Source organism: Methylorubrum subtropicum, from assembly GCF_038442325.1.
Lineage (GTDB): Bacteria > Pseudomonadota > Alphaproteobacteria > Rhizobiales > Beijerinckiaceae > Methylobacterium > Methylobacterium subtropicum.
This window is the reverse complement of sequence record NZ_JBBXMW010000005.1, coordinates 167,801-279,672: the sequence shown is the minus strand read 5'-3', so window position 1 is coordinate 279,672 and position 111,872 is coordinate 167,801. Positions and strand designations below refer to the sequence as shown.

Sequence of the window (111,872 nt, the reverse complement as noted above, 5' to 3'; positions counted from 1 at the left end):
GGTGCCGACCTCGTTGTAGTTGGCGCTGGCCTTGGTGCCGCCGGCATAGCCCGAGACCGCCTGCTTCACGCCCTTCACGTGCTGGAACACGCCCTGCACGCCCCAGAAGCAGCCGCCCGCGAGCGTCGCGGTGCGAAGGCCGGCGCCCTCCTGCGCCCGCTCGGCGGCGTCGGGCAGGCGCCGCCCGACCTCTTCCGCCGAGACCGGGGCGAGCGGCAGCGCGGTGGCGGCCAGAAGACCGAGCCCCGCGAGGCCGCCGAGCCAGAGCGCCTTCGCGGAACGCGGATGGCGAGGGGTGTCCTGTGTCATAGCGCGGCTCCCTTTTGGTCGGCGGCGGGCTCGAAGCGCAGGGCCACGCCGTTCATGCAGTAGCGCAGGCCGGTCGGGCGCGGCCCGTCCTCGAAGACGTGGCCGAGATGCCCGCCGCAGCGGCGGCAATGCACCTCGGTGCGGCGCATGCCGTAGGCGGTGTCGACCTGCGTGCCGACCGCGTCCGGCAGCGGCCGGTAGAAACTCGGCCAGCCGGTGCCGCTCTCGAACTTGGTCTCGGACGAGAAAAGCGGCAGGTCGCAGCCGGCGCAGGAGAAGCGGCCGGCGCGCTTCTCCTTGTCGAGCGGGCTGGTGCCGGCCCGCTCGGTGCCGTGCTGGCGCAGCACGTTGTAGGCGGCGGGGCTCAAAGCGCTGCGCCACTCGGCCTCGGTCTTGGTCACCTCGAACGTCTTAGCCGTCTCGGCCAACGCCGGTCCGGCGAGGCGGGCGGCGGCGAAGAGCCCGAGGAACGAGGCGCCGGCACGTAGGGTCTCACGGCGGTTCATGATGAAGCCTCCGGAAAGGATCGCCCGGAACGAAAACCGTTCGCGCGGGCGAGGCATTGCATCGTGCGCAATCGATAGCATGATTCTCTCTCCGGCGCTGCCCCGACGAAGAGCCGCATGCGAGGCATGGGCTTCGACAGGTCAAGCTTTCTCTCGCTCGCGTTGACGCTCGCCCGGCCGGGCATTACCTCCGATGGAAGCCCGACCGAGGGCTGCCCCGTGACGGGCGCCGCGGGCCGGGCCCCCGAAATCTTGCGGGATGCCGAAGGACGGGCGGCGCCTCCGGCGGGCCGGCTCCGGGCTTAAGCATCGGCCCGAAAGGTGGGAACCGGCTTTCGGAAAAAGCCGATGCTCTATGAGGCATCCGGGACGCGTGATGGATTCCACCCTCACCCATATCGAGCCGGGCGGCGACACAGTGCTCCGCGAGGACGCGCGCCGCGAGGTCTCGCAGGCGATGGACCCGCGCAGCCCGGTGATGCGCTTCTCGGCGCAAGAGCCGCTGGCGATGGATTCCGGCGCCCGGCTCGGGCCGTTCCAGATCGCCTACCAGACCGCGGGCACGCTCAACGCGGATCGCTCCAACGCGGTGCTGATCTGCCACGCGCTCACCGGCGACCAGCACTTCGCCCACCCGCATCCGGTCACGGCCAAGCCCGGCTGGTGGGAGACGCTGGTGGGGCCGGGCAAGCCGGTCGATACGAATCGCTACTTCGTCGTCTGCTCCAACGTCATCGGCTCCTGCATGGGCTCGACCGGCCCGGCCTCGCTCGATCCGGCCACGGGGCGTCCCTACGGGCTCGATTTCCCGCTGGTGACGATCCGCGACATGGTGCGCGCCCAGGCGATGCTGCTCGACCGGCTGGGTATTTCCGATCTGTTCCTGTGCATCGGCGGCTCGATGGGCGGGATGCAGGTGCTGCAATGGGCCTCGCTCTTCCCCGAGCGGGTCTTCGCCGCGATGCCGATCGCCACGGGCCCGCGCCACTCGGCGCAGAACATCGCCTTCCACGAGGTCGGGCGCCAAGCCATCATGGCCGACCCGGCCTGGAGCGAGGGGCGCTACCTCGAGGCCGGCACCCGGCCGTCCAAGGGGCTCGGCGTCGCCCGGATGGGCGCACACATCACCTACCTGTCGGAGCCGGCTTTGCACCGCAAGTTCGGCCGTCGCCTGCAGAACCGGGCCGCGCCGACCTTCTCCTTCAACGCCGACTTCCAGATCGAGAGCTACCTGCGCCATCAGGGCCTCTCCTTCGTCGAGCGGTTCGACGCCAACGCCTATCTCTACCTCACCCGGGCGATGGACTATTTCGACCTCGCCGAGGACCATGGCGGCGTGCTGGCGGAAGCCTTCCGCGGCTCCAAGACCCGCTTCTGCGTGATGTCCTTCACCTCCGACTGGTTGTTTCCGACGTCCGATTCCCGCGCCATCGTCCACGCGCTGAACGCGGTCGCCGCGCCTGTCGCCTTCGTCGAGGTCGAGAGCGACAAGGGCCACGACGCCTTCCTGCTCGACGAGCCGGCGATGTTCTCCGCGGCCCGCGGCTTCATCGACGCGGCGGCGCGGGCGCGCGGCCTGTGAGCGGGCCCGCCGTGGAGACGGAACGCTTCACCGACGCCGCCTCCGACACCCCGTGGGAGGCCGCCGAGGGCCTGCCGCGCGAGGCGGGCGCGCGCATCGACCACCTCGTCGTGCTCGGCCTCGTGCCGCCCGGCGCGCGCGTGCTCGACATCGGCTGCGGCGACGGCTCGCTCCTGGCGCTGCTGCGCGACCGCCGCGGGGTCGACGGCCGCGGCATCGAGCTGTCGCGCGAGGGCGTCAACGCCTGTCTCAGTCGCGGCCTGCCGGTGATCCAGGGCGACGCCGACACCGATCTCGCCAACTATCCCGACGACGCCTTCGACGTCGTGATCCTGTCCCAGACCATTCAGGCGACGCGCAACCCGCGGATCGTGCTGGAGCACCTGTTGCGTATCGGGCGGCAGGTGGTGATCTCGTTTCCGAATTTCGGCCATTGGCGGGTGCGGGCCGAACTCGCCTTCCGCGGCCGGATGCCGGTGACCGAGACCATGCCGGAGGCGTGGTACGAGACCGCCAACATCCACCACTGCACCATCCGCGACTTCGTCGGCCTGTGCCGCCTCGTCGGTGCCCGCATCGAGAAGGCGACCGCGCTCGACGTCCGCGGTCGCCCGATGCGCTTCTCGATGCCGTGGTGGTTCTGGAACCTGATCGGCGCGCAGGGGGTGTTTTTGCTGAGGCGCGGTCGCCCGAAATCCTGAGATTCCAAAGGGATCATCCCTTTGGCGGGGTACGGGGCGGAGCCCCGACCAGAGCCGCTTGCGAACACCGCACGATCCTCGGCATCCTCGGGCCACCGATGTCGAAGCCGAGCGGTGCCTGATTCCGAAACCTCGTCGAAACCGCCGGATGCCCGCCGTGCTCTCATCCGGAACGAGCGGGCGAAGCTCAGCGCGACCTACGTGAACGGTCTCGCCATCGCCACCTTCGCGGTCGGCGGCTTGGCGCCGTTGATCGCTTTGCTGTCCGCCGGCACGCCGGCCTCGGCGGGGGCCGGCCTGATCTACGGATTGGCCGGCTTTTGCTGGATCATCAGCGGAGCCCTACATCTCCTCGCACGAGGCATCCTTCGGGAGTTGACGCCATGACGACCCTTGAGACGGTCGGCCCCTTCCTGTTCCCGCTCGCGGCCCTGGTCCTCGGGCTCGGGGTCTTCTGGGTCTCGACGCGCAAGGCTCACTGAACGGCGTCATCGCCGCGGGCTCCGGATTCTCGAGCAGCCGCTACCCACACGCGATCTGGTCGCACCGGCGCATCGCCGCGATCATCCGGGCCAGCGACTTCACGCCGGGATGGCCGAGCACGCTGGTGTTGCCGAGCACGTAGGACGGGGTCGCGGTGAGCCCGAGATTGGCCGCGACGTTCATGTGGGCGCGCAAAGCCTGGCGCACCTCCTCGCTGTCGGCGATTTCTTCGAGTTCGGCGCGGGGCACGCCGGTCTTGGCGCCGACATCGAGGGCCTTGAGGCCGTCGATCTGGCCCTTGGTGGCGAGCAGCTGGCCGTAGAAGGCGAAGGCCGCGGCCGAGCCGAGCTTGCGCTGGACCGCGAGCGAAACCTTGGCCGCCTGCGCCGACATCGGCGATAGGATCGGGTTGTGGACGAGGCCGATGCGTAAACGCGCGTCGCTGCCGGAGAGCGCGGTGACGTCGGCGGCGGCCTTGCGGCACCAGGGGCAGTTGTAGTCGAAGAACTCGTACAGCGTGACCTCGGCGTCGCGCGGGCCGACATAGGTGACGCCGCGCAGTTCCGGGATCTGGCCGGTGATCTCGCCCGGCAGCCGCATGTTGGCGACCGGGCGGCCCTCGTCGTTCTCGACCTTGAAGAACTGGCCATAGCTCTGCGCGGCGGCGGGGCCCGCGACGGCGAGGCCGAGCGACGTGGCGAGGAAGCGGCGGCGGGAGAGGGACATCGACACGGAACCGGAAAGCTTGGGACGGCGGGCAGGATAGGGGTAAGAATGGTTTAAGTTCGGCTGCGGCCGCGCCGCCCGCCGCACCGGTTCTTGTCCCGGACCGTCCCCTGGTCCAGATTTCGACCGAGCATGAAGCGGAGCGGGCGATGCAGGTCCCGTGACGGAGGCCGAGGGGCAGTCGACCGAACTGGTGCGGCCAGGACCCCTCTACGGCGAGGACGGGCTGCCGAGGTGATCGACCGTTAGGCGAGCACCTGCAGGCCGTGCTTTTGGACCACCGTCAGAAGCTTCAGGGCCATCCGGCTGGGACGCTTGGCACCCGTCTCCCACTTCTCGACCGTGCTCTCGCTGGTGTTGAGATAGCGCGCGAACACCGGCTGGCTGACGTTGTTGGCCTCGCGAATCTGCTTGATCTGAGCGGGCTCGATCCTGTCCGGCACGGACAAGTGGCGCGCATCGAAGTCGCGCATGGTGGCCTTGTCCAGCGCTCCGACCTTGTGGAGCATGGCTGCCGAGCTGTGGATCGCCTCGGACACGTCGCTCCTGTATTTAGGCTTCGTCGCCACGGCAGATCTCCATCAGGTCTTTTTCCGATACGAGCCTGTCGATTTGCGGCTCGTTCGTGAGAGCCTCTTGATCAATTCATCCTACCAAATCCCCTCATCCTGAGGTGCCGTGAAGCGGCCTCGAAGGAGGGCTCCAGATCACGCGCGATCCCTGGAGCCCTCCTTCGAGGCTGCGCTTCGCTCCGCACCTCAGGATGAGGGTGAGGAGGGGAGATACCCGATTCCTCACGCCGCCTCCGCGGTCGCCGCCCGCTCCTTCGCCAGCTTGGTCACGCCGAGCTGATCGACCTTGCCGGTGCCGAGCATCGGCAGAGCATCCAGCACCACCACTTCCGCCGGCACCGCGATCTCGGGGGCACCGCGGCTCTTGGCGAATGTCTGGTAGGCGGCGCGGGTGGCGCCCTTCACTTCCGTGAACAGGATCAGGCGCTCGCCCTTGCGGGCATCCGCCACGGCGGCGACCGCGCTCGGGGCGTCGGGCCAGAGTTCGGCGGCGAGCGCCTCGACGCCGGCCAGCGACACCATCTCGCCCGCGATCTTGGCGAAGCGCTTGGCCCGGCCCTTGATCGTCACGAAGCCGTCCGCGTCGATGGCCACGATGTCGCCGGTGTCGTGCCAGCCCTCCACGGGGGCCTCCAGCACGCCGGGTTTTTCGGCGCGGAGATACCCAAGCATGATGTTGGGGCCGCGCACCGAGAGGCGTCCGCCCTCGTCGATGCCGGGCACCGGCTCGAGCCGCGACTCGATGCCGGGCAGGAGCCGACCGACCGTGCCGAAGCGGTTGAACATCGGCGTGTTGAGCGCCAGCACCGGCCCGCACTCGGTGACGCCGTAGCCCTCCAGGATGCGCAGGCCGAACTTTTCCGCCCAGGTCTTGCGGGTGGTCTGCTTCACCGGCTCGGCCCCGGCCACGACGTAGCGGAGGCTCCGCAGGTCGTAGGAATGGGCCATCTTGGCGTAGCCGGTGAGGAAGGTGTCGGTGCCGAACAGGACGGTGGCGTTCGTGCCGTAGATGAGTTCGGGCACGATCCGGTAATGCAGCGGGGACGGATAGAGGTAGACCGGCACGCCGGAGACCAGCGGCAGCACCAGCCCCGCCGTCAGCCCGAAGGCGTGGAACACGGGCAGCACGTTGAACACCTTGTCGCGCGGCCCGAAATCGATGCGGGCGGCGACCTGGGCGGTGTTGGCGAGCATCGCCCGGTTGGCCAGCACCACGCCCTTCGGCGCCCCTTCCGAGCCCGACGTGAACAGGATCGCGGCCGGGTCGCTGCCCTTTCGGATGACGAGGGGGCGGCGGGGACTCAAGAAGCCCTTGAGCTTGTCCCCCGTCCCGACGCTGCCGCGCACCTCCTCCAGATAGATGAGGCGCACCGAATCCTCGATGCCGTCGATCAGGGCGCCGAGGCGGCCCTTCTCGATGAAGGCGCGGGAGGTGAGGATGGTGTCGACCTCCGCCGCCTTGCAGGCCGAGAGCACCGCCGCGGGTCCGGCGGAGAAGTTGATCATCGCCGGGACGCGACCCGCGCTGGCCAGCGCGAAGAAGGTGACGGCCGCGCCGTTGGCGTTCGGCAGCATCAGCCCGACGGGCTTTTTGTCATCGGGCAGGAGCGCCTGGAGCTTCCGGCCGAGGATGTTGGCGCCCATCACGAGACGGGCGTAGCTCATGGTGCCGGAGACCGGGTCTTCGAGCGCCGTGCGCCGCCAGCCATGAGTCCGCCCGGCCTCGATCAGGGCTTCGAACACGCCGCGCTCGATGTCGGCGGTCTCGAACACGAGGTCCGACATGATGTCGTAGAGCGCGGCGCCCGCGGCGCGGCGGCGGTTCTTGCCCTTGAGCGCCGGATCGACGGTGAGCCGCACCGGCGGCATGATCGTCACGGTGATCTTGGGCCACCATGCGCGCCGCACCTGATCGCGCTTCAACCGCGAGAAGATCGTGCGCTCGGGCCCGTCGATCTTCACCGGCACCACCATGGCGCCGGACTTGTCGGCGATGAGCCCGGCGCCGTCATAGACCTTCATCAGGCTCCCCGTGACGGTGAGCCGGCCCTCGGGGAAGATGATCAGCGTCTCGCCGGATTTCACCGCGTTGATCAGCGTGCGGGTGGCGAGCGGGCGGGTCGGGTCGAGGGGCATCGCCTTGGCGACGCTGAGGAACGGCTTCACCCACCAGCGCTGCGCGATGCCGTGGTCGATGGCGAAGACCGGGTCCTGATCGAGCAGCGAGAGGGCCAGCGGCGCGTCGAGGAACGAGACGTGGTTGAGGGCGACGATGGCGTTCGGCCCCGCTTTCTCCACGTTCTCCAGCCCCTTCACCTCCAGGCGGTAGACCGCGCGGAACAGGATGGAGAGCGCGTCGCGCAGCGGGTTCGTCGGCAGGGTCTTCAAGATGACGATGCCGACGATCAGGTTCAGCACCGCCACCAGCGCCAGGAGCTGCGCCATCGACAGGCCCGCGGCCTGGAGCGCGGCGAGCGCCAGCGTCCCGCCGACCATGAAGGCAGCGGTGAGCACGTTGACCGCGCCGATGACGCGGGCGCGCTTGGCCTTCTCGGTCCAGGCCTGCACGGCGGCAAACGACGGCACGACGTAGAGCCCGCCCGCGGTGGCGAGCCCGGCGAAGTCGAGGGCGATGCGCAGGCCCGACGGGCTGGTGATGAAGTCCCACGCGCCGACCGGCTCGACCCCGTGCGGCGGCACGTGCGAGACCGCCCAGGCGAGATCGAGCCCGAACAGGCCCATCAGCACCGCGCCGACCGGCGTCGGCAGCAGCACGATCCGGCCGCTGGCGAGCCACGAGGCCAGCCCCGAGCCGACCGCGATGCCGACGGAGAAGATCGCGAGCAGCGTGGTCGCCACGATCTCGGTGCCGTTCAGCGTCTGGCGCACGAGGGTGGGCAGCAGCGAGAGCACGACGACGCCCACCAGCCAGAACCAGCTCACGATCACCGAGCCGCGCCACAGCCGCGTGTCGGCCCACAGATCCTTCAGGAGGTCGGCGGTGGAGCGGGCGATGTTGGGATCGACCTTGAGGTCGGGCGCGCCCTCGCCGGTCTTCGGGATCGCGCGCGCGGCGAGCCAGCACAGCACCGCCATGCCCATCAGGCCGGCGCCGAGGCCGAGCGCGTGGCCGCCCATCGCCATGGCGAGCCCCGCCGTGATGGTGCCGAGCAGGATCGCGAGGAAGGTCGCGGCCTCGACCAGCGCGTTGCCCGCGGTCAGCTCCTCGCGCTTCAGGTGGTCGGGCAGGATGCCGTACTTGATCGGCCCGAACAGCGCCGCGATGATCCCGAACAGGCCGAGCGCGCCGAACAGCAGCGGCACCGAGTGCAGCCAGAAGCCCAGCACCGAGAGCAGCGCCGCGAAGATTTCCGCGAATTTCAGCCGCTTGGCCAGCAGCGCCTTGTCGTAGCGGTCGGCGAGCTGCCCGCCGAGCCCCGACAGGATGAAGAACGGCCCGACGAACACCGCGCTCGCCAGCGTCACCAGCACGCTGCCCTGCTCCCCACTCTCGGCGTTCACCTGGAACAGGATCAGCAGCGCGAGCGCGTTCTTGAGGAAGTTGTCGTTGAACGCGGAGAAGAACTGGCACCAGAACAGCGGCGCGAAGCGACGCGTCGTCATCAGCGTGCGGAACATCGTGGTCTCCCGGGCTCCCGGCATGACTGCCCGCCGATGGGCGCAGCGTCAAATCCTGCCTTTGCACGGTGTTCAAATTATCCGTGGGGCATTGGCTCGCAAGGTTGATTTTGAACGTCGTGCAATCTATCGCCGCGGAGCGTGCGAGCCCGCACGTTTCTTTTTCGGTTCTCCCACCCATCCCCCTCATCCTGAGGTGCGGAGCGAAGCGCAGCCTCGAAGGAGGGCTCCAGGGATCGCGCGTGATCTGGAGCCCTCCTTCGAGGCCGCTTCACGGCACCTCAGGATGAGGGGAGGGGTGGGAGAGGCCCTGGATGGAGCCGCCCCGACCACGATGCACGACCCTTCGGCGACGCCGCCGCGTAAAAAGAAAACCGCTCGCAGCAGCGGGCCGCGGGGGGAGCACGACCGCAACGGTTTCGTCGCGCTGGTGGCCGGCGCCGCCGAGAGCCTCGTGCGCCACGAAGGCTTCCGCGCGCTGGGGATGCGGCGGCTGGCGGGTGCCATCGGCTACGCGCCGAACTCGATCTACAACGCGGTCGGCGACCTCGATCAGGTGGTGCTGCGGGTCAACGCCCGCACGCTGGAGCGCCTGCACGGGGCGCTCGCCGCCGCGACCGATCCCGGCCGAGCGCCGCGGGACAACGCGCTGGCGCTGGCGGACGCCTATCTCGTGTTCGTGGCCGCCGACCCGCGGGTGTGGAGCCTGCTGTTCGAGCATCTGGCCGCCCCCGACCAGCCGTTTCCCGACTGGTACGCGGCGGCGCTGGCCCGCCCGGTCGGGCTCGTCGATGAAGCGCTGGCGCCGCTGATCGCGGATGCGGGCGAGCGCCGCCGGGCGGTGGCGGCGTTGTGGGCGGCGCTGCACGGGCTCGCCTCGCTCTCGACCTCGGGCAAGCTCGCGGTGCTGACGCCGGACGCGCCGCGGGACTTGGCGCGGCTGCTGGTGGGGCGGTTTTTGGGATAGGCGCGACGGCAAAAAGAACCCTCCCCCCTCTGCGGGGGAGGGTGCCCGCGGAGCGGGCGGGAGAGGGGAGCGACGGTGCCGCTTGGCCGCGTTCGACGGTGAATTCTCCGGAAACCGGGCTCCCCTCACCCGACCCCCTTCGGGGGCCACCCTCTCCCGCAGAGGGGAGAGGGATGCACCGTGGCGGTCTTCAGTGGGGCTGAACACAGGTATAGAGCCCGCAACAAGGCCGCCCGCACGGACTCTTTCAATGACCCCTCCCCCCGTCCCGACCCTTCACCACTTCGAATCCGTCGCCGAGCGCTACGACCTCATCCTCTGCGACGTCTGGGGCGTGCTGCATGACGGGCGCCGCGCCCATGTCGCGGCGGGCGAGGCGCTGATCCGATTTCGCGCATTGCCGGGGCGGCGCGTGATCCTCGTCTCGAACGCGCCGCGCCCCTGGCCCGGCGTCCAAACGATCCTCGACGGCTACGGCGTGCCGCGGGAGGCCTACGACGCGATCCTGACCTCCGGCGACCTGACCCGGCGGCTGATCGCCGAGCATCCGGGCGAGCGGGTGCATCACCTGGGCCCCGAGCGCGACGCGCCGATCTTCGAGGGGCTCGACCTGACGCTGGTGCCGGGCGAGGACGCGCAGCGCGTCGTCTGCACCGGCCTGTTCGACGACGACACCGAGACGGCGGACGACTACCGCGAGACCCTGGCGGACTTCCGCGCCCGCAACGTGCCGATGATCTGCGCCAACCCCGATCTCGTGGTCGAGCGCGACAAGAAACTGATCCCCTGCGCCGGCCTGATCGCCCAGGCCTACGAGGCCATCGGCGGCGCGGTGGTCTATGCGGGCAAGCCGTACCGGCCGGTCTACGAGACGGCGCTCAAGATGGCGGGCGAACTCGCCGGCGGCCCGGCGCCCGAGATCGCCCGCACGGTCGCGGTGGGCGATGCGATCCGCACCGACATCGCAGGCGCCGCCGCCTACGGCATCCCCTCGATCCTGGTGGCCCGCGGCATCCATGCGGAGGAGTTGGGCGTCACCGCCGACCACCATAGCCTCGGCGACATCGCCGGGTGGCTCAGCCGCCAGCCGGTGCGGCCGGACGCGGTGATCGAGCGGCTGGTCTGGTAGGGCAGCCATTATCCCTGCGCAGTCAAAAGCCTGTCCCATGATCGGTCCACAGGTCGCCAACAGGGCGGGCGGTTGCTATGGGGGCCGGGATCCAAGCGGGACCCGAAACCCATGACGAGACCGGAGGCAGGCGGACCCAGCGGGGCGGAGGCCGTGCGGCACGAGCGGCTGCGGGCGCATTTCGCGGCCTGCGGCTACGTGCCGGCCTCGCCGCCGGTGCTGCAGCCGGTGGAGCCGTTCCTCGAACTCTCAGGCGAGGACATCCGCCGCCGCATCTTCGTGACGCAGGATTCCGGCGGGGCCGAACTCTGCCTGCGGCCGGAATTCACGATTCCCGTGTGTCGCCTGCACCAGGCGACGCGGCCCGGCGAGGCCGCCGATTACAGCTATCTCGGCCCGGTCTTCCGGATCGCGGCGGGCGAGCCCGACGAGTTCGTGCAGGGCGGCATCGAGTCGATCGGGCGCACCGACACGCCGGCGGCCGACGCCGAGGTGATCGGGCTGGCGTTTGAGGGCCTCGACCTGCTCGGGCGCACGGACACGGCCGTGCGGCTCGGCGACATGGGCCTGACCCACGCCTTCCTCGACGCGCTGGCCGTGCCGCCGGTCGCCAAGCGCCGGACCCTGCGGGCCATCGCCGCCGGCCGGCCGCTGGCGGACGTGGCCAACAATCCCCAGACCGAGGACCCGCATGCGGGCCTGCTCGCCGCGATCCAGGGCCAGGATGCCGGCGCCGTGCGCGGCTTCGTCGAGGACGTGCTGTCGATCGCGGGCATCTCGCAGGTCGGCGGGCGCAGCGCGGGCGCCATCGCCGAGCGCTTCCTGGCGCGTGCCGCCGCGCAGGCGCAGGGCGGGGCCGGACTGAACCCGGGCAACCGCGACCTGATCGAGCGCTACTGCGCGATCACCGGCGATCCCGACGCGGCTGCGGCCTCGGTGCGGGCGCTCGCCCAGGAGGCGGGCCTTCGGCATGAAGGGCTCGACGCCGCGCTCGCCCTGTTCGAGGAGCGCACCGGCTTCATGGCGGCGCGCGGACTCCCCATCGAGCGATTCCGCTTCTCCGGGGGTTTCGCCCGCAATCTCGATTACTACACCGGCTTCATCTTCGAGGTGACGGCTCAAGAGGGCGGCCCGACGCTGGTGGGCGGCGGGCGCTACGACGGCCTGTTGCAGCAACTCGGCAGCCCCGTGCCGCTGCCCGCGGTCGGCTGCGCCTTCTGGCTGTCCCGGTGCGCTGAGGGAGTTCCGGCATGAGCGATCAGCCCCTGGTGCTGGCCGTGCCCTCCAAGGGCCGGCTGCAGGAGAACGCCAGCGCGTTCTTCTCCCGCGCGGGCCTCCGGCTCGTGCAGAAGGCGGGCGGGCGCGAGTATCGCGGGACGCTGGCCGGCGTGCCCGGCGTCGAGGTGCGCTACCTCTCGGCCTCCGAGATCGCCGGGCAACTGGCCAGTGGTGCTGCCCATCTCGGCGTCACCGGCGAGGACCTGATCCGCGAGACGCTGCCCGATCCGTCGTCGAGCGTCGAGCTGCTGACCCCGCTCGGCTTCGGCCATGCCAGCGTGGTCGTGGCGGTGCCCCAGGCCTGGATCGATGTGCGCGCCATGAGCGACCTCGACGAGGTGGCGAGCGAAATGCGCCTGCGCCAGGGCAAGCGGCTGCGCATCGCCACCAAGTACGTGAACCTGACCCGCCGCTTCTTCGCGGATGCCGGCATCGCCGATTACCGCATCGTCGAGAGCCTGGGCGCCACCGAGGGCGCGCCGGCCGCGGGCTCCGCGGAGATCATCGTCGACATCACCACCACCGGCACCACGCTGGCGGCGAATGCGCTGAAAATCCTCGACGACGGGGTGATGCTGCGCTCCGAGGCCAACCTCGTCGCCTCGCTGAAGGCCCATTGGGGCGAGACCGCGCGGGTGGCGCTGCGCACGGTGCTCGGCCGCATCGCCGCGGAAGAGCGCGCCCGCACCACCCGCGAGGTGCGCGCGGGCTTGCCCGAATCCGGCGCCATCGATCTCGCCTCCCTCGCGGCGCTCCACGAGGCCGAGTTGCCCTACGGCGCGCCGCGCGGCCCCGACGGCGAGATTGTTTTGCGCTGCCCGGCCGACGCCGTGTTCGACCTCTCCGACGCCCTGGTCCAGGCCGGCGCGCGGGCGGTGACCGTGCGGCGGATCGACTACGCCTTCGCGGCGGAGAACCCGCTGGCGGAGCGGCTGATGGCGCGTCTCTGACGGCTTCTTCTTCCTACCCACCCCCCTCATCCTGAGGTGCCGCAGCGAAGCGGAGGCCTCGAAGGAGGGCTCCAGCGAAACGCGCGATACGCTGGAGCCCTCCTTCGAGGCTCAGCCTTCGGCCGAGCACCTCAGGATGAGGGGGTTGGGTGGGAGGGCGCCGTGCGTCGGCGCTACTGCCCACCCTGCTTGGCGAACTCCGACAGCACACTCCGCAGAAGCTTCAGCCGGCTCTCGTAGGCCGCGGTCAGGCAGGCCACGTCGGCGCCGCAGGCGCGGCGGTCGGTGAGCCAGGTCTCCTGATCCTCCTGCATCTTGGTGCGGTTGCCCATCGGCAGCAGGTCTTTGAGGATGTCGAAGCGCACGCCCATCTCGACGTCGAGGTCGTTGAGGGCGCGGGTGTCGCAGACCGCGCGCTCGTCCGGGGTCTCGGCCTTGGCGCAGGGGAAGCTCGCGGCGCAGGCTGGGCCGGCCATGAGGCTCAGCGTCAGGGCGAGGATCGGTGCGCGCATCGAAGAACTCCCGGTGGCGAACGGCCACGCTCGGGGCGTCAACACGCGAACGGCCCGGCGGTGCCGCCGGGTGGGACGATTCGAGCCAGGAAGCCCTTCACGACCACGGCTTCACGATCGCCAGGATGACGATGCCGATCATCAGCACCGTCGGCACCTCGTTGATGATCCGGTAGAAGCGCTGGCTGCGGGTGTTGCGGTCGGCGGCGAAATCCTTGACCGCGCGGGCGAGGAAGCCGTGAGCGCCGCTCATGGCGATCACCAGGGCGAACTTCGCCTGCAGCCAGGGCGAGGCGTAGTAGCCGCTGGTCCAGGCGAGCCACAGGCCGAGCCCCCAGGTGACGATCAGGGCCGGCGTCATGATCGCCTTGAGCAGTCGCCGCTCCATCACCTTGAAGGTCTCGGACTGCACCCGCGAGCCCGCCGGCAGGCCGGCGTGATAGACGAACAGCCGCGGCAGGTAGAGCATCGCGGCCATCCAGGCGATCACCGCCACGACGTGGAAGGCCTTGATCCAGAGGTACAGGTTTTCAGACACCGGGTGAGGGACTCCGCGATGTGGGGGACGTCGCGCGCAGGCGCGGCAGAAGCTGTTGGGTGAGAAGCGGCGCGAGCGGCATCGCCGGATCGTCTGCCGTGTCATCCAGGGCGAGCCAGCCGATCTCTTCGATCTCGGCGCCGCAGACCGGGTTCAGGCCGGGCGGCGCCGCCTGCCGGTAGACGACCGCCTCGACGACATGGTCGGGCTCGTTGGCGGCCTCCGCCTCGAACCGGCCGAGGCCGACGGCGGTCTGCGGATCGAAGGTCAGACCCAACTCCTCCCGCAATTCGCGAGCGAGGCAGGCCGCATCGCTCTCATCGCCCTCGAACTTGCCGCCGGGTAGCATGAAACGGGTGCTGCCGCGCTTGCGCACCACCAGCAGCGCCGCGCCGTCCCGATCCTCCCGCACCAGAGCCAGGGCGGCGACGCGGATGCGGCTCACCGGCCCGTCCTGAGCCGGGCGAGCATCCGCTCGACATGGGCGACCGGCGTCTGCGGGGTGATGCCGTGGCCGAGGTTGAAGATGTGCGGCAGGCCCGCGGTCGCCGCCAGGATCGCGTCCACCTCGGCGTCGAGCTTTTCTCCGCCCTCGATCAGCGTCTCGGGATGCAGGTTGCCCTGCGTCACGGTGGTGGCGGGCACGCGCTGGCGAAGCGCCGCGAGATCCACGCCCCAATCGACGCCGACGGCGTCGGCCCCGGTCTCCGGCACGACGCGGGCGTGGCCGTCGAGGCCGGAGCCGCGGGCGAACACGATGATCTTGGCGTTCGGCACCTGCGCCCGGATGCCTGAGACCATGCGGGCGATGGGCCCGAGCGAGAACCGCTTGAGGGCATCCCCGTCGGCGGAATCAGGCAGCACGCCGGCATGCGACTCGAAGATCTGCACCGCATCGACCCCGGCGCGGAACTGGCGCACGAGGTACTCGGTCTGGACCGTGACCAGCCGGTCCAGCAACGCGTCGAGCAGCGCCGGATCGGAGGCGGCGAGCGCGCGGGCCGGGGCGAGGTCGGGCGTGCCGCGCCCGCCGATCATGTAGCTCGCCACCGTCCACGGCGCGCCGCAGAAGCCGAGCAGCGTGGTCTCGTGCGGCAGGGCCCCCCGGATGCGCTCCACCGCCTCGAAAACCGGCGCCAGATGCGAAAAGATCGCGGGGTCGCCGGCCTCGCGCAGGCGCTCGAACTGGGCGCGGTCCTCCAGCGCGTCGAGGCGCGGCCCCTCGCCCTCGACGAAGCGCACGTCCTGGCCGAGCGCGTGGGGCACCACGAGGATGTCGGAGAACAGGATCGAGGCCTCGAAGCCGAAGCGGCGGATCGGCTGGAGCGTCACCTCGGTGGCGAAGGCCGGGTTGTAGCAGAGGTCGAGGAAGGAGCCGGCCTCCGCCCGCGTCGCCCGGTATTCCGGGAGGTAGCGGCCCGCTTGGCGCATCATCCAGGCCGGCGGCGGCGAGATCGCCTCGCCCCCGAGCACGCGCAGCACCGGCCTGTCCATCGTCGCGTCCGCCATGCCGTCTCCCGCCCCGCTCGGTCGCCTTGGGTTCGGTGCCGGAGAGATCGCGCCTCGTCCGTCCCCAACCCGGCCCCTCTTAAAGAAAGAGAGATTCTAGAATCTCTGTTTTTTCTCTTGGACGTTGGATCGTGGGGCCGCAAGCGCGTCCACAGGCCCTCCCCACAGCCGCGGCGTTAATCGGCTCTTAACGGATTGGGTCTAATCTCTCGGATAGGCCAAGCTTGCCATGGGCTTGCGAGCCCACGTGCGCCCAACCGCGGCCGACGGTCCCGGATTCTCCCACTTGCCCGATTCCGGCAAGGGGCGCGGGACGCCGTGTTGAGGGCGGAGTCGACAAGATCGGCACCGCCGCCGCGCCGACCCGCTCGGGGGCCGGTTTATCCCCATCCATCGACTCCCGCCGGGCGGGCTGGGGATGACGGGGTCTTTTGATACCCGCAAATCCCTTAAATCGCTGATGTTTTCCGCGGCGTTCCTCGTCCCGGCGCCCCCTCTCCGTCCTTCCGGGGCCGCGAAGCGGAACCCGGAACCCGCCCGTGATGCACGGCGTCGCGGCCGGTCGTGGATCACGGGTTCCGCTGCGCGGCCCCGGGATGACGGCGGTGGGGGATCGTCAGGCTTCGGACCCGCGGGAAGAAGCCCCTTCGCAGCGGCCCGGCTTCCCTGCGGGCGCGCGCGCCTCTAAGCATCGGCGAGGCGGGCGGCGTTCGCGCGGCCCGGATGCGTCATCGAAAGCCGATCTCTCACGATGAGCCGCAGCTACTTCCATCTCCACCTCGTCTCGGATTCCACCGGCGAGACCCTGATCAATGTCGGGCGCGCAGCCGCCGTGCAGTACGAGGGCATCTCGGCGATCGAGCACGTCTACCCGCTGGTGCGCTCCGCGCCGCAGCTCGAACGGGTGATCTCCGAGATCAAGGCCGCGCCCGGCCTCGTGCTCTACACGCTGGTCGGCCACGAGCTGACCGAGCGCCTGGAGGAGGCCTGCCGCGAGACCGGCTCGCCGACGCTCAACGTGCTCCAGCCGGTGCACGCGCTCTTACGCTCCTATCTCGGCGCGACCTCGACCGAGCGGCCCGGCGCCCAGCACATGCTCAACGCTGAGTACTTCAAGCGCATCGACGCGATGAACTTCACGCTGGCCCACGACGACGGCAACCTGCCCGACGACCTCGACGAGGCCGACGTGGTGCTGGTCGGCGTCAGCCGCACCTCGAAGACGCCGACCTCGATCTATCTGGCCAACCGCGGCCTCAAGACCGCCAACCTCCCGCTGGTGCCGTCGATGCCGCTGCCGCCGAGCTTCGACCGGGTGCGCAAGGCGCTGATCGTCGGCCTGATCGCCAGCCCCGAGCGCATCGTCCAGATCCGCCAGAACCGCCTGCTCAGCCTCAAGGCCGACGACAATTCCTCTTACGTGGACCGTGACGCCGTCACCGACGAGATCACCGCCTCGCGCCGGCTCTGCGCCAAGTACCGCTGGCCGACCATCGACGTGACCCGCCGCTCGATCGAGGAGACGGCCGCCGCGATCCTCGACCTCTACCGCGAACACCGCCTGAAATTCATCGCGACCTGATGCCGGTCCCCGACGAGACCGGCTTCGCGGCGGCCGAGCTGAGCGACACGGTCGCCGCCGGCCGTGGGCGCCGGACCGAGCTGAGCCCGTCCTTCCGCGACTGGATTCGCCCGCCGGACCTGATGGTCGGCGCGGTCCACCCGGAGCTGATGCGGGTCTATTTCGAGCAGACCATCGTGCTCGGCACCACCCTCTACACCCTGCCCGACGCCGAGGTGGTGGCCGAGGGCGTGATCTTCCTCGATCGTGTGGCGCAGTACTGCAACCAGCTCAACACCTTCGCGGTCAGCCAGGAGGCCGGCTACCGGGCCCAGGCCGCCCGGCGCGGCGCCTTGCGGCTGGTGGAGATCGCCGAGCCGGTCGTGCTGCTCGCCGGGCTCGGGCATCAGATGTACGGCCACTGGCTGGTCGATTTCCTGCCCAAACTCTTCCTGCTCGACCGGGCCGGCCACGACATCGCCCGCCTGCGCTACCTCCTGCCGACCGACACGCCGGACTTCGCGAAAGTCTGGTTCCGGCTGCTCGGGATCGGCGACGACCGGATCGTCGCCTACGACGGCGCGCGCGACCGCCTCGCCTGCCGCGAACTCCTGGTGCCGACCGCCCTGCGCTTTGCCGGCCGCGCCTCGCCGCTGATGCGCGAGGCCCGCCGCTTCCTCCTGCGCCGGGCGTTTCCGCCGCCGCGCTGGCGCCTCGGTCGCCGCCGGACGCCGCCCGGCACCCGCCGCCTGCTGATCTCCCGCTCCGACAACGCCGACACCCGCAACCGCCGCACGCTGCGCGAGCGGGCCGAGCTGGAGGCCCGCGCCCACGCTCGCGGCTACGAGATCGTGCGGCCGGAGCGCCTGAGCGTGCCGGAGCAGGTCGCGCTGTTCCGTTCCGCGGCCACGATCGTCGGCGAGTACGGCTCGGGGCTGCACGGCTCGCTGTTCGCGCCCTCGGGCGCGACCGTCGTGTCCCTGCGCGACAACGGCCTCGAACTCGGCTTCCTGCAAAGCTCGCTCGACCACGTGCTCGGCCACGCCAGCGGCTACGTGTTCGGCACCGCCCGCGACGCGCAGGGGTTCTTCTCGGTGCCCCCGCCGGATATCGATCTCGCCTTCGATTGGATCGATGCGCGCGGGCTGAGGTGAGAAGGCCAAGCCATCGCTCGAAGAGCGATGGCACCGTATTCCGGGCGCGAAGAGCGCCCCGCGCAGCGGCCTCGGCTTGTGCCGAGGCGTCTAGCGGAGCGAACAGCCTAAGGCCGCGGACGCGGCCGCCGGCGCTTGAGGCCAGAAACAAGGAAAGATCTTTTGTGACTGCTTCTCCCTGGCGTCCGGCCGAGCCCCTGATCCTCGCCTCCGGCAGCCGCACCCGGCGCGACCTCCTGGCGAGCGCGGGCCTGCCGGTCGAGGCTGTTCCGGCCGAGATCGACGAGCGGGCGGTGGAAGCCGAGGCGGGGGGCCTGCCACCCGCCGCGCTCGCGCTCCATCTCGCCCGCGCCAAGGCGCGGGACGTCGCGGCGCGCCATCCCGGCCGGGTCGTGGTGGGCGCCGATCAGGTGCTCGAATGCAACGGCGCGGTCCTGCACAAGCCCGCCGACCGCGCCGCGGCGGCGGGCCATCTCGCCCGGCTCCAGGGCCGGACCCACGCGCTGCATTCCGCCGTCGCGCTGGTGCGCGGCGACGACGAAGACGGCTTCGTCGAGACCGCGCGGCTGACGATGCGGCCCCTCGATGCGGGGCAAATCGAGGCCTATCTCGGGCTGGCGGGCGCGGCCGTCACCACCTCGGTCGGCGCCTATCAGCTCGAAGCGCTCGGCATCCATCTGTTCGCGCGGATCGAGGGCGACCATTCGACCATCCTCGGCCTGCCGCTGCTGCCGCTGCTCGCACGGCTGCGGGCGATGGGCCTGCTGACGTTCTGAGGACGGGAGCCGGCATGCACGGGCCTTCGCACGATCACGGCGACCATGCCGGCCACGATCACGATCACGATCACGACCACGGTCCTGGCCACACCCACGCCCATGTCCCAAAAGATTTCGGGCGGGCTTTTGCCGTCGGCATCGCGCTGAATGTCGGCTTCGTCGTGCTCGAGGCGGCCTACGGGTTCCTGTCGAACTCGATGGCGCTGGTGGCGGATGCCGGCCACAACCTGTCCGACGTGCTCGGGCTCGCCGCCGCGTGGCTCGCGGCGGTGCTGGTGAAGCGCGCCCCCACCGCCCGCTTCACCTACGGCCTGCGCGGCTCCTCGATCCTCGCCGCCCTGTTCAACGCGGTGATGCTCTTGGTCGCCACCGGCGCGATCATCGCCGAGGCGATCCAGCGCTTCCTCGAACCCGCAGCCGTGGCCGGCACCACCGTCATGGTGGTGGCCGGCATCGGCATCCTCATCAACGGCTTCACCGCGTGGCTGTTCGCGTCGGGGGGCAAGCACGACATCAACATCCGCGGCGCCTACCTGCACATGGCCGCGGACGCCGCGGTCTCCCTCGGCGTGGTGCTGGCGGGCCTCGCGATCCTGGCCACCGGCTACGACTGGATCGACCCGGTGGTGAGTCTGGTCATCGCCGCCCTCATCATCGTCTCGACCTGGGGCCTCTTGACCGAGAGCCTGCGCATGGCGCTCGCCGCCGTGCCGCCGCGGATCGACCCGCTCGCGGTGCGGGCGTGTCTCGCCGGGCGCCCCGGTGTGGTGAGCCTGCACGATCTCCACATCTGGCCGATGAGCACCACCGAAGTGGCGCTCACCGCCCATCTCGTCGTGGCGGAAGCCCCCGTGGGCGATTTCCTCAAGGAGACCGCCGACGTGTTGCGCGGCCTGTTCGGCATCCACCACACGACCCTCCAGATCGAACTCCAGGGCCGCACCGCCTGCACCCTGGCCGAGGATTGCAGCGCATGACCCGGAAAGCCTTCGTCGTCGGGCATCCGATCACCCATTCCCGCTCGCCGCTGATCCACGGCCACTGGCTCGCCGAACACGGGATCGACGGCCGCTACGAGCGCGTCAGTGTGGCGCCCGAGGACTTCGAAGAATTCTTCCGCGGCCTGCCCGCATCGGGATTCGCCGGCGGCAACGTCACGATCCCGCACAAGGAGGCGGCGTTCCGGCTCGCCGATTCGCTGACCGAGCGGGCGAAAAAGATCGGCGCGGTGAACACGCTGGTCGTCGAGGGGGGCCGCGTCGTCGGCGACAACACCGACGGGATCGGCTTCATCGCCCATCTCGATCGCAGCCTCGGCGCGGACTGGCCGGAGCGCACCGGGCGACAGGCCGTGGTGCTGGGCGCGGGTGGGGCGGCCCGCGCCGTCGTCGCCGGGCTGATCGAGCGGGGGCTCAACGTCCAGATCGCCAATCGCAGCCCGGAGCGGGCGCAGGCGCTCGCCGCCCTCGATCCGGAGCACGCGCGCGCGCTGCCCTGGGACGACCTGCCCGCCGCGCTCCCCGAGACGGGACTCCTGGTCAACACCACCGCCCTCGGCATGGCCGGCCATCCGCCGCTCGCCATCGACCTCGCGCCGCTGCCGGCACGCGCCGCGGTCTGCGACATCGTCTACGTCCCGCTGGAGACGCCGCTGCTCGCCGCCGCGCGCGCGCGTGGCCTCGCGGCGGTCGACGGGCTCGGCATGCTGCTGCATCAGGCGGTGCCGGGTTTCGAGAAGTGGTTCGAGGTACGCCCCGAAGTGACGCCGGCCTTGCGCGAAAGAATCGTCGCGGATCTCGTGTCGAAATGAGCGACCTCGAGAAAAAACCGTTCGTGCTCGGCCTCACCGGCTCGATCGGCATGGGCAAGTCGGCCACCGCCGCGATGTTCTCCGCCCGCGGCGTGCCGGTCCACGATTCGGATGCGGCGGTCCACACCCTCTACGGGCCGGGCGGCGCGGCGGCGCAGGCCATCGGCCGAGCCTTTCCCGGCACGCTGACGCCGGAGGGCGGCGTCGATCGCCCGGCGCTGCGGGAAGCGGTCCTCGGCGACGCGGAGAAACTGCGGCGGTTGGAGGCCATCGTCCATCCCCTCGTCGGCGCCGAGGCCCGCACCTTCCTGGCCCGCCATGCCGACGCGCCCCTCGTCGTCCTCGACATCCCGCTGCTGTTCGAGACCGGCGGTCAGGCCCGCTGCGACGCGGTGCTCGTCGTCACCGCCCCGCCCGAGGTGCAGCGCGCCCGCGTGCTGGCCCGCCCCGGCATGACGGAAGCCGCCTTCGACGCGATCCGCGCCAAGCAGATGCCGGATGCCGAGAAGCGCGCGCGGGCCGACCATGTGATCGACACGAGCCGGGGCTTTGCCGCGGCCGAGGCCGAGGTGGAGGCGTTGGTCGCGGGCTTGAGCGCGGCCGGTTCGGCCCCAGCGCAATGAGCGTCGACCCGACCCTCGAAAAGCTGCGCCGCGGCGACCTCGCCGGCGCCCGTACCCTGCGGCTGACGGGCCCGCTCGATGCCGTGCCGGACGAGGTGTTCGGCCTCGCCGACAGCCTCGAACGGCTCGATCTCAGCGGCTGCGGGCTCACCACACTGCCCGACGATTTCGGGCGGCTGCGACGGCTGCGAGTGCTGTTCTGCTCGGGCAACCGCTTCGAGCGATTGCCGCCGGTGCTCGGCGATTGCCCGGAACTGGCTCAGGTCGGTTTTCGCGGCACCGGCCTGCGCGAGGTGCCGGGCGAGGCGCTGCCGCCGCGCCTGCGCTGGCTCACGCTCACCGACAACCGGATCGGACAGCTGCCCGACGCGCTGGGCGAGCGGCCGGAACTGCAGAAGCTGATGCTCGCCGGCAACGCGCTGACTGCGCTGCCGACCACGCTTCAAGGCGCGAAAAATCTCGAACTGGTGCGGCTCTCCGCCAACGCCTTCCCATCGCTGCCGGCTTGGCTCGCCGAGTTGCCGCGGCTCGCCTGGATCGCCTGGGCCGGCAATCTTTTTGAAGGTGGGCCGGCACCGGCCCGTGCGCCCGATGTGCCGTGGGAGCAGCTGGAGCCCGGCGCCCTGCTCGGCGAAGGCGCCTCCGGCCGCATCGTGTCCGCACTCTGGCATCCGCCGACCGGCCCGGCTCAAGCCGTCGCCCTCAAGCTGTTCAAGGGCACGATGACGAGCGACGGCCTGCCCGAGCGCGAGATGGCCGCCTGCCTCGCCGCCGGCCGCCATCCGAACCTGACCGGAGCCCTGGGGCAGGTCGTCGATCATCCCGACGGCGCGCAGGGGCTGCTGATGCCGCTGCTGCCGTCGGACTGGCGCGTGCTCGCCGGCCCGCCGAGCCTGGAGAGTTGCAGCCGCGACATCTACGATCCGGCCCTCCGCCTGGGCCCCGCGGTGGCCCTGCGCATCGCCCGCGACGTGGCGGCGGGCGCCGCCCATCTCCACGCCCGCGGCCTCCTGCACGGCGACCTCTACGCCCACAACACGCTGTGGGACGGCGATGCGGGCGCCGCGGTGCTGAGCGATTTCGGCGCCGCCTCGCGGCTGCCGCCCGGCCCGCAGGGCGCGGCGTGGCAGCGCATCGAGACCCGCGCCTTCGGCCTGCTGCTCGGCGAACTTCTGGATCGCTGTGCGAGCGAGCCGGAAGGGATCGCCCGGTTGCGGGACTTGGAGCGGGCCTGCGTTCAGGCCGATGTCGCGGCGCGGCCGCTGATGGCCGAGATGGCGCAGGCCTTATCCGACCGACCCTGATCCGGCCTCGCTACCGCCCATGATCTTCTCGAAACGGAACCCTTCGTCGCCGCCCGGAAAGTCTTCGGGGCCGGGCCGATGCGGGTCCGGATGGTGCGCGTTGAAGAATGCGACGATCTTGAAGCCGCACTTGTTGACGTAGAAGTGGATGTTCCGCTTCTCGAAATACGGCGTGTGCGTGTGCCAGACGCGCGTCTCGGGATAGCGCCGCTCGATGGCGCACCAAGCCTTGTGCCCGAGGCCGCGGCCATGCTCAGCGGGCGACAGGAAGAAGAGATCGAGGGAGTTGTGGTGCGTCTCGCGGTCGATCGTGAGGACGGTGCCTCCGACCGTCCGGCCTTCGTGCAGGATGCGCAAGACCACGACGTCGGGCCCGGCCATCGAACCGTCGAGATCCTCGTCGGATGGGATCGGGCCGTCCGGCAGCGATCCGAATTCCTCGACGACGGCGACCGCAAAGGCCTCTTGGAGCTCTCTCTTGAAGGTCGGCAGGTCGTCGGCTTTGGCGATGGCGAGGGTGATCGGATCGTTCTCCATCCCCCGCGTCTAGCCTGCCTCGTCGGCGACAGCCAGGAAGGCGGGGGAGGCTCGGGCCTGTGCTCCTGCGCGTGGCCGGTTAACCGATCCTTCGCCCTGCGGTAGGAGGTTCAGGCGAGAAGCCTGCCGCTGCCGAGTGCGAAAAAAATGCTGATCGAGATCGTCCTCGACACCGAGACCACCGGCACCGACGCCAAGGGCGGAGACCGGCTTATCGAGATCGGCTGCGTTAAGCTGATCAATCACGTCCAGACCGGCGAGACCTTCCACCGGCTCGTCAACCCGCAGCGGGCGGTGTCCGAGGGGGCGTTCGCGGTCCACGGCATCTCGGACGCGATGCTCGCCGACAAGCCGGTCTTCGCCGACATCGTCGATGAGTTCGTGCGCTTCTGCGGCGATGCCCGGCTGGTGATCCACAACGCGCCGTTCGACGTCGGCTTCCTCAACATGGAGTTCGGGCGCCTCGGCCCCGCCGCCCCGAAGGCGATCGTGCTGGAGGAGGTGGTCGACACCCTCCTGATGGCGCGGCGCAAGCATCCGGGCGCGGCCAACAACCTCGATGCCCTGTGCAACCGCTACGGCATCGACACCACGCGCCGGGTCAAGCACGGGGCGCTGCTCGACGCGCAGATCCTGGCGGAAGTCTATGTCGAGCTGCTCGGCGGCAAGCAGACGAGTCTGGGCCTCAGCGTCGCCGAACCGGCGGAGGCGACCGCGCTGCTGGCGACCGTCGATTCCGGTCCGGTCGGCCCGCGGCCGATGCGCTCGCGTCTGTCGGAGGCCGAGCGCGCGCGGCATGCCGCCTTCATCGCGGGGTTGGGAACCAACGCGGTCTGGCGCGACTACCTCGGGGAGCCCGAGACGGCCTGATCGTTCATTCCGGTTTGTTGCGCTGCAAAAAATATCATCTTGCGGCGCAGTATAAACATCCCCATACCATCCCTGTGGATGGCGCCGGGATGGGCGGGATGATGGAAGCACTCGGGGACGTGGGACAGGCGGCACCGATCCGGATCGCGACGCGACCGGCCGACAGCGAGAAGATCACGGTCAATCTCGGCTACGTCGATCTCGGCCATGTCGATCTGCTCGTGTCCGAGGGCGCCTACGCCAACCGCAGCGACTTCATCCGCACGGCGGTGCGCAACCAGATCGAGCGCCATGCCGACATCACCCGCCAGTCGGTCGCCCGCAAGGCGGTCGAGATGGGCCTGCGGCATTACGGCCGGGCCGAGCTGGAAGAGGCGCGGGCCGCCGGCACCACCCTCGACATCCGCGTGCTCGGCCTCGCGGTGATCGCCGCCGACGTCTGCCCCGACCTCGCGCGGGCCACGATCAGTTCCCTCGAAGTGCTCGGAAGCCTCCAGGCGAGTCCGGCCGTCAAGCGGGCGCTCGCCGATCGCCTGCGCTGAATCTCCCCCTCAACCCCTCGTGACCCCCGGCGCGTGCGCGCGCCCGTCGCCGACCCGGAAAGCGAGACTGCCATGACCGATCATTCCTCCACCCTGATGGCCGACATGGCCGAGGCGACCCGGCTGACCCGCGCCGGACGCCTGACGGAAGCCACCGCGCTGATACAGCGCAGCCTCGGTGCCGCCGGCATGGCCCCCGCGGGCCCCGCGCCCGCCGCCCCGAACGCGCCCCGGCTCGAAGGCCCGACCGGTGCCGACACCCACGAGGCCGTGATGCCCGAGCGGCTGCGTGAGGGCCTCGACCAGGTGATGCGCAACCTGCGCAACCTCGCCCCCGGCCTGAAGGGTTTCGGCGGCGAGGCGCACGAGCCGGAGCACCGTCCCTCCGAGGGCGGCGGCCAGTTCGTCGAGCGCAGCTTCTCCAACGCGGCGGGCGCGCGGGACTACAAGCTGTTCGTCCCGAGCCCGCGACCGGGCCTGCGCCCGCTCGTGATCATGCTGCACGGCTGCTCGCAATCGCCCGACGACTTCGCTGCCGGCACCCGCATGAACGAACTCGGCGAGGAGCAGGGCTTCTTCGTCGCCTATCCGCGCCAGTCGGGCCGGGCCAACGCCCAGCGCTGCTGGAACTGGTTCGAGCCGTCCGAGCAGGGCCGCGAGATGGGCGAGACCGGCATCATTGCGGGGCTTGCCCGGGCGCTCGCCACCGAGCACCCGATCGACCGCACCCGCATCTACATCGCCGGGCTCTCGGCGGGGGGTGCTGCGGCGGCCAACATCGCCCGCGCCTACCCCGACCTGTTCGCCGCGGTCGGCGTGCATTCGGGCCTCGCGGCGGGCTGCGCCCGCGACCTGCCCTCCGCGCTCTCGGCGATGCGGGTCGGCGCGCCGGGCTCCGAGGCGCCCGGCGGCGCGTCGGGCTTCGGCGCCGGCTCGGTCACGCAAGGCCTGCGGGTGCCCACCATCGTGATCCACGGCGAGGGCGATGGCACGGTGAGCCCGCGCAACGCCGACGCGATCCTGGCCCAGGCCGGCATCGGCAGCCTGACGCCGAAGACCGAGCGCGGCAGCAGCGCCGGCCATTCCTACCACCGCACCCGCTACGCCGACGAGGCCGGCCGGGTGCAGGTCGAGGCGTGGTCGATCCAGGGGGCCGGCCACGCCTGGGCCGGCGGCAGCCCGGCGGGCAGCTACACCGACCCGCACGGCCCGGACGCCTCGCGGGCGATGCTCGACTTCTTCCTCAGCCACAGCCTCCCGAGCCGCCGCGACTGATTTTCTTGTTACGGCCGCGCCTCGAGCGCGGCCGCCGTGGCGAGCGCTGCCCGCCACGCCGCCCAATCCGCCGGTTCGAGCCCGACGGTCTTGGGCAGCACCAGCGCGGCGGCGAGATCGCCGCCGACGACGCTCAGGCCCCGGTACTGCGCGAAGTTGGCGAACTCGGCCGACAGCCCGGCCGGATCGGGCTTGATACTCGCCACCGCCAGCAACTCCAGCGGCACGGTGAGGCCGCAGCGCAGGGCCTTCGACAGCGCCTCCTTCAGGCACCACAGCCGCATCTGCCGCTCCGCCTCCGGCCCGTCGAGACAGGCGGCGAGACGCCGCTCGGCCTCTGGGCTCTGGCTGACCAGCAGCGGCACGGCGTCCGCGCGCACCCGCTCCACGTCGATCCCCATCGGGCAGCCTTCGGGAAACGCCACCGCCAGCGCCACCGGCCCGGCATGGGACAGGCTGATGCCGAGATTGCGCACCCCCTCGCCGAACACCACCGGCTGCTCCAGCACGCCGGGCCGGACGGCCAACGCGCGCGGGTCGATCCCGGGATGGAGCCCGGCCAGCGCGTGCTTCGCCGCATAGCGCCCGACCAGCAGCCCGTGGCGACGGCGCGCATGCAGCCGGTCGGTGACGAGCGCGGCCTCGTCGGGATGCAGGAATCTTTTGTGGTTTGCGTCGAGCCAGTCGAGCGGGGCGGCGGCCAGTGCGAGGCTCGCGTGCAGGGGCTCGCCCCGGCCGGTGAGGGTGAGGGGCAGGGTGTGGATGAAGGGGGGCGAGGGTTCGGCGGATGGTCCGGTCATGAGGGCTGGCGGTTCATGGCACTGCGCTCCGCGTCGGCTTCCGCTTTACCCGCGCGGCTTCGGCTGCTTCCCCCTCTCCCCGCACGCGGGGAGAGGGTCGCGACGACCCTGTCGTCGTCGCGACGAGCGGTAGCGGGGGTGAGGGGGCGGAGCCGGAGAATCCTCTTCCGTCGAGGCCCCCTCACCTTCGGCTGCCGCCTCGCTTCATGCCCCGACGAGGGGACATGAAGCCCTCTCCCCGCGTGCGGGGAGAGGGGATGCGCGGCGTTCGTACGCTCAATTCAGAAACCCATCTCACACCGCCCGGTCATACCGGAAGGCATGGGCCACCCGCGGCATGCCGATCTTTTCGTAGTACGCCTCGACCCCCGGCGCCGCGGTGAGCAGCACGCTCGCCTCCGGCCCCGCCGCCCGGCGCGTCTCCTCGATCAGACGCTGGCCGATGCCGAGGCCCTGAGCGTCGCGGGCCACCGCGAGGTCCGAGAGGTAGGCGCAGAACGAAAAATCCGTGAGCGTGCGGGCGACACCCACGAGGCGCCCGTCGCGGCGGGCGGTGACGATCAGGTCGGAGCCGGCCAGCATCCGACCCAGCCGTTCGAGGTATTCGACCGGGCGGCGCGGGGCGAGGCCGGAGGCGACGAGCACCTCCTGGAACTCCTCCGCGCCGAGACCGGGCTCCAGCGCGTAGACGACCGCCCCGCCCGTCATGGTCGGCTCAGGCCTCGCCGGCTTCGGCGAAGCGGCCGTGGCAGTGCTTGTACTTCTTGCCCGAGCCGCAAGGGCAGGACTCGTTGCGGCCGACCTTGCCCCAAGTCGAGGCGTCGGTGGGGTCGCGCTCCAGCACGGCGGCGTCGGACGAGAGGTCGCGCGCGGCGTAGCCGTAGGCGGGGCCCGCCCCGCCGTCGCTGCCGGTGCCGTCATAGGCCATCTCGTTGCGGCCGGTGACGGGGTCGCGGTGCTCCTCGAACATCGGCGGCAACTGCCCGCCACCGAAGCCCGCCTGCTCGAACGACGCGCCGGGCTGCCCTTCCGGCTCCTGATACAGGATCTCGACGCGGGCGAGCTGCGCCGTCACCTGCTCGCGGAGCGCCGTGACGAGGCCGTTGAAGAGTTCGAAGGCTTCCGACTTGTACTCGTTGAGCGGGTCGCGCTGGGCGAAGCCGCGCCAGCCGATGACTTGGCGCAGGTGGTCCAGCGTCACGAGGTGCTCGCGCCACAGGTGGTCGAGGGTCTGCAGCACCACCTGCTTCTCGATATAGGCCATCACGTCCGGCGTGTTCTTCTCGACGCGCTCCTCGTAGGCGGCGTCGGACGCCTTCTTCAGGCGCTCGCGGATCTCCTCGTCGGCGATGCCCTCCTCCTGGGCCCATTCCTCGACGGCCAAGTCGAGGTTGAGCAGGTCGAGGGTGCGCGCCTTCAGGCCGGCCACGTCCCACTGCTCGGCATAGGCGTTCTCGGGGATGTGGGTGGCCACCACGTCGTCGATCACGCCGTGGCGCATCTCGTCCACGGTCTCGCGCACGCTGTCCTGGCCCATCAGGTCGCGGCGCTGCTCGAACACGACCTTGCGCTGGTCGTTCATGACGTTGTCGTACTTGAGCACGTTCTTGCGCATGTCGAAGTTGCGCGCCTCGACCTTCTGCTGCGCCTTCTCGATCGCCTTGTTGATCCAGGGGTGGATGATCGCCTCGCCCTGCTCAAGGCCGAGCCGGGTCAGCATCCCGTCCATCCGGTCGGACCCGAAGATGCGCATCAGGTCGTCCTTGAGGGACAGGTAGAACTTCGAGCGGCCGGGATCGCCCTGGCGGCCGGAGCGACCGCGCAACTGGTTGTCGATGCGCCGCGATTCGTGGCGCTCGGTGCCGATGATGTAGAGGCCGCCGGGCAGCGCCTTCTTGCGGCCGGCCTCCGGATCGGCCGGCTCGCCGGACGCCAGCACCTTGTCGCGGTTCTGCGCGATCTCGGCCTTCAGCGCCTCGATCGCCGCCTCGCGCTCCGGCCCCTCGGCGAGCCCACCGAGTTCCTTCTCGATGCGCATTTCGAGGTTGCCGCCGAGTTTGATGTCGGTGCCGCGGCCGGCCATGTTGGTCGCGATGGTGATCGCGCCCGGCACGCCGGCCTCGGCCACGATGTAGGCCTCCTGCTCGTGGAAGCGGGCGTTGAGCACGGCGAAGCGCTTGGTCACCCGGCCCTCGCGGGCGGCGGCGTAGACGTCGGTCAGCGCGTTCGGGTCGGAATAGTCGAGCGCCTTGTAGCCGTGCTGGCGCAGCATGTCGGCCAGCACCTCGGACTTCTCGATCGAGCCGGTGCCGACCAGGATCGGCTGGAGCCGCTGGTGCGCCTTGTCGATCTCCTTGATGATCGCCTCGAACTTCTCCTCGACGGTGCGGTAGACCTCATCGTCCTCGTCGACGCGCTCGATCTCCTTGTTGGTCGGGATCTCGACCACGTCGAGCTTGTAGATCTCGGCGAACTCGTCCGCTTCGGTCGCGGCCGTGCCGGTCATGCCGGCGAGCTTCTTGTAGAGGCGGAAGTAGTTCTGGAAGGTGATCGAGGCGAGCGTCTGGTTCTCGGGCTGGATCGTCACCCGCTCCTTGGCCTCCAGCGCCTGATGCAGACCTTCCGAGTAGCGCCGGCCCTGCATCATGCGGCCGGTGAACTCGTCGATGATCACCACCTCGTCGTTCTTGACGATGTAGTCCTTGTCGAGGGTGAACAGGGTGTGGGCGCGAAGCGCCTGGTTCACGTGGTGGACCAGCGTGACGTTGTGGGCGTCGTAGAGGTCGCCCTCCTTGAGGACGCCGGCCTCGCGCAGGGCCTCCTCGATGAACTCGTTGCCGGCTTCCGTCAGCGAGACCTGACGCTGCTTCTCGTCGAGGTCGTAATGCTCCGGCACCAGCCGCGGCATGATCGCATCGACCGCGACGTAGAGTTCCGAGCGGTCGTCCACCGGGCCGGAGATGATCAGCGGCGTGCGCGCCTCGTCGATCAGGATCGAATCGACCTCGTCGACGATGGCGAAGTGGTGCCCGCGCTGCGCCATCTGCGACAGCTCGTACTTCATGTTGTCGCGAAGGTAGTCGAAGCCGAACTCGTTGTTGGTGCCGTAAGTGATGTCGCAGGCATAGGATTCCTTGCGCTGCGTGTCGTCCAGCCCGTGGACGATGATGCCGACCGACAGGCCGAGGAAGCGGTAGACCCGGCCCATCCACTCGGCGTCGCGCGAGGCGAGGTAGTCGTTGACGGTGACGACGTGGACGCCCTTGCCCTCCAGCGCGTTGAGGTAGACCGGCAGCGTGGCCACCAGCGTCTTGCCCTCGCCGGTCTTCATCTCCGCGATGCCGGATTCGTGCATCACCATGCCGCCGATCATCTGGACGTCGAAGTGGCGCTGGCCGAGCACGCGCTTGGCCGCCTCGCGCACCGTGGCGAAGGCCGGCACCAGCAGGTCGTCGAGGCGCGTGCCGGCGGCGAGCTGGTCGCGGAAGGCCTGCGTGCGGGCGCGCAACTGCTCGTCGGACAGCGCGGCGAGTTCGGGCTCCAGGGCGTTGATCGCGGCGACGCGCGGGCGAAATCCCTTCACTCGACGGTCGTTGGACGAGCCGAAAATCTTCTTGAGGGCACCGAGCATCGTGAACCTGCGGTCCTGGAAAAAGTCGCGCGGCGGCATTCGGTCGGGAACGCCGCCGGCCTCGCGTTGGGCGGGCTTATAGAGACAAATAGGGCGTCCTGCATCCAGGCGCATCGGCAAGCGCATCGGTCATTGATGCGGCGAGGCCGAAGAGTCTTCGCCGGACCCCCGAACGGCGCAGTTCGAAGTCACGAGACCGCGCGCGGGTGTCCGGCCACGCTTGCCTTTGATCCGCGGAGGTTCCACCTCTGGCGCGCCGCGGCAGCCGCCGCGTCTGGAAATATCCGCGCCCTCCGCGAAGACCGGCCTCAAGCAATGCCGGCCCGCGGCGGCCTCGCCCGAGGACGAGCCTCTTCAAGATGACGATCCCGACCCTTCTCCGGCGCGCCAGCGCCGCCGCCCTGATCCTGGCGCTGCCGTCGCTGGCGCTCGCGCAAGGCTCGGCCCCCGGATCGTCACCGGCTCCGGCCGCCGCTCCGTCCGCGTCCCCTGCCCCCGGCCCCGACACGGTGGTCGCCAAGGTGAACGGCCAGCCGATCACCGGCGCCGACCTCGCGCTCGCCGCCGAGGACCCGGCCCTGTCGCTGCCGGGCGTGGACGAGGCGGCCAAGCAGAACCTGCTCGTGGATTACATGGTCGATCTCAAGGTCGGCGCGCAGGCCGCCGAGGCCGCCAAGGTCGGCGACTCGCCGGAGTTCAAGCGCAAGCTCGCCTACTTCCGCGACAAGCTGCTCCTCGACGATTACCTCGAGCGCGAGACCAAGAAGTCGGTCACGCCGGAAGCCGCCAAGGGGCTGTACGACCAGACCGTGAAGTCGATGAAGCCCGAGGAGGAGGTGCGGGCCCGCCACATCCTGGTCGAGAACGAGGACGAGGCGAAGAAGATCGCCGCCCGCGTGAAGGGCGGCGAGGATTTCGCCAAGATCGCGGCGGAGGTCTCCAAGGACCCCGGCTCCAAGACCGAGGGCGGCGATCTCGGCTTCTTCACCAAGGACCGGATGGTGAAGCCGTTCGCCGACGCGGCGTTCAAGCTCGCGCCCGGTCAGGTGTCCGATCCGGTCAAGACGCAGTTCGGCTGGCACGTGCTGCGCGTCGAGGAGAAGCGCACCAAGCCGGTGCCGAGCTTCGACGAGATGAAGGAGCAGATCGACCAGTACCTGACCCGCAAGGCGCAGCAGGACACGATCATCAAGCTGCGTGAGGCGGCCAAGGTCGAGCGCACCGGCGCGGTGCCTGAGACCCCGGCGGCGGGCGAGCCGAAGAAGCCGTAAGCGGGTTGAGCGCTTCCCCTCCCCCTTGCGGGGAGGGGTCAGGGGTGGGGGTGGTTCAGGATCGAGCGCCCCGGTGCCTTCTGCCCGACCCCCACCTCCTACCTCCTCCCCGCAAGGGGGAGGAGAGGCGGCCGGTTCTGCGACCGCTTAAGAGATCAGAACGTATAACCGATCTTCCCGCCGAAATTCGTCAAACCGCGGTTCTCGCCGCAGAGGCCGGCGTTCGACATATGCTCGACGGTGGCCATCACGCTCCATTGCGGGGTGATGCGGAAGCCGAGCGCGGCGGCCTCGCGGAAGAGCGGCGAGCAGCCCAGCGAGTTGAAGCCGTAGGGCGTGCCGGATTTCGGGCCGGTATAGCCGTTGTGGGCGGCGCCGCCGAAGAAGCCTTCGAGGAAGACGCGGCGGCCGAACGTCTCGGGGAACAGGTCGATCGACCACGTGCCGCCGAGATAGGCGTAGCTGGTGCGCCCGCCGGTGTTGTAGCTGCCGCCCACCGTCGGGCGCGGCACGAAGGCCTGCCAGAACGGATCGAGGCTGACGACCGGCTTGGCGAACAGGATTTCGCCGTTGACGTTGGCGGTGCTGAAGCCCGGCGCCTTGCCCTCGGCGCTGCCCGGATCCTGCACCGAGCCGCCGATGCGGATCTCGGAGACGAAGCTGTAGGGCTGGACCGGAGCGACGTAGGGCATCGGCGCGGGGGCCCGGACGCCGAGGTCGGCCGCGTGCGCGGCGGAGGCGGCCAGCGCGCCGGCCACGATCAGGGCCGTCGTCCGAGCGAGAGATGAGGTCATCGGCGGTGCATCCGTGTGAACCGCCCTGGAATACCACGCGGCCCCGGAGCCATCCCGCGGATTCATCCACCGGTCACGCTTTTGCCGGGGCGGTGGGGCGTGGGTGCCACACTTTCCCGTGCGGCGGTGCGTCCGCCCATGGCCTCGCGCAGGACGCGTCGTCACGGTTTTGCTGTGCCGCGCATTCTTTCGACGAACCGGCATCCACTTCGTCGGAATGCGCTCAGGCGGAGCGCCACCACACCACGCCCATGATCACGACGATGGCCACGAATTGCAGCAGCACGCGCAGGCGCATGAGCTTCTGCGAGAGGTTGGCGCTGCCGCCGCGCATCATGTTGACGAGGCCGAACAGGAGGACGGCGGCCACCGCGAGGCAGGCGAGGAGAACGAGTTGGTTCGAGGACATTGTTCGTTCCGATAGGAGCCCGCGCGCACCGTGCGGGCCCGGAGTGATGATCGCGCCCGCCGGTCAGTTCCGGCGCAGCAGGCGCTCGAAATAGTCGAGTTCCTCCTGCGGACGCGAGGGGTCGCCGAGCTTGCGCCGCAGCTCCTCCATGATCCGGCGGGCGCGCTGCACCGCCGATTCGTCGGCGCCCGGCACCCGCACCCGGCCGTCGGAGGTGTCGCGCCCGCGGGTCGGGCGGCCGAGGGGGTCGTCGTCGCCGCCGCCGGGGCGGCCCTGCTGGGCCTGCTGCTGGCCCTCGCCTTCCCCCTGGCCTTCGCCCTCGGCCATCTGCTGCATCTGCTTCTGCATGCCCTCGGCGCCGCGCTTCAGCCCGTCGAGCGCTCGGCCCTGCGCGTCCACCGCGTCGCCGTTGCGGCCTTGACCCAGCGCGTCCTCGGCCTCCTTCATGGCGTCCTCGGCGTCGGCCAGCCCCTGCTCGCCCTGAAGGCCCTGCTGCTTCATCCGCTCCTTGAGGTCCTGGAGCTGCTCGCGCAGGCCCTGCTGGCGCTGGCCGGGGCTCTGGCCCTTCTGCCCCTTCTGACCCTGGCCCTGCTGCCCCTGCTCGCCTTGCTGGTTCTGGCCCTGCTGCTGCTGGCCTTGCTGACCCTGGGGCTGGCCGCCCTGCTGCTGTTGCTGGCCCTGCCGCGGGCGCTGGCCGGGGCGGGGGCGCTGCTGCTCGCCCTGCTGACCGTCCTTGTAGGTCTCGTCGCGCAGCTCCTGCTGGTCGCGCGACATCTGGTCGAGCTCGTCGAGCTGCCGGTTCATCTCGGCTTGGCCCTCGCCGGGCCGCTGCCCCTGGTTCTCGGCGCTCTGAAGGTTTTCCAGCGTGTTGCGCAGCTGTTCGAGCAGGCGCTGGGCTTCCGCGGTGTCGCCGCGCTGCATCGCGTCCTGCATGTCCTTCAGCATCTTTTCCAGATCGTCGGGGGTGACGGTCTTGGCGCCCTTCTGCTGCTGCTGGCGCTCGGATTGCTGCTGGCGCTCTCGCGGATTCTGCCGCTGGCGCTCGGCGAACTCCTTCATGAACTTGTCGAGCGCCGACTTCAGATCCTCGGTGAGCTTCTTGATCTCCTCGTCGGGGGCGCCGCGCTCGATCGCCTCCTTCAGCCGGTCCTGCGCCGCGCGCAGCGCCTTCTCGGCATCCGACAGGTCGCCGTCCTCGATCTTGAGGGCCATCTCCCACAGGAGGTCGGCGACACCGATCAGGTCGTCGTCGGACTTCGCCGCCCGCAGGCGGTTCGACGCGGTGGTGAGCCCGAGGAAGATCGACGGCTCCGGCGTGAACTTTTCCGGGGCGATCAGCAGCGCGTCGAGCGCGGTCTGGACGCGCCTGCGCTCGTCGTCCGGCGCGGTGACGAGGCGGCGGCGCTCTTCCACCAGAGACCGGGCCAGCGCCTTGGTGAAGGGACGGGCCGGCAGCGTCGTCTCGGCCGCTTGCGTGCGGCCCTCCTGCCCGGCCTCGTCGCGCACGACGAGCGTCAGCCGCACGCGGGCGCCGGACCAGGGATTGTCGGTGAGATCGACCAGCGACTTGGTGTCGTGCTCGCCCGTGGCGTCGGCGGGCAGGGCCAGGGCGAGCTTGGGCACCGGCACCAGCGAGCGGCCAGGCTTCAGCGGCTCGACCAGCCCTTCGGCCGAGGCGATGCCGTAATCGTCCTTGGCCCGGTAGGTCAGCGAGAAGGTGCCGCGCCCGTTCACCTCCAGCGTGCCGATCTGCTGCACCTCGGGCGGCAGGTCGGGGATGGTCTCGATCACGAGGCGCTGCGGCTCCGAGCCGGAGGCCGAGATGCCGAGTTCGGCCGTGCCGCCGACGAGGCGGAACCGCTCCTCGCGCAGCGACGCGCGGGCATCCGCCCCAGAGGAAGCACCTTGCGCCAGGACAGGGCGCGGGGCCGGCTTGCGGTCTCCGGCCTCGTCCTTGGCCACCGGCACCAGGGCGGCGTTCGGCGTCAGCGCCGCCTCGCCCTGGCCGGCGATGCGCACGATCAGGGTCGAGTTCACCGGCGCGCGCAGACGCTGCACCGCGTCCTTGCCGCCGGCCATGGTGACGATCAGCGGCGGCACGCGGGTGTAGATCGGCGGATCGATCCAGCCGTCCACGCGGAAGCTCGGGGCCGCAGCCGGGGGCTCGCGCCAGTCGAAGGCGGCGGCGACGCGCCCGCGCCATTCGGGACCGGCGACGAACAGGGCGGCGAGCGCGGCGACCAGCGCGCCGGCCCGCAGCGCGCGGGGATCGTGGCGCGGCATGTCCGGCCGCGGTCGCCCGACCCGCAGCCGGGCGACGGTCGCGGCCGCCCGCTTCTGGTGCAGCGCCCACAGCGCGCGGGTCGCCGGATCGGCCCCGCCGACGGCGAGCGTGTCCTCGATGGTAGAGGCCGGATCGTGGGCGAGCCCGGTCTCGCGGGCGGCCTCGCGGTCGATCCGGGTCAGCGCCTCGCGCCGGCTCGGCCGGGCGACGCGCAGGACGGGGACGAGGGCGGCCAGCGCCAGCAAGGTGAACAGGCTCAAGCCCACCATGCGCCACAACGGCGGCAGGTCGAGCCACAGGCCGAGCCAGGAGGCGGTGAGGAACAGCAAGGCGACGCCGAGCGGGCGCCACAGCACCGGCCAGACCCGCTCCCACAGCCCCGCGGCCCGCGCGCCCGCCACGAGCCGGTCGAGGCGCCGCCGCGCGTCGCCGGGCTGCGGCCCGGCCTCAGGGCTCGTCCGTTGCGCCTCGCTCATCGTGATCGGTCGCGGCTCCCGCACATCCAGTCGGAAGCTAGCATGGTGCCGGCCCGGCACCATCGGGTCAAATCCGCCCAGCCGCGCTTAGCGCCGACGCTGCCGCGACTCCCCTCCCCCCTCCGCGGGGGAGGGTGGCCCCCGAAGGGGGTCGGGAGAGGGGAGCCCGGCTTCCGGAGATGGCTGGTCGAGGGCGGCCGAGCGGCACCGTCGCGCTGCCCCTCTCCCGCCTGCTCCGCAGGCACCCTCCCCCGCGGAGGGGGGAGGGTTTTTCAGGCGAGCCACTCCGGCACTTTGTCGAGCCGGATCAGCTCGTCATAACTCGGCCGCGGGCGCACCACCGCGGCGCGGTCCCCGGTCACCAGCACCTCCGGCACGAGGCGGCGGCTGTTGTAGGTGCCGGCCTGGACGGCGCCGTAGGCGCCCGCGCTCATCACCGCGATCAGGTCGCCGGCCGCGACCGCGGGCATCTCGCGGGCGAGCGCGAGATAGTCGCCGGTCTCGCAGACCGGGCCGACCACGTCCGCGGTGATGCGCGGGGCATCCGGCGTGGGCTCGACGACGGGGCGGAGCGCGTGAAAGGCCTCGTAGAGGGTCGGGCGGATCAGGTCGTTCATCGCGGCGTCGACGATGACGAAGGTCTTGGCCTCGGTCGGCTTCACGTAGACCACGCGGGTGACGAGGATGCCGGCATTGCCCGCGATCATCCGGCCGATCTCGAAGACCGGGCGCAGACCCAAGGGGCGGAAATGCGGGCGCAGGATCGCGGCGAACGCCGCCGGGTCCGGCGGGGGCGCGTTGTCGTCGCGGTAGGGGATGCCGAGCCCGCCGCCGAAATCGACGTGGTGGAGCTTGTGCCCATCGGCGAGGAGCGCGGCGGCGAGTTCGCAGAGCCGGCGGGCGGCGCTCTCGAACGGGGCGAGATCGGTGATCTGGCTGCCGATATGCGTGTCGACGCCGACGAGATCGAGCCCCGGCATCGCTGCTGCGCGGGCATAGACCTCGCGGGCGCGGGTGATCGGGATGCCGAACTTGTTCTCGGACTTGCCGGTCGAGATCTTGGCATGCGTCAGCGCGTCCACGTCCGGGTTCACCCGGATCGAGACCGGGGCGCGCTCGCCCCGCGAGGCGGCGACCTCGGAGAGCGCCGCCAGTTCCGGCTCGCTCTCGACGTTGAAGCAGAGGATGCCGGCCTCCAGAGCGGCGGCCATCTCGTCCTGCGTCTTGCCGACGCCGGAGAAGACGATGCGGCTGCCCGGCACGCCGGCTGCGAGCGCGCGGCGCAGTTCGCCCTCGGAGACGATGTCCATGCCGGCGCCCCGGCGGGCCAGCGTCGTCAGCACCGCCTGGTTCGAGTTCGCCTTCATGGCGAAGCACACCAGCGCGTCGTCGCCGGCGAACGCCTCGGCGAAGACGCGGTAATGCCGCTCCAGCGTGGCGGTGCTGTAGCAGTAGAACGGCGTGCCGACCTCTCCTGCCAGCGCGGTCAGGTCGACGTCCTCCGCGTGGAGGCGCCCGTCGCGGTATTGGAAATGATGCATGGCAGGCTCAAAGGGGCGCTCGGCGCGTCGTCCGCGTCTTTAGCCCCCGGAGGCGCCGCCCGGAAGCGAATGCTTACAGGATCGCGTCGAGGATGAACGGCTCCTTCGGGATCCGGTAGCCGCGCTTGCCGCCGCGGTTGGTCGTGACCGGCACGCCGTCGCCGCCGGGCGGGATCGCCGCGGGGCTCAACTCGTCGCCGGCCTGGACCGCGTCGGGATCGGGCGCGGCAACCCGGTCGCCGACGCCGACGGCGGTGGTCGGCAGGCCGCGGGGTGAGGCGGGCACGCCCGGCCGGGCGACGACGGGTGCGGTCTCGACCGAGGCGGTGCCCGGCGGCTGCAACCCGCCGCGGCGTCCGCAGGCGGTGCAGGCGAGCGCGACGAGGCCGATCGCGATCAGGGCGGGCAGGCGGGAGGGCATCGGCGTTTCCGGCCAAGAGTCTGGCGAGGGGTCCGGCGCCAGCTTAGCCGTTGGCGGCCCGCCGCGCGAGCCTGTCGCGGCCACAGGGGGCGCGGAGTTCGTGGTGATGGGGGCGTGCTGCTCGCTTTCCACCCCTCCGCCGTCATTCCGGGGCCGCGCAGCGGAACCCGGAAACTACGACTGGCCGCGACGGTTCGACTTCGGCCGGGCATCCCGCATCACGGGTGGATTCCGGGTTCGCTTCGCGCCCCGGAATGACGGGGGGAGAGTAATGAGCGAGCGCCTCCGCGCCTCACCCCTTCTTGCGCGAATTCGCATCCTTCGGCGGGGTGTAGGCGTCGATGGCGCGGCGGCAGTTTTCGGAGAGCTTGGTCCAGTTGGTCTTGAAGCACTGGTCGGTGGCCGGATCGTCCGGGTCGAGGTTGCCGCAATAGCTCAGGTAGTCGCCGGTGCAGTACTTCTTCAGGGTCTCGTTGCCGCGCTTCGTCTGCTGCGCCTGCGCCGGCGCGATCAGGAGGGCGGCGGCGCCCGACAGCACGAGGGCGAGAGACGTCAGCTTCAGGGCCATGATGTTCGCTCGATCGCGGTTCAAGGAGGGATGCCGGGCGCGATGAGCCTGCCGCTTGTCCGAAACAAGGCGGACACGCGACCATCGCGAGATGGTTTTTCCTGTTACGGATTCGGAAACTGGCCCGCAAGGCATCGGGTTCGGACGGGGGTGCCACCGTCGCAGGCAGGTGTTGCGGCGCACGGTTCGGCTCGTTAGCGCTCCGCCATGGCCGAGGCCGGGAAGGCGCCGACGTTCGGCAGGCGGTCGCGGCGGGCGAGCGCTTCGGCGACCTCGCCGATGCGGCGGCGCAGTTCGGCGGTGTCGTCGGTGCCGCGGGCGGCGAGCGCGGTGCGGGCCGCCTCCAGTTCCGCGCGCAAAGCCGCGGCCTCCGCCGAGGCGGCGACGGCCTGCGGGTCGAGCATCCGGCGGGTGTGCTTGAGGCTGTCGAGGACGGCGCGGTGGGCCTCCTCCAGGGCGTGCAGGGTGGCGAGACCGGCCTCGCCCTCTTCGCGCGAGACCGACAGGTCCTTGTCGAGGCCGGCGATCTTTTCCTGGGCGCGGGCGAACTCGGCCTCGCTGCGCAGGCGCGCGGCGACCGCGGTCTCGGCCTCCATGGTGCGGGCGCCGAGCGCCGCCATCTCGGCGTGGCGCTTGGCGGCCTCGGCCTCGACCCGGCGCTCCAGCCGGCGCTGCGCCACCGCGAACTCGGCCCGCAGATGGTCGCGCTCGGCGGCGACCTCGGCGGTGCTGACGGGCAGCGTCGCCTCGATGCGGCGCCGGGCCAGCCGGGTCGCGCGGGCGTTGATGGTCGGCAGGGCGATCAGGGCGCACAGGCTCGCCAGCAGGAAGCCGAGCCCGAAGATCATCACGGTCTCGATCACGCGGGGCGCCCTCGTGCGGCCTTCGACCAGCTAGTCTGGTCGCCGGTCTTTTGCCCGGCTTACTGCTGCCGAAGCAAGCGTCTCGCCTCAGAACGGGTTCCAAGTGGGGCGACTCGTGAACTTCAGATACCCGACATTGATGCCCAGCCGCGCCCCGACGCCGGAGCGGATCGGCACCACCACGACCCCGCCGTCGGTGACCGCGGTCATGCCGAAGCCGCCGATGAAGTAGGCCGAGCCGTCCACCCCGCCGAAGCGGCGGTAGAGCCCGGCGACGGCGGGCAGGTTGTAGACCAGCATCATGGTCCGCGCCCCGTCGCCGCCGACATCGAAGCCGAGCGTCGGCCCCTGCCAGTAGATGCGGCGCTGGCCGGCATTGCGGGTGTAGAGCGTGCCCTCGCCGTAGCGCAGGCCGCCGACGATGGCACCCGAGGCCTCCTGCCCCAGGATGTAGCCGTTGGGCTCGCCCCAGCGCCGGGTCGCCTCCTCGATGGTGAGCGCCAGCCCCCGCGACACGCTGCCGAAGAAGCGGTGGCCGTTCTCGACGATCTCCGCGGCGCGGAAGGATTCGGGACGGGCCATGTCGTCGACGGCGCCCGCGGGCGCGGCGGCGGCGATCAGGCCGGCTGCGAGTCCGAGAAGCGCGGCGCGGCGGGTGGCACGGCATTCGTGCGGCATGGTCGGTCTCCCTCGGCGTCGCCGACCCCCGGTGCCGTGCATCCGGGACGCGACGCGGGCGCGTCCCGCCGGACGGGTCCGGCGAGGAAACGCGCAACGACGCTCCGATCAAGTCAAGTTTGAGTTAACGAGGGGTTAAGGGGAAGGGACGGCCTCGCCGGCCCGGCGCCGGTCGAAATAGGTGACGGCGGCTTCCTGCGGCAGGTCGATCTCGTCGTGGTAGCGGGCCGCGCCGAGGGCGGCGAAGGGGCCGTTGCGGTAGAAGCGGCCGTAATGCCCGTAGGTGACGGTGCCGCCGTCGGGCCCGACGACGCGCCCGCCCGCCATGGTCAGCACGTGGTCGCCCGCCGCCGTGTCCCACTCCATGGTGGGGGCGCAACGCACGTAGACGTCGGCCTCGCCCGCGGCGATCAGGCAGAACTTCACCGCCGAGGAGGTGACGCGGCGCTCGCCCACGGCGAGCCGCTCCAGGCAGGCGTCGGTGGCGCTGTCGCCGTGCAGGCGGCTCACCAGGGCGACGGGGCCTTCCGCGGGCGCCTCGCGCACCGCGACCGGCCGGAAGGCGCCCGCGCGGCCCTGGACGATCGCCGCCTCCTGCGCGGTGGTGCCCGCGGCCCAGACCCGGCCGAGGCCCGGCGCGGCGAGCGCGGCGGCGACCGGACGGTCGCCCTGCACGAGGCAGATGTTGACGCAGTACTGGTCGTGGCCGGCCAGGAAGTCGCGGGTGCCGTCGAGGGGATCGACGAGGAAGAACAGCGGCGCGGGCGGCGCCGTGCAGGAAGTCTCCTCGGCGATCACCGGGATGCCGGGAAAGCCGGCCTGGAGCGCAGCGACGATCAGCTCCTCCGAGCGGGCGTCGGCGAGGCTCGCGGGCGAGCCGTCGGGCTTGACCACGTGCGGGCAATCGCCGCCGTGATAGCCCCGCAGGATGCGCCCGGCCTCGCAGGCGATGCCGGCCAGCCGCCGCGCCACGGGATCGCGCAGGGCCTCCGGCACGGGGCCGGATGGAGGGAGCGCGGGGAGCGGGTCGGGGGCGGTCATCGCGGGGTCATGAGCGGTGGCGGGCGGGGAATCGAGCGCGGAGGTGATGAGAAGCATGCGAGGGGGAGGCAAATATCACGCCCCGGCCTGACTCGTTGCTGAACGATTCTTCATGAACGATCCCTCGCCCGCGTTCTTGCGAGGCTCTTGCGATACGACTTAGGAAAAATATGGACGGAATCCTGCTTGGCCTCGGGCGCCGCCCTCCGACCTCTACGCCTTTCCAAAGCCGCCTTCCATGACTATCGGTGCCCGGATGCCCGTGTCGGTCGCAACGCCGGATCGGGCGACGACATCGGACCAGACCTCGCGGCTTGCCCGCGACATCCGGCAACGGAGCGTGCCATGAGCGGCCCCAGCACCAGCCTCACCCTCGACAGCCTCGACCTCTCGGCGCTCCTGTGCTCGCGCGTCTGCCACGACGTGATCAGCCCGATCGGCGCCATCGTGAACGGGCTGGAGGTGCTGGAGGACGACAACGACCCGTCGATGCGCGAATTCGCCCTCGACCTGATCCGCAAGAGCGCCAAGACCGCCTCGGCCCGCATCCAGTTCGCCCGCATCGCCTTCGGGGCGGCGGGCTCGGCGGGCGCCTCGATCGATCTGGCCGACGCCGAGAAGGTCGCGCGCGCCATGTTCGCCGATGAGAAGACCCAGCTCTCGTGGAGCGCGCCGCAGGCGCTGTTTCCGAAGAACAAGGTCAAGCTGCTCCTCAACCTCGTCGTCATCGCCTCGACGGCGATCCCGCGGGGCGGCCACATCGACGTGAAGGTGACGGGCTCGGGCGACGCGCCGACCTTCACGCTCCGCTCCAAGGGCAGCCACGCCCGCATCCCGAACCATGTCGAGGCGCTGATCGCCGGCACGCCGGAGGGCGGCACGGTCGATGCCCACGGCATCCTGCCGTTCTATGCCGGCCTCGTGGCGCGCGCCGCCGCCATGGACGTGCGCTTCGTGATCGAGGGCGACGAGGTGACCGTCACGGCCACGCCGACCGAGGCCAATGTCGGCCTGCCCGGCGCCCCGGCCCCGAGCCTCGAGGCCGACCGCCCCTCCGACAGCGCCCCGCCGTCGGATACCCAACTGGCCTAAGCCAGACTCGGCGGAAATCTCTAACCGGTTATCTGAGCTTTCCGCCTCTCCCGAAACCCTTCACTAACTTTCCGAGGCGAGAGTGCTCGTCGCACGTCCTTTCGTGCGCGTTTGACGAGTACCTGCCATGGACGATCTGCTTCGCGAGTTCCTGGTCGAGAGCGCCGAGCATCTGGACACGGTCGATGCGGAGCTGGTCCGTTTCGAGCAGGACCCGAACAACCAGCAGATTCTGCGCAACATCTTCCGCTTGGTGCACACCATCAAGGGCACCTGCGGCTTCCTCGGCCTGCCGCGGCTGGAAGCGCTGGCGCATGCCGCCGAGACCCTGATGGGCCGCTTCCGCGACGGCTACCCGGTCAGCGGCGCTTCCGTGACCCTGATCCTGGCCACCCTCGACCGGCTCAAGGCGATCCTGGGCGATCTCGAAGCCACCGGCGCCGAGCCCGCGGGCTCCGACGACGACCTGATCGGTGCGCTGGAAAAGATGGCCTCCGACGACGCGCCCGCCGCCGCCCCGGCCCCTGCCCCCGCGCCCGCCGCGATCGTGCTGCCGCCGCCGGTCGAGCGCGAGCTGAAGCCCGGCGAGGTCTCGCTGGACGAGCTGGAGCGCGCCTTCATGGAAGCGCCCGGCCCCGACGATTTCTTCGCGCCCGAGCCCGCCCCGGCGGTCGCCGAGGAGCCTGCCTTCGAGATGCCGGCCGAAGAGGCGCCGGAGCCCGCCGCCCCGCGTGCCGCCGCCGCATCGTCGGCCGCGCCCGCCTCCGAAGGTGGTGAGGGCCCCATCGCCAAGGTGCAGACGATCCGGGTGAACGTCGACACCATCGAGCACCTGATGACCATGGTCTCGGAACTGGTGCTGACCCGCAACCAGCTCCTCGAGATCGCCCGCCGCCACGAGGATTCGGGCTACAAGGTGCCGCTGCAGCGGCTCTCCCACGTCACCGCCGAGCTGCAGGAAGGCGTGATGAAGACGCGCATGCAGCCGATCGGCAACGCGTGGCAGAAGCTGCCCCGCGTCGTGCGCGACCTCTCGGCCGAACTCGGCAAGGGCATCGAACTGGTGATGTCCGGCGCCGAGACCGAACTCGACCGTCAGGTGCTCGACGTCATCAAGGACCCGCTCACCCACATGGTGCGCAACTCGGCCGACCACGGCATCGAGTCCACCAACGAGCGCGTCAAGGCCGGCAAGCCCGCCCGCGGCACGATCCGCCTCTCGGCCTATCACGAGGGCGGCACGATCACGATCGAGATCGCCGACGACGGCAAGGGCCTGGATCTCGCCGCGATCCGCAAGAAGGCGGTCGAGCGCGGCCTCGCCCCGGCCGCCGAGATCGAGAAGATGACCGACGCGCAGGTCGCGAAGTTCATCTTCCACGCCGGCTTCTCGACCGCCAAGGCTGTCACCTCGGTCTCCGGCCGCGGCGTCGGCATGGACGTGGTCAAGACCAATATCGAGACCATCGGCGGCGTCGTCGACATCGCGACCGAACTCGGCCGCGGCACCACCTTCACCATCAAGATCCCGCTGACGCTCGCCATCGTCTCGGCGCTCATCGTCAAGGCCGGCGCCCAGCGCTACGCGGTGCCGCAGATCGCGGTGCTCGAACTGGTGCGGGTCGATGCCAAGGGCGCCAAGGAAGGCGCCAACGCCATCGAGCGCATCAACGGCGCGCCGGTGCTGCGCCTGCGGGAGCGCCTCCTGCCCATCGTCACCCTGGAGGGGCTGATGCGCGGTCAGGCCACCGTCGAGGAGGGCGAGGTCGTCGAATCCGGCTTCGTCGTCGTCGCCCAGGTCGGTCGCCAGCGCTTCGGCGTGCTCGTGGACGAGGTCTTCCACACGGAAGAGATCGTCGTGAAGCCGATGTCCTCGAAGCTCCGCCACATCCCGCTGTTTGCCGGCAACACCATCCTCGGCGACGGCGCCGTGGTGCTGATCGTCGATCCCAACGGCGTGGCCAAGCTCGTCGGCCAGAGCGCGCAGTCCGGCGCGGTCGCCGAATCGGAGGCCGAGGAGGTCGAGGCGGGCGATGCCAAGGCGACGCTGCTGGTGTTCAAGGGCGGTGCAGGCGGCTTCAAGGCCGTTCCCCTCTCGCTGGTCACGCGCCTGGAGGAGATCGACGCGGCCAAGATCGAGTGGCTGGGTGGGCGTCCGCTCATCCAGTACCGCGGCCGCCTGATGCCGCTGGTGCCCGCCGACCCGACCATCGCGCTGCGCACCGAGGGCAGCCAAGCGCTCGTCGTGTTCTCCGACGGCGACCGGGCGATGGGCCTCGTCGTGGACGAGATCGTGGACATCGTCGAGGAGCGCCTCGACATCGAGATCGCCGCCGACCGCTCCGACCTCATCGGCTCGGCGGTGCTGCGGGGCCGGGCCACCGACATCATCAACATCGCCCACTTCCTGCCGCTCGCCTACGACGACTGGGCGCGCGGCCCCCGCAAGGCCGCCGTCAAGGCGCCCTCGCTCCTGCTCGTGGACGACTCGGCCTTCTTCCGCGACATGCTCACCCCCGTGCTCAAGGCGGCGGGCTACAGCGTGAGCGCGGCGGCGAGCGCCGACGAGGCCCTCAAGGCGCTGCTCTCCAATCCGGGCATCGACCTCGTGGTCAGCGACCTCGACATGCCCGGCCGCAGCGGCTTCGACCTCGTCGGCGCCATGCGCAAGGCCGGCGGGCGGCTCGCCGAGATGCCGGTCGTGGCGCTGACCGGCACGGTGGGCCCCGAGGCGATCGAGCAGGCCCGCAAGCTCGCCATCAGCGACCTCGTGGCGAAGTTCGACCGCTCCGGCCTGCTCGCCGCCCTCGCGGAGATCGGCGAGCCCGGCCTCGCCCGCGCCGCCTGATCCTGCCCTGACGTAGAGAGTCGCTCCCATGCAGGCCGCCAACGCCAACGCCGCCCCCGCCGACACCACCGACTACGTCACGGTGTTCGTCGGGGAGACCATGTTCGGTCTCACCATCGACCGGGTGCACGACGTGTTCGTGCCCGCCGGCATCACCCCGGTGCCGCTGGCCCCGAAGGAGATCGTCGGCCTCTTGAACCTGCGCGGGCGCGTCGTCACCGCCCTGTGTCTGCGCCGCCGCCTCAGCCTGCCCGACCGCGCCAGCGGCGCTGCGCAGATGGCGATCGGCCTGGAGCAGGCGGGCGAGACCTTCGCCCTCATCGTCGACGGCGTCGGCGAGGTGCTGAAGCTCGGCGCCGAGACCCACGAGCCGGTGCCGATCAACCTCGATCCGCGCTGGCGCGACCTCTCGCTGGGCGTCCACCGCCTCGACGGTCGCCTGCTCGTCATCCTCGACGTCGATGCCTTGCTCGCCTTCGGCGATGCGGGCCGCGACGCCAAGGTCGCCTGAGGGGACGCGCGATGAGAACCGGCCTCGTCGTCGATGATTCCGCGGTGATCCGGAAGGTCGCCCGCCGCATCCTGGAAACCCTCGACTTCAGCGTCCGCGACGCCGAGGACGGGGAGAAGGCGCTCGCGATGTGCGCCGAGGCGATGCCCTCGGTGATCGTGCTCGACTGGAACATGCCGAACATGGACGGCTACGAGGTTCTGCGGAACCTGCGCCAGTCCCCCGGCGGCGACCGGCCCAAGGTGCTGTTCTGCACCACCGAGAACGATGTCGGCGCCATCGCGCGCGCCCTGCGGGCCGGCGCCGACGAGTACATCATGAAGCCCTTCGACCGGGAGATCATGATGGCCAAGCTCGATCAGGTCGGCTTCTCGGTGCGCTTGGCCCCGCACGCCTGATCCGGCGCTCGCGCGACCCTCGCGCGGCGCCCCTTCCGAGCGGCCCGGGGAGGCCGCAGGACCCCTCTCCCCCCATCCTCCTGCGGAGGCACGAAACCCATGGCGGCGACACAGGCCCTCGCACCGACCGCGGCCCCACGCCCCGCCGTGAAGGTCCTCGTCGCCGACGATTCCGCCGTGGTGCGCGGGCTGGTCTCGCGCTGGCTGGGCGAGGCCGGCCACGAGGTCGTCGCCACCGCCCCCAACGGCCGCGCCGCCGTCGATGCGCTGGCGCGCTGCGCCCCCGACGTGGTGCTCCTCGACATCGAGATGCCGGAACTCGACGGCATCCAGGCCCTGCCGCTGATCCTGGCCCGCCAGCCCGGCGTGCAGGTGGTGATGATGTCGACCTTGACCCAGCGCAACGCCGACGTGTCGCTGCGCTGCCTGTCGCTCGGCGCCGTCGATTACATCCCCAAGCCCGAGAGCAACCGCGGCGTCACCACCTCCGACGGCTTCCGCGCCGACCTGCTGGAGCGCATCCGCGTGTTCGGCGCCGCCCGCGCCCGCCGCCGCCCGGTGCCGACCGCGGTTGAGACGTCGGCCACCGCCCCGACCGCGGCGCCCGCGCCGGTCTCGCGCCTGTCCGGCACCGTGACGCTGCGCCCGCGCCCGCGCACCGTCACCGCCCCGCGGGTGCTGCTGGTCGGCTCCTCCACCGGCGGCCCCAAGGCGGTCGGCGAGGTGCTGGAGAAGATCGGCGCGGCGACGCTGCGGCGGCTTCCGGTTCTGATCGTCCAGCACATGCCGCCGGTCTTCACCGCGGTCTTCGCCGAGCATCTCGGCGCGAAGGTCGGCCTGCCGGCCGCCGAGGGCAAGGCCGACGAGCGGCTGCAGCCCGGCCGCATCTACGTCGCGCCGGGCGGGCGCCACATGCGGCTGTCGGGCTCCCCCGCCGACCCGGTGATCCGCCTCGACGACGGGCCGCCGGTCAACTTCTGCCGCCCGGCGGTGGACGTGCTGTTCCTCGACGCCGCCGCGATCTACGGCGCCGCCACGCTCAGCGTGATCCTCACCGGCATGGGCTCGGACGGCACCGCGGGCGCGCGCGCGCTCGTCGAGGCGGGGGGACAGCTCATCGCCCAGGACGAGGCCACCAGCACGGTCTGGGGCATGCCCGGCAGCGTCGCCAAGGCGGGCCTGTGCCACGCCGTCCTGCCGCTGCCCGACATCGGCGCGGCGCTGCGCTCCGCCATCGGCGGGGGCGCGGCATGACCGAGGCCGATTTCGTCTTCCTGCGCGACTACCTGAAGAAACGCTCCGGCCTCGCGCTGGGGCCCGAGAAGCGCTACCTCGTCGAGAGCCGGCTCACGCCGGTCTGCCGCCGCTTCGAACTCGCCACCCTGTCCGACCTCGTCGGCACCCTACGCCTGTCGCGCGAGGGCCCGCTGGAGCGGGCCGTGGTCGAGGCGATGACGACGAACGAGACGTTCTTCTTCCGCGACCGCGCCCCGTTCGACCTGTTCCGCGACGTGCTCCTGCCCCGCGCCCTCGCGGCCCGCGCCGCGACGCGCCGCCTGCGCATCTGGTCGGCCGCGGCGTCCACCGGCCAGGAACCCTATTCGCTCGCCATGCTGATCCACGAGGCGGCGGCCCAACTCGCCGGCTGGCAGGTCGAGATCGTCGGCACCGATCTCTCGACCGAGGTGCTGGAGAAGGCGCGCCTCGGCCTCTACAGCCATTTCGAGGTGCAGCGCGGGTTGCCGGTCCAGCTTCTCGTCAAGCACTTCACGCAGGTGGGCGAGCAGTGGCGCATCAGCCCAGCCATCGCCAACATGGTGAGCTACCGCCCGCTCAACCTGCTGCACCCGTTCGAGCATCTCGGCCAGTTCGACATCGTCTATTGCCGCAACGTGCTGATCTACTTCGACGCGCCGACCAAGGCCGACGTGCTGGAGCGCATCGCCAAGGCGCTCGCGCCCGACGGCGCCGTGCTGCTGGGCGCCGCCGAGACGGTGATCGGGCTGACCGAAGCGCTGGTGCCGGACGGCCAGCATAGGGGCCTCTACCGCCAGGGCGCGGTCCACCGCGCCGCCCCGCCGACGCGGCTCGCGGCGGGGTTTTGAGGGGGCTCCCTCTCCTCCCCCTTGCGGGGAGGAGCCGGAGGTGGGGGTGGTGCAGGAGGCACCGCAACGCCTTATCCTGAACTACCCCCACCCCTGACCCCTCCCCACCCAGATCGGGCTTGCCCGATCTGGGTGAGAAAGATGCAGATCTCGGGCAAGCCCGAGATCTGTGGGGAGGGGAAGGCGCCACTCACCCGAAATGCCGCGCCAGCACCTCGCGCACGGCCTCGACCATCCGCTCCACCGGCACCGAGACCTGAGCGGGCCGCGCGGCCTTCCACTCGGCGTTGCTGGCGATGGCGGCGGCGGCCTGGGCGCCCTGGATCAGGTCCTTGATCTGGACCTCGCCGGCCTCGCGCTCGTTCGAGCCCTGGATCACCACGGCGGGCGCGCGGCGGCGGTCGGCGTACTTCATCTGCGCCTTCATGCCGGCGGCGCCGAGATAGAGTTCGGCCCGGATGTTCTCGGCGCGCAGGCGCGCCACCAGCGCCTGATACTCGGCGACGTTCTCGCGATCCAGCACCAGCACGACCACCGGGCCGGGCTTGGCCGCGCCGTCGACCAGCGGGCTCTTCGTCAGTCGCAGCGCCGAGAACAGCCGCGACACGCCGATGGAGAAGCCGGTGGCCGGCACCGGCTCGCTGCGGAAGCGGCCGACCAGCCCGTCGTAGCGCCCGCCGCCCGCGACCGAGCCGAACCGCACGGTCTGGCCGTCCTCGTTGGTGACGGGGAACGTCAGTTCGGCCTCGTAGACCGGGCCGGTGTAGTATTCGAGGCCGCGCACCACGGACGGGTCGGCCCGCACGCGGTCGTGGCCGTAGCCCGCCGCCTCGCACAGCCGCATGATGGCGTGCAGCTCGGCGATGCCCTCGCGGCCGGTCTCGGACTCGCCGACCACCGCGTGCCACGAGCCGAAGAACTTTTCCCAGAACGCCATGCGGTCGGCGCCCTCGTGCGGGCTCGCCTCGAAGCCGACATAGGCCAGGATGCGCTCGATGGCCTCATCGCTGAGCCCCGCGCCCTTGGTGAAGTCGCCGCTCTCGTCCTTGCGGCCGGGGCCGAGCAGCTGGCGCACGCCGTCCGCGCCGAGGCGATCGAGCTTGTCGATGGCGCGCAGCACCGTGAGCCGCTGGCCGGCCTTGTCGGGGCCGGCGAGGCCGATGGCCTCCATCACGCCGTCCAGAACCTTGCGGTTGTTGACCTTGACCACGTACTGGCCGCCGAGGCCGAGCCGGTCGAGGGTGTCGGCCATCAGCATGCAGGTCTCGGCGTCGGCGGCGACCGACGCCGCGCCGACGATGTCGGCATCGAACTGCATGAACTGGCGGAAGCGGCCCGGCCCCGGCTTCTCGTTGCGGAAGACGTAGCCGGCCCGGTAGCTGCGGTACGGCTTGGGGATCGCATCGAAGTTCTCGGCGACGTACCGGGCGAGCGGCGCGGTGAGGTCGTATCGCAGGGAGAGCCACTGCTCGTCGTCGTCCTGGAATGAGAAGACGCCCTCGTTCGGCCGGTCGAGATCGGGCAGGAACTTGCCCAGCGCCTCGGTGTACTCGACGAAGGGGGTCTCCAGCGCCTCGAAGCCGTAGAGCTCGAACGTCTGCCGGATCGTCTCCAGCATCCGGCCCTGCGCCAGCAGGTCGGCCTCGGTGCGGTCGGGAAAGCCGCGCGGCAGGCGGGGTTTCAGGGTCTCGGCCTTGGCCATGTCGTCGCCGATCGCGATGTCTTCGGGGAATTGAGGCCCGGCTCTATCGCAGGCGGCGGCGGCGCGGCAAGCCGAGGGCGCAGGACGGTGGAGCGACGGTCGGGGCTCGATGCTCTTCGCCGTCATTCCGGGGCCGCGAAGCGGAACCCGGAATCCAAGACTGGACACGACGCCTCGTTGGGCCGCGCATCACGGGTGGATTCCGGGTTCGCCTGCGGCGCCCCGGAATGACGGTGGGGAATCAGAACAGCCGGCTGCCGTCCGGCACCGGCCGGTCGGACTGGCACAGCACCACGGCGCCGGCCTCGTCGGCAAAGCCCAGCGTCAGCACCTCGGACAGGAACTTTCCGATCTGGCGGGGCGGGAAATTCACCACCGCGGCGACCTGCCGACCGACCAGCGTCTCCGGCGCGTAGTGCTCGGTGATCTGCGCCGAGGAGCGCTTGCAGCCGATGACCGGGCCGAAATCGATCACGAGCTTGAGGGCCGGCTTGCGCGCCTCCGGAAACGGCTCGGCGGAGACGACGGTGCCGAGGCGGATGTCGACGGCCAGGAACGCGTCGAAACCGATTTTTTGCGATTCCGGCGCCTGCGGATCGTGGCGGACGTGCATGTCAGGCGAGCAGGCGGTGCGCGAGAAGGGCGGCCAATCCTAACACGGCGAGCGGCATCTGGAACGGGCGCAGCCGCTCGAAGAACAGGGGCGCCTCCCCGCGCCGCGCGGCGATCGGATCGAGCACGGCGATGGTCGTGTAGCCGAGCATCAGCAGGACGAGGGCGGCCACGACAAAGCCGAGGGCGAAGGCGACCAGCGCGCCGAAGCCTAAGAGAAACAGCCCGAGCATCGTGACGATCTGCGTCGCCCGCGCCCCGCCCTCGGTGCGGAAGCTGACGCCGCGGCGCACGCCCGACAGAAAGGTCAGGATCGCGCAGCCCCACAGCAGCGTGAGCCCGAACACGGCCTCGCTCGCCTTCGGCGGCAGCAGCCAGACCAGGGCGGCGCCGCCGACGAACGGCAGCATCGGCCCGTAGCCGAACACCACGCTGAGCCAGGGCACGGCGCGGGGCTCGTAGGCGTGAATCGTGCGGCCGTCGCTGCGCTGGTCCATCGATCTCGTCGCCGAAAATGTCAGGCCTGAAACCGATCGCTTGAGCGCCTGTTCCGGGCCAAAAAGCCTCAGGCCGGTCGCTCGGCGGTGCGGGCTTTCCGGCGCTCCAGCTTCCGGGCGTGGCGGCGCTGCGACCGGCTCTCCTCGGTGGTGGCGGCGAGCCACCAGACCAGGGCGAGCGCGGCCACGCCCGCGGCCCCGAGCGCGAGAAAACTGCCGGTCCAGCCGAGCCAGCCCTGCATCAGCCCGCCGTACCACGCCGACAGCGCCCCGCCCGCGCCCTGCACCGCGTTGACGCAGCCGAGCACGGTCTGGGTCCGGCCCGTGCCCCAGGTGAGGTCGGCCACCACCACCGGCACCGCGACGCCGATGATCCCCGAGGCCACGCCGTCGAGCACCTCGGCCAGGATCAGCCAGTACGGGTCGTCGACGAAGGCCGAGATCGCCGCGCGCACCGGCAGGGCGAGGCAGGCGGCCAGCAGGAGCTGGCGGCGTCCGCGCCGGTCGGCGAGCGAGCCGGCGACCAGCGCCACCGGCACCATCACGAGCTGGGCGACCATGACGTAGCGGGCGGTCCAGGCGACCGGGTCGGCGGTGGTGTGGACGAGCTTCTGCCCGAGCAGGCTCAGCATGCCGCCGTTGCCGAGCTGGAACAGGGCGAGCGCCACCGCGAGCACGAGGACCCGCGTGTCGGAGAAGATCTGGCGGTAGGGCGAGCGGTCGGGCGCCGTCTCGTCCTCCTCCTTCCAGCCGAAGGAGCGGCGGCAGTTCCAGGCGTTAGCCGGCATGGCGAGCGTCGCGGCGATCGCCGCCGCCGCCATGGCGCCGAGCACCCAGAACGCGATCTCCGGCCCGAACCGGGCGGTGCCGAGCGTGATGATGCCGGCGGCGAGCAGGATGCCGAGATGGTTGAAGGCCTGGTTGCGGCCCTGCTGGCGCGGAAACGCCTCCTTGCCGACGACGCCGAGCGTCAGCGCGGTGACCGCCAGGAGCAGCAGGGTGCCGCCCGCCGCCGCCAGGAACTGCGCCGCCAGCACCGGCACGAAGCTGTGGGCCGGCATCAGGAGCAGCGTGCCGGCCAGGATCGCCGCGCAGGACAGCACGACGAGGAGCCGTGGCCGCTCGACCCGATCGACGAGCGCCCCGAACGGCCCGCTCAGCAGAAGCGCACCGCCGCCGACGAGGGTGGTGACGAGGCCGATCTCGGACGGGCTCCACTGGCGCTGCTGCGCCAGCCACGTGCCGAGGAACGGCCCCAGCCCTCCCTGGATGTCGCCGATGAAGACGTTGATCAGGGCGAGGTGGGTCGTGGGCGCCATCGGGTCCTTCGGTCGAGCCTCGAGGACGCTCCTTTCGGACGCGTCCGCGCTCGGCCATAACCCCGCAGAGCCGCGGTTTTCTCATTTGTCAGTGCCGCCGGCCGGCCTTCCCGGACAAGCGCGGCCGTAAGCTCCTGCCGCCGAAGCCGTTTCAGTGGCTGCGGCGTGACGCCTCAGCGCGGCTTGAGCCAGCCGCCGAAGCCGTCGGCATAGTCGGCGGCGGCGCGGTCGTAGAGGTCGTCGGCGCCCATGGCCTGGGCGAGGCCGTCGCCGATGACGCCGTAGACGCCGTTGCCGGCATATTTGGTGCCCGTGGCGCCGCGATAGGTCGTCAGCAGGGCGCCCGAGCGGGCGTCGATCACGTCGATGTCGGCGCGGACCGAGGGGGTGCCGCCGACGATGACGCGTTTGACGGCCGACGGGATCGAGACCTCCTTGATCGTCGCGACGAGGCGCACCGGGCGGGTGCCGGCGGGGCGCTCGGCGATCACGCGCTCGAGCTTCGCCTTGAGGCGGGCGGCGGCGAGGTTGCGCAGATGGGCGCGCGCCTCCGGGGTGGCGACCAGGGCCGGATCGGTGCGGGAGAGCTTGCGCTCGCTCAGGTACTCGTCTTCCGCCGAGGTCCAGTCGATCCGCGTCTCGGGCGGGACCACGACCTCCAGGCTGGTGAATTTCAGGTCGGCCGTGTCCTGCGGCGACAGGATGTTGGGCGCGATGGTGGCGCAGGCGGAGAGGCCCACAGTGAGGAGCAGCGCGGCGAGCGAGAGGCGGAACATGGTCGGACGGCTCGAAACCCCTGCCGGAGCGGCAGCGAATTTTCGCCTATCACAACCCCTCCGGGCGAAGTGCGGCCCGCCGGCCACAGGTCCGGCCCGTCGTTAACATAGGAAAGGGCCCCGGTGCTTATGCGTCGAGGCCCTTCTCAACCTGAGGTTTATCCGTCGCTTACGAGGCGAGCGGGGCGCCCTGGCCCTGCGCGGCCTGGGCCTCTTCCATCTTCTGGCGGTAGAGGCCGACGAAGTCGATCGGGTCGATGTAGAGCGGCGGGAAGCCGCCGTTGCGCACGGCCTCGGCGACGATCTGGCGCGCGAACGGGAACAGCAGGCGCGGGCACTCGATCATCACCGCCGGGTGCAGCTGCTCCTGCGGGATGTTGCGCATCCGGAAGACGCCGCCGTACTTCAGCTCGAACTTGAACAGCACCTCGTTCTTGATCTTGGCGTCGCCTTCCAGCGACAGCTCGACCTCGAAGTCGGCCTCGGCGAGCTGCGAGGCGTTGACGTTGACCTGGATGTTGATCTGCGGCCCGCCGTCCTGCGGCTGCAGCGAGCGCGGCGCGTTCGGGTTCTCGAACGAGAGATCCTTGGTGTACTGCGCCAGCGCGTTGATCGCGGGGGTGAGGTCGCCGTCCTGGGCGCCGTTGCCGTTGGGTGCCGCGGTGTCGGCCATGACGAATTTCCTCCTCGCGTCGTTGCTGCGCGGCTTTGTGGGCCGGCGCGCCCGTAGTCCGGCGCGGGCAGCGCGCTAACATGCCACCCCGCCGCGAACAAGCCGGGGGTAACCATGACGTCGGCCATGCCCTGCGGGCGATTGCCCCGCCGACGCGCCTGGAATCGCGCGCGGCCTCACCCATATCACGTAGGACTCACGGAGTTCTCGACGCCGGAGACATTCGCCTTCAAGATGCCAAGCTTCCGGCTCGCTCCTTGCTCCGGGCTCGGCTAAGAGCTTCGAAAGCCTTTTCGCGAGACGTGCCCCTGACCGCAGGAACGGCGCCGGCCGGCCCCGCCGGAGCACGGATCGCGCGGGGTCCCCCTCCGGCAGCCCTCGGGTGTCAGCCTCACGCGTGCGACGGGCACGATTCGGATCGGTGATGCAGGATTCCTTCGACGCAACCACCCTGATTTTCCTGGCGCTCGCCGTCTTCGTCATCTGGCGGCTGCGCTCGGTCCTGGGCCAGAAGACCGGGACGGAGCGCTCGCCCTTCCGCCCGGTGGAGCGCAACCGCACCGACGCGCCCGGCGCGCGCCAGGACGGCGACAACGTGGTGCGCCTGCCCGGGGCCGACCGCGCCCAGCCCGCCCCGACGCAGGCGGCCGCCCCGCGCGACTGGCGCGGCATCGCCGAGCCGGGCTCGGCGGTCGCCCGCGGCCTGGAGCAGATCGTGCAGGTCGAGCCGGCCTTCGAGCCGCGCGCCTTCCTGGAGGGCGCCAAGAGCGCCTACGAGGCGATCGTCACCGCCTTCGCCACGGGCGACCGCAAGACCCTGCGGATGCTGCTGTCGAAGGAGGTCTGCGAGGGCTTCGAGCGGGCGATCTCCGAGCGCGAGAAGCGCCGCGAGACCGCCGAGACCACCTTCATCTCGATCGACAAGGCCGAGATCGTCGCCGTCGATGTCCGCAACCGCGTCGCGCAGGTCACCGTGCGCTTCCTGTCGAACCTCATCACCGCCACCCGCGATGCCGAGGGCAAGGTGATCGACGGCAATGCCGAGACCGGCGTCGAGGTGCCCGACGTGTGGACCTTCGCCCGCACGCTCGGCTCGCGCGATCCGAACTGGCAGCTCGTCGCCACCGACGCGGGCGGCTGACTTTTTTGTAGGTCATGCCGTTCCGACGCGTTCTCCTTCCGGCCGCAGCGGTCCTCGCCGCTGCGGCCGTTTCCGTCTGCTCCGCCTCCGCGGAGGCGCCCTCGCGCGTCGGCGACGGCGTGCTGGAGCCGGTGGCGCTCGGCAATCTGACCGGCTGGGGCGCGGACGACGCGGCCGCCGCCCTCGACGCCTTCCGCCGCACCTGCGCCGCGCCGGGGCCGAACCCGCCCCAGGCTGCGGGCGTCACCGGCAACCCCGCCGACCTCGCCGCCGCCTGCGCCGCGGCAGCCGAGGTGAAGCCGGGTGAGGCAAAAAAATTCTTCGAGGGGCGGTTCTCGGCCTATCGGATCGTGCGCCCGGCGAACGGGCCTGAGCCCGAGCGGCGGCTCGGCTTCCTCACCGGCTATTTCGAGCCCGAACTCGTCGGCGCACCCGAGCCCGGCCCCGGCTACACCGCCCCCGTGCTGGCCCGGCCCGACGACCTCGTGACACTGGCGCCGGGCGAGACCGCGCTGGGGTTGGACCCGATCTACAAGGCGGGCCGCCGCAATGCGACGGGGCTGGAGCCCTATCCCGACCGCGCCGCGATTGAGGACGGCGCCGTCGCGGCCCATACGCGGCCGGTTCTGTGGCTGCGCGACGCGGTCGATCTGTTCGTGCTTCAGGTGCAGGGGTCGGGCCGCGCGCGGCTGCCGGACGGGCGCTCGGTGCGGGTGCTCTACGACGGCAAGAACGGCCAGCCCTACACCTCGATCGGCAAGCTCCTGGTGGCGGAAGGCCACCTGCCGCTCAACGGGCTGAGCCTGGAGCGCTGGACCACGTGGCTGCGGGCCAACCCCGACCACGCCCGCCGGCTGATGCGGATGAACCAATCCTACGTCTTCTTCCGGGTCGAGCCGGTGGAGGATGCCCGCCTCGGGCCCCCCGGCGCCGCGGGCGCCCCCTTGAGCCCCGGCCGCAGCATGGCGGTGGACGGCAACCTGTGGCGCTACGGCCTGCCGTTCTTCCTCGAAGGCAAGCTGCCGGGCCAGCCCGGACGCGGGCACCTCGTCATCGCCGCCGACACCGGCTCGGCCATCCTCGGCCCGGCGCGGGGCGACCTCTATGTCGGCACCGGCGCCAAGGCGGGCGTCGCCGCGGGCGATCTGCACGACCGGATGGGTTTTGTTGTTTTGCTGCCCAAACCGGCCGGGGAGTCCCGGCCGTGAGGCCGCCGCGGCGGCGCGCGCTCTCCCGCGAGGAGGCGTATCTGTGGGGCGAGATCGCCAAGCTGATCACGCCCCTGCGCGGCCGGGCACGGCCGAAGAAGCCCGCGCCCGAGGCCGAGCCGGCGGTGCCCGTTTCGGCCAAGCCGAGTCCTGCGAAGCCGAACCTTCCCAAGCCGGCGTCGCCGAAGCCGGCCAAACCCAATCCCGCCGTCACGGCGCCGCCGACCCTGCGGCCCTCCGCCAAGACGGCCCTGCCGACGCACAAGCGGCCGGTGAAGCTCGGCGACCTCGCGGGCGCCACCGCCGCCCTCTCCCCGCCCGCCCGTCCCCCCGCCGCCCCGGCCCCGCCGGGGCTGGAGCGCAAGGAGCGGCGCGGCCTGGAGCGCGGGACGCTCGCGATCGAGGCGCGGATCGACCTGCACGGGCTCTATCAGGCGGAGGCGCACGCGGCGCTCGTCGGCTTCCTGATGCGGGCGCGCGCGGCCGGCCACGCCCGCGTCCTCGTCGTCACCGGCAAGGGCGGCGAGGGTTTTTCCGATTCCGGCTTCTCCGAACGCGGCGTCCTGCGCCGGAGCGTGCCCCACTGGCTGCGCGGCCCCGAACTGCGCAGTCTCGTCCTCGGCTTCGAGGAGGCGGCGCGCCACCACGGCGGCGCGGGCGCGCTCTACGTCCGCCTGCGGCGGCGGTAAGGTGATGGATGCCTCAACCGTCATTCCGGGGCTCGCCGAAGGCGAGAACCCGGAATCCACGACTGGCCTCGTTGCTTTGTGTCGTGTCGCATCACGGGTGGATTCCGGGTTCCGCTGCGCGGCCCCGGAATGACGGGGGAGGGTTTTCCGTCTCACGGCATCTCGTGTTCGACCGACTCTCCACTTGAGCCCATCCCCGAAACGCGATAAGCACGATCGCTTTCCGATTGCAGCCGTGTCGCATCCCTGGGGCTTTTCCAAGCCGAGAGGAACCGATGCGTGGGCCGGACCGCTGCGCTCGCAGCCTTGCCGGACCTGGGGCGTCTCCCCGGCGCCCGGCCCTTTCGTCCCGACCGGCCAATCCTTCCCGCCTTCGTTGGTTGCATCCCCCCACATGACGTCACAGAACGACGCCCTCGCCCCCGTCGATACGCCGTCCGAGGACGGCCCCGTGGCCACGGAGGCCGCGATCCGGCGCGAGGTGCGGCTCCAGGATCTCAAATCCAAGTCGCCGACCGAACTCATCGCCTTTGCCGAGGAGGTCGAGGTCGAGAACGCCTCGACCATGCGCAAGCAGGAGCTGATGTTCGCGATCCTCAAGCAACTCGCGGCCAACGAGACCGAGATCATCGGCGCCGGCACCGTCGAGGTGCTGCAGGACGGGTTCGGCTTCCTGCGCTCGAACGACTCGAACTACCTGCCGGGCCCGGACGACATCTACATCTCGCCGACTCAAATCCGCCGCTTCGGCCTGCGCACCGGCGACACGGTGGAAGGCCCGATCCGCGGCCCCAAGGACGGCGAGCGCTATTTCGCCCTGATCAAGGTCAACACGATCAACTTCGAGAACCCGGAGAAGATCAAGCACAAGGTCCACTTCGACAACCTGACGCCGCTGTTCCCCACCAAGCGGTTCAAGCTCGAGCTGGACAACCCGACCAAGAAGGACTTCTCGCCCCGGATCATCGACATCGTCTCGCCGATCGGCAAGGGCCAGCGCGCGCTGATCGTCGCGCCGCCGCGCACCGGCAAGACCGTGCTGATGCAGAACATCGCGCAGTCGATCACCCTCAACCACCCGGAATGCTACCTCATCGTGCTGCTCATCGACGAGCGCCCGGAGGAGGTGACCGACATGATCCGTTCGGTGAAGGGCGAGGTCATCGCCTCGACCTTCGACGAGCCGGCCACCCGCCACGTGCAGGTCGCCGAGATGGTGATCGAGAAGGCCAAGCGCCTCGTCGAGCACGGCCGCGACGTGGTGATCCTGCTGGATTCCATCACGCGCCTGGGCCGGGCCTACAACACCGTCGTGCCGTCCTCGGGCAAGGTGCTGACCGGCGGCGTCGATGCCAACGCGCTGCAGCGGCCCAAGCGCTTCTTCGGCGCGGCCCGCAACATCGAGGAGGGCGGCTCGCTCTCGATCATCGCCACCGCGCTCATCGACACCGGCTCGCGCATGGACGAGGTGATCTTCGAGGAGTTCAAGGGCACCGGCAACTCCGAGATCATCCTCGACCGCAAGGTCTCGGACAAGCGCATCTTCCCGGCCATCGACATCACCCGCTCCGGCACCCGCAAGGAGGAGCTGCTGGTGCCGCCGGACTCGCTCAAGAAGACCTATGTGCTCCGCCGCATCCTCAACCCGATGGGCGTCACAGACGCGATCGAGTTCCTCATGGACAAGCTGCGCCAGACCAAGAGCAACAGCGACTTCTTCGACTCGATGAACACCTGAGGCGCTCGCTGCTCCGCATGAGCAAGGATCGCAAGCGAAGAGGGCCGAGAGCGGCGGCGAATGCCGCTCTCGGCCTCGACGCGTTCGAACGGATCAGTGCTGTCGAGGGTGTTCGGCTGACGGACGAAATGCGGCGCGACCTCCTCGCCTTCGAGCGGGAACAGATCGGTGCGCAGGAACGGACGCGGTTCATCGCCGAGAAATATGGCTGCGAGCCGTCCTGCTGAGACTGGCAACATCCTGCATCAATTGTGAAATTCGCCTCGACCCTCGAACAAACGCCCCACCCCGACGTTGGCCCGCATCGACCCACCCGCGGTCACCGGGGAGACGGCGCATGGCCTCCGACAACGTATCCGATCTCATCGTCGAGACGCTCCAGCTCGCGGGCGTGCGGCGGATCTACGGGCTCGTCGGCGACAGCCTGAACGGGATCACCGAGGCGATCCGGGCCCGCGACGTGATCGAGTGGGTCCATGTCCGCCACGAGGAGGTCGCGGCCTTCGCCGCCGCGGGCGAGGCGCAGGTGACCGGTGAACTCGCGGTCTGCGCCGGCTCCTGCGGGCCGGGCAACCTCCATCTCATCAACGGCCTCTACGACGCCCATCGCACCCGCACCCCGGTGCTGGCGATCGCCGCGCACATCCCCTCCTCCGAGATCGGCCTGAACTACTTCCAGGCGACGCGCCCCGAGGAGCTGTTCCGCGATTGCAGCCATTTCTGCGAGCTGGTCTCCGATCCGGCGCAGCTGCCCAACGTCCTGGAGACCGCGATCCGCGCGGCGGTGGGCCAGCGCGGCGTCGCCGTCGTCGTCATCCCGGGCACCGTGGCGCTGAAGCCCGCGCCCGAGCGGACGCTGGCGGCGGCCTCGACGCTGCGGCCGCGCGCGCCCATCGTGGTCCCGCAGCCTGACGACCTCGACCGCCTCGCCGAGCTTCTCAACGGGTCCAAGAAGATCACGCTGCTGTGCGGGCGCGGCTGCGCCGGGGCGCATGCCCCGCTGATGCAGCTGGCCGAGCGGCTGAAGAGCCCCATCGTCCACGCGCTCGGCGGCAAGGAGCATGTCGAGCACGACAACCCCTACGATGTCGGCATGACCGGGCTGATCGGCTTCTCCTCGGGCTACGCCGCGATGGAGGCCTGCGAGACCCTGCTGATGCTCGGCACCGACTTCCCCTACCGCCAGTTCTACCCCGAGCACGCCCGCATCGCCCAGGTCGATATCCGCCCGGAGAATCTCGGGCGGCGCTGCCGGCTCGAACTCGGCCTCGTCGGTGACGTAACGGCGACCATTGAAGCGCTGCTGCCGCGGCTCACCGGCAACGAGAGCCGCCGCCATCTCGACGCCAGCCTCAAGCACTACGCCAAGGCCCGCGAGGGGCTGGACGATCTCGCCACCGGCAAGCCCGGCCGCCGGCCGATCCACCCGCAATACCTCACGAAACTCCTCAGCGAGGCGGCCACCGACGACGCCGTGTTCACGGCCGATGTCGGCACGCCCACGGTCTGGGCGGCGCGCTACCTGCACATGACCGCGGGGCGGCGCCTGATCGGCTCCTGGGCACACGGCTCGATGGCCAACGCCCTGCCGCACGCCATCGGCATCCAGGCGGCGAGCCCCGGCCGGCAGGTGATCTCGCTCTCGGGCGACGGCGGCTTCGCCATGCTGATGGGCGACATCCTCACCCTCACCCAGGAAAAGCTGCCGGTGAAGGTGGTGATCTTCAACAACGGCACGCTGGGCTTCGTCGAGCTGGAGATGAAGGCCGCAGGCTATCTCGAGACCGGCGTGGAGCTGCAGAACCCCGACTTCTCCGCCATGGCCCGCGCCGTCGGCATCCATGCCCGCCGCGTCGAGGACCCCGGCGATCTGGAGGGCGCGATCCGCGACGTGCTCTCGCATCCCGGCCCCGCGCTGCTCGACGTGGTGACGAACCGCCAGGAACTCGCCATGCCGCCGAAACTCCAGGCCGAGCAGGTGAAGGGCTTCAGCCTCTACGCCCTCCAGGCGGTGATGAGCGGGCGGGGGGATTCGATCCTCGATCTGGCGAAGACCAACCTCATCCGCTGAGGGGCGGTCAAACGGCGTCGATCATTTCGATTCGCAACCGCTTGCCGACCGCGCGGGCGGCCCGCGCGATGGTCGTCAGGTGGACGTTGGGGTTGTCGGGATCGAGCAGGCGGTCGAGCTGCGAGCGGCTGGTGCCCAGCCGCTCCGCCAGGGCCTTCTTGCTGACCCCCTCCGCCTTCATCGCCTCCGCCAAGTGCCACGCGATCACCCGCTTGAGGGCCGCGGCCTCTGTCTCTTCGAGCAGTCCTTCCTCCTCCAAGAAGTCGTCGAAGGACGATCCGCTGTGGTCGAACGGCGTCTGCGTCATGACAGGCCTTGCTCGTGCTTGCGCTTGTTGGTTCTGGCGAGCCGCAGATCCTCGGCCGGCGTGGCCTGGGATTTCTTGATGAAGGCGTGCAGCAGAACCATCCGCTGCCGCGCATCGATGTAGAACAGCACCCGGGCGATCCGACCGTTCGAAATCCGGGATCGGACTTCGTGCAAGCCCTCGCCCATCGGGCGACAGGTCGGCATTCCGATCGGCCAGCCGTACTCGGTCAGCTTGATGTCCTCCCCGATCCGGCGGCGATCCGCTTGGTCGAGTGCCTTGAGCCAATCCCGCACCGGTTCGTTGCCGGCCTCGGTCCGAAAGAAGATGGCCGGGACGCGCTTCAGGGACATTCAAGCCTCCCGACCCATAGCACGCGTACCGCACAAGGTACAGTTCTGCCGTTCCGGTGCATCCTGTTTCAGACGCGCGAAGACCCCAAAACCTCATCCTCCTGCGGGACGGGAGCCACCCGAAGCACCGTCCCCTCCACGCCCGTCACCCGCACCGGCGTACCCGCGGGCAGGTCGGGCCCGGCGACGCGCCAGAGCGTGTCGTCGAGGCGGGCGCGGCCCTCGCCCGCGGCGATGTCCTGCTCCAGCCGGAACGTGCGGCCGATCAGGCGGTGGGCGCCGAGGTTCAGGGTCGGCGCCCGCTGCCGGTTGAGGCGGTTGGCCAGTACCACGGCGGCGACGGAGAGCGCGGAGAACAGCACGAGCTGCCCCTGCCAGGGCAGGCCGAGGGCGGACTCGATCAGCCCCGTGAGTCCGGCGGCGAGGCCGAGCCAGACGAGGAAGACGCCCGGCAGCACGAGTTCGCCGCCCACGAGCACGAGCCCGGCGATGATCCAGGCCCAGGCGGGCGAGAGCGCGTCGAACACGGGGATCAGGCCTGCGGCGGCGTGGCGGGCACGCGCGGCGGCAGGCCGCCGCGGCCCGTCGCGGCGCTGCCCGGATCGCCGAAGACCGAGCGGGTGATCTCGGCGATGCCGCCGAGCGTGCCGGCGAGCGCCGACGCCTCGATCGGCACGACGACGACACGCTGGTTCGGCGCGGTGGCGATGGCGCGGATCGCCTCGACGTATTTTTCCGCCACCAGAAAGTTCGCCGCCGCGAGGTCGCCTTGAGCGATGGCCTCGCTCACCATGGCGGTGGCCTTCGCTTCGGCCTCGGCGCCGCGCTCGCGTGCCTCGGCATCGCGGAAGGCGGCCTCGCGGCGGCCTTCCGCTTCGAGAATCGCCGATTGCTTGCGCCCTTCCGCGCGTAAAATCTCGGCCTGGCGCTGGCCCTCGGCCTCCAGTACCGAGGCGCGCTTCTCGCGCTCGGCCTTCATCTGCCGGGCCATGGCGCCCGCGAGGTCGGCGGGCGGCAGGATGTCCTTGATCTCGACGCGGTTCATCTTGACGCCCCAGGGGGCGGCGGCCGCATCGAGCACCCGCAGCAGCCGCTCGTTGATCTCGTCGCGGTGGGACAGGAGCTGGTCGAGGTCCATCGAGCCGACCACGGTGCGGATGTTGGTCATGGTCAGGGTCAGCAGCGCCATCTGCAGGTTCGAGACCTCGTAGGAGGCGCGCGCAGCGTCGAGCACCTGATAGAACACCACCGCGTCGATCCGCACGCCCGCGTTGTCGCGGGTGAAGGCCTCCTGGCTCGGCACCTCGACGACCTGCTCCATGATGTTCACCCGCCGGCCGATCCGCTCGACGTAGGGGATGATCAGGCCGAGGCCGGATTCGAGCGAACGGTCGTAGCGCCCGAACCGCTCGACGGTGTGGACGTGCCCCTGCGGGATCGTGCGGATGCCGATGGCGAGCGTCACCACCACGAGCAGCGCGAGGACGACGGCGAAGGCGCTCAGGCCGAGCGAGATGGTCATGGGAGCCATGCTGTTTCGCTGCGCGAATCGTGCGCCGCTGACAGTTTAGCCGATCGCCCGGCCTCGCGGGCGGCGCCTCACTTCTTCCACACCCCCAGCCGTTCGGTGCGGGCGTGGTCCTCGGCGGCGACGAGTTCGGGCGTGGCCTCCGACGAGGCGCGGCCGCCGCCGTTGAACAGCACGACTTCCGACAGGTCGCGCCCCTCGACGGTGCAGACATGCGCGCTGCTGCCGGCCGCGGGCAGGCAGGTGACGGAGCGGCCGCGCAGGTACTTCGACAGCTCGTCGGCCTGCCCGCCGCGCACCCACTCGACCCCGAACAGGCGCACGAGCTTGCCGCCGACCCGCAGGGTCGCGGTGTCGATCACCTCCGCCGGGCCCTCGACGGCGTTGGGGTTGCGCCGCGGCTCAGGGGGACGCTGGTCGGTCTCGGGCGGGGGCGTGTCGGCGTTGCCCTGCGCGGCCGGAGGCGTGGCCTCGGGCGCGGCCGGCTCGGCTTGGGGCGCGGTGTTGCGCGCCTCCTGCCGCTCGGTCCGGGTTTCGCCCTCGTCCCGTCCGGTGAGCGCGAGGCCGGCCACCAGCGCCGCGCCGGCCAGCGCGCCGAGGCCCATGAGCACCACCGGGCGGCGGCTGCCCGCTGCGAGCCCGTCCTCGACCACGTCGCGCAGCCGCGAGGCCGCCGCGCCGGAGCGGGCCGAGACGGTCCGCAGGCCGCCGCCCAGGCTGGTGCCGGCGCTCGCGAACCGCGCGCCGAGGGCCGGTTGCGGCGCGGTCGGCCCGTCGAGGGTGCCCGGCGTCGCCGCCGCGGCGGGCGCCGGGCGCGGCTTGGCGCGCAGACGCTCGGCGAGGCGGTGGCGCCAGCCCTCCACGGTCTCGCTCGCGGCGCTGGCGAGCGCCCGGCTGCGCTCGGCCGAGGTGGTGGCGAGCGAGCGCGCCAGGGCGGATTGCGTCTCGACGAAGCGGGCGCCCGCCGCCCGCACGTCGGCGATGGGGTCGCGGGCGGGCTCCGGCGGCGCCTGCGGCGGGAGCGCGGGCAGCATCAGGGCCGCGTGCCGCTCGGCCAACTCGTCGATGAGGTCGTGGATCGTGAGCGGTGTGCCGGTCCCGTCCTCGCCGTGCCGCCGCACGGCGCCGGTGCGGTCGATGACGCGGTAGCCGGGCAGGCCCTCGGCGGCCTCGACGAAGCCCTCGGCGATCAGCGCCAGCGTGCGCCGCGCCACCGGCCGCACCCGGCGGCGGTCGAGTTCGGCCAGGATGAGCCCGCGGATGCGCAGATCGTCCTCGGAGACCGGCACTTCGGGGGCGGACGGCGCCTCCGCTCCGCCCTTCACCGCGGCCTTTGCCGATCCTTTCACGCGTGGGTCACTCCGTCTCGCGGGCCGTGGCCCCGGCCTCGCGCCTCCTCCTAGCACAACAGGGCGGGGTAAGCGGAATGGCCGGTTCAGGCCCCGCCCCGCCCGCCGATGGAGGCGCTGAGGGCGCCGCGGCGCAGCACGCGGCTCGATTCCTCGACGATGATCGGGCGGCCACTCGCGAAACTCACGGTCAGCATCAGCTCGGCCACGCCCTGCGAGCGGGCGCCGCGGCCGGGGCTTCCGGCGCTGAACGCGTGGACGGTGCGCACCAGGCAGCTCTGGGTCGCCGCGTTGCAGGAGACCTTCGGCTCGCCCTGCGGCTCGTAGCGCCGCTCGGGCCAGCGCCGGGAAAAGCGCCGCTTCTCCGCCATCAACGCAGCGAGCGACATGGTACGACCGTGGAAGCGAACGGTCGAGCCGTAGAAGCGCGGGGCCGCCGCCGCCATGCCGTCGCCGGGGCTCGACACGCTGTCGAGATAGGCCTCGCTCAGGCGCTGCGCCGTGCCGGCCCATTCGGAGAAGCGCGGATCGGGCTCGGACCGTGCCATGGAGGGCGCCTCCCGCGGCGGCACCGAGAAGACCGGCGGCGCCACGCGGGCCGAGCGCTGCGACCGCATCTCGGCCTCGCGCGCCGCTTGGCGCCGGGCCTGCCGCTCCTCGCCCGCGCGGCGGGTGCCGCGGGCCGCGCGCGACGCGTCCACCGTGGCCGAGCGCGTCTCGCGCCGCGCCGGAGCCGCGGCCTCGGGCTGCGCCGCGGGGGCCGGCTCGGCGGGTTTCACGGCGGGCTTGGCCGCGGGCGCGTCGGCCGCCTTGGCCGGCGGATCGACCCATCCGGCCCCCTGCTGGGCGACCGCCGGCAGCGACAGGGCGAGGAGCGCGAGGGCGGTCGTGGCGAGGAGAGGGCGCATGGCATCACCGATCGGTCGGGCGCGACCGGGGAGAACGCGCAGGCTCGGGCGGACGGTTCCCTCCGATCCGGCCTCGGGACGCGATGGCGGGAGGGCGTGTCCGAAAGGTGACAGCGGGTTGGACGGCCGATCATGTTGACGAGCCGCCCCGCTCCCTATCTGTTACATGTAACGAGCTACGGAACCGACCATGACCACACCGACCCGCGAGCGCGTCCGACAGCATCGTGCCGCCCTGCGAGCCGCCGGGTTGAGGCCTGTCCAAATCTGGGTGCCCGATACGCGCCGTCCCGGCTTTGCCGAAGAGTGTCGTCGCCAATCGCAGGTGGTCGCAGCCGCGGACGCCGCCGATCCCGATCTGCACGCCTTCATGGATGCCGCGCTCGCCGACCTCGATGACGAGAGCGAGGTGTGAAGCGCGGCGATCTCGTTCCGGTCTCCGTGTCCGGCGATTACGGGAAGCCCCGCCCAGCCCTCGTGATACAGGCAGACCAGTTCGGAGAAACCGATTCCGTCACCATCCTGCTCCTGTCGGGCACGCTGGTGGACGCGCCGCTGGTCCGCATTACCGTGCGGCCGACGCCGGGCAACGGCCTGCGCAAGCCCTCCCAGGTCATGATCGACAAGGCCATGACGCTGCGACGCGACAAGGTCGGTGCGCCGTTCGGCCGGCTTGATGCGGACACCATGCTCGCCGTGTCGCGCTCGCTGTCCGTCTTCCTCGGGATCGTCTGAGACCAGGAAATAGCCCCGCCTCTTGCCCTCGCCCCCAAAGCCCCCACCTTCAGCGCGAGCTTAACCCCGCGACCATGCCCTCCGGCATCGCGGGTGTTCCAGAGACGGGTCCGGGCCCCTCTGGCGGCCGAGGCGTCGGCCGCGATGTCGGACCCGACCCGCGACCCGAGCGCTGACGCGGCGCCCCTGCGTGCGAGGATTCCTTGCCGGCCGCGCCCTTCCTGTGCCCCCCTCCCCTCCCCCGCGTGCCGGGAGGTCCGCTTTGAGCCGGGCGGACGGAAGTCCCCGCCGCGCCCTCCTCCTCGTCAACGGCAAGGCCCGCAGCGGCGGGACGGACCTCGACGCGATCCGCACCATCCTGCGCGAGGGCGGGCTCGACCTCATCGAGCCGGAATCCAACCGCGACTGCCACGAGACCATCACGCGCCACGCGTCCTCGGTCGATCTGGTGGTGCTCGGCGGCGGCGACGGCACCATGAACGCGGCAGCGCCCGCCCTGGTCGAGACCGGCCTGCCCTTCGGCATCCTGCCGCTCGGCACCGCCAACGACCTCGCCCGCTCGCTCGGCCTGCCGCTTGAGGCGGAGGCGGCCGCGCAGATCATCCCGACGGCACCCGAGAAGGCGATCGATCTCGGCTGGGTCAACGGGCACTACTACTTCAACGTGGCGAGCATCGGCTTCTCGGCCGATCTGGCGGGCGAATTGACCGCGGAGGCCAAGAAGAAGTGGGGTACGGTGGGCTACGCCATCGCGGCGTTCCGGCTCCTGCGGCGCGCCCGCCCCTTCACCGTGACGATCGAGCACGACGGCACGACGGAGAAGGTCACGACGATCCAGGCCTCGGTCGGCAACGGGCGCCATTACGGCGGCGGCATGACCGTGCAGGAGGACGCCACCGTCGATGACGGCAAGCTCGATTTCTACAGCCTGGAGGTCGATCACTGGTGGCGGCTGGTCGCCCTGCTGCCCGCGCTCCGCCGCGGCACCCACGGGCAGGCCGAGGACGTGCGCGCCTTCGAGACGACCGAACTCAAGCTCACCACCCGCAAGCCGCGCGCCGTGAACACCGACGGCGAGCTGACCACGTGGACCCCGGCCCACTTCAAGGTGATGCCGAAGGCGGTACGCGTGCTCGCCCCGCCGATCGACACCGGCGCCAACCGCTTCCCCCTGCCCTTCAAGCTCTGACTTCGGACTTCTTCGCTCGTGGACAGCCTGCTCCAACTCGCCAGCGACCCGACCGCCTGGGCCGCGCTCGCCACCCTCGTGGTGATGGAGGTGGTGCTCGGCATCGACAACCTGATCTTCATCTCGATCATCACCAACAAGCTGCCGGCCGCCCAGCAGGCCAAGGCGCGGCGCATCGGCATCGGGCTGGCGCTCATCCTGCGGCTGGCGCTGCTCGGCACGGTCGCGTGGATCGTCCACCTGACCGAGCCGGTCTTCACATTGTTCGGCAAGGCGTTTTCCTGGCGCGACCTCATCCTGATCGCGGGCGGCCTGTTCCTCTTGTGGAAGGCCACCAAGGAGATTCACCACGTCGTCGATCCGAACCCGGAGGAAAAGGTCGGGGGCGGGGCCGGGCTCGGCTTCTCCGCGGCGATCGGCCAGATCCTCGTGCTCGACCTCGTGTTCTCGATCGATTCGATCATCACCGCGGTGGGCATGACCGAGCACGTGCCGATCATGGTCATCGCCGTCGTCACCGCGGTCACCGTGATGCTGATCGCCGCCGACCCGCTCTCGCGCTTCATCGCGGCCAACCCCACGGTGGTGATGCTGGCGCTCGGCTTCCTCATCATGATCGGCATGACGCTGATCGCGGAAGGGTTCGGGGCGCACGTGCCGAAAGGCTACATCTACACCGCCATGGCGTTCTCGGCGGGCGTGGAGGGCCTCAACATGCTGGCCCGGCGGCGGCGGAAGAAGCGCACCGGGGCGGCCTGACGGGGCGGCGCTCAGCTACCCTTCTCGCCCCGCAGCAGCGGGCAGATGCCGGCGCATTTCGGAAAACCGGGGAGCGCGTGGCGCAGGCAGCAGACCCGGCGGCGGGGCGCGTCGAGGCCGGCGAGCGCGTCGGCGCGCATCAGGGTGAGCGCCGCGCAGGCCTCCTGCGGCCAGCGCAGCGCCAGCAGCGCTTCCCGCACCGCGCCGGCCCGCTCCGGGGTCTCGCGGGCGAGCGTCGACAGCGTCCAGAACAGGTGCCCGCCCGCATTCTCCCACAGGAGCCGCACCGACAGCCCAGTCTCGGCCCGCAGGCAGCGCACCGCCGGGGCGACGCATTCGGTGAGCAGGCGATCGACCTGGGCCGGCAGTGCGGCCGGGAACGGCAGTTCGGGCGCGAGATGGAAGGCGTCGGGCAGGCCGGTTCCGGTGGCGAGGCTGAACCGCTCCGGCGGCAGCGCCAGCCCGAGCCGGGCGCCCGCGGCCAGCCCCGGCGCGATCAGCCCGGCGAACAGGTAGGCGCTCCACAGCGAGGCCACCGCCCGCCGCTCGCCGCCGGGATGCGCGTCGGCGAAGGTGGCGAGCGCATCCGACAGCCCACCGCAGGCGGCCTGCTCGGCGAGCGTCAGCGCGGCCGGATCGGAATCGAGCCGCAGCCGGCCGGCGAAGGGGGCGAAGGCTCCCTTCAGGGCGGTGTCGATATTGTTCTGGGTCGGAAGGGTCGAGGGGGTCAGAGGGAGGCGGGTCCACGCCGGCTGCCGTAGCGCCCGTGCTTCGGGCGGGCGCGCCTTAGCAGAATCCTGCGTCTGCGTCCCGTTTCAGAGCATCGGCCCGAGAACGGTGGCCGCCGGCTTTCGGACAAGCCGATGCGGCACAAGAATTTATAGCAGCGGCTGGCGGGCGGCGGCGTCCTCGCGGGCGCAGATCGCCGGATCGGGCTTGGGGCCGCCCGCGCTGAGTGCCCGCTTCAGGTCGGCCCTGGCCCGTTCGAGATCGGCGCGGAAGCCCGCATCGGCCAGCAGCACCGCGACGAGCGCCGAGGCGCCGGTGCGGGCCGCCACCACGTCGCTCAGCCAGTGGACGCCGCAGACCACCCGGCTCTCGCCGTAGAGCCGGCTGCGCACGAGGAGCGGCGTCGCCTTCTCAGGGATGAGGTTGGCCATGATCAGCCCGTAGGCCCAGCCCTGGCTCGCGTGGCCCGAAGGGTAGCTGTAGCTGTCGGCGAGTTCGGGCGAGCGCACCACGCAGATCGGCGCCTCGTTGCCGACGAAGGGGCGCAGGCGGCGGTAGCGGCGCTTGGCCTCGCGGGTGGCGCGCGCGATGTCGAGGCGGGCCCGGTCGAGCAGGCGCATCAGGTCGGGCACGCGGGTCTGGTCGAGCCGCTGGCCCAGCACGCAGGCGTAGTCTTCGAGAAGCGCCGCGCCGCCCTCGGCGACGTCGTCGGTGGCGAGCGCCCAGCGCGGCGTGCCCTGGTAGGCCCGCGTCGCGTTGAAGGCCGCCCGGTCGGCGGCCTCGGCCACCGAATGGCCGCCCGGCGGCGGCGGCAGGATCGCGACAAGGCTCGGCGCCGTCTCCTCGGTGAGATAGGCCTTCGGGCCGGGCGCGGACGGGTTCAGCTTGTCCTTGTCGAGCGAGGGCGCGGACTTTTCCGGCGGGGGGGCCGGTTGCGGCAGGGTTTGGGTCTGCGCGGCCAGGGGGGGGGCCAGCAGGACGGTCAGCAGGGCGGCGAGACGGACCGGCGGGCGGAGCATCGGACGAGGCACTCTCGGGAGTCGGATACTGGAGAAATCCGAAGCTCTCTATGATGGACGTGCGACAGCCATGTCACAGTCCTGCCATATGCCATCGGATGACAGCCTTTCTCGGGTGTCTCCATTGAACCGAGGGTTCAGGCGCGGATCGCGGCGGCCACCTCTTGCGAAAACTCCTCGTGCGGGCTGAGCGCGCCCGGCACCGTGCGGGCCTCGACGCCGCCGGCCACGATCAGCGCGTCCATCTCGGCCCCCGAGCGGCGCGGCGCCCGCTCCGGCCGCAGCACCCGCACCGGCGGCAGGTCGGGGCCGAACAGGCCCAAAAAATCCTCGCGCGTGGCGACCGGATCGAGCCCGCCGGTGACGAAGGCGGCGGTGCCGAAGCGCCCGTTGGTCTGGCGGGTGATGCGGTGCTTGGCCCGGATCACCTCCGGCGTCACGTGGGCGGCATCCGCGTAGACGTGGGCGCGCATCATCCGGCCGATGATCGGCGGGCTGATGTTGATGCGGTAGAGCGCTTCACCCACCAACGGCATCTCGACCGCGCGGCGGATGCGCCCGAACCAGCGGGCGCGCGCCGGCCCCATCGCGGTCGGCAGCGGCCCGCGCCAGGTCGGCGCCACCAGCACCAGCCGCCCGAACGCCTTTGGATGGCGCCGCGCGGCGGCCGCCAGATAGGGCGCGGCATGCCCCGCCGCGACCGCCACGGCGTAGGGGCCGGGGGCGGCGGCGAGCAGCGCGTCGAGGAAGGCGTGACAGGTCGCGGGCTCCAGCGGCACGCGGGCCCGCGCATGGGCGCCGAAGCCCGGCCAGTCGGGCACGAGGCAGCGATGGTCCGCGGCGAGTTCGCGGGCGAGCGGCCGCATCTCCTCCCGCGCCGAGATCGAGGACAGCGCCGGCAGCAGCAGCACGGCCGGCCCCTTGCCGATCTCCAGGCAGGGCGTCGGGACGGGATGGCCCGCGACGGTGAGGTCGAGGATGCGGGTGGTCAGAGCTTTTTCCATTCGACCGCTTCGCGTTGCCCTCTCACGCCGTCATTGCGAGCGATACGAAGCTGTGCCGCATCGGCTTTTTCCGAAAACCGGTGACCACTTTTCGGGCCGATGCTCGGGCGAAGCAATCCAGCGGCGCGACATCTCCGGAAAGTGCGGAGCGCTGGATTGCTTCGGCTCCGCCTCGCAATGACGGCGTAGCCGGCCCTCTCAGGTCCGCAGCAGCTCGTTGATGCCGGTCTTGGCGCGGGTGCCGGCGTCGACGCGCTTGACGATGACGGCGCAGTAGAGGCCGGGGCCCGGGGTACCGTCGGGGAGCGGCTTGCCCGGTGTCGTGCCGGACACCACCACGGAATACGGGGGGACGCGGCCGTAAAAGGTTTCGCCGGTGGTGCGGTCGATGATGCGGGTCGAGGCGCCGATATAGACGCCCATCGACAGCACCGAGCCCTCGCCGACGATAACGCCCTCGGCCACCTCGGCGCGGGCGCCGACGAAGCAGTTGTCCTCGATGATGACCGGGTTGGCCTGGAGCGGCTCCAGCACGCCCGCGATGCCGGCCCCGCCCGAGATGTGGCAGTTCTTGCCCACCTGGGCGCAGGAGCCGATGGTCACCCAGGTGTCGACCATGGTGCCCTCGCCGACATGGGCGCCGAGGTTGATGAAGCTCGGCATCAAGACCGCGCCGGGCGCAATGTAGGAGCCGCGGCGCACGAAGCAGCCCGGCACGGCGCGGAAGCCCGCGGCGCGGAACTCGGCCTCACCCCAGCCGGAGAATTTCGAGGGCACCTTGTCCCACCACGGCGACGAGCCGGGGCCGCCCTCGATCGGCACCATGTCGTTGAGGCGGAAGGACAAGAGCACCGCCTTCTTGAGCCACTGGTTCACCTGCCAGGACTCGCCGGCCTTCTCGGCGACGCGGGCCTTGCCGGAATCGAGCAGGTTCAGCGCCTCCTCCACCGCCTCGCGCACCGCGCCGCCGGTGGCGGTCGAGACGTTGGCGCGATCCTCCCAGGCGGCTTCGATGGTTTTTTCGAGATCCGAATGAGAGGCAGCTTGGGACATCGTCGGGTTCCGGTGGTTCGCGGCGCGAAGGATCGGGCGTGCTTACAAAAGCCGCCTCGTTCTGTCACCGCCCACGCGGCGCAAGCGCCTTCAACCGCTCGCCCACCTGAGAAAATCCCTGGATCAGCTCGCGCAACTCCCCGGCGATGCCATCGTGGACGATGCCGGCGACCTCGGGGAATTCGCGCAGCACGCGGCTCATCACGGAGGGCGTCAGGCGCATCACCTCCGCGGGTTCGACGGCGCGGGCGTCGGCCGGGCGCTCGACTTGTCGGAACAGGGCGTTGCGCCCGATCAGTCCGGAGCGGCCGACCGTGACCGGCGGCTCGCCCGCGCGGCGGGACTCGACCGCGACGAGGCCGGACATCACCACGTAGCCGCCGTCGGAGGGCTCGCCGCGGGAAAACAGCCGCTCGCCCGCCTCCAGCTGGCGCCGGTCTCCGGCGAAGCTCAGCAGGCGCAGGGCGTCGCGCTCGAACAGCTCGAACACCGGGGCGGCGGCCAGGATCGCGATGTCGTCGTCGAGCCCCAACGCCTGTCCCGCCCTTCGGACCGTTTCCTCACGCTCCGGTGAAGCTTAACCGATGCTGGGCGCGCGCGAAATGCCGCTCCCAAGCCCCTTTGCGACCCCGTTTGCAGGAGGCACGGCCGTATCACCGGGCGCGAAGAGCGCCCCGCGGAGCGGGCCTCGGCGACGCCGAGGCGTCTAGCGGAGCGAGCAGCCTAAGCCCGCGGATGCGGGCGCCGGCGCTTGAGGCCAAACTTAAGGCAGCAGCTTATACCCACCACCCTCCGTCACCAGGATCGCCGCGGTGGCCGGGTTCGGCTCGATCTTCTGGCGGAGGCGATAGATGTGGGTCTCGAGGGTGTGGGTGGTGACGTGGGCGTTGTAGCCCCACACCTCGGCCAGCAGCGTGTCGCGGCCCACCACCTCGCGGCCGGCGCGGTAGAGGTAGCGCAGGATCGCGGTCTCCTTCTCGGTGAGCTTCAGCTTCGAGCCGCGCTCGCCGACCAAGAGCTTCGCGCCGGGGCGGAAGGTGTAGGGGCCGATGCGGAACACCGCGTCCTCGCTGGCCTCGTGCTGGCGCAGCTGCACGCGGATGCGGGCGAGGAGCACCGCGAACTTGAACGGCTTGACCACGTAGTCGTTGGCGCCCGCCTCCAGGCCCTCGACCATGTCGTCGTCGGATTCCTGGGCGGTCAGCACGATGATCGGGCCGCGGTAGCCGTTGCGGCGCATGATCCGCACGGCCTCGCGCCCGTCCATGTCGGGCAGGCCGACATCCATCACGACGAGGTCGATGCGCTCGTCGGCGACGCGGGCCATCGCGGCGGTGGCGTTGGCCTCGCCGATGACGGAGAATTCGTCGTAGGCGTCGATCTGTTCCGTCAATGCCTCGCGCAGGGCGTCGTCGTCATCGCAGACGAGGAGGCAGTAAGGGTTGGACATCGACGACGTGACTTTCGGCAAGCTCATCCGGTAACCGAGCCCTCGGCTCAGGCAGGCGACGAAGGGTGATTCATGACGGGAGACCAGCCGGAGCGCATTTGCCCTTTGGTCTACCGTGGGCAACGCGCGTGCAGCCTCGCCCCAAGAGGAATTTAGTTCGTTTCCGTCCCCGGAAAATCCGGCACGCGGGCTTATGCAGCATTTTCGCCATTTTCGACGATCTGTTTTGCGCGGCAGCGCACAATCCGGCACCAACGGACGTAGTTCGTTGGAACCAAAGACGCGGTCCGCTGAGACCAAATCGGTACGATGACGGGATGAACCGGAGATGAAGCGAGCCCGACCGGATACGGGCGGAATGCCGCGCCCGGCGGCTCTGGCGTGGCTGCGGGTGCATCCGCTGCCCGGCGCGCCGACGCTCGGGCGGCTCGTGGCGGGGACGGCGGTGATCCCCTGCGCGCTCGGGCGCTCGGGCATCCGCGCGGTCAAGCGCGAGGGCGACGGCGCCTCGCCCCGCGGGGTGTTTCGCCTGCGCGGCGGCTTCTATCGGCCGGACCGGTTTTCCGTGCGGCCGGCCACGCCCCTGCCGCTTCGGGCGATCCGGCCGGACGACGGCTGGTGCGACGCCAAGGCCGACCGGCGCTACAACCGCCCGATCCGTCTGCCGAGCCCGACCAGCGCCGAGGCGATGTGGCGCGACGACGGCCTCTACGACCTCGTGCTCGATCTCGACCACAACCGCGGCCCGATCCGCCCCGGCGCGGGCTCGGCCATCTTCATGCACATCGCCCGCGAAGGGTTTCGGCCGACGGAGGGCTGCGTCGCGCTGCGGCCCGCGGACCTGCGCCGGCTTCTGCGGCGACTCGGGCCGAACACGCGGATCGTCATCGGGCCGCTGCCGGCGCGCCCGAAGCGGGCGAGGGGCTCGTAAGCAGCGCGCGCATTCGCATTCGCGGGCGAATCCAGTTATACGAGAAAAATTCCAGAGTCTTAAGGTCACTTCCATGGCGACGGCGTCGTTCGACACCGCCGGGCGCGCGGCGCGCCCCGTTTCCCCGATCGAGAAGGCCCCGGAGGTCACGGCGCTCGCGACCCTGCCCGGCCGCAAGCGCTCGCTCGTCGGCCTGACGCGGGCCGACCTGAAACAGGCGCTGCTCGATATCGGCGTCGCGGAGCGCGAGACGCGGATGCGCGTCTCCCAGCTCTGGCACTGGATCTACGTGCGCGGCGCCCGCGAATTTTCGGAAATGACCAATGTCGGCAAGGGGCTGAAGGCGCAGCTCGCCGAGCGCTTCACGCTGGAGCGGCCCGAAATCGTGAGCGAGCAGGTCTCGCGCGACGGCACCCGCAAGTGGCTCCTGCGCATGGCGCCGACCGGCGCGCACGACCACAACCGCGGCGCCGAGATCGAGTGCGTCTACATCCCCGGCGACGACCGCGGCACGCTCTGCGTCTCGTCCCAGGTCGGCTGCACGCTGACCTGCTCGTTCTGCCACACCGGCACGCAGCGCCTTGTGCGCAACCTCTCGACGGCCGAGATCGTGTCGCAGCTCGTGGTCGCCCGCGACGCGCTCGGCGACTTCGCCGGGCAGATGCCGAGCAAGGACGGCGGCGGCGAGGTCGGGCGCCTCGTCACCAACATCGTCTTCATGGGCATGGGCGAGCCGCTCTACAATCTGGATGCGGTGATCGACGCCGTCTCGGTGATGTCGGACCAGGAGGGCTTGGCCCTGTCGCGCCGCCGCATCACGGTCTCGACTTCCGGCATCGTGCCGCAGATCGAGCGGCTGGGGCTGGAAGCCAACGCCATGCTGGCGATCTCGCTGCACGCCGTGCGGGACGACCTGCGCGACGAGCTGGTGCCGCTGAACCGCAAGTACCCGATCGCGCAGCTGTTAGAGGTCTGCCGCAACTATCCGGGCGTCAGCAACGCGCGGCGCATCACCTTCGAGTACGTGATGCTGAAGGGCGTGAACGATTCGGACGCCGATGCGCGGGCCCTGGTGCGGCTGCTCAAGGGGATTCCTGCCAAGATCAACCTGATCCCGTTCAACCCCTGGCCCGGCTCGAAATACGAATGCTCGGACTGGGAGCGGATCGACCGCTTCTCCGAGATCGTCTTCAACGCCGGCTACGCCTCGCCGGTGCGCACCCCCCGCGGCCGCGACATCCTGGCGGCCTGCGGCCAGCTCAAGAGCGAGACCGAGAAGATGCGGGCGCGGGCCCGGATGCTGATGGAAGAGGGGCTGGGGGCGGAGGGGTTTTACGCGGGCGGGGAGGACTAGGCACCTCTCCTCCCCCTTGCGGGGAGGAGATGGAGGTGGGGGTGGTGCCGGATGAAGCTCGGCGGTGCCTTCTGCACCACCCCCACCCCTGACCCCTCCCCGCAAGGGGGAGGGGAAGGCCCCCCTGAAAGAATCAGAAGCCGCGGTTGGCGATCGAGGGGAGCGAGGGCTGCGTGTAGGCGCGGTTCACGTCCTTGCGGTCCATCGTGCCGTTGGTGTCGTTCGAGCGGCGGTAATTGCCGGTGTCGAAGGACTGCGACAGGCCCGAGCCACGGGAATCGGTGCTGTTGCAGCCGGCGAGGCCGCAGGCCAGGGCGGCGGCGAGGACGAGGAGCGTGGGGCGCATCGGGGTGTTTCCTGAAGGGACCGGGGCGTCGCCGCCCCGGTCGGTCCGTCGGCTTGCCCCCGCGGGACCCCGCCCGGCAAGGCCAAAGTGCCGGCGCGGGCACGATCCCGCGACGGGTGTGCCTATTCGGCGGCGGCCTTGAGGTAGCGGCTGGGATCGTAGTTGAGGATCGGCCCGAGCCAGCGCTCGACTTCCGCCGTATCCATGCCCTTGCGCAGGGCATAATCCTCGACCTGATCGCGCTCGACCTTGGCGACACCGAAGTAATGTGCCTGCGGGTGCGCCAGATAGAGCCCCGACACGGAAGAACCCGGCCACATGGCGTAGGATTCGGTGAGCTTCACGCCGATGCGGCGCTCCGCCCCGAGCAGGTCGAACAAGGTGACCTTCTCGGTGTGGTCGGGCTGGGCCGGATAGCCGGGCGCGGGCCGGATGCCGTCGTACTTCTCGTGCACCAGCTCGTCGATGGCGAAGGCCTCGTCGGGGGCGTAGCCCCAGAACTCCTTGCGGACGCGCTCGTGCATGCGCTCGGCGAAGGCCTCGGCGATGCGGTCGGCGAGCGCCTTGACGAGGATCGAGCGGTAATCGTCGTTGGCCCGCTCGAAGCGCTCGGCGATCCGCACCTCCTCCAACCCCGCCGTCACCACGAAGGCGCCGACATAGTCGGCGATGCCGGTGTCGGACGGTGCCACGAAGTCGGAGATCGAGGTGTTGGGCCGCCCGTCGCGCTTCGACAGCTGCTGGCGCAGCCCATGGAAGGTCGCGAGCTTCTCGCCGCGGCTCTCGCCCGTGTAGAGCACGATGTCGTCGCCGACGCTGTTGGCCGGCCAGAAGCCGATCACCGCCTTCGGGTTGAACCAGCGCTCGTCCACGATCTGCTTGAGCATGGCCCGCGCGTCCTCGAACAGGGCACGCGCGGCCGGGCCCTGCTCGGGATCGTCGAGGATCGCCGGGTAGCGGCCCTTGAACTCGTAGGTCTGCAGGAACGGCGTCCAGTCGATATAGGGGACGAGGTCGGCCACCTCGTAAGAGCCGTAGACGCGGGTGCCGGTGAAGCTGGGCTTCTTCGGCGCATAGCCCGACCAGTCGATCTTGAAGGCGTTGGCCCGCGCCTTGGCCAGCGGCAGGCGCTGCTTGTCGGCCTCCGAACGGGCATGGGCGTCGGCGACCTTGGCGTATTCCGCCCGCACCTTCTCGACCGTGGGCCCACGGCTCTCCTTGGAGATCAGGCTCGACACCACGCCCACCGCGCGGCTCGCGTCGGTGACGTAGACCGCCTGGCCCTTGGCGTAGGCCGGGTGAATCTTCACCGCGGTGTGGACGCGGCTCGTGGTGGCGCCGCCGATCAGCAGCGGCACGTCGAGCCCCTCGCGCTCCATCTCGGCGGCGACATGCACCATCTCGTCGAGCGAGGGGGTGATGAGGCCCGACAGCCCGACGATGTCGACGTTCTCGCGCTTGGCGGTCTCAAGGATCTTGGCGGCCGGCACCATCACGCCGAGATCGATGATCTCGTAGTTGTTGCAGGCCAGAACCACGCCGACGATGTTCTTGCCGATGTCGTGGACGTCGCCCTTCACGGTCGCCATCAGCACCTTGCCGGCCGCCTGTCGCTGGCCGGTGCCGCCGTTGGCGCGCTTCTCCTCCTCCATGAAGGGTTCGAGATAGGCCACCGCCTGCTTCATCACGCGGGCCGACTTCACGACTTGGGGCAGGAACATCTTGCCCGATCCGAACAGGTCGCCGACCACGTTCATGCCGGCCATCAGCGGGCCTTCGATGACGTGGAGCGGACGCTCGGCGTTCTTCCGGGCCTCTTCCGTGTCGGCGACGATGTACTCGGTGATGCCGTTGACCAGCGCGTGCTCGATGCGCTTCTCGACGCTGGCCTCGCGCCAGGACAGGTCGGCGGTCTTGGCTTGCGCCGAGGCGCCGGTCTTGAAGCGCTCGGCGGCCTCCAGCAGGCGCTCGGTCGAGTCGTCGCGGCGGTTGAGGACCACGTCCTCGCAGAGTTCGCGGAGTTCGGCCGGAATCTCGTCGTAGACCGCGAGCTGGCCGGCATTGACGATGCCCATGTCCATGCCGGCGTTGATGCAGTGGTACAGGAACACCGCGTGCATCGCCTCACGCACCGGCTCGTTGCCGCGGAAGGCGAAGGACAGGTTCGAGACGCCGCCGGAGATGTGGGCGTGGGGGAGCGTCTCGCGGATGGTGCGGGTCGCCTCGATGAAGGCGACGCCGTAGGGGTTGTGCTCCTCGATGCCGGTGGCCACCGCGAAGATGTTGGGGTCGAAGATGATATCTTCGGGCGGGAAGCCGACCTGCTCAGTGAGGATGGTGTAGGCCTTGGTGCAGATTTCGACCTTGCGCTCGTACGAGTCCGCCTGACCCTGCTCGTCGAAGGCCATGACGACCACCGCCGCGCCGTAGGAGCGGCACACACGCGCGGCCTCGATGAACTTGTCCTCGCCCTCCTTCATGGAGATCGAGTTCACGATCGGCTTGCCCTGGATGCATTTCAGGCCGGCCTCGATCACCTCGAATTTCGAGGAATCGACCATCACCGGCACGCGGGCGATGTCGGGCTCGGCGGCGACGAGGTTGAGGAACTCGACCATCGCCTTCTGCGAGTCGAGCAGGCCCTCGTCCATGTTGACGTCGATGACCTGGGCGCCGGCCGCAACCTGATCGCGGGCGACATCGAGCGCGGCGGCGTAGTCGCCGTTGGTGATGAGCTTGCGGAATTTGGCCGAGCCGGTGACGTTGGTGCGCTCGCCGACGTTCACGAAGGGGATTTCCTTCGTGAGCACGAACGGCTCCAGGCCCGACAGACGCATCAGCCGCGGGATTTCCGGGATTTCGCGGGGCTTCTTGTCGGCGACCGCTTCCGCGATGGCGCGGATGTGGTCCGGCGTGGTGCCGCAGCAGCCGCCGACCATGTTGACGAGGCCGGACTCGGCGAACTCGCCGACGAGCTTGCCCATGGCCTCCGGGCTCTCGTCGTAGAGGCCGAATTCGTTGGGCAGGCCGGCATTCGGATAGGCGCAGACGAGGGTGTCACAGATGCGGCTGAGTTCGGCGATGTGGCCGCGCATCTCCTTGGCGCCGAGCGCGCAGTTCAGGCCGAAGGTCAGCGGCGAGGAATGGCGCAGGGAGTTCCAGAACGCGCCGGGCGTCTGGCCCGACAGGGTGCGGCCCGACAGGTCGGTGATGGTGCCGGAAATCTGGATCGGCAGCCGGATGCCGGTCTCGTCGAACACCTGCCACGCGGCGGCGATGGCGGCCTTGGCGTTGAGCGTGTCGAAGATCGTCTCGATCAGGATGAGTTCGGCACCGCCGTCGATGAGGCCGCGGACCTGCTCGACATAGGCCTGCTTCACTTGGTCGAAGGTGACGGCGCGGTAGCCCGGATTGTTCACGTCCGGCGAGATCGACAGGGTGCGGTTGGTCGGGCCGATGGCGCCCGCGACGAACCGGCGGCGCCCGTCCTGCTTCTCGGCCAGCGCGGCGGCCTCGCGGGCCAGCCGCGCGCCTTCCGCGTTCAACTCGTGGATGATCGATTCCATGCCGTAATCGGCCTGGGCGATCGTGGTGCCGGAGAAGGTGTTGGTCTCGCAGACGTCGGCGCCCGCGAGGAAGTAGTCGAGGTGGATCTGCCGGATCGCGTCGGGTTGGGTCAGGATCAGGAGGTCGTTGTTGCCCTTCTGATCGTGGCCGTGGTCCTTGAACCGCTCGCCGCGAAAGTCCTCCTCGGTGAACTTCAGGCGCTGGATCACCGTGCCCATCGCCCCGTCGAGGACGAGGATTTTTTGCGCCGCCCGCTCGCGGAGCGCGCGCTCGATCTCGGTGCCGTCGACGGGGGGGAAGGTGGTCATGTCGGACGATCCTGGGGGTTTCCGAAGGCGATGGCCGAAAGCGTCGGTGTCATCAACCCACCTCATCCTGAGGTGCCGGAGCGAAGCGGAGGGCTTTGAGGGAGCCCTCCAGAAATCACGCGATCCCTGGAGCCCTCCTTCGAGGCTGAGCTGACGCTCAGCACCTTAGGATGAGGGTCAGGGGTGGAGAAGCGGGCGTTACGCCGCCTTCGCCGCCGGCTTGGCCGGCGCCTGCGAGCGCAGGCCGAGCAGGTGGCAGATGGCGTAGACGAGGTCCGAGCGGTTCATCGAGTAGAAGTGGAAGTCCTCCACGCCCTGATCGACGAGGTCGAGCACCTGTTCGGCGGCGACGGCCGCCGCCACCAGACGGCGGGTCTCGACGTCGTTCTCCAGGCCCTCGAACCGGGCGGCGAGCCAGTAGGGCACCGAGGCGCCGGTGCGGCGGGCGAAGTTCGCCGCCTGCTTGAAGTTCTGCACCGGCAGGATGCCGGGGATGATCGGGATGTCGATCCCGGCGGCGCGCACCTTGTCGAGGTAGCGCAGGTAGATCTCGTTATCGAAGAAGAACTGCGTGATCGCCTGGTCGGCGCCGGCATCGACCTTGGCCTTCAGCGCGTCGATGTCGGCATCGAGCGAGGCGGCCTCGGGGTGCTTCTCCGGATAGGCCGAGACCGAGACCTTGAAGTCGCCGATGCGCTTGATGCCGGCCACGAGATCGGAGGTCTGGGCGTAGCCGCCGGGGTGGGGCCGGTAGGTGTAGCCGACGCCCTCGGCCGGATCGCCGCGCAGCGCCACGATGTGGCGCACGCCCGCATCCCAGTAGGACTGCACCACCGCGTCGATCTCCTCCCGCGTGGCGTTCACGCAGGTGAGGTGGGCGGCGGGCTTCAGACCCGTCTCGCGCACCATGCGGGCGACGGTGTTGTGGGTGCGCTCGCGGGTCGAGCCGCCCGCCCCGTAGGTCACCGAGACGAATTTCGGCTGCAGCGGCGCCAGACGCTCGATCGAGGACCAGAGGATCTTTTCCATCTCCTCGGTCTTGGGCGGAAAGAACTCGATCGAGACGCGGATCGGGCGGAAGCCGTCGCGGCTGGCGCGGTGCTGGGAAGCGCTGGGCATCGGAATCGTCCCCTTCGTGTCGGTGTCGTCTTGTTGTTCGATGATGTCCGGGTCGTGTCGGCTTGAGCGTGTCGTCTCAGGCTCTCATGCGCAGGCTTTCATGCGACTGCCCGTTCGTCCTGTTCGTCCGCGGCGTCGTGAGCGAGCCAGAGGGTGACGGTGAGCGGGTGCTCGGTGCCGTCGTCGGGGGCCAGATTCCGGCTCTCGACCCGGCCGAGCCCTGCCTGCACGAGCCAGCCCGTCACCTGCTCGGCCGCGAAGCCCAGGCGGCGATGGGCCTGGGTCTCGCGCAGGTGCTCCAGGGAGTGGGGCGCGAAATCGACCACGAGCAGGCGCCCGCCCGGCGCCACGAGGCGCACCGCCTCGCGGAGCGCGCGCACCGGATCGTCGAGGTAGTGCAGCACCTGATGCAGCACCACGAGGTCGAAGCCGGCCCGGCCGAAGGGCGGCGCGTGCAGGTCGCCCTGGCGCAGATCGACCCGCGACAGGCCGGCCCGCTCGAGGTTTGCGCGGGCGACCGACAGCATGGCGTGGCTCGAATCGAGCCCGGTGGCGCGCCCCGCGCGCGGCGCCAGCAGGGCCAGCATCTTGCCGGTGCCGGTGCCGAGATCGACCACGTGGCGGATCGGGCGATCCCCCAGCGCGTCGAGTACGGCGGCCTCGACGGTGGCCTCGGGCACGTGGAGCGAGCGCAGCCGGTCCCATTTGGGAGCCAGCCGGGCGAAGAAGGTCTGCGCAGCCTCCGCCCGCTGCGCCCGCACCGAATCGAGCCGGGCGCGGTCCTCCGAGAGCGGCGGCTCCTCGCGGTGGAGCGCGGCGATCAGCGGCTCGACGAAGCCGACCGCCGCCTCGCGCAGACGGAAGAACGCCCAGGCGCCCTCGCGGTGGCGCTCGATCAAGCCGGATTCGACCAGAAGCTTGAGATGGCGCGAGATGCGCGGCTGCGATTGGCCCAAAATGTCGGTGAGGTCGGAGACCGACAGCTCGCCCTCGGCCAGCAGCGCGAGGATGCGCAGCCGCGTCTCCTCGGCGGCGGCACGCAACACGGCAAGCGCCTCGGCGAAGGGCACCGACGCCGCGGGGGAGGCCGTCCTGTGGCTGCTCTCGCTAGACATAAAGATATCTTTATGTGCGTAGCGGCGAGGGCGCAAGCGAAATCGCGTTACGGGGCGGGGCGGCTTGTTACGGTTTGAGCGGCGCGACGGTTCGATATCCCTCACCCGTCATTCCGGGGCCGCGGAGCGGAACCCGGAATCCACCCGTGATGCGGGAGGCCCGGCCGAAGTCGAACCGTCGCGGCCAGTCGTGGATTCCGGGTTCGCTTCGCGCCCCGGAATGACGGTGGGAGGGGAGGAAGAGGGGCGGTCTACTGATACGCCTTCTTCAGATCGAGCGTGCAGCGCACCCCCACCTCGCCGTACCCCTCGTCGAGCCACGCCTTGGCCGCGGCGCGGCCCTTGTCGCGCAGGCGCTCGATCATGCGCCAGCGGGCGTCGAGGCGGGAGGAGGCGGCGTAGTCGTCCAAGAGGTCGGTGCCGTCGATGCGGTGGAGGAAGACCGGCGCCAGCCCCTCGACCGATTGCCCGTTCTCCTCGATCAGGCCGTGCACGAAGTCGATGGCGCGCAGTTCCCGCATCAGGTTGGCGTTGAAGGTGATCTCGTTGAGGCGGTTCTGAATGTCCTGCGCGGTGCGCGGGGTCTCGCGGCGCTCGACCGGGTTGATCTGGATCAGCAGGATGTCGCGGGTGCGGGTCTCGTGCAGCGGGTAGAGCGCCGGATTGCCGAGATAGCCGCCGTCCCAGTAGGGCACGCCGTCGATCTCCACCGCCTGGAACACGGTGGGTAGGCAGGCCGAGGCCAGGAGATGGTCCGCGGTCAGGCGTTCGCGCTCGAACACCGCGAGCTTGCCGGTCCAGACGTTGGTGGCCGAGACGAAGACGTTGGCGGTCTGCGCCTTCCGCAGGCGCTCGAAATCGACCACGCGCTCCAGCGCGCCGCGCAACGGGTTGATGTTGAGGGGGTTGGCCGCATACGGCCCGGGATTGAGCACCTTCAGCCACGCCTCGACGAAGGGGTTGCCCTTCCAGACGTGGAACAGCCCGTCGATCCAGCTCTGCTTGACCGGGTTGAGGTCGGCGTCCAGGCTCGCCTCGCGCCAGAACGCTTCGAGGGCGGCGCGGGCGCCATCCGGCCCGCCCGCGAGCCAGCCGTCCACGAGGACGACGGCGTTCATGGCGCCCGCGCTCGCGCCGGTCACGGCCTCGAAGGCGACGCGCCCGTCCTCGATCAGCGCGTCGAGCACGCCCCAGGTGAAGGCGCCGTGCGAGCCGCCGCCCTGGAGCGCCAAGGCCACCGCCTTCTCGGCCCGCGGCCCGGCCAGCCCGCGGAAGCCTTCGCCCGGCTGGGTGGTGTGGGCGATCGGGCTCGGGATCGCGGTCACGGGATTGTGAGCGTCGTCGCCGGGCGTGTCGGCGCTCGTCTCGGGGCTGATCCTGTCCATCGTGCCTCGCGGGAATTGTTGCAGCGCGTTGTTAGATGGTGCAAAGCAGCATCCGGTTCCGTGCGGTGCTTTGACCGCAGGTGCCCGGTGCATGACAGGTGAACGCGCGGACCACGCGGCGGCATCCTTGCATTCGCGGTGCCCGCGCTCGACATCCCGCTCCGGATACGACATGGAAGCGGCCTCGATCCGAGGCGCGCTCTCGCACCCGTTCGCGCGGGCGGGGGCATCAGGTCGCGGAGCGCGACGGATTCGGCTAGGATCGCGTTCGCGCGACGCCCCAAGGCCGACACGCGCGGACAACCGACGACCCGCGAAGGCACGATGGAAGTCATGGAAGCTCCCGACGCCCTGGCAAACCCGATCGAGTCCCCGAGCCCGAACATGCGCGGGCCGGAGATCGCGGGGCCCGCCCCGCGCCACCGCACCGTCGGCGTGCAGATCGGCGAGGGCGAGGGCGCGGTCACCGTCGGCGGCGGCGCGCCGATCGTCGTGCAGTCGATGACCAACACCGACACCGCCGACATCGACGCCACCGTGGCCCAGGTCTCGCAGCTGGCGCGGGCCGGCTCGGAGCTGGTGCGCATCACCGTGGACCGCGACGAGGCGGCGGCGGCCGTGCCGAAGATCCGCGAGCGCCTCGACCGGATCGGCTGCCACGTGCCGCTGGTCGGCGACTTCCACTATATCGGCCACAAGCTCCTGTCCGACCATCCGGCCTGCGCCGAGGCGCTGGCCAAGTACCGGATCAATCCGGGCAATGTCGGCTTCAAGGAGAAGAAGGACACCCAGTTCTCGACCATCGTCGAGCAGGCGATCAAGTACGGCAAGACGGTGCGCATCGGCGCGAACTGGGGCTCGCTCGACGAGGCCCTGCTGACGCACCTGATGGACGAGAACGCCCGTTCGCCCCAGCCGATCGACGCCCGCGCGGTGATGCGCGAGGCGATGGTGCAGTCGGCGCTGACCTCCGCCGACCGCGCGGTCGAACTCGGCCTGCCGAAGGACCGCATCATCCTCTCGGCCAAGGTCTCGGCGGTGCAGGACCTGATCGCGGTCTACCGCGAGGTCGCCCGCCGCTCCGACTACGCGATCCATCTCGGCCTGACCGAGGCCGGCATGGGCTCGAAGGGCATCGTGGCGGCCTCGGCCGCCATCGGCGTGCTGCTGCAGGAGGGCATCGGCGACACGATCCGCTACTCGCTGACGCCCGAGCCCGGCGGCGACCGCACCGTGGAGGTGAAGGCCGCGCAGGAACTCCTGCAGACCATGGGCTTCCGGACCTTCGTGCCGCTGGTGGCCGCCTGCCCCGGCTGCGGCCGCACCACCTCGACCACGTTCCAAGAGCTGGCCCGCGACATCCAGAACTGGATCACCACCTCCATGCCGGAGTGGAAGAAGACCTATCCGGGCGTCGAGAGCCTGAACGTCGCGGTGATGGGCTGCATCGTCAACGGGCCGGGCGAGTCGAAGCATGCCGATATCGGCATCTCGCTGCCGGGCACCGGCGAGACCCCGAGCGCGCCGGTCTTCATCGACGGCAAGAAGGCGATGACGCTGCGCGGCGCCACGCTCGCCAAGGACTTCGAGGGCATCGTCGTCGATTACATCGAGCGCCGCTTCGGCCAGGGCAAGCGCGACGCCGCCGAGTGAGGCGTAGCCCTCTTCCGTAGAGACTGCCGAGCCCCGGCGCCGTATCCGGGGCTCAGGCTTCCGTGCTAACGCTGGTCCGACCTGAGCGCCCGGCGAGGCCGCGATGTCCGGCCCGACCTTTGCGACCCCGAGACCCGCGACGCCCCCGGTGCGCCCCTCCCCCGCGAGGGCGCCCCTCGCGGCGGGCCGGCGCCCGTTCGGGCGACCGACGCAACTCCTTCACGCGATTCCGGCAGAACCCTGCCGACGACGCGCCTCTGCGAACCCCACGGCCCGATGACCCAGCCTGCCAGCCCGAGCCTGCCGGCCGATCCCCGCCCGGCCTCCGCCCAGGCCACGCCTCCGGCGTCCAGTGCCGGCGGCCCCGCGCCCGGCGAGGGCGGCCCCGTCGCGACCTCTGCCGGCGCCATGGACGCCTCCGCGGACGGGGGGCACGGGCACGGCCGCACCGGCTTCTGGGCGCTCACCGTCGGCTCGGTCGGCGTCGTCTACGGCGATATCGGCACGAGCCCGCTCTACGCCTTCCGCGAAGCGCTCGCCCCCTCCCGCGTCGACGGCATCCTGCTGCCCGAGGAGGTGATCGGCACTACCTCGCTCATCATCTGGGCGCTGCTCCTGATCGTGACGATCAAGTACGTCGCGATCCTGCTGCGCATGGACAACAACGGCGAGGGCGGCATCCTCTCGCTGATGGCCAAGGCCCGTCAGGCGCTCGGCGGCTCCAAGCTCGTGTTCATCCTGGGCCTGCTCGGGGCCTCGCTGTTCTACGGCGATTCGGTCATCACGCCGGCGATCTCCGTGCTGTCTGCGGTGGAGGGCCTCAAGCTCGTCACGCCCGCCTTCGACGACTACGTGCTGCCGATCACGGTGGCGATCATCGTCGGCCTGTTCGCGGTCCAGAGCCACGGCACCGCCCGCGTCGCGACCTTCTTCGGGCCGATCATGGTGATCTGGTTCCTGGCGCTGGGGGCGGCGGCGCTCCCCTACATCGTCGGCAATCCCGGCGTGCTCGCCGCCTTCAATCCCTGGTACGCGCTGCATTACCTGCTCGGCCACGGCACCGGCGCGCTCGTCGCGCTCGGCGCGGTGTTCCTGGCGGTGACGGGGGCGGAGGCTTTGTTCGCCGATCTCGGCCATTTCGGGCGCCGGCCGATCCAGGTGGCGTGGCTGTTCCTCGTCGCGCCCTGCCTCGTGCTGAACTATCTCGGCCAGACCGCCCTGGTGCTGGCCAAACCCGACACCACCGATCCGTTCTACCAGCTCGTGCCCGAATGGGGCCTGATCCCCATGGTGCTGCTCGCCACCATCGCCACGGTGACGGCGAGCCAGGCGGTCATCACCGGCGCGTTCTCGCTGTCGCGGCAGGCGATCCAGCTCGGCATGCTGCCGCGCATGGAGATCCGCCACACCTCCGAGGCGCATTCGGGCCAGATCTACCTGCCGCGGATCAACATGCTGCTGGCGCTCGGCGTCGTGATCCTGGCGGTGACGTTCCGCTCGTCCTCGGCGCTGGCCTCGGCCTACGGCATCGCCGTGACCGGCACGATGCTGCTGACGGCTTCCATGGCCTACGTGGTGCTGTGGAAGGTGGCACGCTTCAAGCCCGTGGTCGCGGGCCTCGTGATGGCGCCGTTTATCGTCCTCGAGTTCCTGTTCATGCTCTCGAACCTGCTCAAGGTGCACGAGGGCGGCTACGTCCCGCTGATGCTGGCCGGCGGCCTGATGCTGATGATGTGGACCTGGGTGCGGGGCGTGGCGATCCTCGTCAACAAGACCCGCAAGACCGACGTGCCGCTGGTCGAACTCGTCGGCATGCTGGAGAAGAGCAGCTCGTATCAGCGGGTGAAGGGCACGGCGGTGTTCCTGACGAGCGATCCCGACATCGCCCCGGCGGCGCTGCTGCACAACATGAAGCACAACAAGGTGATCCACGAGAAGAACGTGGTGCTCACCGTCGAGACCATGGACCGGCCGCGCGCGCCGGAATCGGAGCGGGTGCGGATCGATCCGGTGGGGCCGGGCTTCTACCGGGTGGTGATGCGGTTCGGCTTCATGGAGACGCCCAACATCCCCCGCACGCTGTCCTTGCTGAAGCGCGAGGGTTTCAAGTTCGACATCATGTCGACCTCGTTCTTCCTCTCGCGCCGCTCGATCCGCCCGGCGGCCCATTCGGGCATGCCGCTATGGCAGGACCGGATTTTCATCACCCTGGCCAAGAACGCGAACGACGCCACCGACTTCTTCCAGATCCCGACCGGCCGCGTGGTCGAAGTTGGCACCCAGGTGACGGTGTAACGGGTTCCCAAAGGGCAAGCCCTTTGGCGGGGCGCCGGGGCGGAGCCCCGGCCACAACCTGACACCCCGTGCCGCACACCGCGACACGGGGCGCGCGCATTTCTGTGACCCCCCCGCTACAGCCCCCCGGCTTTCCGTGAATTGCGCCCCCGCCCGCCTTGCCCCGCGGGCCGGGGCTGGTACGGCTGTGCTTACGAAAAGCCTGTAATAACAGCAGTTTAGCATAATTCCAAACTGTCGGTCCGGTGGCGCGAGAGGCTCGCGACCGCCCGGTTCGGCCGTTTCGGACAGATGGGGCGCACAGGGTGATGCGGTCGGTTCACACGCGGGTCGGCAGACACGGATTGCGGCGGGCGGCCCTGGCGGGCGCCTCGCTCATCGCCCTCACGGTCGGGGCGCTCGCCCAGCAGAGCACGCGCCTCGACGAGATTTCGGTGGCGGGCGAAGGCGGCAACGGAGGCGCCACGGCCGGGCGCGTCCAGCCGGGTCCGACTGGCCCCGCCGCCGCCTCGCGGCGCGAAGACCCGCTCGGCCCGGTGAACGGCTACGTCGCGACCCGTTCGGTCAGCGCGACCAAAACCAACACCCCGCTGCTCGAAACCCCACAATCGGTCACCGTGATCGGGCGCAAGCAGATCGAGGCGCAGGGTGCGCAGACGCTGACTCAGGCGACGCAGTACACCGCCGGCATCTATTCCGGCACCTTCGGCCCCGATCAGCGCCAGGATTACTTCACCCTGCGCGGGTTCGTCGCCAGCGACTACGGCATCTACAAAGACGGCCTGCAGATGCTGAACTACGGTTTCGGCACGATGAAGATCGAGACCTACGGTCTCGAGCGCATCGAAGTCATCCGTGGGCCGTCCGCGACCCTGTTCGGTGCCGGCAATCCCGGCGGCATGGTCAACCAGATCACCAAGCGCCCGACCACGACCGCGTTCGGCGAGGTCGAGGTCGGCGGCGGGTCGTTCGGGCAGGTCTACGGGGCGTTCGACGTCGGTGGCCCGGCCGACGAGTCCGGACACTTGTTCTATCGCCTCACCGGCATCGGCCGGATGGGCGGCACGCAGGTCGATGGCGCGGATGCGGATCGGGCCTATATCGCGCCGGCCTTCACGTGGCGCCCGGATGCCGGCACCTCGCTGACCGTGCTGACGAGCTACCAGCGCGATTCGAGCGCGGTGACGGCGAACTTCCTGCCTTATCTCGGAACCGTTCGTCCCAACGTGAGCGGCTTGCGCATCGATCGCTCCCTCAACGTCGGCGACCCGCGCATCAACACGTTCCAGCGCGAGCAGGCCTATGCCGGCTACGAGTTCGAGCACGCCATCGACGCGACGTGGACCGTCCGTCAGAACCTTCGCTACTCGTTCAGCGACGCCATCCAGAACTCGTATATCGGCCAGATCGGTTATACCGATGCCGATCAAAGGCCCCTGCTCGGGACGCAGACCCAGCTCGGCCGCTATCAGTTCAACTTCAGCGACAAGGTCAACCTGTTCCAAGTCGACAACCAGGCGGAGGCGCGCTTCTCCGACGGCCTGTTCCTGCACGACGTGCTGTTCGGGGTCGATTACAAGAACTACACGCTGCACGACAACCAGGGCTCGATCTTCCCCGGCCCGAGCCTCAACCTGCTGAACCCGGTCTACGGCATCATCACCGGGCGTCCCCTGCCGTATCAGGTCAACGTCAACCGCTTCGATCAACTCGGCCTCTACGTTCAGGACCAGATCAAGCTGACCGATCGCCTGACCCTGGTCGGCGGCCTGCGGCAGGATTTCGCCCAGAGCGACGTGGATACGAAGCTCAATCCCCTGGGAAGCACTTCGCGCAAGGATCAGGCGCTCACGGGCCGGATCGCGCTGCTCTACAATTTCGATCCCGGCATCGCGCCTTACGTGTCCTACTCCACCTCGTTCCAGCCTCAGATCGGGCTCGACGCCCTAACGCTTCAGTCGCTCAAGCCCGACCGGGGCGAGCAGGTCGAGGTCGGCGTGAAGGTGGAGCCGCTCGGGGAGAACTACTCGTTCACCTTTGCCGCGTTCGACCTCGTGCGCGACAACGCGCCGTTCCCGGTCGTGGCAGACATACCGCCCTTCTTCGGCTCGACTCAGCTCGGGACGGTCCGCTCGCGCGGCCTGGAGGCGCAGTTCGCCGCCAACCTCTTCGACGGCCTCAACGTCGTCGCGGCCTTCACCCACTACGATCTCGAATACATCAAGGTGAACGATCCGCGCCTCATTCAGCTGTTGGGCAAGACACCGACCAACGTGCCCGAGACGCTCGCATCGATTTTCGCCGACTACACCATTCCGACCGGGGATCTGCGGGGCTTCGGCTTCGGCGGCGGCGTGCGCTACGTCGGACGCTCGTTCGCCAATCAGCTCAATTCCCTACAGGTGCCGGAATACGTCCTGTTCGACGCGACGGTGCATTACAACTGGGGCAACAACTGGCGGGCTGCCATCACGGCCGCCAATATCGGCGACCGGCGCTTCGTCAGCTCGTGCCAGTCGGCCAACTCGTGCTTCTACGGTGAGGCTCGCCGCGTCATCGCGAGCGTGAACTACCGGTGGTGAACCGCCGCAGGGCCCGTGCGCGGGCCCTGGCCGGGCTTTGACGCGGCCGCGGGCCGGACTATCTCGGGGCTCTCCGACTTTAAGCGGATCGTGAGAATCCGCGGCCTCCGAGGAACGTCGATGACCGCCCGCCTTCTGCTCGCCGCCGCCCTCGTCGGCGGCCTTCTCGCTCCGGCCGCCGCGCAGGAGCCCGCCACGCCGCCCAAGCCGACCCCGCCCGCGGAGAGCGCCGCGCCGAAGGCCGAGGCGCCGGAGGCCGGGCAGCCGCGCTCGATCCGCAACGCGCCGAGCCCGCGGGCGCTGGAATTCGCCGCCTACATCTTCTCCGCCGTCAACGTCTGCGGCTACGTCCTCAACACGGCCGAGTTCGAGACGCTGCTCGCCAAGCAGAACACGCGACCCGAGGACGTCAGCCCGCGCGGGCCGTTCGGCAACCGGGTGATGGGCATCTTCACGCTGATGTCGAACCAGATGAACCTCAACCGCGAGCAGGCCTGCCTCGCGGTGGCCGGCGAGTACGGCCCCGAGGGCACGGTCACCAAGAACGTGCTGCTGCCGCCGGGCACCACCCCGCCGGAGAAGAAGGCGCAGTAAGCGCGACCCAGCCCCGCGGGAGCCGGCGCATGACCGGCTCTCGCGCGGGCGCGAAATGCTGTAGAGGGACGGCCATTCTCTTCGCCGCCCCGTGCTGCCATGTCCGCTTCCCCGTCCGCCCTTCGCCCCCTTCCCCGTCCGGGCGTGCTCGCCATCGAGGCCTACGTGCCCGGCAAGAGCGCCGCGCCGGGCGTGGCGAAGATTCACAAGCTGTCCTCGAACGAGACGCCGCTGGGGCCCAGCCCCCGCGCCGTCGAGGCGCTGCAGGCGGAGGCCGGCACGCTGGCGCTCTATCCCGACGGCACCTCGGCGCGCCTGCGCGGGGCCATCGGCGCGCGCTACGGGCTCGATCCGGCCCGGATCGTCTGCGGCGCGGGCTCGGACGAGCTGCTGACGCTCCTGGCGCTCGCCTTCGTCGGCCCCGGCGACGAGGGCATCTTCTGCGAGCACGGCTTCCTCGTCTACCGCATCGCCATCCTGACGGCGGGCGGCACCCCGGTCGTGGCGCCGGAGACCGATCTCACGGCCAACGTCGACGCGATCCTGGCCGCGGTCACGCCGCGCACCCGCATCGTCTATCTGGCCAACCCCAACAACCCGACCGGCACCTACCTGCCCTTCGACGAGGTGCGTCGCCTCCACGCCGGCCTGCCGGGCAACGTGCTGCTCGTGCTCGACGGGGCCTATGCCGAGTACGTGCGCGCCAACGACTACTCGGCGGGTCTGGAGCTGGCGCTGGAAGCCGCCAACGTCGTGATGACCCGCACCTTCTCGAAGATTCACGGGCTCGCCGCGCAACGCATCGGCTGGATGGTCGGCCCCGAGCCCGTGGTCGATGCTCTCAACCGCATCCGCGGCCCCTTCAACCTCTCGGCCGGCGCCATCGCGGCGGGTGCGGCGGCCATCGCCGACGACGCCCACGTCGCGGCGGCGGTGGCCCACAACGACGAATGGTTGGCGTGGCTCGCCCGCGAGGTCGAGGCGTTGGGGCTGACCGTCACGCCGAGCGTCGGCAACTTCCTCCTCGTCCATTTTTCGGACACGCCCGGCCGCACCGCCGCGGAGGCCGACGCCCACCTGACCCGGGCCGGCGTGATCGTGCGGCGCGTCACCTCCTACGGCCTGCCCGATGCGCTCCGCGTGACGGTCGGCAGCGAAGAGTCCAACCGCGCGTTCGTGGCCGCGCTGACCGGGTTCCTGCGCGGAGAGGGGGCGTGAGCGTCGAACGGCTCGCCATCGTCGGCCTCGGGCTGATCGGCTCGTCCATCGCCCGCGGCGCCCGCACCTACGGGCTCGCCAAAGCAATCGTCGCCATCGACCGCGACGCGCACGTGATCGAGCGGGTGCGGGCGCTCGGGCTCGCGGATCTCGCCACGACCGACGCGGCGGAGGGTGTGCGGGGGGCCGACCTCGTGATCCTGTGCGTGCCCGTCGGCGCCATCGGCGCGGTGGCGGAAACCATCGCGCCGCATCTGAAAGCCGGCGCGGTCGTCTCCGATGTCGGCTCGGTCAAGGCCGCGGTGGTCGCCGCCGTGAGCCTGCACCTGTCGGACGCCAACGTGTTCGTGCCGGCCCATCCGGTGGCCGGCACCGAGTATTCCGGGCCGGATTCGGGGTTCAGTACCCTGTTCTCGAACCGCTGGTGCATCCTCACGCCCCCCGAGGGCGCCGACGAGGCCGCGGTCGAGCGGGTGCGGGTCTTATGGGAAGGCCTGGGGGCCATCGTCGAGACGATGACGCCGGAGCACCACGACCTCGTGCTGGCCATCACCAGCCACGTGCCGCACCTGATCGCCTACAACATCGTCGGCACGGCGGCCGATCTGGAGGAGGTCACGCAGTCCGAGGTGATCAAGTTCTCGGCCGGCGGATTCCGCGACTTCACCCGAATCGCCGCGTCCGACCCGACCATGTGGCGCGACATCTTCCTCACCAACCGCGAGGCGGTGCTGGAGATGCTCGGGCGCTTCAACGAGGACCTGTCGGCCCTGTCGCGGGCGATCCGCTGGGGCGACGGCGAGGCCCTGCACGAGCTGTTCACCCGCACCCGCGCGATCCGCCGCGGCATCGTCGCCATGGGCCAGGAGACCGCGGAGGCCGATTTCGGCCGGGCCCGCACCGCCGCGCCCGCGGCGCAGGGTTAGACAATCGTCCTGGATATGAAATCCAGGACGATTGTCTAAGTTTTTGTGTCACATCGGCTTTTTTCCGAAAGCCGGTATCCACCTTTCGGACCGATGCTCTAGAGCGATGCGCCGTCTCACCCTCGTCACGACCGCCCGCGACCAGGGCCCCCGCCTCGTCGAGTGGCTGGCCTTCCACCGCGCCGCGGGCGTGCGCGACGTCGTGGTCTACGACGACGAGAGCCGCGACGACACCGCCGCGATCCTGGCCGCACACAAGGCCCTCGGCGTCGTCCGCGTGCCCTGGCCCGAGGCCCGGGGTGCGGCCCATCTGCTGACGCCGCAGGACCATTTCCTGGCCGCCCGCAGCCGGTTCTTTCCCTTCGCGGTCTTCCTCGACCTCGACGAATTCCTGATGCCGCTGCCGGGCGACACGATCGAGCGCTGGCTGCGCGCGGTGCCGCCGCACGCCGGCACCGTGCAGTTCGCCCCCCGCGCCTTCGCCCCCGTGGCGGGCGTCGGCCCGACCGATCTCGTGCTGCGCCGCTTCGCCCCGGCCGTGGACGGCTCGGGCGAGGAGCGCCGCCCGGCCCGCGGGCTCTACCGCCACGGCGCCGTCACGCTGATCCGCGACGCGCTGCTGCCGGAGGTGGTCCAGGGCGAGCGGCTTGGCGGCGATCTCTTGGCCTTCGAAGGCGATGTTCCGCCGCCGTCGCGGGGGGGGCCGATCCGCCTCGTCCGCTGCGACGGCGCGGCCGCCACCGGCCGGCCCGACCCGACGGTGCAGGACTGGATCGGCCCGACGCTCACCGAGATGCGCCTGTTTCTCGCCGACCTGCGCGCGCGCGACCCCGGGGCGGCCGCGCGCTTCCGGGCGCTGTCGGCGGACGTGGCGGAACTCGACGCGCCGGTCGCGAAGGGAGACCTCGCGCGGTGGCGCCGGCACCAGCTCCATCGCCGCCGCCTGGAGACGGCGGGGCGCACGTTGCGCCGGATGCTGCTCCGCCGCGGCCCCGCGCCCTGGGCGTGAAAGCGGCGCTCAGTAGAGCGCCGGCAGCACCACGTTCGGCACCGCGAACGGCCCGAGCATCAGCCGGCCGTCGCCGAGCTTGAGCGTCGGCAGCGGCTTGAGCGCGTCGGCGCCGTTCTCCGCCATGGCGGCGTCGCCCTCCTCCTTGCGGCGCAGGCCGCCCAGGAACTGGCCGACGAGGTTGCCGATCAGGGCGCCCTTGTCGGCGCCGTAGCGCTGGCCCATCACCTGCCCGACCAGCGCCTCCAGCCCGACCGCGCGTAGGTCGAACCGACCCTCCGGCCGGTGCGCCGCGTCGAGCCCCACAGTACCCTTGGCCTGGAGCCGGCGCTCGCCCTTGGCGATCGACAGCCGCGTCACGTCGAGCCGCCCGCCGGCCTGGCGCCACGTCTCCAGCTCGCGCGCGACCGTGCCGGTGCGCAGCACCGCGGCCTGCTCGATGGTGGTGTCGAGATCGATGTCGGCCGGGTCGGGGCTGCCCGCGAGCGCATCGAGGCGCGGCACGGCGGCCTTGACGAGGCGCAGGCTCACATCGACGGCGCCGTCGGTGGCGAAACGCCCCGGCGTCGGCCGGGCGTGCAGTTCGAGATGGTTGGCGGCGAAATCGATCGGGCCGGGATCGGGCGTGTTCACCACGCCCTTCGGGCCATCGACCACCAGCGAGGCGCGGCTGAAGCCGTCGGAGGCGGCGTGGAAGCTCGCTTCCAGCGACGACCACGTCATGTCGGCGCTGAGATCGCCCTGCTCGACCCGGAACGGGCCGGCGGCCTCCAACAGGACGAGGCGCGGATCGTAGACCTGCACGACCACGGTGAGCGGCCCGAGCGAGAAGCTGCCGTCCGAGCGGGCGAAGCGCAGGGAGGCGCAGCGCAGTTCGAGCCGGAACGGATAGCCGGTGATCGAGCGGTCGGCGCAGGTCCATTGCCTGCCGGCCTTGGCTTCCTGGGCGAGCCAGCCGTCCATCTCGCTCTGCGCCCGCGCGCGGATCAGGAACCAGCCGACGCTCCACACCACCACCAGGGCGGCGAGCAGGATGTAGGGGAGAAACAGGCCGATCCGCCTGCGAGGCCGGTCCGCCGGCCCGCCGGGGATCGGGGAAGAAGTCTGCGCCATCAAGGTCGTCCCGCGCGGCCCGGCGAAGCGGCCGGGCGGAGCGTGTTTGGAGACCGGGCGCGCGCAAGGCAAGTGCGGGGTGTCGCGGCGCTATGGCTCGGAGCGAGAGTCGGACGACGGGGCCGGCCCGCGTTTCACATCCCAGCCGTCATTCCGGGGCCGCGAAGCGGAACCCGGAACCCACCCGTGATGCGGGATGCCCGGCTTAAAGCTGCGCCGTCGCGGCCAGTCGTGGATTCCGGGTTCTCGCCTGTGGCGAGCCCCGGAATGACGGCAGCAGAGTACGGGAGGCCCTCGATCTCGGCCCGGCGCCGCTCTTCGGCTCGACGCAGGGTCGCGAGGCGACGGTCAGGCGGTCGCCGCCTCGTCGAGCACCAAGTCCGCCACGATGGCGCGGCGCTCGTCGTCGCCCTCGGCGAGACGGTGCACGTGCATCTCGGTCGCGCCCTTCTGGCGGACGCGGGTGAGCCAGCCGCGGGTCAGCCGCTCGCGCGGGCTCTCGCCGGTCGCCGTCACCGAGACCGGCTGGGCGATGCCGGCGCCGTCGCGGCGCACCGCGATCAGCACCGCCGGCCCGACCTCGGTCAGGTCGGAGGCGGCGATCTCGTGGACGCCGACGACGTAGCGCCGGCCCGAGCGCCCGCGCCACGCGCTCAAGGCCAGGGCCGGACTGCCGCGCAGGCCCGCCATCGTTCGCAGACGCTCCTCGCGCACATCGGCTCTCCGGGTTCGGTCGTCCCTCAGGTCGCGCAGAGCGACGGACCATGACAGGGCTCGTTTGTTCGCCATTTGTTCTAATCTACCCCGCGCGTTCGCTCAGCGTCAAGGCGTGGTCGAAGGCGTGAATGCGATGAGCCTGAGATGGGGATCGCCGCCCTCGCGCACAAGCGCGGGACGCCATCACGGTCTCGCCGCAGAGGGTTCGTAAAGCATGCCCCCGGTAGGATGACCGGGCGTGCGGCTTGCCGTACAAGCGGAGCCGTACGCGGGTCGGGGAGCAGCCGTGAGGCATCGGATGGGTGTGGCGTCGGACAGGCCGGGGGCCCGGATCGCGCGGGTGGCGCTCGCGCTCGGGCTCGCGCTTAATCTCGGCGCCTGCTTCCGCCCGCTCTACGGGCCGACTGCCTCGGGCGAATCGATGCAGACCGTGCTCGCCGCGATCCAGGTCGACGACGTCGTGATGGCGCAGGATCAGGAGCGGCTCGGGCATTACCTGCGCAGCGAACTCATCTTCGCCCTCGACGGCTCGGGCCAGGCCGGCCCGCCCAAGCGCTACCGGCTGAAGATGCAGGGCAGCGAGCAGGTGCAGACGCCGATCGTCTCCTCCACCACCGCCCGCGCCGAGGCCGGCACCATCGTCGGCACGATCAAGTACGTGCTGGAGAGCAGCGACGGGCAGCGGATCATCACCGAGGGCGTGGCCGTCTCGACCGCGACCTACGACCGCTCGATCCAGCGCTTCGCCTCGCTGCGCGCCGCGCGCGATGCCGAAATCCGCCTCGCCAAGGTGCTGGCCGAGCAGATCAAGACCCGCATCGCCTCCGTCCTCGCCGTGAAGCCGAACAGCTGAGCGGGCGTTTGACCGGCTTGTCCCACCCACTCCCCTCATCCTGAGGTGCCGCGTCAGCGGCCTCGAAGGAGGGCTCTAGGGATCGCTGAGCGAACTGGAGCCCTCCTTCGAGGCCTCCGCTGCGCTCCGGCACCTCAGGATGAGGGGGGGATGGAAAGCGCCCTGAAGGGGGCCGCGGTCACCTCGAAATGCCAACGCAAGCAGGCTGTTAGATCATGACGGCGGTCAAGGCCGGGGATGTCGAGGGGCTGATCCGGCGCGGGCCCGATCCGCGCGTGCCCGTGATCCTGATCTACGGTCCCGATACCGGCCTCGTCGCCGACCGGGCGGCGCGGCTGATCGCCAAGCTCGTGCCCGACCCGGACGACCCCTTCGCCCTGATCCGCCTCGACGGCGACGTGCTGGCGGGCGATCCCGGCCGCCTCGTGGACGAGGCCGGCACGCTCGGGATGTTCGGTGGCTCGCGCACGATCTGGGTGCGCTCGGGCAGCCGCAACTACGCGCCTGCGGTCGATGCCGCGTTGAAGGCCCCGATCGAGGGTGCCCGCATCGTCGTGGAGGCCGGCGACCTCGCCAAGTCGGCGCCCCTGCGCACGCTCTGCGAGGGCTCGCCCAAGGCGCTCGCCCTCCCCTGCTACCCCGACGACGAGCGCACGCTGGCCGACCTCATCGACCGCACCTTGCAGGAGGACGGCCTGCGCATCGACCGCGACGCCCGCGACCTGCTGGCCGGCAGCCTCGGCAGCGACCGCCGCGCCAGCCTCTCCGAGATCGGCAAGCTCTCGCTCTACGCCCGCGGCCAGGGCAGCGTGGCCGTCGAGGATGTCGAGGCGATCGTCAGCGATGTCGGGGCCAGCGTCCTCAACGAGCTGATCGACGCCGCCTTCTCCGGGCGCGCCGGGGAGGCCGAGCGCACCTATCGCCGCTTCCGCCACGAGGGCATGGACCCCTCCGCAATGCTCGGCGCGGGGCTTCGGCACGCCCTGCAATTGCTGTCTCTGCGGCTCGACAATCCCCGCGGCAGCGCGAGCCAGATCGTCGCCAACTGGCGCGGCCTGCATTTCCGACGCAAGGCCACCGCCGAGACGCAGCTCGCCCGCTGGTCGGCGGAAGCCTTGCGCCCGGCGGTGGCGTGGCTGCAGGACGCGGTGCTGGCCTGCCGCCGCGCCGAGCCGGATCTCGCCCACGCCCAGGCCCAGGCGATTTTTTTGAGAATTGCCGTCGAGGCTTCGCGCCGGCGCGCCTGAACGCCGCCGTGACGGCGGGAAACATCCGGGACATCCTCACGGTGTAGCGCTCGCGCGAACCACCACCGGGAGAACCCTCATGCCGTTGCCGTCGAATTCGCGCCGCGGGCTGCTGTCCGTTCTCGGCCTCGGCGCCGCCGGCCTGCTGTCGCGCCCCGCCGCCGCGGCGGCGCCCGCGGACGGGGCCGATGAGGGTGCCTGCCTGCTGACCCCGCAGGCGATCGAGGGCCCGTTCTACACCGATCCGCGCCTCGTGCGCACCGACATCACGGAAGGACGCGCGGGCGTGCCGCTGCGCCTGCGGCTGCGGGTGATCGAGGCCGGCCCCTGCACGCCGCTCGCCGGGGCCCGCGTCGATGTCTGGCACTGCGATGCGCAGGGGCTCTACTCGGCCTATCCGGGCCAGGGCGATTCCCGCCGCATCGACACCAGCGGCCAGACCTTCCTGCGCGGGACGCAGGAGACCGACGCGAGCGGGTGGGCGGCGTTCGATACGATCTATCCGGGCTGGTACCCCGGCCGGGCGACCCACATCCACCTCAAGGTGTTTCTCGACCGGCGCACGGTGCTGACGGGGCAGATCTACTTCCCCGACGCGCTGAGCGAATTCCTCTACACCCAGGTGCCGGCCTATGGCGGGCGCAAGGTGGAGCGTCTCGTCGTCAACGCCAACGACGGCTTCGCCCGCGAGGAAGACCCACAGCGGCGCGCGTTCTGCGCCGTGAAGGAGGAGCGCGACCGCTACGTCGCGAGCCTCGTGATCGGGGTGAACCGCGGTGTCGACGTCGCCGACCTCACCGAGCGGTCGGTGACGCCCTCCGGCCGGCCGGAGCACCCGCCGCCCGGCGGGCTCGGGCCGCCGCGCCTGCTCACCCTCAAGGACCGGCTCGCCGCCCTCGTGCCGGGGCTGGGGCGGCGGCCCTGATCCCGATCAGCGGTCCAGCACGGCCCGGTCGTTCTTGGCGACCAGGGTGCGGAAATGCGGGTTCAGCTCGGCCTCGCTCAGGCCGAAGGCCTGGGCGAACTCCATGATCAGCCGCTGCTCGCCGGGCTCGGCCTCGCCGTCGGCCATGGCGCTGTCGATCATGTTGAGGACGATGCAGAGCCGCTGGTCCGGGCGCAGCCGCGGGCCGGCGTCCGCCAGGAACTGCTGCGGCGGGGTCGAGCGGGCATAGCGCAGGAGCGCGTCGAGCTGCTGGCGGGTGGTGTTGCGGCCGAGCACCGACATCAGGTGGCCCAGCTCCTCCGGATCGAGTTCGCCGTCGGAGCCCATGCAGTAGAGCAGCGAGATCACGAGGCAGTTGCGCGGCGTCAGATCGAGCGGCGATTGCGACTTGAACATATTGAACATCGTCGGGCCTCCGGCGTCGTTCCGCTCAGGGCGGATGGGCCGGAGGCTGATAGACGCGTTGACCAGTCCTGTCGATGGGATCGAAGCCGGACGATCTCGCCGATGATTTAATCCGATCTGGCCGGCCCGCTCAGCCGGCAAATCTATTCTCGGGTCGATCAATAAAGCGCGAGCGCTTTACGCCTCCGGCGTGCCTCCGAGCTTGCGGCAGAGCGCGTCGCGCTCCTCGGCGCTGGCGTAGCGGATGCGGATTTCCCCCTCCCCGCTCGCCTTGTCCTTCACCGCCACCGCATGGCCGAGCGCGCGGGCCAGCACGTCCTCCAGGGAGCGCACGGTCGCGTCGCTGCCGGAGGCCCGGCGGGGGCGGCCGGGGCGGGGCGCCTCGGAATCCGAGGTGTTGTCGGCGGCTGCCAGCGCCTCGACCTCGCGCACCGACAGGCCCTCGGCGACGATGCGGCGGGCGATGGCTTCCGGGTCGCGCACCGAGAGCAGCGCCCGGGCATGCCCCGCGGTGATCTCACCCGCCGTCACCCGATCCTGGATCGCGGGCGGAAGCTGCAACAGGCGCAGGGTGTTGGCGAGATGGCTGCGGCTCTTGCCGAGCAGTTCGGCGAGTTCGGCCTGGGTGTACTGGAACTCGCCCATCAGCCGCTCGTAGCCGGCGGCCTCCTCGATGGCGTTGAGGTCGGTGCGCTGGACGTTTTCGAGGATCGCGTATTCGAGCGAGGTGCGGTCGTCGATCTCGACGACGACGACCGGCACCTCGGTGATGCCGGCGCGCTGCGCCGCGCGCCAGCGGCGCTCGCCGGCGACGATCTCGAAGGTGCCGGGCACGGCTGGCAGGGGTCGGACGACGATGGGCTGGATCACGCCGCGCTGGCGGATCGAGGCGGCGAGCTCGTCGAGTTCCGGTTCGGAGAAGCGGCGGCGGGGGTTGCGCGGGTTCGGCCGCAGGAACTCGACCACCACCTTGCGCTGCGATTGCGGCGGCCGGGCATCCTCCCGCGGCGCGTCGTCGGAGAAGTCGCCGATCAGGGCCGCGAGCCCGCGCCCGAGCCGCGGCCGCGCCGCATCATCCGCCATCGCCACTGGGAAACTCCGTTACTGATTCGATACTGACGCCGGACGACGAGCCTGTCTCGTCGCCGTACGGCTACGCGGCGGCGGCGGGCGGCGGGGCCCGGCCCTCACGCTGGATGACTTCCGAGGCGAGGCGCAGATAGGCCTGCGAGCCCGCGCATTTCAGGTCGTAGAGCAGCACCGGCTTGCCGTGCGAGGGCGCCTCGGAGACCCGCACGTTGCGCGGGATCATGGTCTCGTAGACCTTATCGCCGAGGAAGCCGCGCACGTCCGCCACCACCTGGGCCGAGAGGTTGTTGCGCGGATCGTACATGGTCAGCACCACGCCCTGGATCTGCAGCTTCGGGTTCAAGGCGCCGCGCACCTGCTCGACGGTACGGAGCAGCTGGCTGAGGCCTTCGAGCGCGAAGAACTCGCATTGCAGCGGCACCAGCACCGCGTCGGCGGCGGCGAGCGCGTTGATCGTCAACAGGTTGAGCGAGGGCGGGCAGTCGATCAGCACGTAGGTGATCGGCTCGGCACCGGGCGCCTCGGTGAGGTCGCGCAGGACGTTGCGCAGGCGGTGCGCCCGGTCGGGGGCGTTGGCCAGTTCCAGCTCCAGGCCGAGCAGGTCCATGGTCGAGGGCGCCACCGACAGGCGCGGCACGGCGGTCGGGGTCACGGCCTGGGAGAGCGGGGCCTCGCCCGCCATGACGTCGTAGGTCGAGACCGGGCGGCGGCGTCGGTCGATGCCGAGCCCGGTCGAGGCGTTGCCCTGCGGATCGAGATCGATCACCAGCACCTGCTCGCCGATGGCGGCCAGCGCCGTGCCGAGATTGATCGCCGTGGTGGTCTTGCCGACGCCGCCCTTCTGATTGGCGAGCGCCAGCACCCTGAGGGGCTTGGAACGAGGAGAATCGGTCATGGATCCACGCGGGAAAGCGACGTGACGCGCACGATCCGTGCCTGCGAGTCGGTGCGGCTCGGAATCAGGTCGCGGGCGAATGTCCACTCTCTGTCCGCCTCGGTCAATTCCGCGGCTGCATCACGGCCCTTCGGAAACAGCCCGGTGGTGCCTGTTTTCAACAGTGGCTCGGTCCAGGCGAGAAGTTGATTGAGCGGGGCGAGCGCGCGGGCGCAGACGATGTCGGCGCCGGTGAGGCTACTGACCACGGATTCGATGCGGGCGTTGTGGACCGTCACCGGCGCGCCGGTCAGACGCGCGGTCTCGGTGAGGAAGGCGCATTTGCGCGCATTGCTCTCGATAAGATGGATTTTCAGCCCCGATCGTACTCGACCGGATATCGCGAGAATCAGCCCCGGAATGCCCGCGCCGGAGCCGAGATCGACCCAGGTCTTGGCCTCGGGGGCGAGCGCGAGAAGCTGGAGCGCGTCGGCGACGTGGCGGTGCCAGACTTCCCCGAGAGTGGCCGGGCCGACGAGGTTCTTCACGTTCTGCCAGCGGGCAAGCTGCTCGACATAGATGTCGAGGAGGCCGGCTGTTTCACGTGAAACATCGTGCTCGGCGAGCACGCGGGCGCGCTGGTCGCTACTCATGCGAAGCCCCTGCAACGACAGCGCGCCCCACCCTCACCCTCATCCTGAGGTGCCGCGAAGCGGCCTCGAAGGAGGGCTCCAGAATGCGCTGCGACCCCTGGAGCCCTCCTTCGAGGCCTCCGCTTCGCTGTGGCACCTCAGGATGAGGGAGTGGGGTGGAGAAAGGTTGCAAGGCTTTCACGCCGTCGCCTGCGCCCGCCCGCGCCGGGCGTGCGCCGCCAGCAGCGTCAGCGCCGCGGGCGTCACGCCCTCGATGCGGGCGGCCTGTCCCAGCGTGGTCGGGCGCACGCCGTCGAGCTTGATCCGCATCTCGTTCGAGAGGCCGGCGATGGCGGCGTAGTCGAGGGAGGCCGGCAGGCGCACCGCCTCGTCGCGGCGGAAGGCGGCGATGTCGGCCTGCTGGCGGTCGAGATAGACCGCGTAGGTGGCGTCCGTCCGCAGCCGCTCGGCGATCCGCGGCGGCACTTCGGCGAGGTCCGGCCAGACCGCGGCGAGGCGGTCCCAGCCGATCTCGGGGTAGGACAGGATCTGGAAGGCCGAGCGGCGCAGGCCGTCGCGGTTGAGCGCGAGGCCGTGGGCGGCGGCCTCGTTCGGCGTGAGGCTCAGGGCGTCGAGCCGGGCGCGGGCGCGGGCCAGCACGTCCTGCCCGGCGGCGAAGTGGGCGGCGCGGACCGAGCCGACGCAACCGAGCGCCGCGCCGCGGGGCGTCAGCCGCTCGTCGGCGTTGTCGACGCGCAAGCTGAGCCGGTATTCCGAGCGCGAGGTGAACATGCGGTAAGGCTCGCTCACCCCGTGGGTGACGAGGTCATCGATCATCACGCCGAGATAGGATTCGGCCCGGTCGAACACGGCTAGCTCCGAGCCGCCCGCGAGCCGTGCCGCGTTGAGGCCGGCGACCAGCCCCTGCCCCGCCGCCTCCTCGTAGCCGGTGGTGCCGTTGATCTGGCCGGCCAAAAAAAGGCCGGGCAGGCGCCGGGTCTGGAGCGTGGCGTCGAGTTCGCGCGGATCGACGTAATCGTATTCGATGGCGTAGCCTGGCCGGACGATGCGGGTGCGCGCCAGGCCGGGGATGGCGGCGATGATCGCGGCCTGCACGTCCTCGGGGAGCGCGGTCGAGATGCCGTTCGGGTAGACGGTCGGATCGTCCAGCCCCTCGGGCTCCAGAAAGATCTGGTGGCCCTCGCGATCACCGAAGCGCACCACCTTGTCCTCGATCGACGGGCAGTAGCGCGGGCCCCGGCTGCTGATGCCGCCGGAATACATCGGCGAGCGGTGCAGGTTTTTCCGGATCAGATCGTGGACGGCCTGGGTCGTGCGGGTGATGCCGCAGGCGATCTGGGGCGTGGTGATGCGCTCGGTCAGGGTCGAGAACGGCACCGGGTCCGCGTCGGCCTGCTGCATCTCCAGCGCGGCCCAATCGATGGTGCGCCCGTCGAGGCGCGGCGGCGTGCCGGTCTTGAGGCGGCCGAGGCGAAAGCCGTGGCGGTCGAGGGTGTGAGCGAGGCCGATCGCCGGCCCCTCCCCCACACGGCCGGCTGGCACCTGCCGCTCGCCGATATGGATCAGCCCGCGTAGGAACGTCCCGGTGGTGAGCACCACGGCCCCGGCCGAGAGGCAACGGCCATCAGCCAGCACCGCGCCCGCGACACGCTTCCCCGCTACGATCAGGTCATCGACCTCACCCTCGACCACGCTCAGCCCGGCGGTCTCGGCGATGGCAGCCTGCATGGCGCGGGCGTAGAGGGCACGGTCGGCCTGGGTGCGGGGGCCGCGCACGGCCGGACCCTTGCGGCGGTTGAGCAGGCGGAACTGGATGCCGGCGGCATCGGCGACGCGGCCCATCAGCCCGTCCAGCGCATCGACCTCGCGCACGAGATGGCCCTTGCCGAGCCCGCCGATGGCCGGATTGCACGACATCGCCCCGATGGTCGCGGCGCGATGGGTCACCAGCGCCGTGCGCGCGCCGACGCGCGCAGCCGCGGCGGCGGCCTCGACGCCGGCATGGCCACCGCCGACGACGATGACGTCGTAGCTCGTTTCAGAAGGGTGCATGGAGGGTGACTTACGCGCGGGCGCGCGGGGCGGTCAACGCGATTCGGGTTTTTGGGGTTTTGGCAGGTGGAGGGGACGGCGTGGTGCCTCTGCCCTGCACCACCGGACTCGTCCCCGCTCTGCCGACCCATGCCACCCGCGCCGTCATCGCGAGGCGGAGCCGAAGCGATCCAGAGCGCGACGCTTTTGGAAGGGCAAGACCACGCCGAAGCGGCGGTTGGTGTGATCCTTCCGGATGGTGCGGAGCACTGGATTGCTTCGGCTTCGCCTCGCAATGACGGGGTAGATTTGCGGAAGCGGCGCGGACGCTATCGGTAAGCCGGCAAATCAAAACCTAAAGAAATCATTTGCCGATACAGAAGCCGGCAAACAGTCGGTCCAGCATCTCTTCGACGCCGACATGGCCGCCGACTTCGCCGAGGGCCCGGACGGCGAGGCGGAGGTCTTCCGCTGTGAGTTCAGGTAGGTGATCGGGGGGGGCGGCGGCCACGCGGTCGAGATGGGCGACCGCGCGGGTGAGGGCGTCGCGGTGGCGCTCGCGGGTGACGAGGGCGTCGCCGCCGAGGGAGGCTTCGGCCTGGCGCTGGATCGCGTCGAGCAGGGCGTCCAGGCCGGCACCAGTATGGGCGGAGATCCGCAGGGCGTCAGATGCCGCACCGGGAGACCGGACGGGACGCTCTCCTCCCTCTTGCAGGGAGGAGGGAGGAGGTGGGGGTGGTGCAGAAGGCACCATAACGCTCGATCCTGAACCACCCCCACCCCTACCCCTCCCCGCAAGGGGGAGGGGAACCGGTGCTCGATCCGGGTCGGTCTGCGCCACAGCGTTCGGCGCCAAGTCCGACTTGGTGCGAACCCACAAAGTGGCCGGTCCGCCATCCCTGTCCGGCTCGGGGGCATCGATGGGCAGAAGGCGCAGCACGAGGTCCGCCGTCTCGATGCGGCGGCGGGTGCGAGCGACGCCCTCGGCTTCGATGGGGTCGATGGCGTCGCGCAGGCCGGCGGTGTCGATCAGCACCACGGGCAGGCCGCCGAGATCGCAGCGGACCTCGATGGCGTCGCGGGTGGTGCCGGGGATGTCGGAGACGATGGCGGCGTCGCGCCCGGCGAGCGCGTTGAGCAGGGTCGATTTGCCGGAATTCGGCGGGCCGGCCAGCACCACGCAAAACCCCTCGCGCAGGCGCTCGCCGCGGCGTCCGTCCGCCAGGATTTTTCGGATTTCCTTTGAAAGAGAAGCGGCGCGGCCGGTCAGCGCCGCGTCGAGGCCGGTGTCGTCCACGTCGCCCTCGTCGGCGAAATCGAGGGCGGCTTCCGCCGAGGCCAGCAGATCGATGGCGGTGTCGCGCCACGCCGCGACCTGCCTCCCGAGGGCGCCGTCGAGCTGGCGCAGGGCCTGGAGGCGCTGGGCCTCGGTCTCGGCGTCGATCAGGTCGGCGATGCCCTCGGCCTCGGTGAGATCGAGGCGGCCGTTGAGGAAGGCGCGGCGGGTGAAGGCGCCGGCCTCCGCGGGGCGGCAGCCGGGCAGGGCGCCGAGTGCCCGCAGCACCGCCGCCCGCACCGCCGTGCCGCCGTGCAGGTGCAACTCGGCCATGTCCTCGCCGGTAGCGGTGCCGGGGCCGGGGAGCCACGCGACGAGGGCCTGATCGAGCAGGGTGCCGGAGGCGGGATCGCGCAGGCGCCGCAGGGACAACCGGCGCGGCTCGGGGCGCCGGCCCGCCAGCGCGTCGAGGGCCGGACCAGCCGCCGGGCCGCAGATCCGCACCACGCTCACCGCCGCGCGGCCGAAGCCGGTGGCGGGGGCGAAGATGGTCTCGGACCGCTCCAACGGGGCAAGGGGCATCGGTTAGACCACGAGGTTCACGATCCGCCCCGGCACCACGATCACCTTCTTCGGGGAACGGCCTTCCAGCACCTTCTGCACGGCGTCCAGCGCCAGCGTCGCGGCCTCGACCGCAGCCTTGGCGGCGTCGCGCGGCACCGTCACGTCGGCGCGCTTCTTGCCGTTGATCTGAACGGGGAGGGTGATCTCGTCCTCGACCAAGAGCGCCGCATCCGCCTCCGGCCACGGGGCCTCGGCGACGAGGCCCTGGCCGCCCAGCACCTGCCAGGATTCCTCGGCGAGGTGGGGCATCATCGGGGCGATGAGCTGCACGAGGATGCGGGCCGCCTCCCCGGCCGCGGCGGACGAGGCGCCGGCGCGCAGGGCTTCGTCGAGGGCGTTGGCCAGCGTGTAGATGTGGGCGACGCAGCGGTTGAAGCGCAGGCGCTCGACATCCTCGCCGACCGCGGCGAGCGCCTTGTGGGCGGCCTTGCGGACGGCGGTGTCGGCGGCGCCGCCGGACCCGCAGGCAGAGGCCGCGCCGTGGACGAGGCGCCAGACCCGCTGCACGAAGCGGGCGGCGCCCTGCACGCCCTCTTCCGTCCAGATCACGTCGCGCTCAGGGGGCGAGTCGGAGAGCATGAACCAGCGGGCGGTGTCGGCGCCGTAGCTGGCGATGATGTCGTCGGGATCGACGACGTTCTTCTTCGACTTCGACATTTTTTCCGTCGGGCCGATCTCGATGGCCGCGCCGGTTTTCACGTGAAACGCTTTGCGCTGTCCGGCCTCGGTCTCGAAGCGGATGTCGGTGGGCGGCACCCAGGCCCCGGCCGGGTCCTTATAGGTCTCGTGGACCACCATGCCCTGCGTGAACAGGCCGGCGAACGGCTCCGCGATCCCGGACCAACCGGTCGCCTGCATCGCCCGCATGAAGAAGCGCGAGTAGAGCAGGTGCAGGATCGCGTGCTCGACGCCGCCGATATACTGATCGACCGCGAGCCAGTGATCGACGATTCCGCGGTCGGTCGGGGCGTCCGCGAGCCAGGGCGCGGTGAAGCGGGCGTAGTACCACGACGAGTCGACGAAGGTGTCCATCGTGTCGGTCTCGCGCCGGGCTGCCGCGCCGCAGCGGGGGCAGGGGACGTTGCGCCACGCATGGTCGCGCTCCAGCGGGTTGCCCGGCTGGTCGAACGACACCTCGTCGGGCAGCTTCACCGGTAGGTCGGCCACCGGCACCGGGACGGGGCCGCAGGACTCGCAGTGGATAATCGGGATCGGGCAGCCCCAGTAGCGCTGGCGCGACACGCCCCAGTCGCGCAAGCGGAACTGCACCTTTCGGCGGGCGACGGGGGCGCCGGCCAGCGTCTCGGCTTCGAGGCGGTCGGCGACAGTGCGGAAGGCGTCGTCGGTGCTCATCCCGTCGAGGAAGCGCGAATTGATCATCCGTCCGTCGCTGTCATAGGCGGTGTCGGTGATGACGAAGCCCGCAGGGTCCTGCCCCTCGGGGCAGACCACCGGCGTGTTGCCGAGGCCGTACTTGTTGGAAAAGTCGAGGTCGCGCTGGTCGTGGGCCGGGCAACCGAACACGGCGCCGGTGCCGTATTCCATCAGCACGAAGTTCGCGACGTAGACCGGCAGCTCCCAGGACGGGTCGAGGGGGTGGCTCACGGTGAGGCCCGTATCGAAACCGAGCTTTTCCGCGGTGTCGATCGCCTCCTGGGCGGTGCCGATGCGGCGGCATTCCTCCGCGAATTTTTGGAGACCGTCCGGGTCCGGGCCGGTCTCGGCCAGCGCCTTGGCCAGCGGGTGATCGACCGAGATCGCCAAAAACTGCGCGCCGAACAGGGTGTCGGGGCGGGTGGTGTAGACCGTCAGCTCCTCGGTGCCGGCAAACGGCGAGGCCAGCGCGAAGCGCACCTCCAGACCCTCCGAGCGGCCGATCCAGTTCTTCTGCATCAGCCGGACCTTTTCCGGCCAGCGCTCCAGCCCATCGAGGGCGTCGCTGAGGTCCTGGGCGAAGTCGGTGATCTTGAAGAACCACTGGGTCAGCTCGCGCTGCTCGACGAGCGCGCCCGAGCGCCAGCCGCGCCCGTCGATGACCTGCTCGTTGGCGAGCACGGTGTGATCGACCGGATCCCAGTTCACCTTCGCGGTGCGGCGCGTGACCAGCCCCTTGTCGAGGAAGTCGAGGAACATGCGCTGCTGGTGCTTGTAGTAGTCGGGATCGCAGGTCGCGATCTCGCGGCTCCAGTCGAGCGACAGGCCCATGCTCTGGAGCTGGCCGCGCATGGTGGCGATGTTGGCGTAGGTCCAGTCGCGCGGGTTGACCTTCCGCTCCATGGCGGCGTTCTCGGCGGGCAGGCCGAAGGCGTCCCAGCCCATCGGGTGCAGCACGTTGTGGCCCTTGGCGCGCTTATAGCGGGCCACGACGTCGCCCATGGCGTAGTTGCGCACGTGGCCGATATGGATGCGCCCCGACGGGTAGGGGAACATCTCCAGCACGTAGTATTTCGGGCGCGGGTCGTCGTTCTTCGTCTCGAACAGCCGCGCCTCGTCCCAGGCCCGCTGCCAGCGCGGCTCGGCGTCCTTGGCGTTGTAGCGCTCGAGGCTCGGGGCGGGGTGTGCGGTGTCGGTCATGCAGGGCGCCAGGATCAGCCGGGGAGGGCGGGGCAGTGGGGCCGCCGCCGCGTGGCCCGGCACGTAGCATATCCGGGCTGCCGCGGGTCAACGAAAGGGGAGGGTCTGTCTTGAACTCCGGCCGTCTCCGCCCCAGGACACCAGCATGAGCGAACACCCGACATCTCTCGACACGATGCCCCCGGTCGGCGAGGCCGACGTCGCTGCAGGGCTCGCTGAAGTGCAGGCCGGCATCCGCCGCGCCGCCGAGGACAGCGAGCGCGATCCGACAAGCGTCCATCTCATCGCCATTTCGAAGACCGTGCCGGCGGACGGCATCCTGCCGGCCCTGGAGGCGGGGCAGCGGCTGTTCGGCGAGAACTACGTGCAGGAATCGGTCGCCAAGTGGCCGGCGCTGAAGGAGCGGTTCCCCGAGACCGAGCTGCACTTCGTCGGCCCGCTGCAATCGAACAAGGCGCGCGAGGCGGTGGCGCTGTTCGACGTGATCCACTCCCTCGACCGGCTCTCGCTCGCAGCGGCCTTGGCGAAGGAGATCGACCGGGTGGGTCGGGCGCCGAAGCTGCTGATCCAGGTCAACACCGGCGACGAGGCGCAGAAGGCCGGTGTCGCGCCGGATCAGGTCGAGACGCTGCTCGCCGAGTGCCGCGAGACGCATGGGCTCGCGATCCACGGGCTGATGTGCATCCCGCCGGCCGAGGACCCGCCCTCGCCGCACTTCGCCCTGCTGGCCCGGATCGCGCGGGAGCACGGGCTGCCGATCCTGTCGATGGGGATGAGCGCGGATTACGCGGCGGCGATCCAGATGGGCGCGACGCATGTGCGCGTCGGGACCGCGATCTTCGGGAGACGGCTGAAGCGGACCTGACGGTGGCCTACCCCCGCAGCTCGTCCTCGAGAAACGCCCGCACCTCGCCGCCATCGATATCCGGCGCGATGAAGCTCTGGCCGATGCCGCGGGCGAGGATGAAGGTGAGGCGGCCGTCGCGGACCTTCTTGTCCTGGGCCATGGCGTCGAGGAGGGCGTCCGGGTCGCCCGCGCCGCCCGGCACCTGCTGCAGGCGGGTCGGCAGGCCGGCGAGCGCGAGGTGATTGGCGACGCGGCCCGCGTCCTGGCCGGGGCAGAGGCCGAGGCGCGCCGAGAAGCGGAAGGCGAGCGCGAGCCCGATGGCGACGCCCTCGCCGTGAACGAGGCGGGCGGAGTCGTAGGCCGTCAGCCGCTCTAGGGCGTGGCCGAAGGTGTGGCCGAGGTTGAGCAGGGCGCGCTCGCCGTCCTCGCGCTCGTCGCGCACCACCACGCCGGCCTTGGCGCGGCAGCAGCGGGCGACCGCCTCGTCGCGCTCCGGGCCGCCGGAGAAGATGCCGGACCAGTTGGCCTCGCACCATTCGAAGAAGTCGGCATCGCCGATCAGGCCGTACTTCGCCACCTCGGCATAGCCCGCGCGCATCTCGCGTTCGGAGAGCGTGTCGAGGGTGGCGGTGTCGGCGAGCACGAGGCGCGGCTGGTGGAACGCGCCGATCAGGTTCTTTCCGAGCGGGGAGTTGATGCCGGTCTTGCCGCCGACGGAGGAATCAACCTGCGCGAGCAGCGTGGTGGGCGCCTGGATGAAGCGGACACCGCGCCGCAGGCTTGCCGCGGCGAAGCCCGCGAGGTCGCCGACCACGCCGCCGCCCAGCGCCACCACGAGATCGCCGCGCTCGATTTTCTGGGCAAGCAGGCCGTCGCAGACGCGAGCAAATTCGGAATAGCTCTTCGAACTCTCGCCCGGCGGCACCGTGATGAGGCCGCAGCGCAGGCCCGCCGCCTCCAGGCTCGCCTTCACCCGCTCGCCGTAGAGCCCGGCCACGGTCGCGTCGGTGACGATGCCGGCGGCACGCGCGCCGAGGTCGCGCGCCTCGATGCCGATCTCGTCGAGCAGGCCGCGGCCGATGCGGATGTCGTAGTCGCGGCCCTGGTTGAGCAGAACGTTGACACGCAGGGGTTGTGACATGGCGGGGCTCGATCGGGGAGCGGACGGGTTCATCTGGAGGTCGAGGGCCTCCATCACGTCCTGCACCACCCGGTCGTGCGACACGTCGCGGGAGAGCACCGTGAGGTCGGCCCCGGCATAGATCGGATGGCGCACCTCCATCAGGGCGCGCATCGTCGCCTCGGGGTCTTCGGTCTGGAGGAGGGGGCGAGTGTTGCGCTTGCGCACGCGGCGCATCAGCACTTCGAGGTCGGCCTTGAGCCAGACCGAGATGCCGCCTTCCGCGATCCGGGCGCGGGTGGCCTCGCGCATGAACGCGCCGCCGCCGGTGGCGAGCACCATCGGCCCCTCGCGCAGCAGGCGGGCGATCACCCGCTCTTCCCCTTCGCGAAAACTCGCCTCGCCGTAGATCGCGAAGATATCCGCGATGGTGAGCTTGGCCGCGGCCTCGATCTCGTGGTCGGCGTCCTTGAACATCAGGCCGAGGCGCGAGGCGAGGCGGCGCCCGACCGTGCTCTTGCCCGCGCCCATCAGGCCGACGAGCACGATCGACCGGGCCCCGAGGCCACGGCGCAGGCGCGCTTCGATCGGTTCGCCGGGCGGGAAGGCCGACGTCTCGGGGACGGTCATCGGGCGGTCATAGACGGTTTTGTCGGGGCGGCGAAGCCGTTCCGGTACAGTGCCGCACCGGCCGCCGGAAGCCCCGCGGAGAGGCCCGTCGCAGCTTTTGCGCGAAAACAGCGCAGTCTTCGCACCGATTCCTGATCAGAACGGGCTTGCCAAGCGCGGCGCGGACGGGAAGGGTCTCGCGTGCGTGGGACGGCACCGCTCTCGACCGGCTTCGGTCGAGTGCCCCCACGCTTGTCGCTTTCGTGCCCGGGACATCATGCTGCCGTTCGGAAACGTTTCCCTCCCCTTCAGCCTGAACGACAGCGACAACGAGACGGTCCCCACCGGACCCGATCCACGGGGCAGCCAGCCGCGTTCCGCCCGCCTCAGCGGCCCGGCCGCCCGCGCCCGCCCGACCTCGCTCTCGACCGATGCGCGGCTTCTGGCCATCGCCAGCGAGCATCTCGCCCGGCTCGGCCCCAAGCGCGTCACGGTGGTGGCGGTGGCGGCCGAAGCCGGCATGACCCACGCCAACGTCTATCGCTACTTCCCCTCGAAGGACGCGCTGCTCGACGCGGTGGCCGGGCGCTGGTTGCGCGAGTTGGAGACCGAACTCGCCGACATCGCCGACGCGCCGGACCCGGCCGACGACAAGATCGAGCGCTTCCTCGGCGCGCTCGCCACCGCGCAGAGCGAGATGCTGGTGCGCGAGCCGCATCTCTTCGCGGTCCATCTCGATGCCGCGGTGGCGGCGCGTCCGATCGCCCGGCGCCACCGGGTGCGGTTGCGGGCGCTGGTGGAGCGGATCGTCGAGGAGGGGATCGGCACCGGCGTGTTCGCCGCCCGCGACCGCGAGCGGGCCATCGCGGTGATCTTCGACGCGAGCTACCGCTTCACCCATCCGGTGGCGATCCAGCACGATTCGGACGTGCCACGCGATCTGCTCGACGCGCGCCTCGGCGCGGTGATCCAGTCGATCCAGCGGGCGCTGCGCACCGGCACTTTTTGAGGCAGGACGCTGCGCTGCGAAGCAGGCCGCCCGCCTCGACTGACAGACACGGTTTTGTGTCACCGACGCCTTGCCGGCTGCCCTTCGGCCCGCCGCAGTTCGGCAAGTGATTGAGAAATATCGGTTTCCCTGTTCCGTGGCGACGCCCGCCGCTTTTGCCGGGCTGGCCCGTCCCCTGCTTACCTGACCCTTGGTCGGGTTGAAGGCCTGTGGCTTTTCGGCCAAACACCGGCCGCATCAGCGTTGATCGGCAAAGGTTCGGCTGCACCGCAGCATCACGGGATGACCGGGCGCAACCGAACCGTCACGAATTTCGACCGGAGGCGAACCCATCATGGCACGCAGCAAGATCGCCCTCATCGGCGCCGGACAGATCGGCGGCACGCTCGCTCAGCTCGCGGGCCTGAAGGAACTGGGCGACGTCGTGCTGTTCGACATCGTCGACGGCGTGCCCCAGGGCAAGGCGCTCGACATCGCCGAATCCGCCCCCGTCGACGGCTTCGACGCCAAGTATTCCGGCGCCAGCGACTATTCGGCCATCGCCGGGGCCGAGGTGGTGATCGTCACCGCGGGCGTGCCGCGCAAGCCCGGCATGAGCCGCGACGACCTCATCGGCATCAACCTCAAGGTCATGGAAGCCGTCGGCACCGGCATCAAGGAGCACGCGCCCGACGCCTTCGTCATCTGCATCACCAACCCGCTCGACGCGATGGTGTGGGCGCTGCAGAAGTTTTCCGGATTGCCCACCAACAAGGTCGTCGGCATGGCCGGCGTGCTCGATTCCGCCCGCTTCCGCCACTTCCTCGCCGAGGAGTTCAAGGTCTCGGTCGAGGACGTGACCGCCTTCGTGCTCGGCGGCCACGGCGACGACATGGTGCCGCTCACCCGCTACTCGACGGTGGCCGGCGTGCCGCTGACCGATCTGGTCAAGCTCGGCTGGACCACCCAGGAGAAGCTCGACGCCATGGTGGAGCGGACTCGCAAGGGCGGCGGCGAGATCGTCAACCTGCTCAAGACCGGCTCGGCCTTCTACGCCCCGGCGGCGTCGGCCATCGCCATGGCCGAGAGCTACCTGCGCGACAAGAAG

The 111,872-nt window shown here is 70.6% G+C and carries 104 protein-coding genes (2 of these 104 running past the window's edge); 49 read left to right on the top strand and 55 right to left on the bottom strand.

Features of this window, described 5'->3' with window-relative positions:
• Together msrA and msrB are read right to left on the bottom strand one after the other, a co-directional pair.
• A protein-coding gene (gene msrA / locus AAHG03_RS10280) for a peptide-methionine (S)-S-oxide reductase MsrA (RefSeq protein ID WP_342150530.1) crosses the window boundary here: on the bottom strand, positions 1–309 show its 5' portion. The gene continues 426 nt to the left of window position 1, outside the view; only the first 309 of its 735 coding nucleotides appear in the window; its start codon is at positions 307–309; the stop codon falls past the left edge of the window.
• Complete coding sequence (msrB, locus tag AAHG03_RS10275) at positions 306–815, bottom strand: peptide-methionine (R)-S-oxide reductase MsrB (RefSeq protein ID WP_342150529.1); 510 nt, start codon at positions 813–815, stop codon at positions 306–308. Before msrB ends, msrA begins: the two co-directional genes overlap by 4 nt.
• 376 nt (positions 816–1,191) lie before the next feature.
• On the opposite strand from msrB, the gene metX reads away from it, so the two are divergent.
• The 3 genes from metX (at position 1,192) to AAHG03_RS10260 (ending at position 3,485) form a co-directional block, all read left to right on the top strand.
• The gene (gene metX, locus AAHG03_RS10270; RefSeq protein WP_342150528.1) at positions 1,192–2,397 is read left to right on the top strand and encodes a homoserine O-acetyltransferase MetX; all 1,206 of its coding nucleotides are present in this window, start codon (positions 1,192–1,194) and stop codon (positions 2,395–2,397) included.
• Positions 2,398–2,408: 11 nt separating this feature from the next.
• On the top strand, positions 2,409–3,098 hold the full coding sequence (metW, locus tag AAHG03_RS10265) for a methionine biosynthesis protein MetW (protein ID WP_342150527.1): 690 nt from the start codon (positions 2,409–2,411) through the stop codon (positions 3,096–3,098).
• Between the two features lie 114 nt (positions 3,099–3,212).
• The gene (locus tag AAHG03_RS10260) at positions 3,213–3,485 is read left to right on the top strand and encodes an amino acid transporter (protein ID WP_342150526.1); all 273 of its coding nucleotides are present in this window, start codon (positions 3,213–3,215) and stop codon (positions 3,483–3,485) included.
• A gap of 135 nt (positions 3,486–3,620) precedes the next feature.
• Here the strand turns inward: AAHG03_RS10260 and AAHG03_RS10255 are convergent, their stop codons facing one another.
• The 3 genes from AAHG03_RS10255 to AAHG03_RS10245 form a co-directional block, all read right to left on the bottom strand.
• Positions 3,621–4,307, bottom strand: a complete 687-nt coding sequence (locus AAHG03_RS10255; protein WP_342150525.1) for a DsbA family protein — start codon at positions 4,305–4,307, stop codon at positions 3,621–3,623.
• Between the two features lie 245 nt (positions 4,308–4,552).
• Positions 4,553–4,876, bottom strand: coding sequence for a helix-turn-helix domain-containing protein (locus AAHG03_RS10250; protein ID WP_342150524.1), 324 nt, complete (start codon positions 4,874–4,876; stop codon positions 4,553–4,555).
• Positions 4,877–5,101: 225 nt separating this feature from the next.
• Positions 5,102–8,518: an acyl-[ACP]--phospholipid O-acyltransferase gene (locus tag AAHG03_RS10245; protein ID WP_342150537.1), complete on the bottom strand. Its 3,417-nt coding sequence runs from the start codon at positions 8,516–8,518 to the stop codon at positions 5,102–5,104.
• Positions 8,519–8,852: 334 nt separating this feature from the next.
• On the opposite strand from AAHG03_RS10245, the gene AAHG03_RS10240 reads away from it, so the two are divergent.
• The 4 genes from AAHG03_RS10240 to hisG all read left to right on the top strand — a co-directional run bounded on the left by AAHG03_RS10240 (position 8,853) and on the right by hisG (position 12,842).
• Complete coding sequence (locus tag AAHG03_RS10240; protein WP_342150523.1) at positions 8,853–9,485, top strand: TetR/AcrR family transcriptional regulator; 633 nt, start codon at positions 8,853–8,855, stop codon at positions 9,483–9,485.
• Between the two features lie 250 nt (positions 9,486–9,735).
• Positions 9,736–10,614: a TIGR01459 family HAD-type hydrolase gene (locus AAHG03_RS10235; protein ID WP_342150522.1), complete on the top strand. Its 879-nt coding sequence runs from the start codon at positions 9,736–9,738 to the stop codon at positions 10,612–10,614.
• Positions 10,615–10,725: 111 nt separating this feature from the next.
• Entirely contained in the window at positions 10,726–11,868 is a 1,143-nt protein-coding gene (locus AAHG03_RS10230) for an ATP phosphoribosyltransferase regulatory subunit (protein WP_342150521.1), read from the top strand.
• Positions 11,865–12,842, top strand: a complete 978-nt coding sequence (hisG, locus tag AAHG03_RS10225; RefSeq protein WP_342150520.1) for an ATP phosphoribosyltransferase — start codon at positions 11,865–11,867, stop codon at positions 12,840–12,842. Before AAHG03_RS10230 ends, hisG begins: the two co-directional genes overlap by 4 nt.
• Before the next feature lie 173 nt (positions 12,843–13,015).
• Here hisG and AAHG03_RS10220 read toward each other — a convergent pair whose 3' ends face one another.
• The 4 genes from AAHG03_RS10220 to hemE form a co-directional block, all read right to left on the bottom strand.
• The gene (locus AAHG03_RS10220; protein WP_342150519.1) at positions 13,016–13,354 is read right to left on the bottom strand and encodes a lysozyme inhibitor LprI family protein; all 339 of its coding nucleotides are present in this window, start codon (positions 13,352–13,354) and stop codon (positions 13,016–13,018) included.
• Positions 13,355–13,451: 97 nt separating this feature from the next.
• Positions 13,452–13,892 (bottom strand): protoporphyrinogen oxidase HemJ, encoded by a 441-nt coding sequence (gene hemJ / locus AAHG03_RS10215; protein WP_342150518.1) that lies wholly within the window; start codon positions 13,890–13,892, stop codon positions 13,452–13,454.
• Positions 13,885–14,337: an NUDIX hydrolase gene (locus tag AAHG03_RS10210; RefSeq protein WP_342150517.1), complete on the bottom strand. Its 453-nt coding sequence runs from the start codon at positions 14,335–14,337 to the stop codon at positions 13,885–13,887. The genes hemJ and AAHG03_RS10210 overlap by 8 nt, the downstream gene beginning before the upstream one ends.
• A complete protein-coding gene (gene hemE / locus AAHG03_RS10205; protein ID WP_342150516.1) occupies positions 14,334–15,401 on the bottom strand; it encodes a uroporphyrinogen decarboxylase in 1,068 nt (355 codons plus the stop codon). Before hemE ends, AAHG03_RS10210 begins: the two co-directional genes overlap by 4 nt.
• 751 nt (positions 15,402–16,152) lie before the next feature.
• Between hemE and AAHG03_RS10200 the strand changes: the two genes are divergently transcribed.
• The 7 genes from AAHG03_RS10200 to AAHG03_RS10170 all read left to right on the top strand — a co-directional run bounded on the left by AAHG03_RS10200 (position 16,153) and on the right by AAHG03_RS10170 (position 22,632).
• Positions 16,153–16,983, top strand: a complete 831-nt coding sequence (locus AAHG03_RS10200; RefSeq protein WP_342150515.1) for a pyruvate, water dikinase regulatory protein — start codon at positions 16,153–16,155, stop codon at positions 16,981–16,983.
• A complete protein-coding gene (locus tag AAHG03_RS10195; protein WP_342150514.1) occupies positions 16,983–18,116 on the top strand; it encodes a glycosyltransferase family 61 protein in 1,134 nt (377 codons plus the stop codon). The genes AAHG03_RS10200 and AAHG03_RS10195 overlap by 1 nt, the downstream gene beginning before the upstream one ends.
• 164 nt (positions 18,117–18,280) lie before the next feature.
• Positions 18,281–18,892 (top strand): Maf family protein, encoded by a 612-nt coding sequence (locus AAHG03_RS10190; RefSeq protein ID WP_342150513.1) that lies wholly within the window; start codon positions 18,281–18,283, stop codon positions 18,890–18,892.
• 14 nt (positions 18,893–18,906) lie between these two features.
• The gene (locus AAHG03_RS10185) at positions 18,907–19,872 is read left to right on the top strand and encodes a cation diffusion facilitator family transporter (RefSeq protein ID WP_342150512.1); all 966 of its coding nucleotides are present in this window, start codon (positions 18,907–18,909) and stop codon (positions 19,870–19,872) included.
• Positions 19,869–20,705: a shikimate dehydrogenase gene (locus AAHG03_RS10180; RefSeq protein WP_342150511.1), complete on the top strand. Its 837-nt coding sequence runs from the start codon at positions 19,869–19,871 to the stop codon at positions 20,703–20,705. Before AAHG03_RS10185 ends, AAHG03_RS10180 begins: the two co-directional genes overlap by 4 nt.
• On the top strand, positions 20,702–21,328 hold the full coding sequence (gene coaE, locus AAHG03_RS10175; protein WP_342150510.1) for a dephospho-CoA kinase: 627 nt from the start codon (positions 20,702–20,704) through the stop codon (positions 21,326–21,328). The genes AAHG03_RS10180 and coaE overlap by 4 nt, the downstream gene beginning before the upstream one ends.
• Positions 21,325–22,632 (top strand): leucine-rich repeat-containing protein kinase family protein, encoded by a 1,308-nt coding sequence (locus AAHG03_RS10170; protein ID WP_342150509.1) that lies wholly within the window; start codon positions 21,325–21,327, stop codon positions 22,630–22,632. Before coaE ends, AAHG03_RS10170 begins: the two co-directional genes overlap by 4 nt.
• Here the strand turns inward: AAHG03_RS10170 and AAHG03_RS10165 are convergent.
• On the bottom strand, positions 22,615–23,169 hold the full coding sequence (locus AAHG03_RS10165) for a GNAT family N-acetyltransferase (RefSeq protein ID WP_342150508.1): 555 nt from the start codon (positions 23,167–23,169) through the stop codon (positions 22,615–22,617). The genes AAHG03_RS10170 and AAHG03_RS10165 overlap by 18 nt on opposite strands.
• A 147-nt stretch (positions 23,170–23,316) precedes the next feature.
• Here AAHG03_RS10165 and dnaQ point away from each other — a divergent pair, with 147 nt between their 5' ends.
• From dnaQ to AAHG03_RS10150, 3 genes are all read left to right on the top strand, one after another.
• Positions 23,317–24,039 (top strand): DNA polymerase III subunit epsilon, encoded by a 723-nt coding sequence (gene dnaQ / locus AAHG03_RS10160; protein WP_342150507.1) that lies wholly within the window; start codon positions 23,317–23,319, stop codon positions 24,037–24,039.
• 98 nt (positions 24,040–24,137) lie between these two features.
• A complete protein-coding gene (locus tag AAHG03_RS10155; RefSeq protein ID WP_412759736.1) occupies positions 24,138–24,581 on the top strand; it encodes a CopG family transcriptional regulator in 444 nt (147 codons plus the stop codon).
• 72 nt (positions 24,582–24,653) lie between these two features.
• Positions 24,654–25,856 carry an extracellular catalytic domain type 1 short-chain-length polyhydroxyalkanoate depolymerase gene (locus tag AAHG03_RS10150; RefSeq protein WP_342150506.1) on the top strand — a complete coding sequence of 401 codons (1,203 nt, stop codon included), beginning with the start codon at positions 24,654–24,656 and terminating at the stop codon, positions 25,854–25,856.
• A gap of 8 nt (positions 25,857–25,864) precedes the next feature.
• Here the strand turns inward: AAHG03_RS10150 and AAHG03_RS10145 are convergent, their stop codons facing one another.
• The 3 genes from AAHG03_RS10145 to secA form a co-directional block, all read right to left on the bottom strand.
• Positions 25,865–26,656 (bottom strand): 4'-phosphopantetheinyl transferase family protein, encoded by a 792-nt coding sequence (locus AAHG03_RS10145; protein ID WP_342150505.1) that lies wholly within the window; start codon positions 26,654–26,656, stop codon positions 25,865–25,867.
• Between the two features lie 294 nt (positions 26,657–26,950).
• On the bottom strand, positions 26,951–27,364 hold the full coding sequence (locus tag AAHG03_RS10140) for a GNAT family N-acetyltransferase (protein WP_342150504.1): 414 nt from the start codon (positions 27,362–27,364) through the stop codon (positions 26,951–26,953).
• Positions 27,365–27,371: 7 nt separating this feature from the next.
• Positions 27,372–30,287, bottom strand: a complete 2,916-nt coding sequence (gene secA, locus AAHG03_RS10135; RefSeq protein WP_342150503.1) for a preprotein translocase subunit SecA — start codon at positions 30,285–30,287, stop codon at positions 27,372–27,374.
• A gap of 359 nt (positions 30,288–30,646) precedes the next feature.
• On the opposite strand from secA, the gene AAHG03_RS10130 reads away from it, so the two are divergent.
• Positions 30,647–31,558, top strand: coding sequence for a peptidylprolyl isomerase (locus tag AAHG03_RS10130; RefSeq protein ID WP_342150502.1), 912 nt, complete (start codon positions 30,647–30,649; stop codon positions 31,556–31,558).
• Between the two features lie 155 nt (positions 31,559–31,713).
• On the opposite strand, the gene AAHG03_RS10125 is transcribed toward AAHG03_RS10130, so the two are convergent.
• The 9 genes from AAHG03_RS10125 to AAHG03_RS10085 all read right to left on the bottom strand — a co-directional run bounded on the left by AAHG03_RS10125 (position 31,714) and on the right by AAHG03_RS10085 (position 40,633).
• The gene (locus AAHG03_RS10125; protein WP_342150501.1) at positions 31,714–32,352 is read right to left on the bottom strand and encodes an acyloxyacyl hydrolase; all 639 of its coding nucleotides are present in this window, start codon (positions 32,350–32,352) and stop codon (positions 31,714–31,716) included.
• Positions 32,353–32,575: 223 nt separating this feature from the next.
• Positions 32,576–32,761 (bottom strand): twin transmembrane helix small protein, encoded by a 186-nt coding sequence (locus AAHG03_RS10120; RefSeq protein WP_091948791.1) that lies wholly within the window; start codon positions 32,759–32,761, stop codon positions 32,576–32,578.
• A 63-nt stretch (positions 32,762–32,824) separates the two neighbouring features.
• Entirely contained in the window at positions 32,825–35,521 is a 2,697-nt protein-coding gene (locus AAHG03_RS10115; RefSeq protein ID WP_342150500.1) for a TIGR02302 family protein, read from the bottom strand.
• A 272-nt stretch (positions 35,522–35,793) separates the two neighbouring features.
• The gene (lysA, locus tag AAHG03_RS10110; protein WP_342150499.1) at positions 35,794–37,062 is read right to left on the bottom strand and encodes a diaminopimelate decarboxylase; all 1,269 of its coding nucleotides are present in this window, start codon (positions 37,060–37,062) and stop codon (positions 35,794–35,796) included.
• 73 nt (positions 37,063–37,135) lie between these two features.
• The gene (locus AAHG03_RS10105) at positions 37,136–37,483 is read right to left on the bottom strand and encodes a hypothetical protein (protein WP_342150498.1); all 348 of its coding nucleotides are present in this window, start codon (positions 37,481–37,483) and stop codon (positions 37,136–37,138) included.
• Positions 37,484–37,775: 292 nt separating this feature from the next.
• Positions 37,776–38,051 (bottom strand): 3',5'-cyclic-nucleotide phosphodiesterase, encoded by a 276-nt coding sequence (locus tag AAHG03_RS10100; RefSeq protein WP_342150497.1) that lies wholly within the window; start codon positions 38,049–38,051, stop codon positions 37,776–37,778.
• A 194-nt stretch (positions 38,052–38,245) separates the two neighbouring features.
• Positions 38,246–38,899 carry a hypothetical protein gene (locus AAHG03_RS10095; RefSeq protein ID WP_342150535.1) on the bottom strand — a complete coding sequence of 218 codons (654 nt, stop codon included), beginning with the start codon at positions 38,897–38,899 and terminating at the stop codon, positions 38,246–38,248.
• Between the two features lie 102 nt (positions 38,900–39,001).
• Positions 39,002–39,592 carry a DUF1134 domain-containing protein gene (locus AAHG03_RS10090; protein ID WP_342150496.1) on the bottom strand — a complete coding sequence of 197 codons (591 nt, stop codon included), beginning with the start codon at positions 39,590–39,592 and terminating at the stop codon, positions 39,002–39,004.
• 135 nt (positions 39,593–39,727) lie between these two features.
• Positions 39,728–40,633 (bottom strand): 3'(2'),5'-bisphosphate nucleotidase CysQ family protein, encoded by a 906-nt coding sequence (locus AAHG03_RS10085; RefSeq protein WP_342150495.1) that lies wholly within the window; start codon positions 40,631–40,633, stop codon positions 39,728–39,730.
• Between the two features lie 345 nt (positions 40,634–40,978).
• Here AAHG03_RS10085 and chpT point away from each other — a divergent pair, with 345 nt between their 5' ends.
• The 6 genes from chpT to AAHG03_RS10055 all read left to right on the top strand — a co-directional run bounded on the left by chpT (position 40,979) and on the right by AAHG03_RS10055 (position 47,587).
• Entirely contained in the window at positions 40,979–41,725 is a 747-nt protein-coding gene (gene chpT, locus AAHG03_RS10080) for a histidine phosphotransferase ChpT (RefSeq protein WP_342150494.1), read from the top strand.
• Positions 41,726–41,852: 127 nt separating this feature from the next.
• Positions 41,853–44,573 (top strand): hybrid sensor histidine kinase/response regulator, encoded by a 2,721-nt coding sequence (locus AAHG03_RS10075; RefSeq protein WP_342150493.1) that lies wholly within the window; start codon positions 41,853–41,855, stop codon positions 44,571–44,573.
• A gap of 28 nt (positions 44,574–44,601) precedes the next feature.
• Entirely contained in the window at positions 44,602–45,084 is a 483-nt protein-coding gene (locus AAHG03_RS10070; RefSeq protein ID WP_342150492.1) for a chemotaxis protein CheW, read from the top strand.
• A gap of 11 nt (positions 45,085–45,095) precedes the next feature.
• Positions 45,096–45,482, top strand: coding sequence for a response regulator (locus AAHG03_RS10065; RefSeq protein WP_342150491.1), 387 nt, complete (start codon positions 45,096–45,098; stop codon positions 45,480–45,482).
• 99 nt (positions 45,483–45,581) lie between these two features.
• Entirely contained in the window at positions 45,582–46,736 is a 1,155-nt protein-coding gene (locus AAHG03_RS10060; RefSeq protein ID WP_342150490.1) for a protein-glutamate methylesterase/protein-glutamine glutaminase, read from the top strand.
• Positions 46,733–47,587, top strand: a complete 855-nt coding sequence (locus AAHG03_RS10055; protein WP_342150489.1) for a CheR family methyltransferase — start codon at positions 46,733–46,735, stop codon at positions 47,585–47,587. The genes AAHG03_RS10060 and AAHG03_RS10055 overlap by 4 nt, the downstream gene beginning before the upstream one ends.
• A 190-nt stretch (positions 47,588–47,777) precedes the next feature.
• Here AAHG03_RS10055 and hisS read toward each other — a convergent pair whose 3' ends face one another.
• The 6 genes from hisS to secB form a co-directional block, all read right to left on the bottom strand.
• Complete coding sequence (gene hisS / locus AAHG03_RS10050; RefSeq protein ID WP_342150488.1) at positions 47,778–49,289, bottom strand: histidine--tRNA ligase; 1,512 nt, start codon at positions 49,287–49,289, stop codon at positions 47,778–47,780.
• 241 nt (positions 49,290–49,530) lie between these two features.
• Complete coding sequence (locus AAHG03_RS10045; RefSeq protein WP_342150487.1) at positions 49,531–49,902, bottom strand: tRNA-binding protein; 372 nt, start codon at positions 49,900–49,902, stop codon at positions 49,531–49,533.
• Position 49,903: 1 nt separating this feature from the next.
• Positions 49,904–50,398: a DUF3429 domain-containing protein gene (locus tag AAHG03_RS10040; protein WP_342150486.1), complete on the bottom strand. Its 495-nt coding sequence runs from the start codon at positions 50,396–50,398 to the stop codon at positions 49,904–49,906.
• 68 nt (positions 50,399–50,466) lie between these two features.
• Complete coding sequence (locus AAHG03_RS10035) at positions 50,467–51,717, bottom strand: MFS transporter (RefSeq protein WP_342150485.1); 1,251 nt, start codon at positions 51,715–51,717, stop codon at positions 50,467–50,469.
• A 173-nt stretch (positions 51,718–51,890) separates the two neighbouring features.
• Positions 51,891–52,493 (bottom strand): hypothetical protein, encoded by a 603-nt coding sequence (locus AAHG03_RS10030; protein WP_342150484.1) that lies wholly within the window; start codon positions 52,491–52,493, stop codon positions 51,891–51,893.
• A gap of 169 nt (positions 52,494–52,662) precedes the next feature.
• Positions 52,663–53,166 (bottom strand): protein-export chaperone SecB, encoded by a 504-nt coding sequence (gene secB, locus AAHG03_RS10025; protein WP_342150483.1) that lies wholly within the window; start codon positions 53,164–53,166, stop codon positions 52,663–52,665.
• Between the two features lie 424 nt (positions 53,167–53,590).
• Between secB and AAHG03_RS10020 the strand changes: the two genes are divergently transcribed.
• From AAHG03_RS10020 to poxB, 6 genes are all read left to right on the top strand, one after another.
• Complete coding sequence (locus tag AAHG03_RS10020) at positions 53,591–54,307, top strand: Tim44/TimA family putative adaptor protein (RefSeq protein WP_342150482.1); 717 nt, start codon at positions 53,591–53,593, stop codon at positions 54,305–54,307.
• Positions 54,308–54,321: 14 nt separating this feature from the next.
• A complete protein-coding gene (gene mltA, locus AAHG03_RS10015; protein WP_342150481.1) occupies positions 54,322–55,515 on the top strand; it encodes a murein transglycosylase A in 1,194 nt (397 codons plus the stop codon).
• Positions 55,512–56,204: a Smr/MutS family protein gene (locus AAHG03_RS10010; protein WP_342150480.1), complete on the top strand. Its 693-nt coding sequence runs from the start codon at positions 55,512–55,514 to the stop codon at positions 56,202–56,204. Before mltA ends, AAHG03_RS10010 begins: the two co-directional genes overlap by 4 nt.
• A gap of 394 nt (positions 56,205–56,598) precedes the next feature.
• Entirely contained in the window at positions 56,599–57,942 is a 1,344-nt protein-coding gene (rho, locus tag AAHG03_RS10005; RefSeq protein ID WP_342150479.1) for a transcription termination factor Rho, read from the top strand.
• 17 nt (positions 57,943–57,959) lie between these two features.
• The gene (locus AAHG03_RS10000) at positions 57,960–58,169 is read left to right on the top strand and encodes a hypothetical protein (RefSeq protein WP_342150478.1); all 210 of its coding nucleotides are present in this window, start codon (positions 57,960–57,962) and stop codon (positions 58,167–58,169) included.
• 110 nt (positions 58,170–58,279) lie between these two features.
• A complete protein-coding gene (gene poxB, locus AAHG03_RS09995; protein WP_342150477.1) occupies positions 58,280–60,013 on the top strand; it encodes a ubiquinone-dependent pyruvate dehydrogenase in 1,734 nt (577 codons plus the stop codon).
• Between the two features lie 7 nt (positions 60,014–60,020).
• Here poxB and AAHG03_RS09990 read toward each other — a convergent pair whose 3' ends face one another.
• The 6 genes from AAHG03_RS09990 to AAHG03_RS09965 all read right to left on the bottom strand — a co-directional run bounded on the left by AAHG03_RS09990 (position 60,021) and on the right by AAHG03_RS09965 (position 64,458).
• Entirely contained in the window at positions 60,021–60,320 is a 300-nt protein-coding gene (locus AAHG03_RS09990; RefSeq protein ID WP_342150476.1) for a helix-turn-helix domain-containing protein, read from the bottom strand.
• Positions 60,317–60,673 carry a type II toxin-antitoxin system RelE/ParE family toxin gene (locus AAHG03_RS09985; protein ID WP_342150475.1) on the bottom strand — a complete coding sequence of 119 codons (357 nt, stop codon included), beginning with the start codon at positions 60,671–60,673 and terminating at the stop codon, positions 60,317–60,319. Before AAHG03_RS09985 ends, AAHG03_RS09990 begins: the two co-directional genes overlap by 4 nt.
• Positions 60,674–60,741: 68 nt before the next feature.
• Entirely contained in the window at positions 60,742–61,200 is a 459-nt protein-coding gene (locus tag AAHG03_RS09980; protein WP_342150474.1) for an NfeD family protein, read from the bottom strand.
• Between the two features lie 5 nt (positions 61,201–61,205).
• The gene (locus AAHG03_RS09975) at positions 61,206–62,195 is read right to left on the bottom strand and encodes an SPFH domain-containing protein (RefSeq protein ID WP_342150534.1); all 990 of its coding nucleotides are present in this window, start codon (positions 62,193–62,195) and stop codon (positions 61,206–61,208) included.
• A gap of 77 nt (positions 62,196–62,272) precedes the next feature.
• On the bottom strand, positions 62,273–63,550 hold the full coding sequence (locus tag AAHG03_RS09970) for a thermonuclease family protein (RefSeq protein WP_342150473.1): 1,278 nt from the start codon (positions 63,548–63,550) through the stop codon (positions 62,273–62,275).
• Positions 63,551–63,636: 86 nt separating this feature from the next.
• Positions 63,637–64,458, bottom strand: a complete 822-nt coding sequence (locus AAHG03_RS09965) for a hypothetical protein (RefSeq protein ID WP_342150472.1) — start codon at positions 64,456–64,458, stop codon at positions 63,637–63,639.
• 190 nt (positions 64,459–64,648) lie between these two features.
• On the opposite strand from AAHG03_RS09965, the gene AAHG03_RS09960 reads away from it, so the two are divergent.
• The 4 genes from AAHG03_RS09960 (at position 64,649) to AAHG03_RS09945 (ending at position 67,141) form a co-directional block, all read left to right on the top strand.
• On the top strand, positions 64,649–64,873 hold the full coding sequence (locus AAHG03_RS09960) for an antitoxin MazE family protein (protein WP_342150471.1): 225 nt from the start codon (positions 64,649–64,651) through the stop codon (positions 64,871–64,873).
• Entirely contained in the window at positions 64,870–65,193 is a 324-nt protein-coding gene (locus AAHG03_RS09955; RefSeq protein WP_342150470.1) for a type II toxin-antitoxin system PemK/MazF family toxin, read from the top strand. Before AAHG03_RS09960 ends, AAHG03_RS09955 begins: the two co-directional genes overlap by 4 nt.
• A 262-nt stretch (positions 65,194–65,455) precedes the next feature.
• Complete coding sequence (locus tag AAHG03_RS09950) at positions 65,456–66,382, top strand: lipid kinase (RefSeq protein ID WP_342150469.1); 927 nt, start codon at positions 65,456–65,458, stop codon at positions 66,380–66,382.
• Between the two features lie 18 nt (positions 66,383–66,400).
• On the top strand, positions 66,401–67,141 hold the full coding sequence (locus tag AAHG03_RS09945; protein ID WP_342150468.1) for a TerC family protein: 741 nt from the start codon (positions 66,401–66,403) through the stop codon (positions 67,139–67,141).
• Between the two features lie 11 nt (positions 67,142–67,152).
• Here AAHG03_RS09945 and fhuF read toward each other — a convergent pair whose 3' ends face one another.
• The 6 genes from fhuF to AAHG03_RS09915 form a co-directional block, all read right to left on the bottom strand.
• Complete coding sequence (gene fhuF / locus AAHG03_RS09940; protein WP_342150467.1) at positions 67,153–67,677, bottom strand: siderophore-iron reductase FhuF; 525 nt, start codon at positions 67,675–67,677, stop codon at positions 67,153–67,155.
• A gap of 342 nt (positions 67,678–68,019) precedes the next feature.
• Positions 68,020–68,889, bottom strand: coding sequence for an acid phosphatase (locus tag AAHG03_RS09935; RefSeq protein WP_412759735.1), 870 nt, complete (start codon positions 68,887–68,889; stop codon positions 68,020–68,022).
• A gap of 137 nt (positions 68,890–69,026) precedes the next feature.
• The gene (locus AAHG03_RS09930; RefSeq protein WP_342150465.1) at positions 69,027–69,893 is read right to left on the bottom strand and encodes an alpha/beta fold hydrolase; all 867 of its coding nucleotides are present in this window, start codon (positions 69,891–69,893) and stop codon (positions 69,027–69,029) included.
• 198 nt (positions 69,894–70,091) lie between these two features.
• Positions 70,092–70,946: a 2,3,4,5-tetrahydropyridine-2,6-dicarboxylate N-succinyltransferase gene (dapD, locus tag AAHG03_RS09925; protein WP_342150464.1), complete on the bottom strand. Its 855-nt coding sequence runs from the start codon at positions 70,944–70,946 to the stop codon at positions 70,092–70,094.
• Between the two features lie 64 nt (positions 70,947–71,010).
• Positions 71,011–71,478 carry a Crp/Fnr family transcriptional regulator gene (locus AAHG03_RS09920; protein WP_342150462.1) on the bottom strand — a complete coding sequence of 156 codons (468 nt, stop codon included), beginning with the start codon at positions 71,476–71,478 and terminating at the stop codon, positions 71,011–71,013.
• A 231-nt stretch (positions 71,479–71,709) separates the two neighbouring features.
• On the bottom strand, positions 71,710–72,396 hold the full coding sequence (locus tag AAHG03_RS09915) for a response regulator transcription factor (protein ID WP_342150461.1): 687 nt from the start codon (positions 72,394–72,396) through the stop codon (positions 71,710–71,712).
• Between the two features lie 358 nt (positions 72,397–72,754).
• Here AAHG03_RS09915 and AAHG03_RS09910 point away from each other — a divergent pair, with 358 nt between their 5' ends.
• Entirely contained in the window at positions 72,755–73,327 is a 573-nt protein-coding gene (locus AAHG03_RS09910; RefSeq protein ID WP_412759734.1) for a L,D-transpeptidase family protein, read from the top strand.
• A 73-nt stretch (positions 73,328–73,400) separates the two neighbouring features.
• Positions 73,401–74,681 (top strand): dual-specificity RNA methyltransferase RlmN, encoded by a 1,281-nt coding sequence (gene rlmN / locus AAHG03_RS09905; protein WP_342150459.1) that lies wholly within the window; start codon positions 73,401–73,403, stop codon positions 74,679–74,681.
• A gap of 133 nt (positions 74,682–74,814) precedes the next feature.
• Here rlmN and AAHG03_RS09900 read toward each other — a convergent pair whose 3' ends face one another.
• The 5 genes from AAHG03_RS09900 to AAHG03_RS09880 all read right to left on the bottom strand — a co-directional run bounded on the left by AAHG03_RS09900 (position 74,815) and on the right by AAHG03_RS09880 (position 82,521).
• Positions 74,815–75,027, bottom strand: a complete 213-nt coding sequence (locus AAHG03_RS09900) for a hypothetical protein (RefSeq protein WP_342150458.1) — start codon at positions 75,025–75,027, stop codon at positions 74,815–74,817.
• 122 nt (positions 75,028–75,149) lie between these two features.
• Complete coding sequence (gene metH / locus AAHG03_RS09895; RefSeq protein WP_342150457.1) at positions 75,150–78,902, bottom strand: methionine synthase; 3,753 nt, start codon at positions 78,900–78,902, stop codon at positions 75,150–75,152.
• Positions 78,903–79,100: 198 nt separating this feature from the next.
• Positions 79,101–80,021, bottom strand: a complete 921-nt coding sequence (gene metF, locus AAHG03_RS09890) for a methylenetetrahydrofolate reductase [NAD(P)H] (RefSeq protein WP_342150456.1) — start codon at positions 80,019–80,021, stop codon at positions 79,101–79,103.
• Positions 80,022–80,119: 98 nt separating this feature from the next.
• Positions 80,120–81,136: an ArsR/SmtB family transcription factor gene (locus AAHG03_RS09885; RefSeq protein ID WP_342150455.1), complete on the bottom strand. Its 1,017-nt coding sequence runs from the start codon at positions 81,134–81,136 to the stop codon at positions 80,120–80,122.
• 251 nt (positions 81,137–81,387) lie between these two features.
• Complete coding sequence (locus tag AAHG03_RS09880) at positions 81,388–82,521, bottom strand: patatin-like phospholipase family protein (RefSeq protein WP_342150454.1); 1,134 nt, start codon at positions 82,519–82,521, stop codon at positions 81,388–81,390.
• Between the two features lie 324 nt (positions 82,522–82,845).
• On the opposite strand from AAHG03_RS09880, the gene ispG reads away from it, so the two are divergent.
• The 7 genes from ispG (at position 82,846) to AAHG03_RS09845 (ending at position 92,798) form a co-directional block, all read left to right on the top strand.
• Positions 82,846–84,174, top strand: coding sequence for a flavodoxin-dependent (E)-4-hydroxy-3-methylbut-2-enyl-diphosphate synthase (ispG, locus tag AAHG03_RS09875; protein WP_412759733.1), 1,329 nt, complete (start codon positions 82,846–82,848; stop codon positions 84,172–84,174).
• A gap of 276 nt (positions 84,175–84,450) precedes the next feature.
• Positions 84,451–86,469 carry a potassium transporter Kup gene (locus AAHG03_RS09870; RefSeq protein WP_342150452.1) on the top strand — a complete coding sequence of 673 codons (2,019 nt, stop codon included), beginning with the start codon at positions 84,451–84,453 and terminating at the stop codon, positions 86,467–86,469.
• A 308-nt stretch (positions 86,470–86,777) separates the two neighbouring features.
• On the top strand, positions 86,778–89,051 hold the full coding sequence (locus AAHG03_RS09865) for a TonB-dependent siderophore receptor (protein ID WP_342150451.1): 2,274 nt from the start codon (positions 86,778–86,780) through the stop codon (positions 89,049–89,051).
• A 120-nt stretch (positions 89,052–89,171) separates the two neighbouring features.
• Positions 89,172–89,645, top strand: a complete 474-nt coding sequence (locus AAHG03_RS09860; protein ID WP_342150450.1) for a hypothetical protein — start codon at positions 89,172–89,174, stop codon at positions 89,643–89,645.
• 99 nt (positions 89,646–89,744) lie between these two features.
• Positions 89,745–90,863: a pyridoxal phosphate-dependent aminotransferase gene (locus AAHG03_RS09855; RefSeq protein ID WP_342150449.1), complete on the top strand. Its 1,119-nt coding sequence runs from the start codon at positions 89,745–89,747 to the stop codon at positions 90,861–90,863.
• On the top strand, positions 90,860–91,789 hold the full coding sequence (locus AAHG03_RS09850) for a prephenate/arogenate dehydrogenase family protein (protein WP_342150448.1): 930 nt from the start codon (positions 90,860–90,862) through the stop codon (positions 91,787–91,789). Before AAHG03_RS09855 ends, AAHG03_RS09850 begins: the two co-directional genes overlap by 4 nt.
• 106 nt (positions 91,790–91,895) lie before the next feature.
• Positions 91,896–92,798 (top strand): glycosyltransferase family 2 protein, encoded by a 903-nt coding sequence (locus AAHG03_RS09845; protein ID WP_342150447.1) that lies wholly within the window; start codon positions 91,896–91,898, stop codon positions 92,796–92,798.
• Between the two features lie 9 nt (positions 92,799–92,807).
• Here AAHG03_RS09845 and AAHG03_RS09840 read toward each other — a convergent pair whose 3' ends face one another.
• Both AAHG03_RS09840 and AAHG03_RS09835 read right to left on the bottom strand, forming a co-directional pair.
• Positions 92,808–93,911, bottom strand: coding sequence for a DUF2125 domain-containing protein (locus tag AAHG03_RS09840; protein WP_342150446.1), 1,104 nt, complete (start codon positions 93,909–93,911; stop codon positions 92,808–92,810).
• A gap of 348 nt (positions 93,912–94,259) precedes the next feature.
• On the bottom strand, positions 94,260–94,601 hold the full coding sequence (locus AAHG03_RS09835; protein WP_056247736.1) for a hypothetical protein: 342 nt from the start codon (positions 94,599–94,601) through the stop codon (positions 94,260–94,262).
• Between the two features lie 325 nt (positions 94,602–94,926).
• Between AAHG03_RS09835 and lptE the strand changes: the two genes are divergently transcribed.
• From lptE to AAHG03_RS09820, 3 genes are all read left to right on the top strand, one after another.
• Complete coding sequence (gene lptE, locus AAHG03_RS09830) at positions 94,927–95,481, top strand: LPS assembly lipoprotein LptE (RefSeq protein WP_342150445.1); 555 nt, start codon at positions 94,927–94,929, stop codon at positions 95,479–95,481.
• Between the two features lie 215 nt (positions 95,482–95,696).
• Complete coding sequence (gene holA, locus AAHG03_RS09825) at positions 95,697–96,728, top strand: DNA polymerase III subunit delta (protein WP_342150444.1); 1,032 nt, start codon at positions 95,697–95,699, stop codon at positions 96,726–96,728.
• 85 nt (positions 96,729–96,813) lie between these two features.
• On the top strand, positions 96,814–97,653 hold the full coding sequence (locus AAHG03_RS09820; protein ID WP_412759738.1) for an intradiol ring-cleavage dioxygenase: 840 nt from the start codon (positions 96,814–96,816) through the stop codon (positions 97,651–97,653).
• A 6-nt stretch (positions 97,654–97,659) separates the two neighbouring features.
• On the opposite strand, the gene AAHG03_RS09815 is transcribed toward AAHG03_RS09820, so the two are convergent.
• The 7 genes from AAHG03_RS09815 to leuS all read right to left on the bottom strand — a co-directional run bounded on the left by AAHG03_RS09815 (position 97,660) and on the right by leuS (position 107,200).
• Positions 97,660–98,079 (bottom strand): tellurite resistance TerB family protein, encoded by a 420-nt coding sequence (locus tag AAHG03_RS09815; RefSeq protein WP_342150442.1) that lies wholly within the window; start codon positions 98,077–98,079, stop codon positions 97,660–97,662.
• A 177-nt stretch (positions 98,080–98,256) separates the two neighbouring features.
• Positions 98,257–99,162 (bottom strand): ParB/RepB/Spo0J family partition protein, encoded by a 906-nt coding sequence (locus tag AAHG03_RS09810; protein ID WP_342150441.1) that lies wholly within the window; start codon positions 99,160–99,162, stop codon positions 98,257–98,259.
• A 70-nt stretch (positions 99,163–99,232) separates the two neighbouring features.
• The gene (locus tag AAHG03_RS09805) at positions 99,233–100,063 is read right to left on the bottom strand and encodes a ParA family protein (RefSeq protein ID WP_342150440.1); all 831 of its coding nucleotides are present in this window, start codon (positions 100,061–100,063) and stop codon (positions 99,233–99,235) included.
• Entirely contained in the window at positions 100,060–100,695 is a 636-nt protein-coding gene (rsmG, locus tag AAHG03_RS09800) for a 16S rRNA (guanine(527)-N(7))-methyltransferase RsmG (protein WP_342150439.1), read from the bottom strand. The genes AAHG03_RS09805 and rsmG overlap by 4 nt, the downstream gene beginning before the upstream one ends.
• A gap of 177 nt (positions 100,696–100,872) precedes the next feature.
• Positions 100,873–102,747 carry a tRNA uridine-5-carboxymethylaminomethyl(34) synthesis enzyme MnmG gene (mnmG, locus tag AAHG03_RS09795; protein ID WP_342150438.1) on the bottom strand — a complete coding sequence of 625 codons (1,875 nt, stop codon included), beginning with the start codon at positions 102,745–102,747 and terminating at the stop codon, positions 100,873–100,875.
• A 343-nt stretch (positions 102,748–103,090) separates the two neighbouring features.
• Positions 103,091–104,584 (bottom strand): tRNA uridine-5-carboxymethylaminomethyl(34) synthesis GTPase MnmE, encoded by a 1,494-nt coding sequence (mnmE, locus tag AAHG03_RS09790; protein WP_342150437.1) that lies wholly within the window; start codon positions 104,582–104,584, stop codon positions 103,091–103,093.
• A gap of 3 nt (positions 104,585–104,587) precedes the next feature.
• Positions 104,588–107,200, bottom strand: coding sequence for a leucine--tRNA ligase (leuS, locus tag AAHG03_RS09785; protein WP_342150436.1), 2,613 nt, complete (start codon positions 107,198–107,200; stop codon positions 104,588–104,590).
• 145 nt (positions 107,201–107,345) lie between these two features.
• On the opposite strand from leuS, the gene AAHG03_RS09780 reads away from it, so the two are divergent.
• Positions 107,346–108,065, top strand: coding sequence for a YggS family pyridoxal phosphate-dependent enzyme (locus AAHG03_RS09780; RefSeq protein WP_342150435.1), 720 nt, complete (start codon positions 107,346–107,348; stop codon positions 108,063–108,065).
• A gap of 7 nt (positions 108,066–108,072) precedes the next feature.
• Here AAHG03_RS09780 and aroB read toward each other — a convergent pair whose 3' ends face one another.
• A complete protein-coding gene (gene aroB, locus AAHG03_RS09775; RefSeq protein WP_342150434.1) occupies positions 108,073–109,797 on the bottom strand; it encodes a 3-dehydroquinate synthase in 1,725 nt (574 codons plus the stop codon).
• A 256-nt stretch (positions 109,798–110,053) separates the two neighbouring features.
• On the opposite strand from aroB, the gene AAHG03_RS09770 reads away from it, so the two are divergent.
• Together AAHG03_RS09770 and mdh are read left to right on the top strand one after the other, a co-directional pair.
• A complete protein-coding gene (locus AAHG03_RS09770) occupies positions 110,054–110,785 on the top strand; it encodes a TetR family transcriptional regulator (RefSeq protein WP_342150433.1) in 732 nt (243 codons plus the stop codon).
• Between the two features lie 334 nt (positions 110,786–111,119).
• Positions 111,120–111,872 carry the 5' portion of a malate dehydrogenase gene (mdh, locus tag AAHG03_RS09765; RefSeq protein ID WP_342150432.1) on the top strand. Its footprint extends 210 nt past the window's final position, so only the first 753 of its 963 coding nucleotides appear in the window; the start codon lies at positions 111,120–111,122; the stop codon falls past the right edge of the window.

What these genes read in the sequence shown, in the direction of transcription:
- msrB (WP_342150529.1), bottom strand. Translation starts at nt 815, where the DNA reads ATGAACCGCCGTGAGACCCTACGTGCCGGCGCCTCGTTCCTCGGGCTC.
- metX (WP_342150528.1), top strand. Translation starts at nt 1,192, where the DNA reads ATGGATTCCACCCTCACCCATATCGAGCCGGGCGGCGACACAGTGCTC.
- AAHG03_RS10255 (WP_342150525.1), bottom strand. Translation starts at nt 4,307, where the DNA reads ATGTCCCTCTCCCGCCGCCGCTTCCTCGCCACGTCGCTCGGCCTCGCC.
- AAHG03_RS10245 (WP_342150537.1), bottom strand. Translation starts at nt 8,518, where the DNA reads ATGTTCCGCACGCTGATGACGACGCGTCGCTTCGCGCCGCTGTTCTGG.
- AAHG03_RS10240 (WP_342150523.1), top strand. Translation starts at nt 8,853, where the DNA reads ATGCACGACCCTTCGGCGACGCCGCCGCGTAAAAAGAAAACCGCTCGC.
- AAHG03_RS10235 (WP_342150522.1), top strand. Translation starts at nt 9,736, where the DNA reads ATGACCCCTCCCCCCGTCCCGACCCTTCACCACTTCGAATCCGTCGCC.
- AAHG03_RS10230 (WP_342150521.1), top strand. Translation starts at nt 10,726, where the DNA reads ATGACGAGACCGGAGGCAGGCGGACCCAGCGGGGCGGAGGCCGTGCGG.
- hisG (WP_342150520.1), top strand. Translation starts at nt 11,865, where the DNA reads ATGAGCGATCAGCCCCTGGTGCTGGCCGTGCCCTCCAAGGGCCGGCTG.
- AAHG03_RS10220 (WP_342150519.1), bottom strand. Translation starts at nt 13,354, where the DNA reads ATGCGCGCACCGATCCTCGCCCTGACGCTGAGCCTCATGGCCGGCCCA.
- hemE (WP_342150516.1), bottom strand. Translation starts at nt 15,401, where the DNA reads ATGGCGGACGCGACGATGGACAGGCCGGTGCTGCGCGTGCTCGGGGGC.
- AAHG03_RS10200 (WP_342150515.1), top strand. Translation starts at nt 16,153, where the DNA reads ATGAGCCGCAGCTACTTCCATCTCCACCTCGTCTCGGATTCCACCGGC.
- AAHG03_RS10195 (WP_342150514.1), top strand. Translation starts at nt 16,983, where the DNA reads ATGCCGGTCCCCGACGAGACCGGCTTCGCGGCGGCCGAGCTGAGCGAC.
- AAHG03_RS10185 (WP_342150512.1), top strand. Translation starts at nt 18,907, where the DNA reads ATGCACGGGCCTTCGCACGATCACGGCGACCATGCCGGCCACGATCAC.
- AAHG03_RS10180 (WP_342150511.1), top strand. Translation starts at nt 19,869, where the DNA reads ATGACCCGGAAAGCCTTCGTCGTCGGGCATCCGATCACCCATTCCCGC.
- coaE (WP_342150510.1), top strand. Translation starts at nt 20,702, where the DNA reads ATGAGCGACCTCGAGAAAAAACCGTTCGTGCTCGGCCTCACCGGCTCG.
- AAHG03_RS10170 (WP_342150509.1), top strand. Translation starts at nt 21,325, where the DNA reads ATGAGCGTCGACCCGACCCTCGAAAAGCTGCGCCGCGGCGACCTCGCC.
- AAHG03_RS10165 (WP_342150508.1), bottom strand. Translation starts at nt 23,169, where the DNA reads ATGGAGAACGATCCGATCACCCTCGCCATCGCCAAAGCCGACGACCTG.
- dnaQ (WP_342150507.1), top strand. Translation starts at nt 23,317, where the DNA reads ATGCTGATCGAGATCGTCCTCGACACCGAGACCACCGGCACCGACGCC.
- AAHG03_RS10155 (WP_412759736.1), top strand. Translation starts at nt 24,138, where the DNA reads ATGATGGAAGCACTCGGGGACGTGGGACAGGCGGCACCGATCCGGATC.
- AAHG03_RS10150 (WP_342150506.1), top strand. Translation starts at nt 24,654, where the DNA reads ATGACCGATCATTCCTCCACCCTGATGGCCGACATGGCCGAGGCGACC.
- AAHG03_RS10145 (WP_342150505.1), bottom strand. Translation starts at nt 26,656, where the DNA reads ATGACCGGACCATCCGCCGAACCCTCGCCCCCCTTCATCCACACCCTG.
- AAHG03_RS10140 (WP_342150504.1), bottom strand. Translation starts at nt 27,364, where the DNA reads ATGACGGGCGGGGCGGTCGTCTACGCGCTGGAGCCCGGTCTCGGCGCG.
- secA (WP_342150503.1), bottom strand. Translation starts at nt 30,287, where the DNA reads ATGCTCGGTGCCCTCAAGAAGATTTTCGGCTCGTCCAACGACCGTCGA.
- AAHG03_RS10130 (WP_342150502.1), top strand. Translation starts at nt 30,647, where the DNA reads ATGACGATCCCGACCCTTCTCCGGCGCGCCAGCGCCGCCGCCCTGATC.
- AAHG03_RS10125 (WP_342150501.1), bottom strand. Translation starts at nt 32,352, where the DNA reads ATGACCTCATCTCTCGCTCGGACGACGGCCCTGATCGTGGCCGGCGCG.
- AAHG03_RS10120 (WP_091948791.1), bottom strand. Translation starts at nt 32,761, where the DNA reads ATGTCCTCGAACCAACTCGTTCTCCTCGCCTGCCTCGCGGTGGCCGCC.
- AAHG03_RS10115 (WP_342150500.1), bottom strand. Translation starts at nt 35,521, where the DNA reads ATGAGCGAGGCGCAACGGACGAGCCCTGAGGCCGGGCCGCAGCCCGGC.
- lysA (WP_342150499.1), bottom strand. Translation starts at nt 37,062, where the DNA reads ATGCATCATTTCCAATACCGCGACGGGCGCCTCCACGCGGAGGACGTC.
- AAHG03_RS10105 (WP_342150498.1), bottom strand. Translation starts at nt 37,483, where the DNA reads ATGCCCTCCCGCCTGCCCGCCCTGATCGCGATCGGCCTCGTCGCGCTC.
- AAHG03_RS10100 (WP_342150497.1), bottom strand. Translation starts at nt 38,051, where the DNA reads ATGGCCCTGAAGCTGACGTCTCTCGCCCTCGTGCTGTCGGGCGCCGCC.
- AAHG03_RS10095 (WP_342150535.1), bottom strand. Translation starts at nt 38,899, where the DNA reads ATGATCTTCGGGCTCGGCTTCCTGCTGGCGAGCCTGTGCGCCCTGATC.
- AAHG03_RS10090 (WP_342150496.1), bottom strand. Translation starts at nt 39,592, where the DNA reads ATGCCGCACGAATGCCGTGCCACCCGCCGCGCCGCGCTTCTCGGACTC.
- AAHG03_RS10085 (WP_342150495.1), bottom strand. Translation starts at nt 40,633, where the DNA reads ATGACCGCCCCCGACCCGCTCCCCGCGCTCCCTCCATCCGGCCCCGTG.
- chpT (WP_342150494.1), top strand. Translation starts at nt 40,979, where the DNA reads ATGAGCGGCCCCAGCACCAGCCTCACCCTCGACAGCCTCGACCTCTCG.
- AAHG03_RS10075 (WP_342150493.1), top strand. Translation starts at nt 41,853, where the DNA reads ATGGACGATCTGCTTCGCGAGTTCCTGGTCGAGAGCGCCGAGCATCTG.
- AAHG03_RS10070 (WP_342150492.1), top strand. Translation starts at nt 44,602, where the DNA reads ATGCAGGCCGCCAACGCCAACGCCGCCCCCGCCGACACCACCGACTAC.
- AAHG03_RS10065 (WP_342150491.1), top strand. Translation starts at nt 45,096, where the DNA reads ATGAGAACCGGCCTCGTCGTCGATGATTCCGCGGTGATCCGGAAGGTC.
- AAHG03_RS10060 (WP_342150490.1), top strand. Translation starts at nt 45,582, where the DNA reads ATGGCGGCGACACAGGCCCTCGCACCGACCGCGGCCCCACGCCCCGCC.
- AAHG03_RS10055 (WP_342150489.1), top strand. Translation starts at nt 46,733, where the DNA reads ATGACCGAGGCCGATTTCGTCTTCCTGCGCGACTACCTGAAGAAACGC.
- hisS (WP_342150488.1), bottom strand. Translation starts at nt 49,289, where the DNA reads ATGGCCAAGGCCGAGACCCTGAAACCCCGCCTGCCGCGCGGCTTTCCC.
- AAHG03_RS10045 (WP_342150487.1), bottom strand. Translation starts at nt 49,902, where the DNA reads ATGCACGTCCGCCACGATCCGCAGGCGCCGGAATCGCAAAAAATCGGT.
- AAHG03_RS10040 (WP_342150486.1), bottom strand. Translation starts at nt 50,398, where the DNA reads ATGGACCAGCGCAGCGACGGCCGCACGATTCACGCCTACGAGCCCCGC.
- AAHG03_RS10035 (WP_342150485.1), bottom strand. Translation starts at nt 51,717, where the DNA reads ATGGCGCCCACGACCCACCTCGCCCTGATCAACGTCTTCATCGGCGAC.
- AAHG03_RS10030 (WP_342150484.1), bottom strand. Translation starts at nt 52,493, where the DNA reads ATGTTCCGCCTCTCGCTCGCCGCGCTGCTCCTCACTGTGGGCCTCTCC.
- secB (WP_342150483.1), bottom strand. Translation starts at nt 53,166, where the DNA reads ATGGCCGACACCGCGGCACCCAACGGCAACGGCGCCCAGGACGGCGAC.
- AAHG03_RS10020 (WP_342150482.1), top strand. Translation starts at nt 53,591, where the DNA reads ATGCAGGATTCCTTCGACGCAACCACCCTGATTTTCCTGGCGCTCGCC.
- mltA (WP_342150481.1), top strand. Translation starts at nt 54,322, where the DNA reads ATGCCGTTCCGACGCGTTCTCCTTCCGGCCGCAGCGGTCCTCGCCGCT.
- rho (WP_342150479.1), top strand. Translation starts at nt 56,599, where the DNA reads ATGACGTCACAGAACGACGCCCTCGCCCCCGTCGATACGCCGTCCGAG.
- AAHG03_RS10000 (WP_342150478.1), top strand. Translation starts at nt 57,960, where the DNA reads ATGAGCAAGGATCGCAAGCGAAGAGGGCCGAGAGCGGCGGCGAATGCC.
- poxB (WP_342150477.1), top strand. Translation starts at nt 58,280, where the DNA reads ATGGCCTCCGACAACGTATCCGATCTCATCGTCGAGACGCTCCAGCTC.
- AAHG03_RS09990 (WP_342150476.1), bottom strand. Translation starts at nt 60,320, where the DNA reads ATGACGCAGACGCCGTTCGACCACAGCGGATCGTCCTTCGACGACTTC.
- AAHG03_RS09985 (WP_342150475.1), bottom strand. Translation starts at nt 60,673, where the DNA reads ATGTCCCTGAAGCGCGTCCCGGCCATCTTCTTTCGGACCGAGGCCGGC.
- AAHG03_RS09975 (WP_342150534.1), bottom strand. Translation starts at nt 62,195, where the DNA reads ATGACCATCTCGCTCGGCCTGAGCGCCTTCGCCGTCGTCCTCGCGCTG.
- AAHG03_RS09965 (WP_342150472.1), bottom strand. Translation starts at nt 64,458, where the DNA reads ATGCGCCCTCTCCTCGCCACGACCGCCCTCGCGCTCCTCGCCCTGTCG.
- AAHG03_RS09960 (WP_342150471.1), top strand. Translation starts at nt 64,649, where the DNA reads ATGACCACACCGACCCGCGAGCGCGTCCGACAGCATCGTGCCGCCCTG.
- AAHG03_RS09935 (WP_412759735.1), bottom strand. Translation starts at nt 68,889, where the DNA reads ATGCTCCGCCCGCCGGTCCGTCTCGCCGCCCTGCTGACCGTCCTGCTG.
- AAHG03_RS09930 (WP_342150465.1), bottom strand. Translation starts at nt 69,893, where the DNA reads ATGGAAAAAGCTCTGACCACCCGCATCCTCGACCTCACCGTCGCGGGC.
- dapD (WP_342150464.1), bottom strand. Translation starts at nt 70,946, where the DNA reads ATGTCCCAAGCTGCCTCTCATTCGGATCTCGAAAAAACCATCGAAGCC.
- AAHG03_RS09915 (WP_342150461.1), bottom strand. Translation starts at nt 72,396, where the DNA reads ATGTCCAACCCTTACTGCCTCCTCGTCTGCGATGACGACGACGCCCTG.
- AAHG03_RS09910 (WP_412759734.1), top strand. Translation starts at nt 72,755, where the DNA reads ATGCCGCGCCCGGCGGCTCTGGCGTGGCTGCGGGTGCATCCGCTGCCC.
- rlmN (WP_342150459.1), top strand. Translation starts at nt 73,401, where the DNA reads ATGGCGACGGCGTCGTTCGACACCGCCGGGCGCGCGGCGCGCCCCGTT.
- AAHG03_RS09900 (WP_342150458.1), bottom strand. Translation starts at nt 75,027, where the DNA reads ATGCGCCCCACGCTCCTCGTCCTCGCCGCCGCCCTGGCCTGCGGCCTC.
- metH (WP_342150457.1), bottom strand. Translation starts at nt 78,902, where the DNA reads ATGACCACCTTCCCCCCCGTCGACGGCACCGAGATCGAGCGCGCGCTC.
- metF (WP_342150456.1), bottom strand. Translation starts at nt 80,021, where the DNA reads ATGCCCAGCGCTTCCCAGCACCGCGCCAGCCGCGACGGCTTCCGCCCG.
- AAHG03_RS09885 (WP_342150455.1), bottom strand. Translation starts at nt 81,136, where the DNA reads ATGTCTAGCGAGAGCAGCCACAGGACGGCCTCCCCCGCGGCGTCGGTG.
- AAHG03_RS09880 (WP_342150454.1), bottom strand. Translation starts at nt 82,521, where the DNA reads ATGGACAGGATCAGCCCCGAGACGAGCGCCGACACGCCCGGCGACGAC.
- ispG (WP_412759733.1), top strand. Translation starts at nt 82,846, where the DNA reads ATGGAAGTCATGGAAGCTCCCGACGCCCTGGCAAACCCGATCGAGTCC.
- AAHG03_RS09870 (WP_342150452.1), top strand. Translation starts at nt 84,451, where the DNA reads ATGACCCAGCCTGCCAGCCCGAGCCTGCCGGCCGATCCCCGCCCGGCC.
- AAHG03_RS09865 (WP_342150451.1), top strand. Translation starts at nt 86,778, where the DNA reads ATGCGGTCGGTTCACACGCGGGTCGGCAGACACGGATTGCGGCGGGCG.
- AAHG03_RS09860 (WP_342150450.1), top strand. Translation starts at nt 89,172, where the DNA reads ATGACCGCCCGCCTTCTGCTCGCCGCCGCCCTCGTCGGCGGCCTTCTC.
- AAHG03_RS09855 (WP_342150449.1), top strand. Translation starts at nt 89,745, where the DNA reads ATGTCCGCTTCCCCGTCCGCCCTTCGCCCCCTTCCCCGTCCGGGCGTG.
- AAHG03_RS09845 (WP_342150447.1), top strand. Translation starts at nt 91,896, where the DNA reads ATGCGCCGTCTCACCCTCGTCACGACCGCCCGCGACCAGGGCCCCCGC.
- AAHG03_RS09840 (WP_342150446.1), bottom strand. Translation starts at nt 93,911, where the DNA reads ATGGCGCAGACTTCTTCCCCGATCCCCGGCGGGCCGGCGGACCGGCCT.
- AAHG03_RS09835 (WP_056247736.1), bottom strand. Translation starts at nt 94,601, where the DNA reads ATGGCGGGCCTGCGCGGCAGTCCGGCCCTGGCCTTGAGCGCGTGGCGC.
- lptE (WP_342150445.1), top strand. Translation starts at nt 94,927, where the DNA reads ATGGGTGTGGCGTCGGACAGGCCGGGGGCCCGGATCGCGCGGGTGGCG.
- holA (WP_342150444.1), top strand. Translation starts at nt 95,697, where the DNA reads ATGACGGCGGTCAAGGCCGGGGATGTCGAGGGGCTGATCCGGCGCGGG.
- AAHG03_RS09815 (WP_342150442.1), bottom strand. Translation starts at nt 98,079, where the DNA reads ATGTTCAATATGTTCAAGTCGCAATCGCCGCTCGATCTGACGCCGCGC.
- AAHG03_RS09810 (WP_342150441.1), bottom strand. Translation starts at nt 99,162, where the DNA reads ATGGCGGATGATGCGGCGCGGCCGCGGCTCGGGCGCGGGCTCGCGGCC.
- AAHG03_RS09805 (WP_342150440.1), bottom strand. Translation starts at nt 100,063, where the DNA reads ATGACCGATTCTCCTCGTTCCAAGCCCCTCAGGGTGCTGGCGCTCGCC.
- rsmG (WP_342150439.1), bottom strand. Translation starts at nt 100,695, where the DNA reads ATGAGTAGCGACCAGCGCGCCCGCGTGCTCGCCGAGCACGATGTTTCA.
- mnmG (WP_342150438.1), bottom strand. Translation starts at nt 102,747, where the DNA reads ATGCACCCTTCTGAAACGAGCTACGACGTCATCGTCGTCGGCGGTGGC.
- mnmE (WP_342150437.1), bottom strand. Translation starts at nt 104,584, where the DNA reads ATGCCCCTTGCCCCGTTGGAGCGGTCCGAGACCATCTTCGCCCCCGCC.
- leuS (WP_342150436.1), bottom strand. Translation starts at nt 107,200, where the DNA reads ATGACCGACACCGCACACCCCGCCCCGAGCCTCGAGCGCTACAACGCC.
- AAHG03_RS09780 (WP_342150435.1), top strand. Translation starts at nt 107,346, where the DNA reads ATGAGCGAACACCCGACATCTCTCGACACGATGCCCCCGGTCGGCGAG.
- aroB (WP_342150434.1), bottom strand. Translation starts at nt 109,797, where the DNA reads ATGACCGTCCCCGAGACGTCGGCCTTCCCGCCCGGCGAACCGATCGAA.
- AAHG03_RS09770 (WP_342150433.1), top strand. Translation starts at nt 110,054, where the DNA reads ATGCTGCCGTTCGGAAACGTTTCCCTCCCCTTCAGCCTGAACGACAGC.